General features: G+C 68.5%; 111 protein-coding genes (1 of these 111 only partly in view). 48 read left to right on the top strand and 63 right to left on the bottom strand.

Features of this window, described 5'->3' with window-relative positions; translation table 11 throughout:
• Positions 1-1,411 carry the 3' portion of an FAD-dependent oxidoreductase gene (locus ASD13_RS12140; protein WP_055869461.1) on the top strand. 116 nt of this gene lie to the left of the window's left edge, so only the last 1,411 of its 1,527 coding nucleotides appear in the window; its start codon lies off the left edge, out of view; the stop codon is at positions 1,409-1,411.
• Here ASD13_RS12140 and ASD13_RS12135 read toward each other — a convergent pair.
• The 3 genes from ASD13_RS12135 to ASD13_RS12125 form a co-directional block, all read right to left on the bottom strand.
• On the bottom strand, positions 1,380-2,219 hold the full coding sequence (locus ASD13_RS12135) for a nitroreductase family protein (RefSeq protein ID WP_055869458.1): 840 nt from the start codon (positions 2,217-2,219) through the stop codon (positions 1,380-1,382). The two genes, ASD13_RS12140 and ASD13_RS12135, sit on opposite strands and share 32 nt — an antisense overlap.
• Before the next feature lie 5 nt (positions 2,220-2,224).
• Entirely contained in the window at positions 2,225-2,596 is a 372-nt protein-coding gene (locus ASD13_RS12130; RefSeq protein WP_055869455.1) for a hypothetical protein, read from the bottom strand.
• A 142-nt stretch (positions 2,597-2,738) separates the two neighbouring features.
• Positions 2,739-3,536: a MerR family transcriptional regulator gene (locus ASD13_RS12125; protein ID WP_055869453.1), complete on the bottom strand. Its 798-nt coding sequence runs from the start codon at positions 3,534-3,536 to the stop codon at positions 2,739-2,741.
• A gap of 170 nt (positions 3,537-3,706) precedes the next feature.
• Here ASD13_RS12125 and ASD13_RS12120 point away from each other — a divergent pair, with 170 nt between their 5' ends.
• From ASD13_RS12120 to ASD13_RS12100, 5 genes are all read left to right on the top strand, one after another.
• The gene (locus ASD13_RS12120) at positions 3,707-4,180 is read left to right on the top strand and encodes a hypothetical protein (protein ID WP_055869451.1); all 474 of its coding nucleotides are present in this window, start codon (positions 3,707-3,709) and stop codon (positions 4,178-4,180) included.
• A 95-nt stretch (positions 4,181-4,275) separates the two neighbouring features.
• Entirely contained in the window at positions 4,276-5,796 is a 1,521-nt protein-coding gene (locus ASD13_RS12115; RefSeq protein ID WP_157535631.1) for a hypothetical protein, read from the top strand.
• A gap of 3 nt (positions 5,797-5,799) precedes the next feature.
• The gene (locus ASD13_RS12110; protein WP_055869444.1) at positions 5,800-6,414 is read left to right on the top strand and encodes an ABC transporter ATP-binding protein; all 615 of its coding nucleotides are present in this window, start codon (positions 5,800-5,802) and stop codon (positions 6,412-6,414) included.
• The gene (locus ASD13_RS17390) at positions 6,411-7,616 is read left to right on the top strand and encodes an FtsX-like permease family protein (protein ID WP_151486820.1); all 1,206 of its coding nucleotides are present in this window, start codon (positions 6,411-6,413) and stop codon (positions 7,614-7,616) included. The genes ASD13_RS12110 and ASD13_RS17390 overlap by 4 nt, the downstream gene beginning before the upstream one ends.
• On the top strand, positions 7,616-8,545 hold the full coding sequence (locus ASD13_RS12100; protein WP_055869437.1) for an AfsA-related hotdog domain-containing protein: 930 nt from the start codon (positions 7,616-7,618) through the stop codon (positions 8,543-8,545). The genes ASD13_RS17390 and ASD13_RS12100 overlap by 1 nt, the downstream gene beginning before the upstream one ends.
• Here the strand turns inward: ASD13_RS12100 and ASD13_RS12095 are convergent.
• A complete protein-coding gene (locus tag ASD13_RS12095; RefSeq protein ID WP_082531492.1) occupies positions 8,480-9,115 on the bottom strand; it encodes a ScbR family autoregulator-binding transcription factor in 636 nt (211 codons plus the stop codon). The genes ASD13_RS12100 and ASD13_RS12095 overlap by 66 nt on opposite strands.
• Positions 9,116-9,180: 65 nt before the next feature.
• Here ASD13_RS12095 and ASD13_RS12090 point away from each other — a divergent pair, with 65 nt between their 5' ends.
• From ASD13_RS12090 to ASD13_RS12080, 3 genes are all read left to right on the top strand, one after another.
• Positions 9,181-10,077: an NAD-dependent epimerase/dehydratase family protein gene (locus ASD13_RS12090; protein WP_082531491.1), complete on the top strand. Its 897-nt coding sequence runs from the start codon at positions 9,181-9,183 to the stop codon at positions 10,075-10,077.
• 125 nt (positions 10,078-10,202) lie between these two features.
• Positions 10,203-11,042, top strand: coding sequence for a DUF4097 family beta strand repeat-containing protein (locus ASD13_RS12085; RefSeq protein ID WP_017831342.1), 840 nt, complete (start codon positions 10,203-10,205; stop codon positions 11,040-11,042).
• A complete protein-coding gene (locus tag ASD13_RS12080) occupies positions 11,039-11,665 on the top strand; it encodes a PadR family transcriptional regulator (protein ID WP_055869430.1) in 627 nt (208 codons plus the stop codon). Before ASD13_RS12085 ends, ASD13_RS12080 begins: the two co-directional genes overlap by 4 nt.
• A gap of 223 nt (positions 11,666-11,888) precedes the next feature.
• Here ASD13_RS12080 and ASD13_RS12075 read toward each other — a convergent pair whose 3' ends face one another.
• On the bottom strand, positions 11,889-12,434 hold the full coding sequence (locus ASD13_RS12075; RefSeq protein WP_055869427.1) for a universal stress protein: 546 nt from the start codon (positions 12,432-12,434) through the stop codon (positions 11,889-11,891).
• Between the two features lie 150 nt (positions 12,435-12,584).
• Here ASD13_RS12075 and ASD13_RS12070 point away from each other — a divergent pair, with 150 nt between their 5' ends.
• The 5 genes from ASD13_RS12070 (at position 12,585) to ASD13_RS12050 (ending at position 17,214) form a co-directional block, all read left to right on the top strand.
• Positions 12,585-12,770, top strand: coding sequence for a DUF3073 domain-containing protein (locus tag ASD13_RS12070; protein ID WP_017204296.1), 186 nt, complete (start codon positions 12,585-12,587; stop codon positions 12,768-12,770).
• A gap of 128 nt (positions 12,771-12,898) precedes the next feature.
• Positions 12,899-13,726: an MOSC domain-containing protein gene (locus ASD13_RS12065; RefSeq protein WP_055869424.1), complete on the top strand. Its 828-nt coding sequence runs from the start codon at positions 12,899-12,901 to the stop codon at positions 13,724-13,726.
• 189 nt (positions 13,727-13,915) lie between these two features.
• Positions 13,916-15,229: an ABC transporter substrate-binding protein gene (locus ASD13_RS12060; RefSeq protein WP_055869421.1), complete on the top strand. Its 1,314-nt coding sequence runs from the start codon at positions 13,916-13,918 to the stop codon at positions 15,227-15,229.
• A gap of 90 nt (positions 15,230-15,319) precedes the next feature.
• Positions 15,320-16,297, top strand: coding sequence for a carbohydrate ABC transporter permease (locus ASD13_RS12055; RefSeq protein WP_127481699.1), 978 nt, complete (start codon positions 15,320-15,322; stop codon positions 16,295-16,297).
• Entirely contained in the window at positions 16,294-17,214 is a 921-nt protein-coding gene (locus tag ASD13_RS12050) for a carbohydrate ABC transporter permease (RefSeq protein ID WP_055869419.1), read from the top strand. Before ASD13_RS12055 ends, ASD13_RS12050 begins: the two co-directional genes overlap by 4 nt.
• A 4-nt stretch (positions 17,215-17,218) precedes the next feature.
• Here ASD13_RS12050 and ASD13_RS12045 read toward each other — a convergent pair whose 3' ends face one another.
• From ASD13_RS12045 to ASD13_RS12030, 4 genes are all read right to left on the bottom strand, one after another.
• Positions 17,219-17,617, bottom strand: a complete 399-nt coding sequence (locus ASD13_RS12045; protein WP_055869415.1) for a type II toxin-antitoxin system VapC family toxin — start codon at positions 17,615-17,617, stop codon at positions 17,219-17,221.
• On the bottom strand, positions 17,614-17,847 hold the full coding sequence (locus tag ASD13_RS12040) for a FitA-like ribbon-helix-helix domain-containing protein (protein ID WP_055869413.1): 234 nt from the start codon (positions 17,845-17,847) through the stop codon (positions 17,614-17,616). The genes ASD13_RS12045 and ASD13_RS12040 overlap by 4 nt, the downstream gene beginning before the upstream one ends.
• 201 nt (positions 17,848-18,048) lie before the next feature.
• A complete protein-coding gene (locus ASD13_RS12035) occupies positions 18,049-23,232 on the bottom strand; it encodes an endo-alpha-N-acetylgalactosaminidase family protein (RefSeq protein WP_055869410.1) in 5,184 nt (1,727 codons plus the stop codon).
• Between the two features lie 264 nt (positions 23,233-23,496).
• Positions 23,497-25,323, bottom strand: a complete 1,827-nt coding sequence (locus ASD13_RS12030) for a glycoside hydrolase family 35 protein (protein WP_082531490.1) — start codon at positions 25,321-25,323, stop codon at positions 23,497-23,499.
• Positions 25,324-25,417: 94 nt separating this feature from the next.
• Here ASD13_RS12030 and ASD13_RS12025 point away from each other — a divergent pair, with 94 nt between their 5' ends.
• Positions 25,418-26,452, top strand: a complete 1,035-nt coding sequence (locus ASD13_RS12025; RefSeq protein WP_017831332.1) for a LacI family DNA-binding transcriptional regulator — start codon at positions 25,418-25,420, stop codon at positions 26,450-26,452.
• Positions 26,453-26,501: 49 nt separating this feature from the next.
• Here ASD13_RS12025 and ASD13_RS12020 read toward each other — a convergent pair whose 3' ends face one another.
• The 3 genes from ASD13_RS12020 to purM are packed head-to-tail and all read right to left on the bottom strand — an operon-like array spanning position 26,502 to position 30,418.
• Complete coding sequence (locus tag ASD13_RS12020) at positions 26,502-27,815, bottom strand: MFS transporter (RefSeq protein ID WP_055869408.1); 1,314 nt, start codon at positions 27,813-27,815, stop codon at positions 26,502-26,504.
• Complete coding sequence (purF, locus tag ASD13_RS12015; protein ID WP_055869405.1) at positions 27,812-29,284, bottom strand: amidophosphoribosyltransferase; 1,473 nt, start codon at positions 29,282-29,284, stop codon at positions 27,812-27,814. Before purF ends, ASD13_RS12020 begins: the two co-directional genes overlap by 4 nt.
• Before the next feature lie 24 nt (positions 29,285-29,308).
• A complete protein-coding gene (gene purM / locus ASD13_RS12010) occupies positions 29,309-30,418 on the bottom strand; it encodes a phosphoribosylformylglycinamidine cyclo-ligase (protein WP_055869402.1) in 1,110 nt (369 codons plus the stop codon).
• 86 nt (positions 30,419-30,504) lie between these two features.
• Between purM and ASD13_RS12005 the strand changes: the two genes are divergently transcribed.
• Positions 30,505-31,110 (top strand): hypothetical protein, encoded by a 606-nt coding sequence (locus ASD13_RS12005; RefSeq protein WP_055869399.1) that lies wholly within the window; start codon positions 30,505-30,507, stop codon positions 31,108-31,110.
• Positions 31,111-31,113: 3 nt separating this feature from the next.
• Here the strand turns inward: ASD13_RS12005 and ASD13_RS12000 are convergent, their stop codons facing one another.
• Together ASD13_RS12000 and ASD13_RS11995 are read right to left on the bottom strand one after the other, a co-directional pair.
• Positions 31,114-31,428: a hypothetical protein gene (locus ASD13_RS12000; protein WP_017831327.1), complete on the bottom strand. Its 315-nt coding sequence runs from the start codon at positions 31,426-31,428 to the stop codon at positions 31,114-31,116.
• Positions 31,429-31,535: 107 nt separating this feature from the next.
• Positions 31,536-35,720: an HtaA domain-containing protein gene (locus tag ASD13_RS11995; protein WP_157535629.1), complete on the bottom strand. Its 4,185-nt coding sequence runs from the start codon at positions 35,718-35,720 to the stop codon at positions 31,536-31,538.
• A 163-nt stretch (positions 35,721-35,883) separates the two neighbouring features.
• Between ASD13_RS11995 and ASD13_RS11990 the strand changes: the two genes are divergently transcribed.
• The 4 genes from ASD13_RS11990 (at position 35,884) to ASD13_RS11975 (ending at position 39,479) form a co-directional block, all read left to right on the top strand.
• Complete coding sequence (locus tag ASD13_RS11990; RefSeq protein ID WP_055869395.1) at positions 35,884-36,990, top strand: heme/hemin ABC transporter substrate-binding protein; 1,107 nt, start codon at positions 35,884-35,886, stop codon at positions 36,988-36,990.
• Entirely contained in the window at positions 36,987-38,060 is a 1,074-nt protein-coding gene (locus ASD13_RS11985) for a FecCD family ABC transporter permease (protein WP_055869388.1), read from the top strand. Before ASD13_RS11990 ends, ASD13_RS11985 begins: the two co-directional genes overlap by 4 nt.
• Positions 38,051-38,830 (top strand): heme ABC transporter ATP-binding protein, encoded by a 780-nt coding sequence (locus ASD13_RS11980; RefSeq protein WP_442922328.1) that lies wholly within the window; start codon positions 38,051-38,053, stop codon positions 38,828-38,830. The genes ASD13_RS11985 and ASD13_RS11980 overlap by 10 nt, the downstream gene beginning before the upstream one ends.
• A 196-nt stretch (positions 38,831-39,026) precedes the next feature.
• Entirely contained in the window at positions 39,027-39,479 is a 453-nt protein-coding gene (locus tag ASD13_RS11975) for a hypothetical protein (RefSeq protein WP_055869382.1), read from the top strand.
• A gap of 78 nt (positions 39,480-39,557) precedes the next feature.
• Here ASD13_RS11975 and ASD13_RS11970 read toward each other — a convergent pair whose 3' ends face one another.
• Entirely contained in the window at positions 39,558-39,926 is a 369-nt protein-coding gene (locus tag ASD13_RS11970; RefSeq protein ID WP_055869379.1) for a sterol carrier family protein, read from the bottom strand.
• Between the two features lie 49 nt (positions 39,927-39,975).
• On the opposite strand from ASD13_RS11970, the gene ASD13_RS11965 reads away from it, so the two are divergent.
• Together ASD13_RS11965 and purD are read left to right on the top strand one after the other, a co-directional pair.
• A complete protein-coding gene (locus ASD13_RS11965; protein WP_055869376.1) occupies positions 39,976-40,650 on the top strand; it encodes an NUDIX hydrolase in 675 nt (224 codons plus the stop codon).
• A 43-nt stretch (positions 40,651-40,693) separates the two neighbouring features.
• Positions 40,694-41,971, top strand: coding sequence for a phosphoribosylamine--glycine ligase (purD, locus tag ASD13_RS11960; protein ID WP_055869373.1), 1,278 nt, complete (start codon positions 40,694-40,696; stop codon positions 41,969-41,971).
• Positions 41,972-42,069: 98 nt separating this feature from the next.
• On the opposite strand, the gene ASD13_RS11955 is transcribed toward purD, so the two are convergent.
• The 8 genes from ASD13_RS11955 to ASD13_RS11920 form a co-directional block, all read right to left on the bottom strand.
• Positions 42,070-42,798: an amino acid ABC transporter ATP-binding protein gene (locus tag ASD13_RS11955; RefSeq protein WP_017831317.1), complete on the bottom strand. Its 729-nt coding sequence runs from the start codon at positions 42,796-42,798 to the stop codon at positions 42,070-42,072.
• The gene (locus tag ASD13_RS11950) at positions 42,795-44,273 is read right to left on the bottom strand and encodes an amino acid ABC transporter substrate-binding protein/permease (protein ID WP_055869370.1); all 1,479 of its coding nucleotides are present in this window, start codon (positions 44,271-44,273) and stop codon (positions 42,795-42,797) included. The genes ASD13_RS11955 and ASD13_RS11950 overlap by 4 nt, the downstream gene beginning before the upstream one ends.
• 54 nt (positions 44,274-44,327) lie before the next feature.
• On the bottom strand, positions 44,328-44,882 hold the full coding sequence (locus ASD13_RS11945) for a GNAT family N-acetyltransferase (RefSeq protein WP_055869368.1): 555 nt from the start codon (positions 44,880-44,882) through the stop codon (positions 44,328-44,330).
• Between the two features lie 41 nt (positions 44,883-44,923).
• A complete protein-coding gene (locus tag ASD13_RS11940) occupies positions 44,924-45,160 on the bottom strand; it encodes a DUF2442 domain-containing protein (protein ID WP_036323853.1) in 237 nt (78 codons plus the stop codon).
• Positions 45,141-45,299, bottom strand: a complete 159-nt coding sequence (locus tag ASD13_RS11935) for a DUF4160 domain-containing protein (protein ID WP_235562620.1) — start codon at positions 45,297-45,299, stop codon at positions 45,141-45,143. Before ASD13_RS11935 ends, ASD13_RS11940 begins: the two co-directional genes overlap by 20 nt.
• A 149-nt stretch (positions 45,300-45,448) precedes the next feature.
• Entirely contained in the window at positions 45,449-47,020 is a 1,572-nt protein-coding gene (locus tag ASD13_RS11930; RefSeq protein ID WP_055869363.1) for an MFS transporter, read from the bottom strand.
• Positions 47,017-47,643: a PadR family transcriptional regulator gene (locus ASD13_RS11925; protein ID WP_055869360.1), complete on the bottom strand. Its 627-nt coding sequence runs from the start codon at positions 47,641-47,643 to the stop codon at positions 47,017-47,019. The genes ASD13_RS11930 and ASD13_RS11925 overlap by 4 nt, the downstream gene beginning before the upstream one ends.
• A gap of 73 nt (positions 47,644-47,716) precedes the next feature.
• Positions 47,717-48,265, bottom strand: a complete 549-nt coding sequence (locus ASD13_RS11920) for a GNAT family N-acetyltransferase (protein WP_055869356.1) — start codon at positions 48,263-48,265, stop codon at positions 47,717-47,719.
• A gap of 75 nt (positions 48,266-48,340) precedes the next feature.
• On the opposite strand from ASD13_RS11920, the gene ASD13_RS11915 reads away from it, so the two are divergent.
• Both ASD13_RS11915 and ASD13_RS11910 read left to right on the top strand, forming a co-directional pair.
• Positions 48,341-49,219, top strand: coding sequence for a phosphoribosylaminoimidazolesuccinocarboxamide synthase (locus ASD13_RS11915; protein WP_055869353.1), 879 nt, complete (start codon positions 48,341-48,343; stop codon positions 49,217-49,219).
• 239 nt (positions 49,220-49,458) lie between these two features.
• Positions 49,459-50,787 (top strand): uracil-xanthine permease family protein, encoded by a 1,329-nt coding sequence (locus tag ASD13_RS11910; RefSeq protein ID WP_055869350.1) that lies wholly within the window; start codon positions 49,459-49,461, stop codon positions 50,785-50,787.
• A gap of 98 nt (positions 50,788-50,885) precedes the next feature.
• On the opposite strand, the gene ASD13_RS11905 is transcribed toward ASD13_RS11910, so the two are convergent.
• From ASD13_RS11905 to ASD13_RS11890, 4 genes are read right to left on the bottom strand one after another with little or no spacing between them, the layout of a single operon-like run.
• Positions 50,886-52,625 (bottom strand): acetyl/propionyl/methylcrotonyl-CoA carboxylase subunit alpha, encoded by a 1,740-nt coding sequence (locus ASD13_RS11905; protein WP_055869348.1) that lies wholly within the window; start codon positions 52,623-52,625, stop codon positions 50,886-50,888.
• Positions 52,622-54,256, bottom strand: a complete 1,635-nt coding sequence (locus ASD13_RS11900) for an urea amidolyase family protein (protein WP_055869345.1) — start codon at positions 54,254-54,256, stop codon at positions 52,622-52,624. Before ASD13_RS11900 ends, ASD13_RS11905 begins: the two co-directional genes overlap by 4 nt.
• A 19-nt stretch (positions 54,257-54,275) precedes the next feature.
• A complete protein-coding gene (locus ASD13_RS11895; protein WP_055869342.1) occupies positions 54,276-55,043 on the bottom strand; it encodes a LamB/YcsF family protein in 768 nt (255 codons plus the stop codon).
• 4 nt (positions 55,044-55,047) lie between these two features.
• Complete coding sequence (locus ASD13_RS11890) at positions 55,048-56,325, bottom strand: NRAMP family divalent metal transporter (protein WP_055869339.1); 1,278 nt, start codon at positions 56,323-56,325, stop codon at positions 55,048-55,050.
• Positions 56,326-56,498: 173 nt separating this feature from the next.
• Between ASD13_RS11890 and ASD13_RS11885 the strand changes: the two genes are divergently transcribed.
• On the top strand, positions 56,499-57,137 hold the full coding sequence (locus ASD13_RS11885) for a GntR family transcriptional regulator (protein WP_017831303.1): 639 nt from the start codon (positions 56,499-56,501) through the stop codon (positions 57,135-57,137).
• A 236-nt stretch (positions 57,138-57,373) separates the two neighbouring features.
• A complete protein-coding gene (locus tag ASD13_RS11880) occupies positions 57,374-58,192 on the top strand; it encodes a matrixin family metalloprotease (protein ID WP_055869336.1) in 819 nt (272 codons plus the stop codon).
• A gap of 75 nt (positions 58,193-58,267) precedes the next feature.
• On the opposite strand, the gene ASD13_RS11875 is transcribed toward ASD13_RS11880, so the two are convergent.
• Positions 58,268-58,954 (bottom strand): TetR/AcrR family transcriptional regulator, encoded by a 687-nt coding sequence (locus tag ASD13_RS11875; RefSeq protein ID WP_082531486.1) that lies wholly within the window; start codon positions 58,952-58,954, stop codon positions 58,268-58,270.
• 126 nt (positions 58,955-59,080) lie between these two features.
• On the opposite strand from ASD13_RS11875, the gene ASD13_RS11870 reads away from it, so the two are divergent.
• Both ASD13_RS11870 and ASD13_RS11865 read left to right on the top strand, forming a co-directional pair.
• Positions 59,081-59,953 carry a DUF1266 domain-containing protein gene (locus ASD13_RS11870; RefSeq protein WP_055869334.1) on the top strand — a complete coding sequence of 291 codons (873 nt, stop codon included), beginning with the start codon at positions 59,081-59,083 and terminating at the stop codon, positions 59,951-59,953.
• Positions 59,926-60,987: a hypothetical protein gene (locus tag ASD13_RS11865; RefSeq protein ID WP_055869333.1), complete on the top strand. Its 1,062-nt coding sequence runs from the start codon at positions 59,926-59,928 to the stop codon at positions 60,985-60,987. The genes ASD13_RS11870 and ASD13_RS11865 overlap by 28 nt, the downstream gene beginning before the upstream one ends.
• Before the next feature lie 111 nt (positions 60,988-61,098).
• On the opposite strand, the gene ASD13_RS11860 is transcribed toward ASD13_RS11865, so the two are convergent.
• The 5 genes from ASD13_RS11860 to ASD13_RS11840 all read right to left on the bottom strand — a co-directional run bounded on the left by ASD13_RS11860 (position 61,099) and on the right by ASD13_RS11840 (position 67,056).
• Complete coding sequence (locus ASD13_RS11860; RefSeq protein WP_017831301.1) at positions 61,099-62,094, bottom strand: LacI family DNA-binding transcriptional regulator; 996 nt, start codon at positions 62,092-62,094, stop codon at positions 61,099-61,101.
• 142 nt (positions 62,095-62,236) lie between these two features.
• Complete coding sequence (locus tag ASD13_RS11855) at positions 62,237-63,667, bottom strand: GH1 family beta-glucosidase (RefSeq protein WP_200942483.1); 1,431 nt, start codon at positions 63,665-63,667, stop codon at positions 62,237-62,239.
• A 5-nt stretch (positions 63,668-63,672) separates the two neighbouring features.
• Complete coding sequence (locus tag ASD13_RS11850) at positions 63,673-64,563, bottom strand: carbohydrate ABC transporter permease (RefSeq protein ID WP_055869331.1); 891 nt, start codon at positions 64,561-64,563, stop codon at positions 63,673-63,675.
• The gene (locus ASD13_RS11845; protein WP_055869330.1) at positions 64,560-65,648 is read right to left on the bottom strand and encodes a carbohydrate ABC transporter permease; all 1,089 of its coding nucleotides are present in this window, start codon (positions 65,646-65,648) and stop codon (positions 64,560-64,562) included. Before ASD13_RS11845 ends, ASD13_RS11850 begins: the two co-directional genes overlap by 4 nt.
• Before the next feature lie 97 nt (positions 65,649-65,745).
• A complete protein-coding gene (locus ASD13_RS11840) occupies positions 65,746-67,056 on the bottom strand; it encodes an ABC transporter substrate-binding protein (RefSeq protein ID WP_055869329.1) in 1,311 nt (436 codons plus the stop codon).
• 135 nt (positions 67,057-67,191) lie between these two features.
• On the opposite strand from ASD13_RS11840, the gene ASD13_RS11835 reads away from it, so the two are divergent.
• The 3 genes from ASD13_RS11835 (at position 67,192) to purQ (ending at position 68,782) form a co-directional block, all read left to right on the top strand.
• Complete coding sequence (locus tag ASD13_RS11835; RefSeq protein ID WP_017831296.1) at positions 67,192-67,725, top strand: adenine phosphoribosyltransferase; 534 nt, start codon at positions 67,192-67,194, stop codon at positions 67,723-67,725.
• A gap of 104 nt (positions 67,726-67,829) precedes the next feature.
• Positions 67,830-68,078: a phosphoribosylformylglycinamidine synthase subunit PurS gene (gene purS, locus ASD13_RS11830; protein ID WP_017831295.1), complete on the top strand. Its 249-nt coding sequence runs from the start codon at positions 67,830-67,832 to the stop codon at positions 68,076-68,078.
• The gene (gene purQ / locus ASD13_RS11825; RefSeq protein ID WP_055869328.1) at positions 68,075-68,782 is read left to right on the top strand and encodes a phosphoribosylformylglycinamidine synthase subunit PurQ; all 708 of its coding nucleotides are present in this window, start codon (positions 68,075-68,077) and stop codon (positions 68,780-68,782) included. Before purS ends, purQ begins: the two co-directional genes overlap by 4 nt.
• A gap of 7 nt (positions 68,783-68,789) precedes the next feature.
• On the opposite strand, the gene ASD13_RS11820 is transcribed toward purQ, so the two are convergent.
• Positions 68,790-70,055 (bottom strand): hypothetical protein, encoded by a 1,266-nt coding sequence (locus tag ASD13_RS11820; protein WP_055869327.1) that lies wholly within the window; start codon positions 70,053-70,055, stop codon positions 68,790-68,792.
• A 187-nt stretch (positions 70,056-70,242) separates the two neighbouring features.
• Positions 70,243-70,671, bottom strand: a complete 429-nt coding sequence (locus tag ASD13_RS11815) for a DUF1761 domain-containing protein (RefSeq protein WP_055869326.1) — start codon at positions 70,669-70,671, stop codon at positions 70,243-70,245.
• 226 nt (positions 70,672-70,897) lie between these two features.
• Between ASD13_RS11815 and ASD13_RS11810 the strand changes: the two genes are divergently transcribed.
• Positions 70,898-72,568, top strand: a complete 1,671-nt coding sequence (locus tag ASD13_RS11810) for a glycoside hydrolase family 13 protein (protein WP_055869325.1) — start codon at positions 70,898-70,900, stop codon at positions 72,566-72,568.
• A gap of 86 nt (positions 72,569-72,654) precedes the next feature.
• Entirely contained in the window at positions 72,655-73,662 is a 1,008-nt protein-coding gene (locus ASD13_RS11805) for a LacI family DNA-binding transcriptional regulator (protein ID WP_017831290.1), read from the top strand.
• Here the strand turns inward: ASD13_RS11805 and ASD13_RS11800 are convergent.
• Complete coding sequence (locus tag ASD13_RS11800) at positions 73,659-75,305, bottom strand: FAD-dependent oxidoreductase (RefSeq protein ID WP_055869324.1); 1,647 nt, start codon at positions 75,303-75,305, stop codon at positions 73,659-73,661. The two genes, ASD13_RS11805 and ASD13_RS11800, sit on opposite strands and share 4 nt — an antisense overlap.
• Before the next feature lie 258 nt (positions 75,306-75,563).
• On the opposite strand from ASD13_RS11800, the gene ASD13_RS11795 reads away from it, so the two are divergent.
• Complete coding sequence (locus ASD13_RS11795) at positions 75,564-75,857, top strand: metal-sensitive transcriptional regulator (RefSeq protein WP_055869323.1); 294 nt, start codon at positions 75,564-75,566, stop codon at positions 75,855-75,857.
• A 51-nt stretch (positions 75,858-75,908) separates the two neighbouring features.
• Here the strand turns inward: ASD13_RS11795 and ASD13_RS11790 are convergent, their stop codons facing one another.
• From ASD13_RS11790 to fdxA, 4 genes are read right to left on the bottom strand one after another with little or no spacing between them, the layout of a single operon-like run.
• On the bottom strand, positions 75,909-76,538 hold the full coding sequence (locus tag ASD13_RS11790; protein ID WP_055869322.1) for a superoxide dismutase: 630 nt from the start codon (positions 76,536-76,538) through the stop codon (positions 75,909-75,911).
• A gap of 12 nt (positions 76,539-76,550) precedes the next feature.
• Complete coding sequence (locus ASD13_RS11785; protein WP_055869321.1) at positions 76,551-77,060, bottom strand: flavin reductase family protein; 510 nt, start codon at positions 77,058-77,060, stop codon at positions 76,551-76,553.
• Entirely contained in the window at positions 77,057-78,415 is a 1,359-nt protein-coding gene (locus ASD13_RS11780) for an FAD-dependent oxidoreductase (protein ID WP_055869320.1), read from the bottom strand. The genes ASD13_RS11785 and ASD13_RS11780 overlap by 4 nt, the downstream gene beginning before the upstream one ends.
• Entirely contained in the window at positions 78,412-78,738 is a 327-nt protein-coding gene (gene fdxA / locus ASD13_RS11775) for a ferredoxin (RefSeq protein WP_055869319.1), read from the bottom strand. Before fdxA ends, ASD13_RS11780 begins: the two co-directional genes overlap by 4 nt.
• A gap of 117 nt (positions 78,739-78,855) precedes the next feature.
• Here fdxA and soxR point away from each other — a divergent pair, with 117 nt between their 5' ends.
• The gene (gene soxR, locus ASD13_RS11770) at positions 78,856-79,305 is read left to right on the top strand and encodes a redox-sensitive transcriptional activator SoxR (RefSeq protein WP_055869318.1); all 450 of its coding nucleotides are present in this window, start codon (positions 78,856-78,858) and stop codon (positions 79,303-79,305) included.
• Between the two features lie 126 nt (positions 79,306-79,431).
• On the opposite strand, the gene ASD13_RS11765 is transcribed toward soxR, so the two are convergent.
• From ASD13_RS11765 to ASD13_RS11740, 6 genes are all read right to left on the bottom strand, one after another.
• Positions 79,432-81,678 carry a glycoside hydrolase family 3 N-terminal domain-containing protein gene (locus tag ASD13_RS11765; RefSeq protein ID WP_055869317.1) on the bottom strand — a complete coding sequence of 749 codons (2,247 nt, stop codon included), beginning with the start codon at positions 81,676-81,678 and terminating at the stop codon, positions 79,432-79,434.
• Positions 81,678-82,796, bottom strand: a complete 1,119-nt coding sequence (locus tag ASD13_RS11760) for an ABC transporter permease (protein ID WP_055869316.1) — start codon at positions 82,794-82,796, stop codon at positions 81,678-81,680. Before ASD13_RS11760 ends, ASD13_RS11765 begins: the two co-directional genes overlap by 1 nt.
• A gap of 1 nt (position 82,797) precedes the next feature.
• The gene (locus ASD13_RS11755) at positions 82,798-83,886 is read right to left on the bottom strand and encodes an ABC transporter permease (RefSeq protein ID WP_055869315.1); all 1,089 of its coding nucleotides are present in this window, start codon (positions 83,884-83,886) and stop codon (positions 82,798-82,800) included.
• The gene (locus ASD13_RS11750; protein WP_055869314.1) at positions 83,883-84,689 is read right to left on the bottom strand and encodes an ABC transporter ATP-binding protein; all 807 of its coding nucleotides are present in this window, start codon (positions 84,687-84,689) and stop codon (positions 83,883-83,885) included. The genes ASD13_RS11755 and ASD13_RS11750 overlap by 4 nt, the downstream gene beginning before the upstream one ends.
• Positions 84,686-85,510, bottom strand: a complete 825-nt coding sequence (locus tag ASD13_RS11745) for an ABC transporter ATP-binding protein (RefSeq protein WP_055869313.1) — start codon at positions 85,508-85,510, stop codon at positions 84,686-84,688. Before ASD13_RS11745 ends, ASD13_RS11750 begins: the two co-directional genes overlap by 4 nt.
• Positions 85,511-85,581: 71 nt before the next feature.
• Positions 85,582-87,243 carry an ABC transporter substrate-binding protein gene (locus ASD13_RS11740; RefSeq protein ID WP_055869312.1) on the bottom strand — a complete coding sequence of 554 codons (1,662 nt, stop codon included), beginning with the start codon at positions 87,241-87,243 and terminating at the stop codon, positions 85,582-85,584.
• 160 nt (positions 87,244-87,403) lie between these two features.
• Here ASD13_RS11740 and ASD13_RS11735 point away from each other — a divergent pair, with 160 nt between their 5' ends.
• The gene (locus ASD13_RS11735) at positions 87,404-88,051 is read left to right on the top strand and encodes a TetR/AcrR family transcriptional regulator (RefSeq protein ID WP_055869311.1); all 648 of its coding nucleotides are present in this window, start codon (positions 87,404-87,406) and stop codon (positions 88,049-88,051) included.
• Between the two features lie 53 nt (positions 88,052-88,104).
• Positions 88,105-89,280: an amidohydrolase gene (locus tag ASD13_RS11730; protein ID WP_055869310.1), complete on the top strand. Its 1,176-nt coding sequence runs from the start codon at positions 88,105-88,107 to the stop codon at positions 89,278-89,280.
• A gap of 18 nt (positions 89,281-89,298) precedes the next feature.
• Here ASD13_RS11730 and ASD13_RS11725 read toward each other — a convergent pair whose 3' ends face one another.
• From ASD13_RS11725 to ASD13_RS11685, 8 genes are all read right to left on the bottom strand, one after another.
• The gene (locus tag ASD13_RS11725) at positions 89,299-89,490 is read right to left on the bottom strand and encodes a toxin (protein WP_235562572.1); all 192 of its coding nucleotides are present in this window, start codon (positions 89,488-89,490) and stop codon (positions 89,299-89,301) included.
• Positions 89,491-89,545: 55 nt separating this feature from the next.
• The gene (locus tag ASD13_RS11720) at positions 89,546-89,815 is read right to left on the bottom strand and encodes a ribbon-helix-helix domain-containing protein (RefSeq protein WP_055869308.1); all 270 of its coding nucleotides are present in this window, start codon (positions 89,813-89,815) and stop codon (positions 89,546-89,548) included.
• 71 nt (positions 89,816-89,886) lie between these two features.
• The gene (locus ASD13_RS11715; RefSeq protein ID WP_157535628.1) at positions 89,887-90,171 is read right to left on the bottom strand and encodes a hypothetical protein; all 285 of its coding nucleotides are present in this window, start codon (positions 90,169-90,171) and stop codon (positions 89,887-89,889) included.
• Positions 90,172-90,558: 387 nt separating this feature from the next.
• Positions 90,559-91,650: a GTP 3',8-cyclase MoaA gene (moaA, locus tag ASD13_RS11705; protein WP_055869305.1), complete on the bottom strand. Its 1,092-nt coding sequence runs from the start codon at positions 91,648-91,650 to the stop codon at positions 90,559-90,561.
• 116 nt (positions 91,651-91,766) lie between these two features.
• Complete coding sequence (locus ASD13_RS11700; protein WP_055869304.1) at positions 91,767-92,846, bottom strand: sulfate/molybdate ABC transporter ATP-binding protein; 1,080 nt, start codon at positions 92,844-92,846, stop codon at positions 91,767-91,769.
• Entirely contained in the window at positions 92,843-93,631 is a 789-nt protein-coding gene (modB, locus tag ASD13_RS11695; RefSeq protein ID WP_055869303.1) for a molybdate ABC transporter permease subunit, read from the bottom strand. The genes ASD13_RS11700 and modB overlap by 4 nt, the downstream gene beginning before the upstream one ends.
• A complete protein-coding gene (gene modA, locus ASD13_RS11690) occupies positions 93,628-94,404 on the bottom strand; it encodes a molybdate ABC transporter substrate-binding protein (protein ID WP_055869302.1) in 777 nt (258 codons plus the stop codon). Before modA ends, modB begins: the two co-directional genes overlap by 4 nt.
• Before the next feature lies 1 nt (position 94,405).
• A complete protein-coding gene (locus ASD13_RS11685; RefSeq protein WP_017831266.1) occupies positions 94,406-94,798 on the bottom strand; it encodes a TOBE domain-containing protein in 393 nt (130 codons plus the stop codon).
• A 142-nt stretch (positions 94,799-94,940) separates the two neighbouring features.
• On the opposite strand from ASD13_RS11685, the gene ASD13_RS11680 reads away from it, so the two are divergent.
• The 6 genes from ASD13_RS11680 (at position 94,941) to ASD13_RS11655 (ending at position 100,072) form a co-directional block, all read left to right on the top strand.
• On the top strand, positions 94,941-96,329 hold the full coding sequence (locus tag ASD13_RS11680; protein ID WP_235562571.1) for a D-alanyl-D-alanine carboxypeptidase family protein: 1,389 nt from the start codon (positions 94,941-94,943) through the stop codon (positions 96,327-96,329).
• A gap of 85 nt (positions 96,330-96,414) precedes the next feature.
• Positions 96,415-97,329, top strand: a complete 915-nt coding sequence (locus ASD13_RS11675) for an esterase/lipase family protein (protein ID WP_055869300.1) — start codon at positions 96,415-96,417, stop codon at positions 97,327-97,329.
• A gap of 4 nt (positions 97,330-97,333) precedes the next feature.
• Positions 97,334-98,119 (top strand): HesA/MoeB/ThiF family protein, encoded by a 786-nt coding sequence (locus ASD13_RS11670; RefSeq protein ID WP_055869299.1) that lies wholly within the window; start codon positions 97,334-97,336, stop codon positions 98,117-98,119.
• Complete coding sequence (locus ASD13_RS11665) at positions 98,116-99,351, top strand: molybdopterin molybdotransferase MoeA (protein ID WP_055869298.1); 1,236 nt, start codon at positions 98,116-98,118, stop codon at positions 99,349-99,351. The genes ASD13_RS11670 and ASD13_RS11665 overlap by 4 nt, the downstream gene beginning before the upstream one ends.
• Entirely contained in the window at positions 99,348-99,842 is a 495-nt protein-coding gene (gene moaC / locus ASD13_RS11660; protein ID WP_055869297.1) for a cyclic pyranopterin monophosphate synthase MoaC, read from the top strand. Before ASD13_RS11665 ends, moaC begins: the two co-directional genes overlap by 4 nt.
• Positions 99,839-100,072, top strand: coding sequence for a MoaD/ThiS family protein (locus tag ASD13_RS11655; protein WP_055869296.1), 234 nt, complete (start codon positions 99,839-99,841; stop codon positions 100,070-100,072). Before moaC ends, ASD13_RS11655 begins: the two co-directional genes overlap by 4 nt.
• 117 nt (positions 100,073-100,189) lie before the next feature.
• Here ASD13_RS11655 and ASD13_RS11650 read toward each other — a convergent pair whose 3' ends face one another.
• The 6 genes from ASD13_RS11650 to ASD13_RS11625 all read right to left on the bottom strand — a co-directional run bounded on the left by ASD13_RS11650 (position 100,190) and on the right by ASD13_RS11625 (position 105,056).
• The gene (locus ASD13_RS11650) at positions 100,190-100,624 is read right to left on the bottom strand and encodes a molybdenum cofactor biosynthesis protein MoaE (RefSeq protein WP_017831259.1); all 435 of its coding nucleotides are present in this window, start codon (positions 100,622-100,624) and stop codon (positions 100,190-100,192) included.
• Entirely contained in the window at positions 100,621-101,109 is a 489-nt protein-coding gene (locus ASD13_RS11645) for a MogA/MoaB family molybdenum cofactor biosynthesis protein (protein ID WP_055869295.1), read from the bottom strand. Before ASD13_RS11645 ends, ASD13_RS11650 begins: the two co-directional genes overlap by 4 nt.
• A 41-nt stretch (positions 101,110-101,150) precedes the next feature.
• Positions 101,151-102,776 carry a molybdopterin-dependent oxidoreductase gene (locus ASD13_RS11640; RefSeq protein ID WP_055871103.1) on the bottom strand — a complete coding sequence of 542 codons (1,626 nt, stop codon included), beginning with the start codon at positions 102,774-102,776 and terminating at the stop codon, positions 101,151-101,153.
• Between the two features lie 96 nt (positions 102,777-102,872).
• Positions 102,873-103,160, bottom strand: a complete 288-nt coding sequence (locus ASD13_RS11635) for a hypothetical protein (protein WP_055869294.1) — start codon at positions 103,158-103,160, stop codon at positions 102,873-102,875.
• Positions 103,161-103,222: 62 nt separating this feature from the next.
• The gene (locus ASD13_RS11630) at positions 103,223-103,957 is read right to left on the bottom strand and encodes a GTP pyrophosphokinase (protein WP_055869293.1); all 735 of its coding nucleotides are present in this window, start codon (positions 103,955-103,957) and stop codon (positions 103,223-103,225) included.
• A 10-nt stretch (positions 103,958-103,967) separates the two neighbouring features.
• On the bottom strand, positions 103,968-105,056 hold the full coding sequence (locus ASD13_RS11625; RefSeq protein WP_055869292.1) for a VanZ family protein: 1,089 nt from the start codon (positions 105,054-105,056) through the stop codon (positions 103,968-103,970).
• 83 nt (positions 105,057-105,139) lie between these two features.
• Here ASD13_RS11625 and ASD13_RS11620 point away from each other — a divergent pair, with 83 nt between their 5' ends.
• Both ASD13_RS11620 and ASD13_RS17750 read left to right on the top strand, forming a co-directional pair.
• On the top strand, positions 105,140-107,260 hold the full coding sequence (locus tag ASD13_RS11620; protein WP_235562570.1) for an APC family permease: 2,121 nt from the start codon (positions 105,140-105,142) through the stop codon (positions 107,258-107,260).
• Between the two features lie 80 nt (positions 107,261-107,340).
• Positions 107,341-107,469 carry a hypothetical protein gene (locus tag ASD13_RS17750; RefSeq protein WP_017831252.1) on the top strand — a complete coding sequence of 43 codons (129 nt, stop codon included), beginning with the start codon at positions 107,341-107,343 and terminating at the stop codon, positions 107,467-107,469.
• Positions 107,470-107,478: 9 nt separating this feature from the next.
• On the opposite strand, the gene ASD13_RS11615 is transcribed toward ASD13_RS17750, so the two are convergent.
• A complete protein-coding gene (locus ASD13_RS11615; RefSeq protein ID WP_055869290.1) occupies positions 107,479-108,183 on the bottom strand; it encodes a DUF1361 domain-containing protein in 705 nt (234 codons plus the stop codon).
• Between the two features lie 88 nt (positions 108,184-108,271).
• Here ASD13_RS11615 and ASD13_RS11610 point away from each other — a divergent pair, with 88 nt between their 5' ends.
• Positions 108,272-108,919 carry a DsbA family oxidoreductase gene (locus ASD13_RS11610; protein ID WP_055869289.1) on the top strand — a complete coding sequence of 216 codons (648 nt, stop codon included), beginning with the start codon at positions 108,272-108,274 and terminating at the stop codon, positions 108,917-108,919.
• Positions 108,920-109,080: 161 nt separating this feature from the next.
• Entirely contained in the window at positions 109,081-109,956 is an 876-nt protein-coding gene (locus tag ASD13_RS11605; protein WP_055869288.1) for an NmrA family NAD(P)-binding protein, read from the top strand.
• A 78-nt stretch (positions 109,957-110,034) separates the two neighbouring features.
• On the opposite strand, the gene ASD13_RS11600 is transcribed toward ASD13_RS11605, so the two are convergent.
• Positions 110,035-111,060, bottom strand: coding sequence for an NADP-dependent oxidoreductase (locus ASD13_RS11600; RefSeq protein WP_055869287.1), 1,026 nt, complete (start codon positions 111,058-111,060; stop codon positions 110,035-110,037).
• 74 nt (positions 111,061-111,134) lie between these two features.
• Positions 111,135-111,536 (bottom strand): nuclear transport factor 2 family protein, encoded by a 402-nt coding sequence (locus ASD13_RS11595; RefSeq protein WP_055869286.1) that lies wholly within the window; start codon positions 111,534-111,536, stop codon positions 111,135-111,137.
• Between the two features lie 380 nt (positions 111,537-111,916).
• Here ASD13_RS11595 and ASD13_RS17505 point away from each other — a divergent pair, with 380 nt between their 5' ends.
• Complete coding sequence (locus tag ASD13_RS17505; protein WP_055869285.1) at positions 111,917-112,420, top strand: MarR family winged helix-turn-helix transcriptional regulator; 504 nt, start codon at positions 111,917-111,919, stop codon at positions 112,418-112,420.
• The last annotated feature ends 255 nt before the right edge of the window (positions 112,421-112,675 follow it).

Here is a 112,675-nt window from a genome sequence, read left to right as displayed (position 1 = left end):
GATGCTCACCAGGGCCGGCCTCGATGTCGCGGTGATCGACGCGGGCGGCATCGCCCAGCTCGCGACGGGCGCGAACACGGGAAAGCTCTCCCTCTTGCAGGGCGCACAGCTCGCGACCATCCGACGGCACCACCCGGCAGCGCTCGTCCGCGCGTACGTCGACGCCAACCGCTCGGGGATGGAGTGGCTGCTCGCGTTCGCGGAACTCGCGGGAGTCCCCTTCACGCGCCACACCGATCACTCGTACGCCCAGGGGCCCGCCGGGATCGACACCGTCGACGAGCAGCATTCCGCCGCACGCGAGGCGGGCGTGCCGGCGAGGCTGCTGCCGTCCACCGCGCTCCCCGCGACGCCGTTCCCCGTGGCCGCCGCCGTGGCGCTCGACGATCAGGTCGCGATCGACCCCGTGGCCGTGTCGGTGGCCCTCGCCCAGGAGCTGCTCACCGCGGGCGGCACGCTCCACACCGGAGTCAGAGCGACGAGGACCAGGGCGCTGACCGGACGTGTCGACACCACGCAGGGCCCGCTCTTCGCCGACCACATCGTGCTCGCGACGGGCACCCCGATCACCGATCGCGGGCTGTACTTCGCCAAGACGCGAGGGCTCCGGTCCTATTGCGTGTCCTTCCGGGTGCCGGACGACCTCCCCGAGGGGATGTTCCTCTCCGTCGACGGACCGACGCGCTCCATCCGCCCGGTCACCGCAGCGGACGGCCCCGGCGGCGACGCGCGGCTCGTCGTGGGCGGCAACGGCCACCCGGTCGGTCGCTCGGACGGCGAGGCGGCAGCGGTGGAGGATCTCATCGCCTGGACGCAGCTGCACTTCCCCGGCGCCGAGGAGACCCATCGCTGGTCGGCGCAGGACTACGAGTCGCACGACCTCATCCCGTTCGTGGGGGCGATGCCCCGCGGCCTCGGTCGCATCCGCTTCGCGACGGGCTACGCCAAGTGGGGGCTCTCGAACGCTCCCGCCGCCGCGCAACGACTGACCTCCGAGATCCTCGGCACGCCCCGACGCGACCGCCCGAGCTGGATCACGACGATCGGCACGCGCCTGACGGTCCCCGCCGACATCCGTCGTGGGGCCGTGGAGGGCGGCAAGGTCGCCACGGCACTCGTCTCCGGTTGGGCGGATGCCGAAAGTCGCCGCACCCCCGTCCCCCAGCCCGCCGAGGGCGAGGGTGTGGTGGCGAATCGGGCCGGGCGCCCGGTCGCGGTCTCCACCGTGGACGGTGTGACCCGCGCCGTCAGCGGCGTGTGCCCGCACCTGGGCGGGGTGCTCGCCTGGAACGATGCGGAGTGCTCCTGGGACTGCCCGCTGCATGCCTCCCGCTTCGCTCCGGACGGCACGCGTCTGGAGGGTCCGGCGCTGCGGGACCTCACCCCGCTGTCGCCGACGGACCCGGAGTGATGTCGCCGGAGGGAGGGGCACCGTCCCACCCCTGCTGCGGCGTGTCGCCGTTCTCTCGGAACACGTACTGCGACACGAGCTTGCGCTGACTGCTCGACCAGTCGATGGCGGGTCGACGCTGCTCCGGCGGCAGGTAGCCCAGCCGATAGACGGCCATGAGCTCGAGGTCGTCCGGCACCCGCAGCAGCTGGACGATCTCCTCCCAGCGCCCCGGAACCTCCATCGGGAACGAGATGAACTGGATGCCCATGCCGAGCTCGACCGTGGTGAGCCAGACGTTCTCCATCGCCGCGCCCATGCTGAACACCGAGTAGAACGAGGAGAGCTGTCCCGGCCGGTACTCGCTGCGGTCGAGCATCACGCCCAGCAGCAGCGGTGATCCCTCGACGAGCTTCCGGTTCTCGGCGCCGAGGGTCTTCGGCACCCCGAAGGTGTTCATCAGCGTCTGCCCGCGCTTGGTGAACACCTGACTCGTGAACGGCCGAAGAGCGGCGGGCAGCTTGTCGAACAGCATGCCGCTGCGCTTCTCCTCCATCTCGGCCTGGCTGAAGCGGAAGTAGGGCTTGTAGCGCTCGAAGAACGTACCGTTCGACATCGCCTCGGTCATGCTCTCCCCCGAGATGCGGGCGATCTGCTCGATCGTGTCGCGACTCTCGATCACGACGAACCGCCAGGGCTGACTGTTCAGCTGCGAGGGGGCACGCCCTGCGGCCTCCAGGAGGATGCGCTGGTGATCCTCGGAGACGGGGTCGGGCAGGAAAGCGCCGTTCGTGGTCTTGCGGCGTCGGATGGCATCGAGCAGTTCCATGCGTTTCACTTCCGGTCGGCGGCGGATCGCGAGAGCACCAGCCCCGCGACGATGAAGGGAGCAGCGGCGAGCGCGACCAGCGGGTGCCGTCGGGTGTGAGTGCCGAGGTAGGGGATCGCCGCGAGGGGCACGGCCGCGGGCAGCAACGCGAGAGCGGCACGGCGCCCGGCGGTGCGGGGACCCCGCGACCAGCCCGCCACGAGGGCGGACACAGAGGTCGCGCACGTCGCGATGTACAGCGCGTGGTGCAGCCAGCGGAAGCGACGGGTGTCGATCAAGCGCAGGGCGACGGATGCTCCGAGCGCGACGTTCACGGCGTAGGCCGTGGCCGCAGCGATGAACAGTCCCGTCGATCCTGGGTCGTCGCGCCGTCTCATGGCATGACCCTACGCCCGGACCCGGGCCACGACCTCCCCCTTGCACCCGGGTGAGGCGGTCCGGTACGCGCTGTGCCCGGACGGAGAAGCCCCCTCGTGCGCGAGATCGCGCACGAGGGGGCCGCTGCCGTCGAGGCCGGAGCTACAGGTTGCCGTCCGCGTAGACCCGAAGCGCGTCGCGGACGAACTCGGCGCCGTGCGTGCCTCCGGATGATGTCGCGTAGTTCGCACCGAAGCGCGGGTCCGCGACGTACATCTCGCCGAGCCCGATCACGTACGCCTTGACGTCACCGCCGGGGGCGGCGGCGGGCGTGCCCGGGATACCCGTGAGCCACTCGACGTGACGCCGAGCGACCTCCTGGGCCGCGGGGGACGCCGGATCGATGCCGCTCTCCGCCGCGGCGATCCAGTCGCGCCCGAGGTCGGACACGCGCTGCTGCCAGTCGGTGCGCTCGGCGTCGGTCATCCCCCGCCACCAGCTGTCGCCGTCGGCGTACGCCTTCTCGCCCCAGCGCTCCTCGACCTCCTGCTTGTAGTGGGTGTGATCGAAGCCGTCGAACATGTTCTCTGCCATGAGGTTCTCACCTCCTCTCAATGCCGTGATGGTGGATTCGACCGACGCGATCTGCCGCGCCAGCCGGGTCTGCTCTTCGCGCAACAGCGCGAGATGGGTCTCGAGTGCCGTCGCCTCGCTGCCGGCGCCCTCGCCGACCGATGCCGCGCCGAGCACCTCCGCGATCTGCGGCAGTCCGAGTCCGAGCTCGCGCAGCAGCAGGATGCGCTGCAGACGCACGAGCGCCTGCCCGTCGTAGTGCCGGTAGCCGTTGTGGGCGATGCGCGACGGCGGCAGCAGACCGATGTCGTCGTAGTGCCGCAGCGTGCGGCTGGTGGTGCCGGCGAGGCGGGCGATCTCCTGGATCGACCAGTCCTCCTTCTCCATCGCTCCTCCTTCCTTCGTGCTCTGCGTGGTGTTGTCTTGAACTCTAGAAGTTGACGTTGCGTCAAGGTCAAGACGATCGCCGGATTCATGTCAAATTGATTGAAAATAAACAGGTCATTCTGTATGTTTCTGATCAGGCGTCACACGACGCCTCGACCGGAAGGAATTCAATGAAGAATCGATCCAAGGCCCTCACGGGGGCCGTACTGGCAGTGGGGCTCATCGTGGCCGGCGCCACCAGTGCACAGGCTTTCAGCGGCAGCCGCAGCGTCACCCTGCCGGGTACGAACATCAATCTTCAGGCGAACGCCTGGAGCCAGAGCGTGTTGAGCGGGGGTCGAGCCGACTTCGCCACGTCATCGAAGGCGACCGTCAACGGAAGCGCCAAGTCGGTTGCCACCATCAAGAACACCGCGACGATCGAGGCGCGAGGCGTCAATGCATCGATCTCGGTGCCGGGGGGAGTGAGCGTCGGGGGGTCGGCGTCCGCGAAGTCTCTGAGCTGGACGAACAACAACGCCTGGATCTCCGACCTCGGCGGCACGGCTTCGTACTCCGGGCTGACAGTCTCGGTGCACGCGAACAGCGCAGCTTTCGCGGTCCATCAGGGCGTGAAGAACTACGTCGACGTTTGGTCGTGGTAGACCTCACGCGTACGGTGGCCTCGGGTCAAGACCCGAGGCCACGACGCGCGGGGGCTGTCCCCGCGATCGTTGCTCTCACGGCGACACTGATCGGCTTGACCGGCTGCACATCTGCGGAGGACGAGCGGAGTGCCACGCAGGCCGATACATATGAGTACGTCGACCGCTTGAGAGGCGTCAATGACCTGGCGCACGCTTCGCTCGAGCTACCTGCAACTGCGACGCTCGCCGGGGTCGCAGCCATCTCCATGAGCCAACGGTACGTTGGGGCTGAGCCCGAGCCGATGGATGACGTCGAACTGAGGCGGCTCGCCGACCGCTCGCCAGAGGATGCTCCGGCGATCTTCTCCCAACTGTGCGAGATCTCATCCGGAGATTCCCGGAAGGCCCGCAGCGCTCTCTCGCCTGACGCCGCCGCCGCCCTCGACGCGCTCTCTGCGAAGGACCTACCGTCTATCGATGACGAGGACGCGGCCGTGTTGGCAGCCGACGTGTTGAGCGCAATGGCCTGTCGCGACGGAGTGGCCGCGGCCGCTGTGCCACACGACATCCGTGACAGACTGCAGCAATCCGTCGAGAGCTTTCCGTTGCCGTTCGTTTCATTGCAGCATCAGGGGCTCCTCGCGGAGTCCTCCTCGCCGACGGTGGCCCCCGAGGACATAGAGCAGCTTCAGTCAGAAATCGCGTCGGAAGGATGCACGCAGTGGCGACAGGCGTGGGCCACCGCCGCGTCACGAGCAGCGACGCTTCCCGACACGATCATGCAATGCGCGGAGAGCACGACGACGGAGTTGAACGACCCGACGGTGCTGTACTACTTCGTTTCCGCTCATATGCCGCGCGCCGTGCTGTCCGGCATTCTCGAGCACAACGCCGCTGCCGTGTCCGACTGGAGCCGCGTCGACGCGGTGTTCAGCACGGCGGCCGACGAGCCGACAGGACTGGGGACCGTCGCGGCGACTCGCGACGCGGTTACCCTCCTGAAGACGCGGGGGATCGATACGCCTCCGGATTGGATCGCGGAGGGTCTCGCAACGGCCTTGGAGGGCGACCCCCTGGCATGGTCCGACGCGGGCTCGGCCAGCGACATCCTGTATCTGTGCGAGTCCCTGGCCAGTGCATGCCCCGCGAGCGTGATCGAAGAGGTCCGCAGCACCGTGATGGCAAGCATCGAAGATCTGGGCATTCCGACACCCGGCGATGACCTGTCGACGGCGCGGATCCTCGAAGCGGCTGCCGTTGCCGAACTCGAACTTCCGGGCTGCACGCCCGAGACGGTGGACCAATGGGCCCAGGACGCTCCGTTGTCGCTCGCGATGCTCGCCATGTCTCAGAAGGAGTGCTGGGAGACTTTGTCCTTCTCCAAGCAGGACTATATCGACGACGCGTCCGCTGCCATGCAGACGACGGATTTCCAGTCGGCGGCCGGCTACGTGATCCTCCACGCGCTAGGCACCGATGGCAGCGGCGACAGCGAGATGCGCGACGCTGTGTCGGCGAGCCTCGACGGCCTTATCGCGTTGATCGATGAGTCAGAGGGGACCGGGTATGTCACCAAGGCGCGCCCACTGCCACTGGAGTTGCTCCGTGCACGAATTGAGAATTGGACCGAGTGATCGATGCTTCAAGCTGAAGATGTGAGCTACCGATACCCCGGGAGTGCGCGCGGCATCTCCCATGTCAATCTGCAAGCGCACGCCGGCAGAGTCACAGCGCTGGTCGGACCATCCGGCTCCGGGAAGTCCACGATCCTCGCCTGCCTGGCCTCCGTGCTTCGGCCTGATTCGGGCCGCGTCACGTGGAACGGAACCGACACCTCCGCCGCCGGATCGCGTGCGTTGATCACGCAGAACAGCTCACTCTTCGAAGACCTGTCTCTGTGGGAGAACGTGGCTCTGGCGTTCGGCCCACCTCGACGCGCCTCGAAACGGCGCGCCGTCGCGGTTCTCGAAGGTCTCGGAATGCACGAGCTGGCGGACTCAGCTCCCTCCGCGCTGTCTCTCGGCCAGCGCCAACGAGCGGCCATCGCCGCGGCCATTGCCCAGGACGCGGACGTGATCCTCGCAGATGAGCCCACCGGAAGCCTGGATGAGGCGAACGGTCGGCGGGTGATGGCTGCGCTGAGAACCATCGCCGACCGAGGAAGCGCGGTTCTGATCGCCACCCACGACCCTCAGGTGATGAAGCTCGTCGACGCCGTCGTGACGCTCGAATCCGAGGGTGGAGAGCTGTGAGTTTTCCCCGCCCCAGCCAGTGGTTCGCCCTCTCCGTGCGCCGGCGATTCTCGACCGCCCGAGACTTGGTTCTCCCCGTCGCTTTCGCGACGCTCGTCCTGAGCGCCATCTTGACCCCAGTGGCCGTGCTCTCGGGATTCGTGAGGGCGCAGGAGGTCTCGAGCACAGCACTGACACAAGTTGACGTGACGCCGGCCGCAGGCGCGGAGGACCAGATCGGCGGCATCACATCGAAAGACATAGAGCGGATGGCGGCGATCTCTGGAGTCGTGGACGTTCTTCCGAATGCGTCAGTGGGGATCTACGCCGCCGACGGCAGCACGTGGGCCCTCACCCTTCATGTGCTGAACCCGGCCAATCTCCCACCGGACCTGCCTGAAGCTGCAGCAGGCGAGGTCGTCGGCGACGGGATCGTGGTTCCGGACAAAGCCGACGGATCGGACCTGTCTGCTCTCGTCGGCGAAGCGGTTCCCGTCGCGTACACGCGGATGACGGGCGACAGCACCGGCGAGTTGAGCGAACGCGAGGTGCATTTCGTCGCGTCCTATGAATCGACCTGGCAGGGCTATGGTCCCGGAGTCGCCCTCGCATCCGAAGATCTGGTGCTCGAGCTCCTGGCGGCGCGGGGAGGCTTGCCTGCCGACGATTATCTTGCGACTGTCGGATTGACGGCGGTCACCGTGACCTCCGCATCGTCCGACGAGGTACCGCAGGTCACTGCCGAGCTCCGGGATCTGGGATTCACCGCCGTGCCGGTGGGCGACCGACTCGGAACTCTGCCGGGGATCTTTGCGATCTTCCCGCAGATCCTCCTGGTCGCCGCATGCGGGAGCGCCGTCCTCCTTCTGCTCCAGCTCTCTCGTGCTGTGCGCGGTTCCCTGGAACGCAGAGCCCCGGAGTTCGCACTCCTCCGGATCCACGGGTGGACATCCCGCGACGTCAAGCACCTCATCGCTCTCGACGTCGCGGCCGGCAGCCTCGCCGGTGCGTTCGGCGGTGCGCTGGCGGGCGTGTCGATCGGCGCGTTGCTCGTCGTCGCGCTCGTGCCCGGTGTCGCTCCGCCATTGGTTCTCACCGGCGCGCTCGCGGTGCCTGTCCTGGCACTGGTCGTGGCCCTCTTCTGCCTCGTCGTCTCCGTCGTCGCCTCACGGCGGGCATTGAAGACCGATCCGTTCATCACCGTCATGTCGAGGAGCAGATAGTGGCACCGACGATCACGACCGAGGATGGCGCCATCGACAGGTCGACGGTGCACCGATCGTCATCTGACTCCGTGCTGCCCACGGGGTTCATCGACAACGGTGCGGACTTCGCGATCACGTTGAGAAGACCCCCCGATCAAGTCTTCGCGGGCGACCGCTTCGATTCACTGTTTCTCGCTGAGATGATCCGACAGTCGACTATCATGATCTGTCACCTCGGGTATGGCGTTGCGCCTACCCAGCAGTTCATCATGCTGGGGCTCGGCTTCGAGATGACGAGCCCGCAGCGGCTGAGCACCCGACTGAAGGCGCGAGCATGGGCGGAGTCGCCGAGGTTCGCCGCGGATGGGCAGCTCCGGTCCACGCGGATCCGCTTCGAGTTCAACGATGAACAGGGAAGCCTCGCGTCAGGGTACGGCGATGCGCGCATCGTCGACAGCTCCACCTATCGACGCTTCCGGGGTGCGCACGCAGATGCGCAGCCGTCGTCCGGACGTCCGGCGAGCAACATCCGTGCGAGCCAGATAGGAAGACACTCCGAGATCGACGTGGTCATCCGGCAAGTAGACGACGAGACCACACTCGATGTCGACGGGCACCACCCGTTCTACTTCGATCATCCACTCGACCACGTCCCGGGGGTTGCCGTGATAGAGGCATTCCGACAGTCGGTCGCTGCGCTCACACGCTGCCCCACCGCCGAATTCGAGACGTTCGACGCCGTCTACTCAAGCACCGTCGAGTTCGGCACGGAAGCCCTCCTCGACGTTCGCCCTCGTCCCGGCACACGGGATGTCGAGTTCATCATCGTCCAGGACGGAAGGCATGCTGTCTGCGCCTCCGCGAAGCTGCAGGCGAGTCCCTCAACCAGTATCTCCGAAGATCCGGTCCGCCTCATCGATGAACTCGACTCTGCGGTCGGTGTGTGACACGGCCTTCACCAGGACATGCCACATCTCGCCGACGCGTCCCCTGAGATCAGCCCGCCCCGTGAGCGTCTCGGACACCAGCTGAATCCCGGTGAAACTGGGAATGATGAAACGGGAAAGGACCTCTGGGGGAATCTCGCCGTTCGTCTCCTTGTTCGCATCGGCTGCACGCGCGAGCTCAGTGAAGAGCTCGAGCCAGTCGAGGTAGGGATCCGTGACGGGTCGGCTGAAGATGGAAGAGTCCGTGGTGAGCCGAACCCCGGCACGCACAATCTCTTCGTCCGTCAATCGTCGCGCGAGGTCCTCGCAGAGCAGCATCATCTGCGTGATGGCCGGGCGCTCCACCGAGAGGATCTCGGCGGCGGCCTCACGCACGATACGGTGCTGTTCGTCGACCAGAGCTCGAGCGACATCTTCCTTGGAGCGAAAATGAAAATAGAGCGCGCCCGCAGTCACTCCGGCGGCGTCCGTGATTTCCCCGAGCGTAGCGTTGGCGTATCCCGACCGACGGATCGCCACCGCGGCGCCTTCGAGTATTCTCCGTCGAGTCGTGCGCGCCCGTTCCTGCATCAGGTCTCCAGGTGTTCAGGGGTCGTCAGTACTCTACCGTCCGCCGGTGCCGCCCGTGCCCGCCGATGAGCGGCACCGGTTCGCTTCCGTCGACGGCAGAAGTGGCACTGATCGGGAGCAGCGGATTCATCGGCAGTCACACCAAGGCCGCCCTGGCCGAACAGGGCGTCACCGTCCGGACGCTCTCGCGGCGTGAGATCGGACCGGCGGGCCGCCCCGTCGACATTCGAGACGCTCGCGAACTCCGGCTGGCTTTGACGGGCGCCACGGCAGTCGTGCACTCAGCCTCCTATATCGGGAGCGACTCGAGCCTGTGCAGATCGATCAACATCGACGGCACGCGCAACGTCGTTCGAGAATGGCAGGAGAACGCCCACGGGCCACTGGTCTACGTCAGCACCGCTGCGGTATACGGCGATCACCGATTTCACGATCTGGTCGAAGGCGCTCGAGAGCCCGCGCCGCGAACGGTCCGCAGTCAATCACGTCGCGAAGCAGAACTCATCGTTCTCGACGCAGGCGGAACGGTCGTACGACCGCATCTGGTGCTCGGCCACGGAGACCGTTGGGTTGCTGACGGAATCCGCGATCTCCTGACCAGATTCGGCTCGCTGGGAGACGCGGGTTCGGCGCGCCACACCGCGATCGAGGTCACGCTTCTGGGACGCGTACTCGCCGAGCTCGCTGTCAGCCCGCGGCGGTGGCCAGCGGAGGTCTTTCACGCCGGGAACGCCGAACCCATCACGGTGTCCGCGTTGATCGATCTGCTCGGCGTCCCGGCGCCAGGGCCACGGAGTGACGCTGCAATCATGACGGATATCGCGACGCATCCCGCCTATCGCTTCCTTGCCGCCGATCGACACTTGAATGTCGACAAGCTCGCCCAGGTGTACACGGGGAGCCTCACCTCGCCGTTCTCACTCGCGCCCTCGTCTGCCGCGTGGTACCTCTCCCGCTCGTGACGTCGGGCACCAGGGTTCGTCGCCGCGGAGCACTATCTCCCAGACACCCTTGACAGGATCGAGATATATCGTGTTATTGTGGCAACACACGATATATCGTGACCCTCAACCCAGGAGAAGCAGACATGACCGAGAAGTGGCTCATCGCCCCCGGCGAGGAACGCGTCATCGACATCGAATCCGTCACCCGCCTCAAGGTGGGCCTCGTCGGCGGACAGGTCGACATCATCGCCCACGACGAACCGGGCATCCGCATCGAGGTGCACGGCGTCACCACCAAAGACCTGCGCGTCGAGGCGCACGACGGCGAGGTCGAGATCGACCACCCGCAGCTGGGTTGGGACAACTTCCTCGAGGTGTTCCGCAACTTCGGCTCCGGCGGCCCCCGCGCCGAGGTGAGCGTGGCGGTCCCCCGCGCGATCGCCCTGAACCTCGGCGTCGTCAGCGCCGGCGCGCTGGTCTCCGGACTCCGCAACGACGCCAGGCTCAACACCGTGTCCGGCGACATCATCGTCGACACCCTCATCGGCGACCTCACGGTCAACTCTGTCTCCGGCGACGTGCAGGTGCGCGGCCTCACCGGCTCGATCACCGCGAACAGCGTCTCAGGCGACGTGGCCGTCACAGGCACCGTGCGCCGTGCGACCGTCGACATCGTGTCCGGCTCCACGCTGGTCGATGCCGCGGGCGACGTGAACACCATCAACGTCAACTCGGTCTCCGGCGGCACCACCGTGCGCCTCGACGAGTCACTGGCCGCGAACTACGTCATCCGTTCCCTGAGCGGACGCCTGCTGATCGACGGCGTCGAGCGCAGCACCTCGGGCCCCAGCAACTACACCGGCACGACCGGAGAGCTCGCCGGACGCTTCGTCGACCTGCGCGCCAACTCCGTCTCGGGCGGGGTCACCGTGCTCCGTCGCACCCCGGCATCGATCACGGAAGACGAGGAGTGGGAAGCATGAGCCCCGCCGTCTTCTCCCACGGCGACCTGCGCCTGTACCTGCTCTCGCTCCTCGCCGAGGCGCCGCAGCACGGGTACGGCATCATCCAGTCGCTCACCGATCGCACCGGCGGCACCTACACGCCCAGCGCCGGCACCATCTACCCGCGACTCGCGAAGCTCGAGGAGGAGGGCCTGGTCACCAAGACCGTCGACGGTCGCACCACGATCTACTCCATCACCGATGCCGGCAGGGCAGAGCTCGCCTCTCGCGAGGGCGACCTCGCCGGCATCGAGGCCGGGCTCACCGACTCGGTGCGCCTGATCGCGAGCGAGGTGCGACAGAGCGTGCAAGACGCGATGAAGAGTCTGCGCGCCGACCTGGCGGCGGCAGAGAAGGGCGAGCGCGCGGCGGCGAAGAACCGGCCTCGTACGGCGACCGACGATTCCCGTCTCGTCAGCCGCGAGGAGATGCACCGTGCCGACGCCGTGATCAACGCCTTCCGAGCCAGGGTGCGCACCGACCTGCGCACCCATATCGCCAAGGGCGGCACGCTGTCGCCGTCGGTCGTGACCGAGCTCGAGACGGCACTGGACACTGCGGCACGCGGCGTGACGGTCGCCCTGAGCGCTTCCCGGTCGTGAGCGGGTCGACCCGCGCCGCAGCATCTTCGCGGCCGGAAGAGACCCCACCCCGGACAGAGCCTTCCTCTCCGATGACGCAGCCGTCGCTCGGCGCCGCGCCAGTCTTGCACCCCGCACCGTCGGCACGACGTCACGGCATCGTCATCCACAGGGGGTGACATACACAGAAGAGGCCCCGCAGGCGATACGCCTGCGGGGCCTCTTCTGTGTTCGGAACCGCCCGCTACTGCTCGGGCCAGATCTCCTTCTGCTCGTCCGGCACCGACTCGCCGAGCGGCACGACCAGGATCGAACGATGCTGTCGGTGCGCAAGACGTGCGGCGACCGATCCGGTGAAGAACTCCCTGATCGACTCGCCGATGCCGCGTTTGCGCGTGCCGACGACGATCAGTTGGGCGTCGAGCTTGTTGGCGAGCTGCTTGATGGCCAGGGCCGGGTCACCGACCAGCTGCCGAGCCGTCCAGGTGATGTCCGTCCCCGCCAGAAGCCGGGCGGCCGTGGCCTCGACCGCCTCGAACTCCGCGGCACCGGCGTCGAAGTTGATGTCGATCGGAGCCGAATGGACGTAGCCGTCCGGGTCCTCGTACGTCACGAAGCGCGTGACGTCGACGTGCGCGACGACCAGCGGCGCGCTCAGCAATCGCGCGTAGCGGACAGCCTCGTCGATCACGTGCCGATCCTGGTCGACCTGCATGCCGACGATGACGGCTTTCTGCAGCGCCGCGTTCTGTGCGGCCTCGTCGGAGGGAGTAGAGGTGTTGTCGGTCATGGAGATCGTTCCCTTCACCTGCCTGGCGTCGGCCAGAGGGTCTTACCCGCGTGCTATTCTGAATGCTACTCTTACCGGCTTTAGACCGGTGTCGTGAAAAATGCCGCGGGCCTTCAAACCCGCCGCTTAACTCGTGAGGGGGTCTCGCGCATGGGCCGTGGCCGTCAGAAGGCGAAACACACCAAGATCGCCCGCGAACTCAAGGCGTACAGTCCGTCGGTGAACTACTCCGCTCTCGAGCGCGAGTTGGCTCACCCGACCGACGAAGACGCATATGTCGACAAGTGGGCCGATGACTATGCCGACGAAGACGAGGACGAACTAGAGAAGGCCTGACCGCCCCTCTGTTCGTCACACCCGCACGTGGTGCGGGTGTTTCGTCGTGGCCTGGTGCCGAGGAGACAATCTCGGCACCAGTGCTTCATTCGTCGTGCGCGGGGTTCGGCAGCTGAGAGGATCTCCTCATGGCACGCGTCGTCTCCCTCTATCGCCACCCGATCAAGGGGCTCACTCCCGAGCACCGCGACTCCCTGACCGTGCACCCCGACGGCAGAGTCGCCGGCGACCGCGTGCTGGCGTTCCGATTCGCGGATGCCGCTGAGCCGGAGCACCGCGACGGCGTCGATCACTGGCCCAAGGCCAAGGGACTCGCCCTGCAGGACTTCCCCGGTCTCGCCGCGCTGCACACCCGCTATGACGACGAGACGCGGCGCATCCGCATCGAGCACGCCGGCGCGACTCTCGTGGAGGCCGACCTCGACGCACAGGGACGGCGCGATCTCGCGGATGCTCTCTCCGAGTTCGTCCTCGCGACCCCGGAGGGGCGCCGCCTTCGTCGGCCAGGCCGGCTCCCGCTCGTGCTCGTCGGCGACGGGCAGACGCCTCGCTTCCACGACCGCGCGCGCGGCTACGTCTCGGTGCATGGCCGAGGCAGCGTCCGCGCACTGGGAGAAGCACTCGGGATGGGCATCGACGACCGGCGCTTCCGCTCGAACATCGTGATCGACGACGCCGCTGCGTGGCAGGAGCTCGAGTGGACCGGCGAGGTGCGCATCGGCGATCTCAGCTTCCAGACCGCCGGCCCCATCGTGCGCTGCCTCGCGACCCATGCGAATCCCGACACCGGCGTGCGCGACGCGAAGGTGCTCACCACTCTCACGGGAGCGCTCGCGCAGCAGGAGCCGACCCTCGGACGCCTGCTGCTGCCCGGCTGGACGCCGTCGGATGACGGCTCGACCCCCGGCGGCGGAGTGATCCACGTCGGTGACGAGGTCCGCGCGCACCTGGCGTGATCCTCGAGTGCCTCGACGAGGTATGTCAGCGCTCCCTTTCAGCGGCACGAGTGCGGCTGTGTTGTGATCATCCCGGGGTTGTGAGCGCAAACATTTTCTGATTTGATGTGCATGTGATCGACGGCGCCTCGGCGTCACTCCCCCGCCCAGGGCGATCCGCAGGAACATGACCTCAAAGAGGAGAACAGCATGGCAATCACCCCTCGCTTCACCCGCACTGCCGCGATCGTCGCGGTCGGCGCGGTGTCGGCCTTCGGCCTCGCCGCCTGCTCATCCGGCGATTCCGGTGACAGCGGCGCCAGCGGCGAACCCATCACGATCGAGTACCTGCACCGTCTCCCCGACGGCGAGGGCATGACGCCGGCGTCCGAGATCGTCGACCGCTGGAACGCCGAGCACCCCGACATCCAGGTGAAGGCGACGAAGTTCGACGGCAAGTCGAGCGACATGATCCTCAAGCTCGAGACCGACGTGAAGGCCGGCAACGGGCCCTGCCTCGCACAGACCGGCTACTCGGAGGTGCCGCAGCTGTTCGTGAAGGGACTGCTGCAGGACGTCGCCGATGAGGCCAAGAAGTACGAGGACAACTACTCCGCCGGAGCCTTCAGCGGCATGAAGGTCGGCGACGCCATCGTGGGCCTCCCGCAGGACACCGGCCCCCTCGTCTACTTCTACAACGAAGCCGAGTTCCAGGCGCTGGGCCTCGACGCACCGAAGACGCTCGACGACCTGACGGCTGACTCCGCCACGGCCGCAGCCGCCGGCAAGTACGTCACGGCCTTCACGCCCGACGAGGCGCAGAACTGGCTCTCCGCCCAGTCGGCCGCGGCGGGCGACACCTGGTTCACCACCGCCGGCGACGAGTGGAAGGTCGACGCCGAGGGAGCAGGCTCCGAGCGCGTCGCCGCCTTCTGGCAAGGCGTCCTCGACGGCAAGCAGACCCTCGCGACCGAGCGGTGGGGCGAGGGCTTCACCGCCGCGCTCAACGACGGCAGCCTCATCGGCCACGTCGGAGCCGCGTGGGAAGCCGGGTTCCTCCTCGACTCGCTCGACGGCACGCCGGCCGAGGGGCAGTGGCGCGTCGCCCAGCTCCCCGACTTCGGCGCAGGCGCCATGAGCGGCCCCGACGGGGGCTCCGGCGTCTCGGTGATGAAGGGGTGCGAGCACCCCGCCGAGGCCATGGAGTTCAACGACTGGTTCAACACGCAGGTCGACGACCTCGCGTCGCAGGGCCTCGTCGTCGCCGCCAAGGGTGAGGTGGAGACCCCCGAGAAGATGCTGCGTCAGTTCGGCGGCCAGGATGTGCTCGCCGAGCTCGCCACCGCGACCGGAGATCTGAACCCCGACTTCCCGTATGCACCGGGCTTCTCGACGCTGTCGAAGATGAACGAGACCGCCGCGGCAGCCGTCGCCGGCACCGCATCGGTCGCCGACATCTTCACCACGGCTCAGGACACCGCGGTGTCCTCGCTGAAGGACCTCGGCCTCCCGGTCGCGGAGTGAGTCGACGAGAAGGCATCATCGGATGATCGACGGCGGAGTGCACGCGCAATCGTGCACTCCGCCGTCGTCTTGACATCGAGAGGCGACACCATGGTCACAGTGACCGAAACGCGAGGTGCGGCACCGGCGCCGACAGCGCGCATACCCGCGGGCCCCACCCGCCGGCGCCGGTTCGGGACCCGACGCGAAGGCCTCACGGGATGGCTGTTCATGACGCCGTTCGCCGTGCTGTTCGTGCTGGTCTTCCTGGTGCCGATCATCGTCTCGATCCGCTCGTCGTTCTTCGCGCAGGTGCCGGCAGGGGATGGACTCTACGGCGGCGGCGAGCTCGTCGACACGTTCGTCGGGCTCGAGAACTTCGTCACCGCCGCGACCAACGGAGCCTTCTGGACCGGCATGGGGCGCGTGGTCCTCTACGCCGCCCTGCAGATCCCCGTGATGATCCTCGTCGCCCTCGGACTCGCGCTGCTGCTGGACTCGTTCATCGTGCGTCGCCCGACGCTGTTCCGCCTCTCCTTCTTCCTCCCGTACGCGGTTCCCGGCATCATCGCGGCGATGATGTGGCTCTATCTGTACACACCGGAGGTGTCGCCCTTCCTGCCGTTCCTCCCCGAAGGCACCGACTTCATGGCCCCGGGCACGATCCTGTTCTCGATGGCGAATATGACGACCTGGACGTACACGGGCTACAACATGCTCATCTTCCTGTCGGCGCTGCAGGCCGTTCCGCGCGATCTGTATGAAGCAGCCCGCCTCGACGGAGCCTCCGGCTTCCAGATCTCGATGCGCATCAAGGTGCCGCTGGTGCGGGGAGCCGCACTCCTGGCGGTGCTGCTGTCGATCATCGGCACCATCCAGCTGTTCAACGAGCCGGTGGTGCTGCAAGCCGCGAACTCGTGGATGGGCAAGGACTTCACCCCCATGATGCTCACCTACAACACGATGATGGGCGAGATCTCACCGTCCGGCAGCGGTCCGGCATCGGCCTACTCGCTGCTCATGGCTCTGATCGCGGGTGTGCTCGCGATCGTGTACGCGCTGCTGCAGCGCCGGAAGGGCGACGCATGACCACCACGCGCCTCATCACCACCGAAGCATCCACACGTCGACGCCCTCGCCGTCCGCGCGATGTGGATGCTCCGCCGCCCTCGATCGCGCCCACCCCGCTCGCGCGCGCGTTCGGCATCATCGCGCTCGTCATCGCCACGCTGTACTTCCTGGTGCCGGTGTACTGGCTCATCGTCGCCTCGACGAAGAACAACACCGACCTCACCTCGACCTTCGGCTTCTGGTTCGCCGGCTGGAACCTCGACACGAACTACGACAGCCTGATGAGCTGGACGCAGGGACTGTTCTGGCGCTGGGTGGGCAACTCGATGCTGTACTCCGTGAGCGCAGGCGTCATCGGCACCCTGTTCGCCGTGATGGCCGGCTACGCGATCGCGAAGTTCGCGTTCCCCGGCAAGCGCATCGCCGTGGGCGTGATCATGGCGGGGCTGCTGCTCCCCGTGGCGCTGCTAACCGTCCCGCTGTACATCGAGTTCCAGGCCCTCGGACTGACCAACACCGTCTGGGCGATCATCATCCCGTCGGCGGTATCGCCGTTCGGCGTCTTCCTCGGCATGGTCTACGCGCAATCATCGGTGCCGACCGAACTGCTCGAGGCCGCCCGCATCGACGGCGCTGGCGAGGCGCGCATCTTCTTCACGATCGTGATGCGCCTGCTGGGTCCGGCGATGGTGACGATCTTCCTGTTCATCTTCGTGGCCACGTGGAACAACTTCCTGCTGCCGCTCATGATGATCTCGAGTCAGGATCTGAAGCCCGTGACCCTCGGCCTCTACGGCATGGTGAGCTACTTCGCCCCCGACAAGGGCGCGGTCATGCTGGGCGCGCTGCTCGGAGTGATCCCGCTCGTGCTGCTGTTCTTCGCCCTGCAGAAGTACTGGCGCTCCGGCCTCGCCGCCGGCGCCGTGAAGGGCTGACCCTTCAACCGGAGTCCCCTGGCACCTCGACAACGCAATGACCGGAGGCCGCGCGCGCGAGCCTTCGGTCATGCGTGATCAACGGGCAACCGAACACGCTCGCGAGCGCGACATAGGCCGCGTCGTAGGCCGTCACGTTCTGGCGGAGCGCCAGAATGCGCGGGATGAGGGGCAGCGTGGGGTACAGCTCGACCTGCAGCCGCGAGAGGTCGACGGCGGCGGCCTCGAGCGCGTCATCGGTCAGCTCTCCTCCACGGTTCAAGCCGCGCAACGCGGATGCCACCTCGACGGGAAGCAGATCGGGAGCGAGCAGCACTTCATCGGCCAGTCGTCGGTGAAGTGAAGAGCTCGAACCGACGTTGCAGAGCGCGTCGACCACGACGGAGGCGTCGACGACGATCATCGGTCGTCTCGCCCCTCTCTGATCGCCGCGACGATCGCCTCCGGCGAGATGGCCGGTGCAGCAGGTCTCTCCCCGAGAGCGGCCAAGAGTTCAGGAACGGTGGGGCGGGACGCGATGAGCGCCAGCTCAGATGTCAGGTACTGCTGCAGCGACTGCCCCCGTGCTTCCGCGCGTGCCGCGAGGACCGAGTGGATCGTCGGATCGAGGTCACGGATCAGCACGTTGGGCATGCTTTCAGTATGCATGCGTTCCTCTCGTTCGGCTATGGGGACCATCTTGATTCCTCGCGTGTTCTCGCCGCACGGCACGGGGGTGGCGCACCGGAGAATCGGGAGAACCCGATACCGGGCCCTGTCGTGCAGGAAGCCGCGTCCGCGCGTGCAGCAGAACGGCCCGGAGGATTCCCCTCCGGGCCGTTCTGCATCAGCGGATCAGCTGTGGCGGCGCCTCCGCAGCCAGAGCCCCAGACCGAGACCCATCGCGAGCAGGGCCGCGAGAGCCGCACCAGCCCAGATCGCCCCCTCCGCGCCGGTGGTCGCCAGGTTGCCGCTTCCCGCCGCCGCAGTGACCGCGAGGTCGCCGCGCGCGAGCTCGACGCCCTGGGCGTCGGTCGCGACGAGCGCGTGTGCACCGGCGGGTGTCGCCGCGGGGATCGTGACGGTCGCCACGGCCTCACCGTCGGCAGACATGGTCAGCTCCCCGATGCGCACCGGCTCGGAGTGCAGCCAGAGCTGCACCAGAGCGTCGGGCTCGAAGCCGCTCAGCTGCACGGTCAGGGTCGCCCCGGCCGCCACAGATCCGATGGAGGGGGTGACGGTCGCCTTCTTCCCCGGCTTCGACTTCTCGACCTTCACCGAAGCGCTGGCCAGCTCCGCACCCGCCGCATCCTGCACGATCACTCGGTGCTTTCCGAGCTGCGTGTTCGCCGGGATCAGCAGACGCGTCGTCAACGCGCCCTTGGCGTCGACCGCGGCATCCGTCAGCTTCACATCGTCGAGCCAGACCGACACCGTCGTTCCCGGGCCGAAGCCCGTGAGCGCCATGCCCACCGTCTCCCCGGCACGCACCGCGTCGGCGTCGAGTCCGAGCTTCGGATCGATCACCGGGTTGCAGTCGCTCAGGTCGTCCTCGGGACGCGTCTCGGGTGCGTGACCGTCCTGAGGGGCAGACGAACCGTACACGGCCATCTCCGCGACGGCCGCGAACTGCGTCCCCGAGATCGACGAGGTGGCGGTCACCCGGATGTAGCGGGCCGTGGTCTCCACGAAGTCCACGTCCTGCCACTCGGCGGCGTTCTTCCACTCTCCCGAGGCGACGGGGGTGTACGTCTGTCCGTCGGTCGACACCGCGACCTCGTAGCCCTTGATCGGACCGTTCTGGTTGGCACCGCGGCGCAGGTACGAGATGCCGTCGACCTGCTCGGCGGCGCCGAGGTCGAACGTCACCACGTGCGGGTACGACGTCGCCGCCGAACTCCACCGACTGTGCCAGAACGTGCCGGCGTTGCCGTCGAGCATGTTCGCGGCCGCACCGTCTTCACCCGACGTCTCCTCGGAGCTCGCCGTCACGGAGATCTGCGAGTTGGGGATGCGGGCTCGCGAGGACACCGACACCTCCTGGGTGGTGGTGACCGAGCGCACATCGCAGTCTGCGAGGTACGTCGCGGCGATCCGGATGCCGACGGTCGTTCCCGCGGCCGCGGCCGGTGCGGTGACCAGCCAGGTGGTCTCCACACTGTCGCCGGCCGCGACCTCGCCGAACACGTTCGACGAGCCGTCGGCGACCTCGACCGCGTAGCCCTCCGGCACCTCGAGCTGCACGCCGATGTTCTCGACGGCGATGGACTCGCTGTTGGTGAAGGTGGTCGTGAACGCGGTCTGCGCACCGGGGCTCAGCACACCCGCTTCGCCGGACACCGTCGCGCAGGGAGTGCCGCCGGTCGTGGGGCCGAGGTCGGTGACCGTGAAGTCGTCCAGCACGAAGTCCACGTCCGGTCCCCCGACGCGCTCGAGTCCCACCCAGGTGTAGTCGCCGCATCCGACGATCACGTCCTGCGTGAACTCCGTCGTCTCCAGCGCCTGCGTGATCCCGGTGCGGCTGAGCGTGGTCGAGGTGACCGTGCCGCCAGACACCGCGTCGGTTCCGGTCAGCCAGCGGTACGCGCCGCTCGCTCCGACCTGGTAGTCGAAACCGATGCGGTACGAGTGTCCCTCCTGCAGCGGAACGAGCGTCGGGTCGGTGCGGTAGACGACTCCGTTGTTCTCGGAGTGCGACATGAGCGAGTGATCGCCGTTGAGCGTTGTGTCCACCGCGAGCCCCGCGAGGGGGCCGGCATCGAACGGCTTGGCGGTGTTGCGCCAGTCGCTGCTCGCATACGGGTCGTGCCGGCGCGAGATGCTCGTGCGCGGGTCGTCGATGCCGTTGGCGTCGCCCTTCACGAACGGCCCCCAGCCGGCCTCGTTGCCCTCGAAGTCGTTCGAGTACACCGTGCCGGCCGCGAACGGCGCCGTGGTGTCGGCCGAGACGCGGGCATTGTCGATGCGGACCTTCGCGTCACCCGCGACGGCACCGACGGAGACGGTGACCTCACCGGATGCCGGAGCCAGGAACGACGTCGAGCCGCGCTGGTAGTACTGGCCCGCCTTGGAGTCGGCGCGCATGTAGTTGTACGTCGGCGAGAGGTTCCAGGTGCGCGTCACCGCACCGGAGCCGGTGTCGACCGAGACGCTCACGTCACGGGTGGCGGTGGGGTCGATCTGCACCTGCGCGGAGAACGCGTACCGCTGCCCGGGAGTGAGTCCGGTCACCGTCTGCGAGATCGACGACGCGGATGCACCGAGAACGGCGATGTTGTCGCCCCTGGAGTCGTTCTTCGCGCTGCCCAGGTCGGTGCGCTCGATCGTCACATCCCCCTGCGGGTTCCAGACATCGAGCGAGCCGGAGTTGAACCCGGGGTCGTCGAGGCCGGCGTCGCGGTACTCGACGGCCGCACGCTGCGCGCCGCCCTGGGGCACCACCACGTAGGCCGTTCCCTTCTCTGCACTGAGCGTCAGCTCACCGCCTGCCGCGTTGACCGCGCCGATCTTGACGCGCCCCTGGTCGCCGAGCTCGAACACGTCGAAGGCGGTGTTGCCGCGGAAGGCCTCGGTGAGGCCGAACGTCTTGTCTCCCCCGGAGGCCGAGTAGAAGTACATCTTGTCGGCGTCGACGGGTGAGCCGGAGTCCTCGTTGGACTCCAGCGACTGCCACGGCAGCAGGTACGAGTCGCCGCGCAGCACCGTGGCACCGTCCATCGTGATGACCCTGGTGCTGCCGTCCATGCGCACGGCCACGTCGTCCGTCAGGGTCGCCTCGGCGCCCGCCTCGTAGGTGAGCAGGTCGAAGTGCTGCAGGAACTTGGTCGGCAGGCTCTGCTTCCAGATGTTGTCGACGAAGCCGTCCCAGTTGCGGTTTCCGACCCAGCCCTCGGCGTCGATCAGTCGCTGCTGGCCGAGCAGGGCGTCGTCGTTCCAGACGTCGGTCTGCCCGTTCTGGATGAAGCGCACCATGGTGGAGTTGATGCCCTTGTTGTCCTTGCCTCCGTAGGCCAGGTCGTTCGGCCAGTGCGACCAGACCGTGCTGTCGACGAACTTGTCGCCCCACTCGGTCGCGACCTCGAGGTCCATGCCGTTCAGCTCGTCCGCGAGCTCTTCGGCGACCCACCCGTTGGAGTAGTACACGTCGATGTAGACGCCGCTGAGGCCGGGGACCTCGTCGCGCAGCTGCTGGAAGCGGTCGAGCACCCGGCCGGTTCCGAGGTCGGTCTGCTGGTTGATGTAGTACGACTGGTCGAGCCAGTTCCAGCCCGGCTTGTACGGGGGCGTGCCGTCGAGGATCGCGGAGTCGAAGGCGTTCGCCTGCGGATAGATCTCGGTGGCGTTGACGTGCACGCTCATGTCGGCGTTGAGCTTCGCGCCCTCGTCGACGAGGTTGTTCAGGTCGGAGAGGCCGCCCGCGCGCTCATTGTAGTTCCCGCCGTAGTCGGTGTTCGCCGAGTCGTGGCCTTCACTGCCGTAGCCCTTGTTGAGCACCCACTGGCCGAGACCGTCCGTCTGGTTCGCGATGCGCTTGGTGTTGTCGAGCACCAGGTCGAAGTAGTTCGTCGCGCTGGAGGCGAAGTTGAAGGGGATGCGGCTGACCACGCGCTCGGCGACCCGGTCGGCTCCGAGACGCGGGGTGTCGACCTCGCGGTAGCGGATCGCGGCATCCTGCCAGTCGACCCTCGCGTCGGCGTTGCGGTCGGCGGTGAGGAGGACGGTCACCTTGGGCAGGGCGTACGTCGTCACCCGGCTGTCGACGGCGGTGGTCGGATGGATCAGCCAGGCGCTGGAGCCGATCTCGGCGGTGCGTCCTGCGGCCTCGGTCACACGGGTGGTCAGGCGGGTGTTCCACGATGCGGTGCCGCCGGAGGCCTGGGTGGTCGCGTTGCTGATCACGCTGCCCACGAGAGCCCCGTTGCCGAGGAATGCGAAGGCCGCACCCTTCTGCCCGGTCGCCGTCGATGCGTTCACCGCGATGTGCTCATCGGCGTTCTTCGTGCTGTCGGGGCTGATCACCGTGCGATCGAGCACCGACCCGGCATCCGCGGCACTCGCGGAGAGGAAGGCGTTGTCGGGGAGACCGAGCGTGGTCACGGTCGCCGTGCCCTCGACCGCGGTGACCTCGAACCCGACGGTGCCGTCCTTCGCGACGCGGATGCTGCTGCGCACGGTGACGTCGATGCCCGTCAGCGTCGACACGTAGTCGATTCCGGTGGCCGACGGCGTCGAGGTGGTCTGCGACGCGTAGGCGGTGCCGTTGACCGACCAGGTCTTCGCCGAGGAGCGCTGTCCGGCGATGCTCTCGCTGCCCACTCGGTACCCGGTGATGCGGGGGAACTCCGTCGAGACGACAGCGGTCGTGCCGCCGTCGGCGATCTCGACCGTCTCATCGGTGTCGGGGATCTCGGGCTCGGTGACGATCGGCGGCAGCTGCTCGTCGGAGAGGACCTCGATCTCGCCGGCCCCACCGCCGTTGCCCGCCATGTCCTGCGCATCGATGATCAGCAGGGCGACATATCGACCGTCAACGGCGGTGTCCAGCGAGATGCGCTGCTTCTCGCTGTTCGCGGTCGGCGCGTGCAGAGTCGCCGTCGCGACCGAAGCTCCCCAACTGCCCTCCGCTGGGGACAGGGCTGCGGCCTGGGCGTCGTCGGTCACATAGACCTCGACGCTCTTCGCGTCGATGCGCTGGCCGACCTTGCCCGAGTAGTCGAGGGCCTTCACCGAAAGCGACCGTTGCAGATCGACGACGATCCAGTGCGGGAACGGGGCGTTGGCGGAGTACCGCGATGTCCACTGCGTCGCGAAATCTCCGTCGAACGCACCCAGGGCCGTGCCGTCGAGGGACGGCGGAGCCGGATAGGGGTCCGACTCGCTCGACACCGCGTGCAGGCGGTAGTCGGCCTTGGGGACCGGGATCAGGTCGGCAGCCTGCGCGGCTGGCGCCTGAGTGAGCACGCCACCGAATGCGAGCGCCGTCGCCAGCAGGGAGCTGAGGGCGACGGCGGTGCGGGGCGGTCGGGAAGGTTTCGACACGTCTTGCCTCTCGGTCGGGGTGACGCCGGGAGCACAGACGCTCCGGTGCGTCGCAGATGATCATCGACAACCCTCATCGATGTTTGCGCTATCACAATATGCGCACGATCACCTTAAGATCAAGGCTTTTCACCGAGCGAGCGCAAACATCTTCGAACCGTTACGGCGGCGAAACCCACACTCAGCGCCGAGACCCACCCTCACAGCCGCCGGTGACGATGGGTCTCGGCGCGGAGGATGGGCCTCGGAATGCGACAGGGCGGATCAGGAGCCGATGAACTCCTCGGTCTCCCCGAACGACGGTTCGTCGCGGATCTCGACCGTCGCGCCGAGGCCGTCGGTGTCGAGCACCACGAGCTCGTTGCGTCCGACCTTCCAGAGCGGCGCCGGCGCATAGAGCGTCTCCTGCGGACCGACCTTCCAATAGCGCCCCAGCAGGAAGCCGTTCAACCAGACCATCCCCTTCGACCCCCCGGGGAAGGCGAGCCAGGCGTCCAGCGGCTCGGCGATGTCGAAGAACGCGACGGCGACACCGTCTGACGCCTCCGCGGATCGGTCGAGGCCCGGCGCCGCGGTCGGAGCCTCCTGGGGAACCAGGCGATGCGTCCAGCCGTTGACCAGCCGACGACCGATCATCACGCCGCGCATGATGCCCTTGCCCTCCCCGGTGTAGGGGCCGTAGTTGATGCGTCCGAGACTCTCGACGACGAGCGTGAGCCGTCCCGCTCCGCCATCGACGGGCAGAGCGAGGGAGGTCTCGCCATCACGCTCGAGCACCCCGAGCGCCTGGGCGTCGAGAAACACCACGGCACGATCGTGCAGTCCGTCGATCGTGAGCGTCGCATCGGCGGGGAAGGAGACATCCGCCTCGTAGACGACCAGGCCGTCTTCGGCACCGAGCTCCTCGAACGTGCACGGGCGCGGCGAGACCTCTCCGGTCACGGGAAGAGTGGCGACGAGCTGCAGCAAGGAGCTTCGCTGCTCGAGCGGTGCGGACGCTGCGGCCTGTCGCCGCGGGTCTGCCGGAACCGGAGGGAGCTCGGATGCGTGGAACGGCGCGAACATCGCCCGCAGCGCGTGGAACTTCTCGTTGAGCGTTCCGTCTTCGCCGATGGGGGCATCCGAGTCGTAGCTGGTGACGGTGGGCTGCAGCACCCGGTCGTGATTCGCCCCGTTCCAGAGGCCGAAGTTCGTTCCACCGTGCGCCATGTACAGGCTCACGGATCCGCCTGCGGCGAGCAGTTCCTCGATCGTCCCTCCGGTGCTCGCGGCGGAGCGCACATGGTGCCGCTCACCCCAGTGGTCGAACCAGCCGCCCCACAGCTCGCTGCACATGAGCGCATCCCCCTCACGACGCAGCTCCACGGCCCGGGCCACGCCGGTGCCGAACGTGAACGTCGCCATGGCTCCGGGAACGCTGCCGTGCTCGATCATGTCGCCCGTGATGCCGTCGGCGGTCGTGAGCATCTCGACCATCCCGCGACAGCGGAGCCCCTCGCGCAGGTGCGCCAGGTAGGCGGCATCGCTGCCGAACGAACCGTACTCGTTCTCGATCTGGATCGCGACGATCGGACCGCCGTGCGAGGCCTGGAGCGGGACGAGCCGGGGGATCAGCTCGTCGTACCAGGCGTCGACCGCGGCGAGGAAGCCGGCATCGCTGGTGCGCAGCGCCGCGACGCGCCCCGAGAGCCAGGACGGGATGCCGCCGTTGGACCACTCGGCGCAGATGTAGGGACTGGGCCGGAGGAACACGTCCAGGCCGATGTCCCCGGCGAGGCGGATGAAGCGCTCGATGTCGCGCCACCCGTCGAAGCGCACGTCGCCCTCGACGCGCTCGTGGAAGTTCCAGGCGACATACGTGTCGACAGTGTTCGCGCCCATCGCGGCGAGTCGGCGCAGTCGGTCCTCCCACTGGTCGGGATGCACCCGGAAGTAGTGGATCGAGCCCGCGAGGATGCGGTGGGCGACGCCGTCGCGAAGGATCTCCCCGTCGCGCCAGGTCAGGGTGGGCGCGCCGATCGGCGACGCGGCGGCCGGGGCATCGACGGCAACGGAAGAGCCGTCGAAAGCCGAGGCGAGAAGGTCAGGCATAGCGCTCCAAGCACGAGTGTTTGCGTTCACATTATCGCATCACACGACTCGCCGCCTCCTGGATTTACGCCGATTGATCGCTACCATTGAGCACATGTCACCTCGTCGCCCGAGAGACGACCGCGCCCCCAGCCAGGTCGATGTCGCCCAGCTTGCCGGTGTCTCCACGCAGACCGTCTCCCGCGTCATGTCGGGGCAGGACAACGTGCGCCCCGACACCGCCAGGCGTGTGATGGCGGCGGTCGAGGAGCTCGGCTACCGCGTGCACGCCGCCGCCGCCTCCCTCGCCTCCGGTCGCACCCGCGTGCTGGGAGTGATCGTCGTCTCGACCGACCGGTACTCGTCGGCGGCGCTCGGCGTCGGCATCCAGCAGGCCGCTGCAGCGAACGGGTACACCGTGTCGACGGCCGCTGTCGCCGACCATGCGTCGGCCGAGGCGTTCCTGGAGGCCTTCGACCGATTGGAGCGGCAAGGAGCCGAGGGCATCATCCTCGGCGTGCCGGTCGAGCTCGAGAGCCCGGCGATGCGGGCGCGGACCGAGCGCACACCCGCGACCCGGAGCGAGCGCACCTCTCTCGATGAGGACGCCCCGCTCGCCGTCGACCAGAGGGCGATCGCCCGCCTCGCCGTCGAGCATCTGCTCGACCTCGGGCACAAGACCGTCTGGCACGTCTCGGGCGACGACTACTGGACCGAGACGCAGCAGCGCAGCGAAGCCTGGGAGCAGACGCTCCGCGATCGCGGAATCGTGCCGCCGCCGCTGATCCCCGCCGACTGGACGCCCGAATCCGGCTACCGCGCGGGTCGCACGATCGCGGCGATCCCCGAGGCCACGGCCGTGTTCGTCAGCAGCGACGAGATGGCCTTCGGTCTGATCCGCGCCCTGCACGAGGCCGGCCGCAGCGTGCCCGATGATGTGTCCGTGGTCAGCGTCGACGACATCGCCCTCGCCGCGTACGCCTCCCCCGCCCTGACGACCGTCCGTCAGCCCTTCGAGGCGATGGGCCGTGCCGCAGCTCTCCGGGTCATCGCCCAGATCGAGGGGCACGATGCGGTCGGCGACATGCCCTCCACCGATCCTCAGCTCATCGTGCGCTCGTCGACCGCACCGCCGAGATCCGCCCGATAGCCCTCAGCCGCGCCACGCGGCTCGGTCTGCGGGTCGGATTCTTCGGGGTTCACCAGCGACCGTGCCGGCGCTCCCACTCGTCCTCGACCGTGCGACGACGACCCGCAACGATGCCGGCGGGGATCGCGACGATGAGCACGCCCGCGATCACGAGCAGCGGGATCTGCCAGCCCGCGGTCGTCTCGTGCAGCAGCCCGACCAGCAGCGGGAAGGTCGCCGCGATCGCGTAGCCGATGCTCTGCACGAAACCGCTCAGCGCGACGGCGCTCTCCGGTGTGCGGGCGCGGATGCTGAGCAGCACGAGGCTGAGCGGGAACATGATGGCGGTGAGGCCGAAGATGCTCACCCACAGCGGCAGCGCGACGGTCGGGACGAACAGGAGACCGGCGAGCCCGACCAGCCCGCCGCCGACGGCCACGAAGAAGAGCGGACGCGTCGCCTGGAACCGGACGACGAGGATCGGCACCAGCAGCGAGCACGGCAGACCGATCAGCGCGAACAGTGAGAGCAGGAACCCTGCGGTCGCCGGAGTCACACCGCCGATATCGACGAGCATGGTCGGCATCCAGGCGAACGAGACGTAGGCCATGGTGGATGATGCCCCGAAGACGATCGCCAGCGCCCAGGCGAGCGGCAGCCTCCACAGGCGGGCGAAGTGCCGACGGTTCGCCGGAGCGGTCGAGATCGGACCGGTCGCGACGGCCACCGCATCCTGCACGTCGTCGACACCGTCGGTGGGATCGGGGACGAGCAGTTCCGTCTTCACCGGCTCACCCGATCGCGGGCCGTTCTTCAGCAGAAGCGCCGCCCAGGGCACCAGCGCGATGCCCGCGACGAGGCCCCACATGCCCAGAGACACCCGCCAGCCCAGCGAGTCGGCCACCGGCACCGCGACGAGCGGAGGTAGGAAGGTCGACACCGCCATGGTGGTCGAGTAGATGGTCATCATGACCCCGAGTCGATCGGGGAAGTACTTCTTGACCAGTGGCGGCAGCAGCACGTTGCCCGAGCCGACCCCCGCGAACACCACGGCCGTCGCCGCGAGCAGGGTCGTCGAATCCACGGCGAAGCCGCGCAGGAGCAACCCCAGAGCCATCAGCGTGATCGCGGCGACGGCCATCCGCTCCAGACCGAATCGGCGCTCGAACAGCGGCGTGAGCAGACCGAAGATCGCGAAGCACACCGGCGGCGCGGCGCCGATCAGGCCGATGACGACCGGCGAGACCGGGAAGTCCGCGGCGACATGATCGATCACCGGGGATAGCGAGGCGACCGCCGAGCGCAGCGAGAACGCCACCAGGACGATCCCCACGAGTGCGAGTGCCCGACCCTGCCACAGCGGTCGTGCGCTCGGCATCGTCATGAGGTCTGCGACCCCTCCACCCAGGCCAGATACTCATCCGAGACGGTGCCGGTCACATAGCGGCCGTCGAAGCAGCTCATGTCGAGGTCGGTGAGCACCGATCCCTCGATGATCGCCGCCTTGAGGTCTTCGACCTCCTGATAGACGAGGTGGTCGCAGCCGAGCTCCTCGGCGATCTCGGGAATCGTCCGCCCGTGAGCGATGAGCTCGTGCCGCGAGGGCATGTTGATGCCGTACACGTGCGGGTGCCGCACGGGAGGAGCTGCAGAGGCGAAGGTCACCGAGGCGGCCCCGGCATCCCGCGCCATCTGGATGATCTCCTTCGAAGTGGTCCCGCGCACGATCGAGTCGTCGATGAGGAGCACGTTCTTGCCCTGGAACTCGGTCGACATCGCGTTCAGCTTCTGACGGACGCTCTTCTTGCGCACCGCCTGCCCCGGCATGATGAAGGTGCGGCCGACATAACGGTTCTTGTAGAAGCCCTCGCGGTACTCGATGCCGAGCTTGCGGGCGACCTCCATCGCGGCGGGGCGCGAGGAGTCGGGGATGGGCATGACCACGTCGATCTTGTCCATCGGCACGTGCTTGGCGATCGTGTCGGCGAGACGATCGCCCATACGCAGCCGCGACTCGTACACCGAGATGCCGTTCATGACGGAGTCGGGGCGGGCGAGGTAGACGTACTCGAAGGCGCACGGCGCGAGAGTCGCGGCCGTCGCGCACTGCTTGGAGAACAGCTCGCCGTCGTTGGTGATGAAGACGGCTTCGCCGGGCTCGACCTCGCGCACGACGTCGTAGTCGCCGTTCTCGAGCACGAGCGATTCGCTGGCGACGACCCACTCGTCCTTGCCGTGCGCACCGTCGACCGTCGAGGGACGACGACCCAGGATCAGCGGGCGGATGCCGAAGGGATCGCGGAATGCGAGCAGGCCGTAGCCGGCGATCACGGCGATCACCGCATAGGCGCCCTCGATGCGCTCGTGCGTGCGGGCGACGGCCTCGAACACACGCTCGGGGTCGAGGTCGACGGTCGAGGTCGTGTTCTGCAGCTCGCCGGCGAGCACGTTGAGCAGCAGCTCGGTGTCGCTCGAGGAGTTGAGGTGACGGCGGTCGCGCTGGGCCATGTCGGCCGTGAGCTCACGCGTGTTGGTGAGGTTGCCGTTGTGGATGAGGATGATGCCGTACGGCGCGTTCACGTAGAACGGCTGCATCTCCTCTTCGTTCGAGGCCGTGCCCTTGGTGGCGTAGCGCACGTGACCGAGCCCGACGTTGCCGAGCAGCGCGCGCATGTCGCGGGTGCGGAACGCTTCGCGGACCATGCCCTGCGCCTTGGCGTTGTGCATCACGCCGTTCGCCTCGGCGGTGGCGATGCCCGTCGCATCCTGGCCGCGGTGCTGCAGCAGCAGGAGTGCGTCGTAGATGTCCTGATTGACCGGGGCAGAGCCCACCATTCCGACGATGCCGCACATGGGGTGGTTACTTCATCCGTTTCTTCAGTGGGAGGAGTAGGCGCCCACGAGGCGCACCGCTCCGCCGTCGACGCCCTTGGCGCCCTGTTCGAACTCGCCGGCCGGACGCGCGCCGAAGCCCACGGTCGCGACCTGCCAGGCGGGCATGCCCTCTGCGGCGAGCGCAGCGATGGCGGCATCTTTCTTGTCCTGCGCGATCACCGCGAGGAAGCCGATGCCGAGGTTCCAGGTGCCCTCCGCCGACTCGAGCGAGGAACCTGCGATGTCGCTGAGCACGCGGAAGACCGGGCTGGGCGACCACGTGCCGCGATCGACCTCCGCCCAGGTCCCCTGCGGGAGCACACGGGCGAGGTTCGCCGCGATGCCGCCGCCGGTGACGTGGCTGAGCGCGTGAACGCCGCCGCCGAGCGCATCGATGAGGCGCAGCAGCGGGAGCGTGTAGAGGCGGGTCGGCTCGAGGAGGGCCTCACCCCAGGTGGTACCGAAGTCGGCCGCGGTGTCTGCGTAGCTGATGCCCGCGCCGGTGACGATATGGCGAACGAGGGAGTAGCCGTTGGAATGCAGACCGCTGGACTGCACGGCGAGCACGACGTCGCCGTCCTGCACGCGCTCGGCGCCGAGGATGGCGTCAGCCTCGACCACGCCGGTGGCGGCACCCGCGACATCGTAGTCGCGCGGCCCGAGGAGACCAGGGTGCTCTGCCGTCTCGCCGCCGACAAGTGCGGTACCCGTGGCGGAGCAGGCCTCGGCGATGCCGCGCACGATGTCGGCGATGCGCTGAGGCACGACCTTGCCGCACGCGATGTAGTCGGTCATGAAGAGCGGCCTGGCACCCACCACGACGATGTCGTCGACGACCATCCCGACCAGGTCCTGCCCGATCGTGTCGTGCTTGTCGATCGCCTGGGCGATCGCGACCTTGGTGCCGACGCCGTCTGTGCTGCTGGCCAGCAGCGGCCGACGATAGCCGAGCAGCGCGCTGGCGTCGAACAGGCCGGCGAATCCGCCGACACCGCCGAGCACTTCGGGTCCGTGCGTCGCGCGCACGGAGGACTTCATCAGCTCGACGGCGAGATCGCCTGCAGCGGTATCGACGCCGGCTTCGGAATAGGGATTGGTGGGGGAGGCAGCCACACCTCGATCCTACCGTCAGCAGCCGGTCCGACTCTCCGCGAAGTCGGACCTCGGATCCGGACGCCCTCCCCGCCTACGATGGGGCCATGGCCGACAAGCCGCAGTGGCTCATCCGCGAAGACGCGAGCGTTCCGGTGCTCGTCGCGCTCGCGCTGCGGCAGCACCTCGGGATCAGGGTTCCGGAAGACCTCCCGAGTCTGCGCGAGCTCGCCGTGCGCGCACCGGACGCCGCCGACGCCTCGCCCGCGATCGAGGCGCAGTGGCGCGACTACTGGGACATGACGGTCGAGCCTCGCGCGCATCCCTCCGACGTGCCCCTCGAGCTCATCGACGGATTCGACACCCTCGTCGCGCTGCCTGCCCGCGGCGCGGAGGAACTCGCCGACGCTATCGCCCCGCAGGCCACGTCCGCCCTCCTCTACGCGCGGGCCGCACACGACCGGTATGTGAGCTCGATGAAGAGTCACACCGGCGGCGACGCCTACCGCGCCTATGCGAGCGCGATCGCGGAGTTCGAGCGGGAGGTCGGTCGCCGCGCGCATTCGTTCGAGTTGAACGTGCAGGTACTGCCGTTCTCGCAGCGGGGGATCTGGTGGATCGGAGCACTCACGGTGGCGGTGACCGATGGCCTGCGTCGGGACGTCGTGGCGTTCGACGCCGCGATCCGCCCGGTGATCGCCGAACTCGCGTAGAGGTCAGTCGTCTTCGACGACGGTCTCGCGGTCGACTCGCACGACCCGGTCGTGACGACGGGCGAGGCGCTCCATGATCAGGCCGGCGATGCCGCCGAGCGCGATGCCGATCGGAACCGTCCACAGCAGCAGGAAGCCGAACACCTGACCGGGCGGGTAGACGACGTCGAGGGCCTGCGACTCGTCGAAGCTGCCGGTCCAGGTGAGGATGCCGGCCGCGATCACGCCGACCACGACGCCGATGCCCATGAGCACGCCGTACCGCGGCACGCGGCGCACGGTCGCTTCGACGGTCTGGTGGGAGTCGGTGGGGGCCATGCATCCATTGTCCCACCACCGACGGATGCCGCGTACCCGAGATCGGGACGGAAGAACGGCCCTCCCCGTGTCCGCCGCGGGGAGGGCCGTTCCGTCGTGCGCGTCGACTAGAGCTCGGTCGCCGTGTCGGCGGTCTCGGCCTCGCGGTTGCGGCGGACGATGAGCACACCGCCAGTCGCCGCGAGCAGGATGACGACCAGGCCGCCGACGATCCACGGCCACACCGGGGCGCCTTCGGCGTCAGCAGGCTCGTTCGCGGTGGTCACCACTGCGGTCGCCGCGGAGTCGGAGTCGGGCCTCTCCTCGGCGACGCCGCAGTCGGCGCCGACCGGGATCACGGCGGTGACCGGGTCGAGCTCCTCACCCGCGGCGTAGGTGCCGAACGCGGATGCGCCGGCCTCTGTCAGCGTGGTCGGGATCGCGTCGAGCGTCAACACACCGTCGACCACGGCCGCATCGCCGAGGGGGAACTCTGCAAGACGCACGCCCTTCTGGTCGATGCTCTCTCCGCCCTGCGTGGTGCCGGTCACGTCGAAGACGAGATAGCCCTTCTCTCCGGCGAGCTCGACACCGGCGTTCGCGAGCGTCGTGTTCAGTGCGCCGTCGTGACCGGTGAACGTGATGCTGCCGCCGTACGAGACCAGGCCGGCGAGGGTCTTGTCGTCGAACGAACCGGCGCCGTTCTCCCACACGTAGTCGGGGTACCGGTAGGCGACGTCGGTCAGCGTCCAGCCGCCCTTCGCGATGCCCTCGATGTAGGTGCGGAACGACTCCTTGTAGCCCCACTCGAGCGTGGCGCCCTCGACCGTGCAGACACCGATCGCGGTGGTGGCCCTGTTCAGCGTGAAGGCGAGACCGCGGTTCACCGAGCCCTGGAACGTGAGCGTGTGCGCGCCGTCCTCGAGACTTGCCGGGAGTGCACCCGACCAGGTGGCGACGCCGTTCGCGTCGGCCGTCACGGTGTCGAGCAGAACCGGGGTGGAGTAGACGACGACCTTGATTCCCTGCTCGTTCGCGCGGAATCCGGATGCCGACACCGTCGCCGGCCGCCCGGAGGCGAGGGCCGACAGGTTGGCCTCATCGGCGTCGATGCCCTCGGTCGCCGGCGGGGTCGCCGGGAGCGTGGTCTTCGGCTTCACGACCGCCGCAGCCACTGTGCCGCTCGAGCCGGCCGGCGCCGCCGCGACGGAGCCGATCGTGAACGTCACGGGGTTCAGCGTGGTGCCGTAGCCCGACAGCACGCGGTCGCGTCCCTCGGCAGTCTGCGCCGCGGGGGCTGCCGTGTACGTCACCGCGCCGTTGGCCGCGATGCGCGCCGCATTCGAGAGGTCGAGGGTCGCGAACGGCACCTGCGCACCGCCGCTCGTGACGTACAGCGTCGCAAGGTTCGCGGACGTGATGCGGATCTGCGGGTTCGACACGGTCACATCGAGCACGCCCTGGTGTCCGGTGAAACGCACCGAACCGCGGTACACGACGCTGCCGAGACCGGTGGCGATGTCGAAGTCGCCGCCGACCGTCTGGCCGAACTGGAACTGACCGCCCGAGCGGGTCGCGCCGTCGGAGACCGCGATCGAGCCCTTGGCGATATCGCTCGTGATGTAGTTCGTGAACGTCGAGGAGATCGCCCAGCGGAGGGAGCCGCCGGGAACGTTCGCCGCCGGGGTCGTCGGCGTGACCGGTGTCTCGGGCACCTCCGGCACCTCCACGTCGAACAGTGCGTCCCACTGCGCGGACGTGATGGTCACGCCCGATCGGGCGTAGATCGTGCTCGCATCGGGATTCGAGTGCTGCTTCCACACGATGACCTCATACGACTTCGTGCGGTCGAGGTTCTTCGCCGCCGTCGCGAGATCGACGGAGAAGGCGCCGAACGTGACCTTCTGCGTCCACTGCATCGCGAGGAACCCGCCATCGGCGCTCACGTCTGCCTCGGTTCCTGCTTCGATCAGTGCGACGTATGCGCCGGCGATCTCGCCCAGATTCGTGGCTGCGGCCGCGACGGTCAGACCGTCCTTCGCCGTCGCCGTCTTCACAGTCGTGACGACGGTCGGCCCTGCCGGGAAGAGGGTGTCCCACTGCGCGTCGGTCACCGTGACGGCGCCCCGCGCGTAGATCGTGCTCGCATCGGGCATCGAGTGCTGCTTCCAGACGATGACCTCGTACGACTTCGTGCGGTCGAGCGTGTCGGCGGCCGCGGTCAGGTCGACGCTGAACGCGCCTCCGGTGATGTTGCGCACGTACTGCATCGCCAGGAATCCGCTGCTGCTGGTGACGTTCGCCTCGGTGCCCTTCTCGATGACGGCGACGTACGCGCCGGTGACCGCACCGAGCTTCGACGCGGACGCCGTGACGGTCAGACCGTCCTTCGCGGTCACAGACTTCACCGTGGGCGTCATGGCCGGGGTGACGCCGTAGTCCAGGGCGACGCTGCGCTCCTGGTCGGCATTGATCACTCCACCGGCCGCGTAGGTGTAGACGCCGTAAGAACCGGGCGTCGTGGCCGCGTCCTTCAGCGTCAAGGTCGCCTGGAACGTTCCGTCGGCCGCGATGTCGACCCACTGGGCACGGATCGCGCCCTGATACTGCGCAGGGACCTCGTTCAGCACGCCCTCGGCCAGAGCCCACGCCTGCGAGCCGACCGAACGTGTCGACGATGCGGCACCCGTCGACGGCTGCCATGTCGAGGAGAAGTTGCCGAAGACGACGTAGGTGCCCTGCGGAAGGTGCTTAGGGATCGGCATCCCGCGTCCGCCGATGTTCGCGGCCGGGTCGTAGCCCACGCCCTTCACCACGACCTCGTCACCGGCCTTGAGCGGCACTCCGGCCGCCGGGGTGGTGCCGTCGGCGAGGAACACCTCGATCGCTGCGGAGACCGGGGCGGGCTGCAGGCTCTCCCACTGCGCGTCGGTGATCGTGAGGGTCGAGCGTGCGAAGATCGTGCTCGCATCGGGGTTGGAATGCTGCTTCCAGACGATGACCTCGTAGGACTTCGTGCGGTCGAGCGTGTCGGCGGCGGCGGTCAGGTCCGCCGTGAAGACGCCGCCCGAGATCGGACGCACGTACTGCATCGCGAGGAACCCGCTGCTGCCCGTGACGTTCGCCTCGGTGCCCTTCTCGATCAGTGCGACGTACGCGCCGGTGATCGCACCGAGCTTCGACGCGGATGCCGTGACGGTCAGGCCGTCCTTCGCGGTGGCCGTCTTCACGACCGCGGAGACCGTGGGGTTCTCGCTGTAGTTCAGGGCGACGCTGCGCTCCTGGTCGGCATTGATCACGCCACCGGCCGCGTAGGTGTAGACACCGTACGAGCCGGGGGACGCCGCGGCGTCCTTCAACGTCAGGGTGGTCTGGAACGTGCCGTCGGCCGCGATGTCGACCCACTGCGCGCGGATCGCACCCTGGTACTGCGCAGGGACCTGGTTCAGCACGCCCTCGGCCAGAGCCCAGACCTGCGTACCCACCGAGCGGGCCGATGACGCGGCCCCGGCGGAGGGCTGCCATGCCGAGGCGAAGTTGCCGAACACGACGTAGGTCCCCTGCGGGAGGTGCTTCGGGATCGGCACACCACGGCCCTCGGTCCCGAGGTTCGCGGCCGGGTCGTAGCCGGAACCCTTCACGACCACCTTGTCGCCCGCCTTGAGCGCCACGCCTGCGGCCGGAGTCGTGCCGTCGGCGAGGAAAACCTCGATCGCCGCCGACTTCGGGGTCTCACCCGGATCCGTACCGGGGTCGGTACCCGGATCCGTACCGGGGTCAGTTCCGGGGTCGGTACCCGGATCCGTACCGGGGTCAGTTCCGGGATCGGTGCCCGGGTCGGTGGGAACGGTGCCGAACACCGCATCCCACTGCCCGGCCGAGACGGAAACGTCGCCGCGGCCGTAGATCGTGGTCTCGTTCGGATTCGAGTGCTTCTGCCAGACGAGCACTTCGTACGCCTTCGTGCGGTCCAGCGAGCCGGCCGGCGCGTCGAGCGTGAACGTGCTCTCCCCTCCCGCGACCGTCGGCATGACGAACGCGGCGTACCCGCCCCCGCCGCTGAGCCCGGACTCCGTGCCCTTCACGATGAGGGCCGCGTAGGCGCCTTCGACCTCGGGCAGACCGCTTACCTGCACCTGCACGCTCACCCCCGAGGTTCCCGCGGAGGCGACCGCGGCCGTGACCGCCGCGCCGGCGGCGTGCGCGGGCGGGACGATCACCGCACCGGCGGCGACGAGGAGGAAGGAGACGAAAGCGGCGAGCAGCACGCGTATGCGGGCGCTCCCTGAGGATGCTGTGGCTGAGGCGTTCACGGTTCTCCACGGCTCCGGGCGCGCAGAAGAACACGCACGCCGGCGGTGCCGCAATGCAGTCGGGCGAAGGTTGGATTTTGGTTAGGCTTAGCTAAGTAGGCCGTCGACCTCGAGCGTAGAGGTGCGCATCATCGCGCGTCAAGTTTTAGGATAGCCTTGCCTAATGCGTCGCGTCTCCGCCCTTATCCTCGTCGCCGCTCTCGCCGTCGGGCTCACGGCGTGCGCAGAGCCGGGGGCCACGGCCGCACCGGCTACCGCCGCGGATGACGACTGCCCGCAGGCATCCGTCCCGCTCGATGCGCTCGACCTGATCGACGACGTGCGCGGCCACACCGGCCCCTCCACCGCCTGCCTCTCGACCCATGCGATCGAGCCCGTCGACGACGACAGCGCTCCGAAGCTGCCTGTGACGGTGACCGACAGCGAAGGCCACGAGGTCGAGATCGCCGACATCGACCGCATCCTCCCGATCGACATCTCGGGCACGATCGCGTCGACCGTGTTCGCGCTCGGACTCGGCGACCAGGTTGTCGGCCGCGACGCCTCCACCGTCTTCGCCGGCACCGAAGAGCTCCCGGTCGTGACCAAGACCGGCCACACGCTCAACGCCGAGGCGATTCTCGAGCTGGCGCCGACCGTGGTCCTCACCGACACCACGATCGGTCCGAAGGAGGTCCGTCAGCAGCTGCGCGACGCGGGCATCGCCGTCGTCGTGATCTCCAGCGATCGCCGTCTCGACACCACCGACGAGCTGGTGACCGAGATCGCCACTGCGCTCGGGGTGCCGCGCCGGGGTGAGACCCTCATCGCACGGCTCGACACCTCCGTCGACGAGACGCTCGCAGAGATCGCCGCCGTCGTGCCCACCGACGAGGCCGACCGCGCCCGGATGCTCTTCCTCTACGTGCGCGGCAGCGCCAACGTGTACTACATCTTCGGCGAGGACTCCGGAGCCGACTCCCTGATCGACGCGGTCGGCGGCGTCGATGTGGCGGCCGAGATCGGCTGGGAGGGCATGAAGCCGATGACCGCCGAAGCCCTTGTCGCCGCACAGCCGGACGTGCTGGTGATGATGACGGACGGCCTCGAATCGGTGGGAGGCATCGACGGACTCATCGAGCGGATCCCCGCCGTGGCTCAGACCCCTGCCGGCGCGAACCGTCGCGTGATCGACATGGCCGACAGCGAGATCCTCAGCTTCGGCCCGCGCACCGCCGACGTGATCGGCGCCCTGGCCCGCGCCCTGTACGCCCCCGAGCCCGCGACGTGACCGGGGAGGTCGCCACCCCGACTCCGACGAGGTACCGGGGCCTGCGCTTCGCCCTCGTGACGGTCGGCCTGATGGTCGCTCTCGCGATCACCGGGATCGTGTCGATCACGAGCGGGCAGTACGACCTCTCCCCCACCTCCCTGATCGGCGTACTGCTGCGCGGGGTCGGGATCGACACCGCGTGGGCGCCGACAGCGTCCACCGACTACGGCGTGATCTTCAACCTGCGGATGCCGCGCATCGTGCTCGGCCTCCTCGTCGGCGCCGCCCTCGCCGTCTCGGGCGTTCTCATGCAGGCGATCTTCGGCAACCCGCTCGCGGATGCGGGGGTCGTCGGCGTCTCCTCGGGTGCCGCGCTGGGCGCTGCGGCGAGCATCACGTTCGGGCTGGCGACCTTCGGGATGTGGACCACACCCGCCTTCGCGTTCCTCGGCGGCCTGATCGCGGTGTTCTCGGTGTACTTCATCAGTCGCTCCGGCGGCCGCACCGAGGTCGTGACCCTCCTGCTCACGGGCATCGCGATCAATGCGATCGCGGGCGCCGGGATGGCCTTCCTCACCTTTCTCGGCACCACATCCACTCGCGAGCAGATCGTGTTCTGGCAGCTCGGCTCACTCAACGGGGCCCTGTGGTCGAACATCCAGCTGGTGGCTCCGCTCGTGCTGATCGGCGTGGTGGTAGCGCTGATCGTCGCCCCGAGTCTCGACCTCTTCGCCCTCGGCGAGCGCACCGCCCGGCACCTCGGCGTCAACGTCGAGCTGTTGCGGATCGTGGTCATCGTCACCGTGGCCCTCCTGGTGTGCGCGGCGGTGGCCTTCGCCGGCATCATCGGCTTCGCCGGGCTCGTCGTGCCGCATCTCATGCGCATGCTGATCGGCCCCGCCCACCTGCCGCTCGTGATCGCCTCGGCGCTCGGCGGCGCACTGCTCATCGCGGTCGCCGACCTGGTCGCGCGCACCGCCGTACCGCTCGCCGACCTGCCGATCGGCATGATCACCTCGCTCGTGGGCGGCCCCTTCTTCCTGTGGCTCCTCGTGCGCACGCGGCGTCGCTCGGGAGGATGGGCATGACCGTGCGGCTGCGCGGAGCGGGACTCACGGTCCGCGTCGGCGAGGGGCGGACGATCCTCGACGACGCGTCCATCGAGATTCACTCCGGAGAGATCCACGCCCTCGTCGGGCCGAACGGGGCGGGCAAGTCCACTCTGTTCGGGGTGCTCGCGGGAGATGTCATGGCACAGGCCGGTTCGGTCGAGCTCGACGGCCAGCCGATCGACCGCGTCAAGCCGCGCACGCTCGCCCAACAGCGTGCTGTGCTTCTGCAGGAGAACACCGTCACGTTCCCCTTCAGCGCAGAGCAGGTCGTGCGCATGGGGCGGACGCCCTGGGCGCGCACGCCCGCGGCTGACGATGACGACGAGCGGGTGTCCACGGCGATGGCGCAGACCGAGGTGACGGCGCTCAGTGCCCGTGCGGTGCCCTCCCTCTCCGGCGGCGAGCGCGCCAGGGTCGCCCTCGCCCGCGTGATCGCCCAGAGCACCGGCATCCTGCTGCTCGACGAGCCGACCGCCGCCCTCGACCTGAAGCACCACGAAGACGTCATGCGGCTGATCCGTGGGCGTGCGGATGCCGGGATCGCGGTGGCCATCGTGCTGCACGACCTCAATGCCGCGCTCGCGCACGCCGACCGCGTCACGCTCCTCGCCGACGGCCGGGTGGCAGCGACGGGCGCCGCCGCGGAAGTGCTGACGGCGGGCCGGATCGAGCAGGTCTACGGCCAAGCGGTCGACGTGTTCCCGCACCCCGTGACGGGGGTCCCCCTGGTGGTCGCGCGGCGCTGATCCGAGCCGGGCTAGGACTCCTCGCGCAGCGAACGGATCATGCTCCGGAGGATCTTCAGCGCTCCGGCCTGCTCGTCCTCGCTCATGCCGGACAGCATCCGGACCTCGACCGAGGCGTGTCGGTCGGCGACATACAATCACGATGGCGGCGACGCGCCAGGCCGAGAATCCGGCGCCGACGCGAGGGAGGGCGAGGATGTTCGGTTCGAAGAAGAAGAGGCAGAGCCTCAGCGATCTGATGGACCAGCTCAGGCCCGATCTGAGTCGGGAATCGCTCGGCGTCGGGCCCGCCTTCCCCGGGGTCACGCCGAACCCGCTGCTGAGCGCGAAGGCACGCAGGCGCAAGGCGGAACTGCGCGACGGGGTGCTCGCGCTCGGTGTTCTCGTCGATTGGCGCGAGGTCAGCAGCGACGGCAACCCGCGCGTCGTGCTGATGCTCGATGTGGAGACGGTCGAGGGCACGTCGTTCCGCGGTATCGCCGACGAGGATCTCACGATCACCGCGCTCACCCGGCTCGCACCGGGGCAGACCATGCCCGTGCGATACCGACCGGCCGTCATGGACCACTACGTCGCCCTCGCGCGGGATGCCGACCCCGCCGACGTGCAGCAGGTCACCGACGAGATCGCGCGCGCCAAGCGGGCCTGACCCGCACCGTCGATCGACCGCGCCCGAGTCCGTCAGAAGGCCGACGCCCTCTCCGCGGACCCTGTCCGCACGGTCGCGCTACGGACGCACGGGAAGGACGTCGCTCAGGTCGGCACGCGTGCCGGACGCGTGGATGCGTCCGCCGGACGCGGCATCCGCCCATCGCTCCGCGCCGGTGGAGACGGCGATCCAGGTCGCGGCATCCATCTCGACGACGTTGGGCGGTGTACCACGGGTGTGTCGAGGACCCTGGATGACCTGCACCGCACCGAACGGCGGCACCCGCACCTCGACGCTGTTGCCCGGTGCCTTCTCGTCGAGCAGCTGCAGCAGGTAGCGCACGGCGGTGGCGAGGTCGGTGCGCTGCGGCTTCGCACCCGCGGCCTCCGCGGCGCGGACGGCATCGAGAGCCGTGCGCCCGTCCGCGATGTCGATCTTCCTGGCCATCAGTCCAGACTACGACCGACCGTGCGAGACGAGTTCTAAGCTCGGACGCATGAGCATGCATCCCCAGGGCGCCCGCGCCGAGCTGCTCACGGCCGTCGCCGACCACTCGTGGGGAGTGCGCATCCCCCCACTCGCCGACCCGCAGAGTGCCCACGATGCGGCCGTGCTCATCTTGTTCGGCGTGCTCGATCGCATCCCCGCGTCCACCACCGGCCCCGCCGTCGCGCGTGACCTCGACGTGCTGCTGCAGCGGCGCGCGCCCACGCTCTCCTCACATCCCGGACAGGTCTCCTTCCCCGGCGGCCGCGTGGACCCGGGCGATGCCGATGTCGTCGCGACGGCCCTGCGCGAGGCCGAGGAGGAGACCGGGCTCGATCCGACCGGCGTCGAGATCCTGGCCACGCTGCCCGTGATCCCGCTCGCCGCGAGCAACCATCTCGTCACGCCGGTGCTGGCGTGGTGGAGGTCGCCCTCGCGGGTCGTGGCGGTCGACCATGCCGAGACGGTCGAGGTGTTCCGCGTGCCCGTCGCGCAGCTGCTCGACCCGGAGACCCGGTTCACATCGACCATCACACGGATGGGGCACACGTTCCGCGGCCCGGCGTTCGACGTCGACGGCACGATCGTCTGGGGCTTCACCGCGATGGTGCTCGACGCGCTCTTCGACGCGGCCGGTTGGACCGTGCCGTGGGACGCCACCGTGGAGCGGACCGTCGACCTCTGAGCCGGACCGAAATCCGGAGCTCCACCCTCGGTAGTCTGGACGGGTGAAGATTCTCGTCCTCGGTTCCGGTGCCCGTGAGCACGCGATCATCCTCGCCCTGCGGGCCGAGCAGACGGAGCACGAGATCTTCGTCGCTCCCGGCAACGCCGGCATTGCCCAGGATGCGACCCCTGTCTCGGTCGATCCCCTCGACGGCGGGGCGGTCACCGCATTCGCGCACGAGCACGCGATCGACCTGGTCGTGGTGGGCCCGGAGGCTCCCCTCGTCGCCGGCGTCGCCGATGCCCTGCGGGTGCGGGGCATCCCCGTGTTCGGACCGGGCAAGGCGGCCGCACAGCTGGAGGGCTCGAAGTCGTTCGCGAAGCGGGTCATGGACGCCGCCGGTGTGCCCACCGGTCGCGCCGTCCGCGCCGCCACCACCGCCGAGGTCGAGAGCGCATTCGACGAACTCGGTGCCCCGTACGTGGTCAAGGCCGACGGTCTGGCTGCGGGCAAGGGCGTCATCGTCACGTCCGACCGCGCCGAGGCCCTCGCGCACGCCGAACAGTATCTTCCCGCCGGCCCGGTGCTGATCGAGGAGTTCCTCTCCGGCCCCGAGGTCTCCCTCTTCTTCCTGAGCGATGGCGACACCGTGCGTGCGCTCAGCCCCGCGCAGGACTTCAAGCGTGCGCTCGACGGCGACGCCGGACCCAACACGGGTGGCATGGGCGCCTATTCGCCGCTGCCCTGGCTCGCCGAACAGTTCGGCAGCGAGCAGGCCTTCGTCGAGGAGGTCACGCGCGACGTGGCGCTCCCCGTGGTCCGGCAGCTCGACGCCGAGGGCACGCCGTTCATCGGTCTGCTCTACGCGGGGCTGATCCTGACCCCGGCAGGTGTGCGCGTCATCGAGTTCAACGCGCGTTTCGGCGACCCCGAGACGCAGATCGTGCTGCCGCGGCTGGTCACCCCGCTGTCGGAGCTGCTGTTCGCCGCGGCATCCGGAACCCTCGAGGACCAGCCCGAGCCCGTGTTCAGCGACGAGGTGGCGATCACGGTCGTGCTGGCCAGCGAGGGCTACCCCGAGGCGCCGCAGACCGGGCGGCCGATCGAGGGCCTCGCAGACGCCGCCGCCGTCGAAGGCGTCCGCCTCGTGCACGCCGCGACCGCGAGCCCGGATGCGCCCGGTGGATCGCTCATCGCCACGGGCGGCCGTGTGCTGAACGTGGTGGCCGTCGCCTCCGACTTCCGCACTGCGCGCGACCGGGCCTACGAAGCGATCGCCCACATCCGCCTCGACGGATCGCACTACCGCACCGACATCGCCGCCCGCGTCGCCGAGTAGCCTCCGCGAGCGCACGACCTCCCTACGCAGACTTCCCGTGCACTCGGCGAGTGCACGGGAAGTCGATGCGAATGCGTGGAGCGCGGAGCGGACGCCCCTCAGAGGACCTTCGAGAGGAAGTCCTTCAGGCGCTCGTTCTTGGGCGAGCCGAAGAGCTCTGCGGGCGGGGCCTCCTCGACGACGACGCCGCCGTCCATGAAGACCGTGCGGCCGGAGACCTCGCGGGCGAAGCCCATCTCGTGCGTCACCAGCACCATGGTCATGCCGCCGGAGGCCAGGTCGCGGATGACCTGCAGCACCTCGCCGACCATCTCCGGGTCGAGCGCGCTCGTGGCCTCGTCGAACAGCATGATCTCGGGGTCCATCGCAAGTGCACGGGCGATAGCCACGCGCTGCTTCTGCCCGCCGGAAAGGGACGCCGGCTTCGCATCTGCCTTCTCCGAGAGACCGACCCGCTCCAGGAGCGACAGCGCCCGCTCACGCGCCTCGGCCTTCGTCATCTTCCCGCACTCGACCGGTGCGAGCGTGATGTTCTCGAGCACGGTCATGTGCGGGAACAGGTTGAAGTGCTGGAACACCATGCCGATGCGCTGACGCACCTCGTCGAGCTTCACGCTCTTGTCGGTCAGGTCGACGCCGTCGATGACGACGTGCCCCGACGTGGGCTCTTCGAGCTTGTTGAGGCAACGCAGCAGGGTGGACTTGCCCGAGCCCGAAGGCCCGATGACCGCCACGACCTCGCCGTCCTCCACAGCCAGGTTGATGCCCTTGAGCACCTCGTTGTCACCGAACGACTTGTGCAGGTCCTGCACCAGGATCTTGCTCATGCGTTGAACGTCCTCTCCAGGCGGTTCGCGAGCAGCGTCAGCAGCGTGATCACGACGAAGTAGATGATGGCGACGATCGTCAGCACCTGGGCCGACAGGTACGTCGAGGCGATGATCTGACGGGAGACGAACGTCAGCTCCGCGAGGCCGATCACGCTGATCAGCGACGTGTCCTTGAGGGTGATGATGCCCTGGTTGACGAACGAGGGGATCATGATGCGGAACGCCTGCGGGAGCACGACCTTCTGCATCGTCTTCCAGTGCCCGAGACCCAGCGAGCGCGAGGCCTCGTTCTGTCCGGGATCGACGGCCTGGATGCCACCGCGGATGATCTCCGTCATGTACGCACCCGTGTTGAGCGAGAGCGTGATGGCACCGGCGACGAACGGGTTGAACGTGAGACCGGGGAACAGCTGCGGGATCGCGAAGAACACGAAGAACGCCTGGATGAGGATCGGGGTGCCGCGGAAGACGTAGACGTAGGCGGTGGCGATCCACCGGAACGGAGCGAACTTCGAGACTCGACCGAAGCCGAAGACGAGCCCCAGGATGAACGCGGCCACGATGGCGACGATCGTCGCGAGGATCGTGAGCCAGAGGCCCTCCATGAGTGCGGGCCAGTACTGCACCGCGACCGAGATGATGTCGGTGGGCTGCGTGGACTTCTCGCCGCCGGAGAGATACGTGTCGACGATCTTGTCGTACTCGCCGGATGCCTTCAGGTTCGAGAGTCCCGCGTTGAACTTCTCGATCAGCTCGGGGTGCTGGCCCTTGTTGACCGCGAAGCCGTACTCGCCGCCCAGTTCCGGCTGACCGATGAGGCGGAAGCCGGACCCTTGCTGGATGCCGTAGGCCAGCACGGGGAAGTCTTCGAAATAGCCGACGGCCTGACCGGCCTTGACCGCATCGACCATGTCGGTCGTGTCCTGGTACGGAGTGACCCGGAAGCCGTACTCGTCCTTGTTCTCGTCGGCGAAGGTCTGCCCCTGCGTACCGGTCTTGACGGCGACGGTCTTGCCGTCCAGGTCGTCGAGCGACTGGATGTCGCTGGCTTCGAGCACGCCGAGCTGGACACCACTGGTGAAGTACGGCTCGCTGAAGTCGAAGGCCTTCTGCCGCTCCTCGGTGATCGACATACCGGCCATGACCGCGTCGACCTGGTTCGACTGCAGCGCCTGCACGGCGGCGTCGAAGCCGAGCTGGCGGATCTCGACCTCGAACCCCTGGTCCTTCGCGATCGCACGGAGCAGGTCCATGTCGATGCCGACGAGGTCGCCGTCCTGATCGGTGAACTCGAACGGCGCGAACGTCGTGTCCGTACCGATGACGTACTTGTCGCCGTCGCTCGCGGCGGTGGCGGGTGCGGCTCCGGCCAGGAGCGCTCCGACGGCGACGAAGGCGACGAGCGCGGCAGCACCTGCGGTGCGCACCGAGCGGCGCAGACGGCTCACCGCGGCGGATGGGTTTCGGATCACGACGTGTGCTCCCCGGGTCGACAGCAGCGACCGGACGACCGCCGAGGATCTACCCTAGCTCGCGGCGAGTCGTGTGCCCGAAACGTCGATCCAGTAGCGCCGCACCAGGGGCTGCCCGGCTTCCGGCGCATCGATCACGTCTTCGAGCTCGCCACCGGCCCCCTCGATGGTGCGGATGGAGCCGATGTTGTCGTCGTCGCAGGTGAGCATCACGCGGTCGTAGCCGTCGGCCTTCGCGGCGCGCAGCATGAGGCGCAGAGCCTCTCGTACGATCCCCTCGCGACGCCTCGTCGGGATCACGGAGTAGCCGATGTGGCCGCCGAAGCGGCGGAGGTGGTCGTTGAGTTCGCGGCGGAAGGAGAGGAAGCCGACGACGTGGTCGCCCTCGGTGATCCAGTAGTAGTCGCACGGCACGTGGCCCTCCGGGAGCACCGCGCCAGGCGTGGCGTACAGCTCTGCGCGCTCGACGAACTCCTCGAAAGCGGCCCGGTCGGGGACGAAACCCTTCTCGATACCGCCGCCGTCGATGTGTCCGCCCTCGAACTCGGCCACCGCGGCGGCCCAGGAGTCGAAGAGGTCGATGCTCGGTCGTGAGAGTGCGATCGTCATCGCCCGATGACACCACATTCGCCGGACCACCGCAAAACCCGTCAGCGACCTCGGAGGAGATCGGCGATGGAGACATCTTCATCGAGCTGCGGCCAGTGGATGCCCTCCCCGACGCCGATCAAGCGCCAGACCGCACGTTCCGCGACGCTCGCAGCGGCTAGCCGCGGGAACCAGTCGAGAGGAACGCTGATCGTGCGTCCGTCCTTCATCCGCACGTGCAGTTCGCGCTCATCGATCACGACGCCGACCGCGACAGCGTCATCCACCGAAGTGCTCATGCCACGCCTCCTCGATCAGATCGCGTCGGTGTTCGATCAACCGACGAAGCAGTCGCAGCTCTCGGTCGTCGAATCTCGTCTTCGCGGCCGATTCTACTGGCCGCAGCCAGAACTTCGCGGTGAATTCCGCCCGCTCCACGTGCACATGCGGGGGCTCCGATCCCTCGTTGCTGTAGAAGAAGAATCGGTACCCGCGCACTCCTCCCTCTCCAGGGCGCGAACGAAGACGATCCCGAGAGGTGCGGGATACACACCTCTCGGGATCAATCGTGGAGGGAGGGTCGTCGACTACTCGGCGCGTGCAGCCACGGGCGCCGCAGCCTCCGTCTTGTCATAGCGGCCGAGGAACAGCGAGGCGATGAGGGCGACCACCATCACGCACGCCGGCAGCAGGATCGCCTGCGACATTCCTGCGGCGAAGCCTTCGGCCACCTGGGGCGGCAGCGTCCCTCCGGTGGAGCCACCCGCCGGCGAATCGGCGAGACCCGGAAGGTTCGCCTCGAGCCGGGACTGCATGAACGCGGCGATGGAGGCCGAGCCGATGACCGAACCGATGGTCCTGGTGGTGTTGTAGATGCCGGCACCTGCACCCGCCTGGCGCGGCGGGAGCTTGCGCGTCGCGGTCGTGGCGAGCGGACCCCACATTCCGGCGTTGCCGACGCCCATCAGCGCGGAGGGCAGCAGGAACATCCAGATCGCGGTGTCCATGTTGATCAGAGCCGAGTACCAGATGAGTGCCCCGGCGACGCAGAGTAGCCCCGGGATCAGGATGATGCGCGGATCCACGCGGTCGAGCAGCTTCCCCGCGACCGGAGCGAGAACGCCCGAGAGCACGGCCATCGGGATCAGCAGCAGCGCGGCCTCGGTGGGGGTGAGACCCCGCGCGGTCTGGAGGAAGAACATCATCGGCAGCGACATGCTTGTCACCGTGAAGCCGACCGCGGCGATCGCCACGTTCGCTCCCGAGAAGTTGCGGTCGCGGAACAGTTCGAGCGGAACCAGGGGCTCGCTGCGGGTCTTGGCCTGCTGCAGGATGAACAGTCCGAGCACCACGAGTCCCACGATGATCAGGCTCCACACGGAGATCGGACCCCAGATCACACCCCAGTCGTACTTCTCCCCCTCTTGGAGACCGAACACGATGAGGAAGAGGGCCACAGCGCTCAGCACCACGCCCACGACGTCGAAGCGGTGCGAGTGAGTCGCCAGCTTCGGGACCAGGCGCCAGGCGAGCACGAAGGCGACGATGCCGACCGGGATGTTCACGAAGAAGATCCACTCCCAGCCGAACCCGTCCACGAGCAGGCCGCCGACGAGCGGGCCGACGAGAGTGGCGACACCGGCAGTGGCGCCCCAGAGGCCCATCGCGGCGCCGCGGCGGTCCGGCGGGAACGTGCGGGTGATCACGGCCATGGTCTGCGGAGTCATGAACGCGGCACCGAGGCCCTGCACGGCGCGAGCGACGATCAGACCCTCGAGGGTCGTCGACAGTCCGCACCACAGCGAGGCGAGAGTGAAGACCGCGAGACCGATCAGGTAGATGTTCTTCGGGCCGAACCGGTCGCCCAGGCGTCCGGTGATCAGCAGCGGCACGGCGTAGGCGAGCAGGTAGGCGCTCGTGACCCACACGACGTTGTCCAGGTTGTTCGTGTTCGGGTCGAGCGCCGCCTTGATCGCCGGGTTCGCGACCGACACGATCGTGGTGTCGACGAGGATCATGAAGAAGCCGATGACCAGCGCCCAGAGGGCAGGCCACGGGCTCGTGGGCTTGTGCCCCGCGGAGTAGGTGCCGGTCGACGGACCGGAGGTCGAGGGCGCGGACGCCGGCGGGCGGTCTCCGCCGCGAGGGGTATCTGTCATTGCTGTGCTGCCTTTCGCTGAGCGCGGTAGCGGTCTGAGTTCTGGAATGCCGAGGGACCCCACGGCAGGACTCGGGTCTCGAGGCGGTCGAGGAGGGAGTCGAGCCAGCCGAGCTCGGCGGCCAGCAGAGCCTCCTGGCGTTCGATCTCGACGAGCACCTGCTCGGGAACGCTCTTCTCCCGGGCCGCGTGGAGACCGTCGCGGTGCCTCGCGTGATCCTCGACGAGGGCGAGGCGCCTCGCCCTCAGGAGGTCGATGACCTCCGGTCGCTCGAGGTTGTGCGCCTCGGCGAGCGCGATACGGAAGTCCGCAGGGCGATCGATGCGGGGCAGCTCGCGCTGCACCCATGTCATGACCGCTTCGCGTCCGGCACCCGTCAGGGCGTAGGTGGTGCGCTCCGGGCGGTTGCCCTCGCGGTCGATGCCCAGCTCGTCGATCAGACCCGCGCGGTGCAGTCGGGAGACCGTGTGGTACAGCGTCCCGTTGGTGATCGTGAGCAGGCGGTCGTCGTGACGGGCGCGCATGAGACGCACCATCTCATAGGGGTGCATGTCGCCCTCGCGCAGCAGCGCGAGCACCATCACCCCCATGGGGGTGAGCCGATCGACAGCGTCCTTCGCCATGCCCCTCACCTCAAATAGTCCATGTGGACTATACGCCTCTTTCGGCGGAGCGAACAGCTGCGATCCGCCTTCTCTACAGCGACACGGCTGTGAGTTGGGCCGGATCGAGCGGACGGTCTGCGTAGACGAGGCGCCAGACAGACGGATCGGGGTTGCCCGCATCCGGTGCCCTGTGGACGAGTTCGAGGCCGACCTTCTCGGCGACCTTCGCCGACGCATGGTTGTGCTCGACGAGATAGGCGATCACGGGGCGGTCGGGATCGACCGCGCGCGCCTGCTCGACAGCGGCGAACGCGAGTTCGGTGGCGTACCCGTTCCCGTGATGATCGGCCGACAGCCGGTACCCGAGGTTCCACACCGCGTCGCCGAGGAGCGTGCACCCGCCGTTGCCGATCACCTCACCCGTGGAACGCAACCGGACCACCCACGATCCCAACCCGGCGCGGGCCCAGCTCGCCTCCCAGCGCGCCATGCCCGCAAGAGTGTCTTCCGGTCGCTGGTGCCGAAGCGACGGATAGTGGGTCCACACCCGCGGATCGGCGGAGATCGCGAACAGCGCGTCGAGATCCCCCTCGACCGGACGCGAGAGTCGAAGACGCGGCGTGAGGATGTCGTCCGTCATGCCACCAGGCTAGATCGCCCCTCTGACACCGGGACCACGGCATTCGGTGACCGCGGGAACCGGGATAATGGGCGGGTGAGCACACCTTCAGAAGGCACGGCACAGAGCATTCCCGGCTGGCGGCACATCTACTCGGGCAAGGTCCGCGACCTGTACGCCTCGGAGGATCCGGCGGACACGCGCATCCTCGTCGTGGCCTCCGACCGCGTGAGCGCCTTCGACTTCGTGCTCTCCCCCGGCATCACCGAAAAGGGTGCCCTGCTGACGCGACTGAGCCGCTGGTGGTTCGCACAGCTCTCCGATTTCCCCAACCACATCGCCGAGGGCGAGCTCCCGGATGCGGTCGCCGATCGGGCGATGCTCGCGCAGTCGCTCGAGATGCTGCCGATCGAATGCGTCGTGCGCGGCTACATCACGGGGTCGGGCTGGGTCGAGTACCAGGAGAGCGGCACCGTCTGCGGCATTCCGCTGCCCGCCGGCCTGCAGAACGGCGACCGCCTGCCGGAGCCGCTGTTCACCCCTGCCTACAAGGCACCGATGGGCGAGCACGATGAGAACATCACGTTCGAGCGCGCCGTCGAGCTGGTCGGCGCCGAGCGCGCGGCCGAACTGCGCGACACCTCCCTCGCGATCTACGCCCGCGCGGCGGCGATCGCCGAGGAAAAGGGCCTGATCCTCGCCGACACCAAGTTCGAGTTCGGGACGGATGCCGACGGCACCCTGCGCCTGGCCGACGAGGTGCTCACGAGCGACTCCTCGCGATACTGGGATGCGGAGGCCTGGCGCACCGGCACGACGCCGAACGAGCGGATGGCGAGCTTCGACAAGCAGATCGTGCGCGACTGGATGGCCGCGAACTGGGACCAGCAGGGCGAGCCGCCTTTGCTTCCGGAAGATATCGTCGCACGCACCGCCGACCGTTACCGCGAGCTGATCGAGCGCCTCGGCGCCTGAGCGCTCCCGATCGCCGGGTCCCGATCTCCGGGTCCCGATCTCCGGGTCCCGATCTCCGGGTCCCGCTCTCCGCACGGATGCATGACGATCGGGCGGATGCATGACTCTCGGCCGCGGGACCCTCATGCATCCGTCGCTCACGCCTGCACATGCGAGAGGGTGGGCGCTCAGGGAAAACTCAGGAATCGGTAGTGTTGCTCCGGCACCCCCTGCCATCCCCCGAACCTTGAGGAGCCCGCATGGCCCTGTGGAAGCTGCACGGAAACGGCCGCACGGTCGAGCCCGGCGCCGTCGTCCGTCCCGATGAGCGTTTGAACTGGCCCGCCACGATCGCGATCGGGCTCCAGCATGTCGTGGCTATGTTCGGCGCCACGTTCCTGGTGCCGATCATCACCGGGTTCCCGGTCGCCACCACGCTGCTCTTCAGCGGCGTCGGCACGATCCTGTTCCTTCTTGTAACCCGCAACAAGCTGCCCAGCTACCTGGGCTCGTCGTTCGCCTTCATCGCACCGGTCACTGCCGCGACCGCCTCCGCGAACATGGGAACCGCCCTGGCCGGAATCGTCGCGGTCGGTGTGCTCCTGGCGATCATCGGCGTCGTGGTGCACACGGTCGGTGTGAAGTGGGTCGACCGCTTCCTCCCGCCGGTCTTGGCCGGAACCATCGTCGCGCTCATCGGTTTCAACCTCGCGGGCGCAGCGCACAACAACTACGCCGCCGCCCCTGTGACCGCGACGTTCACCCTCGCCATCACGATCCTCTTCGCCGTCGTCTTCCGCGGATTCCTCGGACGCATCTCGATCTTCCTCGGCGTCATCGCCGGGTACATCTTCGCGGCGTTCCGCGGTGAGCTCGACTTCTCGGCCGTGGAGAAGGCCGACTGGGTCGGTCTTCCCACCTTCACCTTCCCGAACTTCACCGAGCCCGGAACCCTTACGGCACTCGCGATGTTCCTCCCGGTCGTCCTCGTGCTGATCGCCGAGAACGTCGGACACGTACGCGGTGTCGCGACCATGACCGGTGACGCGACCGTGAACCAGCAGACCGGCAAGGCGCTGATCGCCGACGGCGTCTCGACGACCCTCGCCGGATTCTTCGGCGGATCGGGCACCACGACCTACGGCGAGAACATCGGCGTGATGGCGTCGACGCGCGTGTACTCCACCGCGGCATACTGGGTGGCCGGCGCAGCCGCGATCCTGCTCAGCCTCTCCCCCAAGTTCGGCGAGGTCATCAACTCGGTGCCCGCCGGTGTGCTCGGCGGCGTGACGACCGCACTGTACGGCCTGATCGGCGTCATCGGCATCAAGATCTGGGTCGACAACCGCGTCGACTTCTCGCGCCCGGTCAACCAGTACACGGCAGCCGTCGCGCTCATCATGGCCGTCGGCGGGTTCATGATCAAGGACGAGGCCTCCGGCTTCGAGCTCGGCGGCATCGTCATCGCCACGGTGGCGGCGATCGTGATCTACCACCTGGGCAACCTGATCGCTCGCCTGCGCAAGACGGGTGCCGACGACCCGAAGCCGCTCGAAGCCGTCGGCCCGCTCGGCGGAGACCCCGCCTGATCACTCCCGCGCATACTCCGGTCGCACTCCGGTCGCACTTTCTGCCGCTCTCGGGCCTCTAAGACGACAGAAAGTGCGACCGGAGCAGGACTGGCTGCTCAGGAGATGAGGGCGAGAACGGCGTCAGCGGGAACCATCGCTGCGAGCTCTGCACGCTGCGACAGGACCCCTGCCCGGTGGGCGGCGACCGTGGTCTCCATCTTCATGGCGTCGAGGAGCGCGACCGGGTCGCCCTCGCCCACATCGGCTCCGTCGTCGACGAGCCACCGCACGAGGGTGCCCGGAACCGGCGAGCGCAGTTCTGCCGGATCGGCCGTGGGCGTCTCCGCCGCAGGATCGGCCGGCCGACCGAATCCGGCCAGCAGCGCGGCGGGCAGTCCGAGCACGACCCGTCGCCCGTCGATCTCGACAGGGAAGCGCTGCAGAGCGGCATCCGGCACGACTGCAGGCCGCGCCTGCGTCTCCAGCTTCGGCAGCAGGGCGCTCTCGATCCACTGCGTGTGCACCGCGAAGCACTCCGTGGCGAACGCCTCGTCATCGAGCGCCATCACATCGAACGGGATGACCGTCGCCGGGCCTTCGACTGTGAGCTCGCGCAGAGCCCGTCGCGCGCGCACGATGGCCGCGTCGCGGGACTCGGCGTGCACGATAAGCTTGGCGATCATCGAGTCGAACGCCGGCTGCACGACATCCCCCTCTTCGATGCCGCTGTCCCAGCGCACACCAGGACCACCGGGGATCCGCAGCCGCTCGACGCGACCGGGGCTCGGCAGAAAACCGCGGCCGGGGTCTTCGGCGTTGATCCGGAACTCGAAGGCATGCCCGACCGGGTTCGGTGTCTCGACGATCGACGGGCCTTCCCCGAACGCGATGCGGAACTGCTCGCGCACGAGGTCGGTTCCGGTGACCTCCTCGGTGACCGGATGCTCCACCTGGAGCCGGGTGTTGACCTCGAGGAACGAGATGGTGCCGTCGGCCGCGAGCAGGAACTCCACCGTGCCCGCCCCGCGATACCTCACCTCACCGCAGATCGACCGCGCCGCATCGTGGAACCGTGTGCGCTGCTCGACGGAAAGGCCGGGAGCCGGCGCCTCCTCGATGAGCTTCTGATTTCGGCGCTGCATCGAGCAGTCGCGATCGCCGACGACCACGACGCCGCCGAGCCCGTCACCGAGCACCTGCACCTCGATGTGTCGCGGGCTCTCGAGGAAGCGCTCGACGAAGCACTCCCCCCGGCCGAACGCCGCGACCGCCTCACGGGTGGCCGCGTCGAAGGCCTCGGCGACCTCGGACAGCTCCCGCACGACCTTGAGCCCGCGACCGCCCCCGCCGAATGCCGCCTTGATCGCGATGGGGAGTCCGTGCTGCTCGGCGAACGCCACGGCCTCCTCGGGCCCGGCCAGCGGCTCATCGGTGCCGGCAGCCAGCGGCGCTCCGACCTGCTGAGCGATACGGCGGGCGGTCATCTTGTCGCCGAGCGCGTCGATGCTCGCCGGCGTCGGTCCGATCCAGACCAGCCCCGCCTCCTCCACGGCCCGCGCGAACGCAGCGCTCTCCGAGAGGAATCCGTATCCGGGGTGCACGGCGGTCGCCCCGGACTTCCGTGCGGCGGCGAGCAGCGCATCGATGGAGAGGTACGTGTCGGCGGCAGTGACACCACCCAGTCCCACGGCCTCGTCGGCCAGACGCACATGCAGGGCGTCGGCATCCTGATCCGCATAGACCGCGACGGATGCGTACCCGGCTTCGGCGCAGGCGCGGATGACGCGCACCGCGATCTCCCCGCGATTCGCGATCAGGACCCGCTGCGTGGTCGGCACGGTCGACACGGTGGTCATGAGGACTCCTTGACGGTGAAGCGGAGGCGCACTCCCGGAGCCAGCTGACCTGCGAGGTCGAGACTGCGATCCGTGAGCGCTCCGATGATGGGGTATCCGCCGGTGAGCGGATGGTCGGGCAGGAACAGGACCGGCTGTCCGTCGGGCGGCACCTGGATCGCGCCGGTGACGGCGCCCTCGCTCGGGAGCTCTCCTCCGAGGGCGCGCTCGAGCGGCACCTGGCCCTGCAGTCGGATGCCGACGCGGTCGGAACGCGGCGTGACGGTCCATTCCTGACCGGTGAGGGTCTCGACCGCTGCGGTCGTGAACCAGTCGTCGCGCGGGCCGAGGGTGATCTCCAGGTCGACGAGATCCCCAGGGGCGGGGAGCTCGCGCGCAACGACGGACGGGTCGACGGCGTGCCGGCCGGCGTCGCCGATGGGGAGCACCGTGCCCGCTGTCAGTGCGAGGGGCCCGAGTCCGGCGAGGGTGTCGGCGGCGCGACTGCCGAGGGCCGGGGCCGCATCCACTCCACCGCGGACCGCGATGACGTAGCGCAGCCCGTGCTCGGGGTGACCGAGCGTCAGTTCGTCGCCGTCGACGGTGGCGAAGGGCTCGCCGTGCGTGACAGGACGAACGCCTCCTCCGGCCTCTTCCAGCGTGAGCGCGCCGGAAGCCCCTGTGACGGCGGCGACACCGGCTCCGCGGAACCGCAGCACGACACCCCCGACGCTCTCGAGAACCGCAGCCCGGGCCGTGTTGCCCACTGCGCGGTTCGCGTCGCGCATCGCCCGGCGGTCCGCCACCCCGGATGCCGAGACCCCGAGCGCGGCATAGCCCGAGCGCCCGGCATCCTGCACCAGCAGCTGCAGCGACGCACGGACGACCTCGACGGCCGCCTCCGCGCCGCGACCCGCGCCCTCCGCATCGGCTGGAGTGGGTTGCGGCGCGGCTCGCCGGGCGGGCTCCGGAGAGCCTCCGGTTCGGTCCAGCCGAGCAGCGTCCAGCCCCACCACGTCCAGCCGAGCGGCGTCCAGCCGAGCCTCGTCCCGCACACGTTCGAACCGTACGGCGGTCCCCGGCGACAGCAGGGCGGGCGGGTCCCGGTCGATGTCCCACATCGCGGCATCCGTGTGTCCGATGAGCTGCCATCCGCCGGGGCTCTCGCGCGGGTACACCCCGGTGAACTCCCCCGCGAGCGCGACCGATCCGGCGGGCACGCGGGTGCGCGGAGACGCACGGCGGGGCACATCGAACAGGGGGTCGCTGCTCACGACGTATCCGAAGCCCGGGGCGAATCCGGAGAATGCGACCCGCCAGTGGGCAGCGAGGTGCCGGTTCACGAGTTCCTCCGCCGTCACGCCCAGCAGAGATGCCGCTTCCTCGAGGTCCTCGCCGTCGTACCGCACGGGCACCGTGACCTCTCCCGTGCCGGGCAGATGCGCGGTGTCGATCGGCGTCGCGGCGAGCGCGGCCGCAAGGTCGGATGCCGAGACGCGAAGCGGATCGAAGCGCACGAGCACGGTGCGGGCGCCGGGGATGCGCTCGACGATGCCGGGAATGCCCTCCCAGGCGAGGTTCAGACGCATCGCCTCGTCGAGGTCGTACGCCTCGACGAGAAGAGCATGATCGGATGCCGTGCGGATGCGCATCAGACGAGGTGCTCCGTGTTCATCGCGCGCCCGCGAACGGTGCGATCGTGATGCCTGCGTCCTGCAGCATCCGCTTGGTCGCAGCCGCCATCGCCACCGAACCAGGGCTGTCGCCGTGCACGCAGATCGACTGGGCGACCACGGGTACGTCGGTGCCGTCGATCGCACGGATCACGCCCTCCGAGGCGAGGCGCACCATGCGCTCCGCGACCGCATCCGGGTCGTGCAGCACGGCCCCTTCCTCGGTACGCGACACCAGCTGCCCGTCGGGCTGATAGGCGCGGTCGGCGAAGGCCTCAGCGGCGACCGCGAGTCCGGCGCGCGCGGCGACATCGAGCACGACGCCCCCGGAGAGCCCCAGCAGCACCAGGCTCGGATCGATCGCGCGGATCGCCGCCACGACGGCCTTCGACTGCCGTTCGTCGCGCGCGATCGTGTTGTAGAGCGCACCATGCGGCTTGACGTACGAGACCCTCCCCCCCACAGCGGCGGCGAGTCCCACGAGAGCACCGAGCTGGTACTCGACGTGCGCCTGCAGCGAGGCCGAGTCGATGTCGACCTTCGTTCGTCCGAAGTTCTCGTAGTCACGGTAGCCGGGATGCGCGCCGATCACGACGCCGCCCTGCACTGCTGCTGCGAGCGTCTCGCGGATGCCCTCAGGGCTCCCCGCATGGAACCCGCATGACACGTTGGCGCTCGTGACGAGGCGCAGCATGCTCGCATCGTCACTGACGATCCGGTCGGCGACGTTCTCGCCGAGGTCCGAGTTCAGGTCGATCGACGTCATGCGATCACGCTCCGATTCCGAGGAAGGCGAAGATGGGGCCGACCGAGACGATCCCCATGTACCAGGTGAGCAGCGTCACGAGCGTACCGGCGACGAGCAGCCACATCGGGTACTTCTTCGAGCCGAGCAGGTCCCGGCGGAACCAGCCGATGTACATGAACACCGTGAGTCCGATCGGCAGGATCAGGCCGTTGAATCCGCCGACGAAGACGAGGATCGCCGCGGGTGCCGTGCCGATCGACAGGTACACCGCCAGCGACACCACGATGAAGGCGACGGTCGCCAGCTGCAGGGGCCAGCCGCCCTTGAGCTTCTTGGTGAAGGTGGAGAGGAAGGTGGCGGAGGTGTACGCCGCCCCGATGACCGAGCTGATCGCTGCGGCCCAGAAGATCGCGCCGAAGATGCGGAGTCCGGCATCGCCGAGCACCGCGCCGAACGCCTGACCGGCGGGGTTCGCGCCCTGACCGGAGAGGTCGAGCGTGACGCCCGAGGCCACGACCCCGAGGATCGCGAGGAACAGCACGTAGCGCATGACGCCGGTGACGAGGATGCCGTTGGTCGCCGCGCGCATCACGGAGCGGGCGTGCTCCGGTCCGGTGTGGCCGGAGTCGAGGTAGCGGTGGGCGCCGGAGTAGGTGATGTACCCGCCGACGGTTCCGCCGACGATGGTCGTGATGGTGGCGAAGTTCAGTTCATCCGGCGCGAAGGTCTGGCGCAGGGCCTCGCCGATCGGCGGCTGCGCGATGACGGCCACGACCACGGTCATGACGATCATGCCGATGCCGAGCACGACCAGCACGACGTCCATCACCGGCCCCGCCTTCTTCACGAGGAAGATGATGATCGCGAGGGCCGCGGTGACGATGCCGCCGAGCTTGGTGTCGATTCCGAGCAGAGCGTTCAGTCCGAGCCCACCACCGGCGATGTTGCCGATGTTGAACGCCAGCCCGCCGATCACGACGAGCACGGCGATCAGGTGCCCCGAGAAGGGGATGGCGCTGTTGGCGAGTTCGCCGGCGCGCTTGCCCGAGGAGGTGATCATGCGCCAGACGTTCAGCTGCACCGCGATGTCGACGAGGATCGAGATGAGGATCGCGAACGCGAAGGCCGCCCCCATCGTCGCCGTGAACGTGGCGGTCTGCGTGATGAAGCCGGGGCCGATGGCGCTGGTGGCCATGAGGAAGATCGCGCCGATGACGGCACTGCGGCCCGCGCGCTTCTTGACGGACGAGAGGCGGGCCTCGTCCTCCGGGGAGAGGGAGGCGGTGGTCTGCTCAGACATGCGGGGGGATTCCCATCGTCGTTGGTGGGTGTCGGGTGACCCCCAGTGTAGAACGGATAGAACCCGATTGTTCAACAATCATGTTACGGCCGTGCTACAGAGCGGTTGCTTTCGTGTGATCCCTCACTGCCACCCGTAGACGATCCGACCACGGCGCCACCTACGATGAAGGCATGAACCAGCAGGGCGTGCTCGCCGACGTGCTCCGACAGCGCATCATCGACGGCGACTTCGCGCCGGGGTCGCGACTGTCGGAGTCCGCCCTCGCCGAGCAGTTCGACGTCTCGCGCAACACCCTCCGTGAAGCGTTCCGTGTGCTCGCCGAGCAGGGGCTCGTCGAACACATCCCGCATCGCGGCGTCTCGGTGGCATCCCCCACCATCGCCGACGTGATCGACATCTACCGCGCCCGCCGCGTGATCGAGTGCACGGCGCTGCGCCAGTCCGAGCCGGAGCACCCCGCCGTACAGCTCATGCGCGATGCCCTGGCCGAGGCAGAGGAGCAGCTGCCGCACGAGGACTGGCGGCGCATCGGCAGCGCCAACATGGCCTTCCACGACGCGATCGTCGCCCTCGCCGACAGCGCACGCCTCTCCCGCACCTACCGAGACGTCGCCGCCGAGCTGCGCCTCGTCTTCCTCGAGATCGACGAGCCGCGATCACTGCATGAGCCGTTCGTCCGGCGCAACCGCGCGGTGCTCACCGCGCTGCTGGAGCGCGGGCCCGAGGCGGCCACCGAAGAGCTCGAGCGCTACCTCACGGCATCCGAGCGCAGCGTGTTGGGGGCCTTCGCCCGCATGGGTCACCCCTGACCCCCGACCTCTCGCGACGTCGGGCAGCACGTTCGACCAGAACAGCATTCGGTATTTCTGACCTGAGTGCATAAATCTGTGAACGTGCCGGGAGATGCCTTGCGATCCCGTGAAAGGCATGGTTACCGTGAGCGGACTTCGGGGCGATCGACGACGCAGAGTTGCCCGCCTTTCTCCCCGGGGGCCGCGCACCGAGGGGGCGCGCGGAATCGTTCAGATCGAAAAGGACCAGTACTTTGCGACTCACGAGAAAACTGGCGTTCGCCGCTACCGCGGCTGCTGCGCTCTGCCTCGGCACGGTCATCCCCGCTGCCGCGAATTCCGCACCCGACGCCGACGACATCCCCACCTTCCAGGAGTTCGAGGCGTCGACCTACCGAGACATCGACGGAGCCTACGTCGTCAACGGGGACGAGGTGATCTCCAACCAGGGCGAACTGCGGTCGTTCTACGAACAGCTCCTCGGCGCCGATCCCGTGACCAACGGCCTCATCGTCAACACGGTCAACAGCATCGACGACAAGTGGTCCGACGCGCAGGCGAGCGCCCTCACCTACTGCGTCAGCACGGCATTCGGTGCACGTCACGCCGACGTCGTGAGCGCGATGGAAAGCGGCGCCGCGCTCTGGGAGGCCGCATCATCGAAGATCGACTTCATCTACGACAGCAGCGCCGATGCCAACTGCACGACGCGCAACAACGCCGTCCTCTTCTCCGTGGAGCCCGTGCAGACGACGCAGTACATCGCCCGGGCCTTCTTCCCGAGCACGGCGCCGCGCCTGCAGAACGTCCTCATCGACGACTCGATCTGGACCCCGGGCTCGTCCTGGACCCCGACGAATGTGCTGGGTCATGAGCTCGGTCACGTGCTCGGCTTCCGCCACGAGCACACCCGCCCCGAGGCCGGCACCTGCTTCGAGGACAACAACTGGCGTCCGCTGACGCCGTATGACTCGTCGTCGATCATGCACTACCCGCAGTGCAACGGATCGTCCGCCGACCTGTCGATGACGAGCGTCGACACCGACGGAGTCGTCGCACTCTACGGAAACTGACACCGTTCACTCGAACGCTGTCGGAATCAGCGGGGTCCGGTCGTTCACGACCGGACCCCGCGTCCGTGCCGTTCGTCACGCGGATGCGTCCGCACGCTCCTCGTCCGAGCGCAGCGCCGCTGTCGCCCGAGGCCGCGGTTCACCGTCGCGGAGGGGGACCGGCGGCGCGATGGGCGTCGTCGGCTCCGGCAGACCGTAGCGCCGGAACATCCAGCGTCGCGCCTCCTCGAGCGGGTAGGTGTCGCCGAAGACGGCGGACTTCACGAACACGCCCTCGATCGTGCTGCGCAGCATGACCTCCTCGAGAGCCGGATCCTCCGCCCCCCGCGCGCGGAACAGGTCGCGAACCGCGTCTTCCGCTGCGGTCGCTGCCGCTTCGTGCCGCGCCTCCGACACCGCGAACAGCCGGTGCGTCGAGGGCTGCTGCTGCATCGCCAGCACGGCCCGCTGCAACGGAATCGCGTAGGCGGTCGCTGTGAGAGCGCCGTCGATCACCGCCGCGAGCATCTCGTCGGGCGTCCCCTCCACTCGGGCGAAGCCGAGCACCGTCTCGAACCAGCGATCGATCACGGCGATGACGAGCTGCTCCTTGCCACCGAAGTGGTAGTTCACGAGCCCCTGCGCGACACCCGCGCGCTGGGTGATCTCCGCGATGCTCGCACCCGCGACGCCGCGCTCGCTGAAGGTCTCGATCGCCGCCTGCAGGATGTTCTCCCTGGCGCGCTCGCGGGCCAGCCGGTTCTGCTCGTCGGAGCGCGCCATGTGGCATCCACCTCCCGAGTCCTGCCGGCTTGTCTTTTTCGAATCGCCCCCTGCCGTATAGATTACTCACTGAATACGCGTTCAATCTATGAACCGACACGGACATCCCCCTGCCCAGGAGCATCAATGCACTCTCTCGCGAGCGTCGACTTCAACAGCGTCACCTCGATCTTCGAATGGCTCATCAGCCAGTGGTGGGCCTGGGCGATCGTCGGCGTCGTCGCGCTGTTCTTCCTCGTGAGCTGGATCCTCCCCGCGGCCAAGGTCAAGGCTTCGCCGGACTACTCGACCAGCGACACCGAGGCGAACGAGCTCGCGCTCGGCTTCCTGCAGATCGTGAACCTGCCCTCCGGATACTGGAACGATCCGACCGCCTCGCTCCTCGGCGACAGCGAGAAGAAGGTCCTGGTCGACCAATGGGGTGTGCACACACGTGACGACTGGCTCGCCAGCATCGAGCGCCTCAGCACCGTCCGTCGTCGTCGCGAGGTGTGGATGCTCTACCTCGCCGTCCGCGTCGAGCTCGCCCAGCGCCTCGGACGCACCCCGAAGGCGAAGGAGTGGCTTGCCGCGATCGTGCAGGAAGGCGGGGACAAGCGCGATGCGCGCACCTTCGTCACCTCGATCGAATACGCCGAGTCCGAGGTGCGCAAGCGCGTGGGCAAGGACATCGTGGCCCCCGGTCTCTTCGCGAAGACCCTCGACGGTTACGGGATCGGTCAGGCCGTCGCGATGACCACCTGGGGCGTCGCGCTCGGACACGGCGACGTCGCCGAAGCACGCGCGATCATCCACCGCATCAACATCGAGGCACGCCCGGCCTTCGAGTCGTGGGCAGACTTCGGTCTGAGCTACATCGTGGGCCGCGTGGTGCATTGGTCGGACGGCAGTGTCGACGAGAAGTCGTTCGAGAAGTTCGGAGACGGCTGGTCCGACTTCCAGGCCGCGGCGACCGAGAAGCGCAACGGTCCGTGGGCGTCGCTGTCGTGGAGCCTGTAGCCGTCGATCTGGAACCGCTGCGAAGAAGCGCGGGCCTCCGCGACATCCTCACCTACGAACGCATCTGCGGGATCCCGCCGCATCGCCGGTTCCTGGTGGTCCTGGTCGCCGTCCTGCTGTTCGCCGCCGCGATGCTGACGGGTCTGTGGTTCCTCGGGCGCGGCGACATCCTCACGGTCGCACCCATCCTCGGGGTGTTCGTGATCGGGTACACGGTGCTCGCCGCCGTCGGCTTCGTCTGGTGGGCTGTGGGTCTGAGCCGCCGGGTGAAGGTCGCAGCCTTCGCCTGGCAGAACGGCTGGGCCTACGCCGACGCACTCGAGCGAATCCGCCGCCCCGGCACCGCGTTCACGCGGGTCGTGCACGGGCGCGAACGTGCGGTGATCGCCTGCGATGACGAGCGGATGCCGTTCGAGATGGGCATGCACCATTCGGTCTCGCACGGCCAGGAGCGCGCGACGATCCAGCGCCCGTTCGCGTTCATCGAGCTGCCGCTGCCGGCACCCGTTCCGCACATCGTGCTCGCGAACCGGAAGCGCAGCATCATCCCCACGCTGGGTCTAGGGCGCGGGGCTGCGCGCCTGGATCTGGAAGGCGAGTTCGCGAAGACGTTCCGCCTTCTGGTGCCGAAGGGCTACCAGCAGGACGCGCTCTACATCTTCACACCCGACCTGATGGCCCGCGTGCTCGACCTCGGCTCTGGTGCCGAGATCGAACTCGTATCCGACCGGCTCTACGTCTACCTGCCTTCCGGCACGCGGTTCGACCGCGCCGAGACCATGGCGGCGGCGATCACCCTCGCCGAGGAGTTCCACCGCCGATTCGCGGCACGCACCGAGCTGTATCGCGACGATGACGCCGGAGACATCGCCGCCAGAGCGGGCGTGTCCATCGGCCTGCGTGGCCAACGGCTGGGCGGCCGCGGGATCTCCGTCTTCGCGCTCGCCGGCACAGCCGCGGTGCTGCTGCTGTCCGCAGGCATCACCGCGTTCTCCTTGTTCGGCGGTGATCTGCTGACGTCGATCTTCGGCTGACCTGCTCAGCCGACACCGACCCACGGCTGTGGGCCTGGCCCGGAGGGGGCGCCAGGGCCGCAGCCGTGTTCATCCCCTCCGCCGCAGGGCACGCCCCACCGGCGCGACCGCTCAGGCGGAGGCGCGGATCACCAGCTCGGTCGGCAGGATCGTCGTGGTCGGCGGCTCTTCGCCTGCCAGTCGCGACAGCAGGACCCGGGCCATCGCCTCACCCTGCGCGTACATCGGCTGACGCATCGTGGTCAGCTGCGGATCGGTGGTGATGGCGACCGAGGAGTCGTCGAAACCGACCAGGGCGATGTCCTCCGGCACGCGCACACCCGCCGAGCGCAGTGCCGTCAGTGCGCCACGGGCCATGAGGTCGCTCGCGACGAAGATCGCATCCGGTCGTCCGCCGTCGAGCAGCCGTCTGGCGGCTTCCGCTCCGCTCGACTCGCTGTAGTCGCCTTCCTCCTCCGCATACGGAGTGAGTCCGGCGTCCGCGAGAGCCGCGCGGAACCCCTGCACACGATCTTCCGAGGCGACCATCGTGAGCGGACCCGAGATCGTGGCGATGCGCGTGCGCCCGATGTCGATCAGGCGGCGGGTGGCGTTCTTCGCTCCGGCCACGTTGTCGACATCGACGACGTAGTCGCCGTCGCGCCGACGCACGGGGCGTCCACCGAAGACGACCGGCACGGCATCCGCGATCCGATCGACGAACGCGTCGCTCGTGTGATGCGACACGATCAACGCGCCGTCGACGCCGCCGTTGCGCACGAAGCTGGTCATCTTGTCGCCGGGGTCATCGCTCGCGATGAGCAGGTTGAGCAGGTAGTCCGAGCCGCCGAGTGCACCCGTGATCCCGGCGACGATGGCCGCGAAGAACGGGTCGCCGAAGAAGCGGGTGGTGTCCTCCGGCACGATCAGGGCGATCGCGTGCGTCTGCCGGGAGGCGAGGGAGCGTGCCGCGCGGTTGGGCACGTAGTTCAGCTCGTCGATCGCGGCGCGCACGGCGGCGAGGGCCTCCGGGCTCACGGCGGTCGACCCGTTCACGACGCGCGACACCGTCGATCGGGAGACACCGGCGGCGGATGCCACCTCTTCGATGGTCGCTCGGGGCGACATCAACGTACGCACTCTTCCATCGCCCTATTCTCACCGGTCGGCGCGGGCTGCGACGACACTCCCCCTCCGCGTCGCGCAAACTGCCGCCTCTCGACCCCGGACGGGACCACTTGGACGATTCGAATCGGGAGCGACGCGCTGATCAGAGCGCGCGGTTGCCGATGATGCGCGCGTACTCCCGCCCCGAGTCCTTGAGGGTGCGCTCCTGGGTGTCGTAGTCGACGCGGACGATGCCGAAGCGCTTGTCGTAGCCCCACGCCCACTCGAAGTTGTCGAACAGCGACCAGTAGAAGTAGCCGCGCACGTCCACACCCGCCTCCGCGGCGTCGAGCACCGCACCGAGGTGCAGTCGCAGGAACTCGGTGCGGTCGGCATCGTGCACGCGCGTCTCGCCGTCTTCGACCACCACGACGTCGTCGTAGGCCGCGCCGTTCTCGGTCATGTAGAGCACGGTGCCCGCGGGCTCGGCGTACTCGGTCCAGACGCGCTGCAGCACCCGGGTGAGGCCCTCGGGCTGCACCTCCCAGTTCTGCGCCGTGCGCGGCAGGCCCCGCTCGACCGCGTGGATGTCGTCGCTCGACGGATAGGGGCTGCGCCGTACTCGTTCGGTCTCTGGCTCCGCGGAGACGGGCCCTTCGACCGGCGCCGTGCCCGAGACGAGGTCGCCGTGGTAGTAGTTCACCCCTTGCGTGTCGATGTGCTGCGAGATCGTCTCGAGGTCGCCGTCATGGACCGCCGCCTCGAACCCTGCGACAGCCTCGGCGTCGACCGCCCGGATGTCGTCGACGATGTCGGCCGGGTAGCTGCCGCGGTAGATCGGGTCGAGGAACCAGCGGTTGAACTGTCCGTCCACGCGCCGGGCCGCGTCGATGTCGGCCGGGTTCTGCGGATCGGCGGGGTCGGCGACCGTGTGGTTCAGGGTGATGCCGAGGTTGAGCGAGGCATCACGTCCACGGAGCTCCTGCACCGTCCTGCCGTGCGCGAGCAGCAGGTGGTGCGAGGCGAGCAGACCTTCGGCGATGCTGGTGTGCCCCGGGGCGTGCTCGCCGGCGGTGTAGGAGAGGAACGATGAGCACCACGGCTCGTTCAGGGTGGTCCACACGTTCACGCGATCGCCGAGCGCATCGTGCATGGTGCCGGCGTACTCGAGGAAGCGATCGACCGTGTCACGGTTCGTCCAGCCGCCCGCCTCCTGCAGCGCCTGCGGCATGTCCCAGTGGTACAGCGTCAGCCAGGGCAGGATGTCGGCGCTGAGCAGTTCGTCGACCAGGCGCTCGTAGAAGTCGACACCGGCCGCGTTCACCGCTCCGCCGTCGGGGCGCACCCGCGACCACGACGTCGAGAAACGATACGTCTGCAGGCCGAGCTGCTTCATGAGCGCCACATCCTGCGGGTAGCGGTGATAGTGATCGCAGGCCACATCGCCGTTCTCCGCACCGATCACGGCACCCGGCTCGCGCGAGAAGGCATCCCAGATGGATGCGGTGCGCCCGTCCTCGAACGCCGCCCCCTCGATCTGGTAGGCGGCGGTGGCGGCGCCGAACAGGAAGTTCTCGGGGAAGGAGCGGGTCATAGGGGTCATCCTTTCACCGCGCCCGCCATGATGCCACTGACCAGCTGGCGCCCGGCGACCACGAAGAGCACGAGCAGCGGGAGGGTCGCAAGCACCGCGCCGGCGAGCACGATCGAGTAGTCGATGTAGTACCCGGACTGCAGCTGGCTGAGCGCCGTCTGCAGGGTCGGGTTCTGCGGGGAGAGCACGATGAGCGGCCACAGGTAGTCGGTCCACGCGGTCATGAACGTGAAGAGTCCGAGGATCGCCATGGCCGGCCGGGCGGCGGGGAGCCCGACGGTCAGGAAGGTGCGGAACTGGTTCGCCCCGTCCATCCTCGCGGCCTCGATCAGCTCGTCCGGGATGACGTCGACCAGATACTGCCGCATGAAGAACACGCCGAACGCGGTGACCAGCGTCGGAACGATGACCGCACCGATCGATCCGGTCCAGCCGAGCTCGCGCATCAGCATGAACAACGGGATGATGCCCAGCTGCGTCGGGATCGCCATGGTCGCGATCACGAAGATCATCAGTCCGTCGCGGCCCTTGAAGCGCAGCTTCGCGAAGGCGTAGCCCGCGAGCGTCGAGAACGTCACGACCGAGAGCGTGATGATGCCCGAGATGAGGAACGAGTTGCCGAGGGCGAGCCAGAACGGGATCGCGTCGAACACCCGAGCCGCATTGGCGAGGAAGTTGCCGCCGGGGATCAGCGGGAGCGTCTCACCTCGCGTCGCGTTCGTGCCGCTGGCGACCACGACCGACCACCACAGCGGGTAGACGCTGCCGATGATGAACGCGGCCAGGAGGCCGTAGGTGAGGAAGCCGGGGCGGCTGCCGATGCCGGCGGTACCGCCGGCGACGGCTCGGCGCCGGCGGATCTTCTCGGGGACGCTCAGCGCCTGGGTGGCGGTCATCGCGCGTTCTCCTCGGTCGTGGTGGCGATCGTCGATCCGGCGGCGGCCCTGCTCGCCGCCGATCCGGCGGTGCGCGCGCGGCGACGGGCCGCACGGCTCTTAGGGGCGTCTCCGGTGGAGATCCGCCGGGAGATGAGGAAGTTGATCACACCGATCCCGACGATCAGCAGGAACAGCAGGATCGCGACGGCGGACGCCTCTCCGAGGTTTCGTCGGAAGAACGCCAGCTCCCACAGGAACAGCACCGTCGTCTGGAACTGGCGGTCACTGCCGCCGATGCCGCCCGCGGTCGACACGTCGAACAGACGCGGCTCGGCGAAGATCTGCAGCCCGCCGATCGTCGCGGTGATGATGACGAAGATCAGGGTCGGACGGATCGTGGGGATCGTGATGGAGAAGAAGCGTCGCGCGGCTCCCGCCCCGTCGAGCGCCGCGGACTCGTACAGGTCGCGCGGCACGGCCTGCATCGCGGCCAGCAGGATCAGGGCGTTGTAGCCCGTCCAGCGGAAGTTCACCATGACCGCGATCGCGATGTGCGACAGCGCGGTGTTGTGCTTCCACTCCTGGTCGGCGATGCCGATGAGGTTGAGGAGGTTGTTGGCCAGGCCGTCGGCCTCGTTGAAGATGCTCGAGAAGATGATGGCGACGGCGACCGGGGTCACGACGAACGGGATCAGCACGCTCATCCGCCAGAAGGTCGGCGCCCGCAGGCCGCGGTCGAGCAGGTAGGCGATCACGAGGGCCACGGCCAGCTGCGGGATCGCGGAGAGCAGGAAGATGCTCAGGGTGTTGCCGATCGAGTTCCAGAACATCCCGTCGCCGAGGATCTCGACGAAGTTGCCGACACCGACGAACTCCCCCTCGCCCTTCAGCAGATCCCACTCGTGCACGGCGACCCAGACCGTGTAGAGCAGGGGGAACAGCCCCACCAGCCCGAACAACAGGAAGAACGGCGAGATGTAGAAGTACGGTGAGGCGTTCTGGTCGAACCGTGAGACGCGGTGGCGCCAGGAGGGCTTCGACGGCGCATCCTTCGCCGGGGATGCCTTCTCGCGGTTTTCCGCGGGCGGGGCGGTGAGAGTCATGGGGTGTCCTTGTCCCGGAGTTCCGAGGAGTCCCGGTCGCAGTTCCTGTCGCCGACCGTGGGGCGAGGCGACAGGAACTGCGACCGGAAGGGGGATGTCAGCCGACGAGGTCGTTCAGCAGACCGACGGCCTGATCCCAGGCGCCCTGGGTGTCGGTCTCGCGGCGATCGAGGCTGCTGAGCGCCGGGCCGAAGACGTTCTCCTGGATGACCGAGTCATCGGCACCCTTGAACTGGGCCACGACGCCCTTGGCGCGCTCGGCGAGGATCGCACCGGTCGGGGCGTCGTTGAAGAAGGCGTTCGGCGTCGCGTCGGCCGCGAGCGTCTCCTGCGCCTTGATCGTCGAGGGGAAGTTGCCGGCAGCAGCGGACTGCTTCACCTGCTGCTCGGGCTGCGTCAGCCAGTCGGCGAGTTCGGCGGCCGCCTTCTTGTGCTGCGACGACTCCGGGACCGACAGGAACGCACCGCCCCAGTTGGCTGCGCCTCCGGGGAACACGTCGGCGAAGTCCCATCCGGTCGACGCGTCACCGCCGCCGGCTTCGACCTGCCCCTGCACGACGCCGAGCATCCAGCCCGGGCACACGAACGTCGCGAAGGTGCCGTCGACGAACGACTTGCCGCCGTTCCAGTCCCACGCCGTCTGCGCGGCGGACTGCCCGCCCTCGGTCGCGGCGCCCAGGAGCTCGAAGCGCTCCTTGAGCTCGGCGTTGTCCTCGACGTTCAACGTGCCGTCGGCGGCGTAGTACCCCTCGTCCAGCTGGTTGACCATGGCGTTCCAGACGAAGCCGGAGTGGTCGTACCAGGCCTTGCCGGTCTTCGCGGTGTAGTCGGCGCCGACCGCGAAGTAGTTCTCCCAGTCGCCGTTCAGCAGCTCGGCCACCGACTCGCGGTCGCTCGGGAGCCCCGCCGCCTCGAAAGCAGCGCCGTTGTAGCAGATGCCGCTCGGGCCGATGTCGGTGCCGTATCCGATGACGCGACCCTCGGCGTCGGTCGCCTGACCGTACTTCCAGTCGACCCAGTCGTCCTTGCGGTCTTCGATGCCGTAGTCGCGCAGATCGACGAAGGTGTCAGAGACGTCCATGATGGCGCCGAGCCAGCCCTCCTCGATCGCGACCACGTCGCTGAGGCCGGAACCGGCGGCGATCTTGGTGAACGCATCGGTGCGGGCGTTGCCGCCGGTGTCGATGTTGGTCGCCTCGATCTTGACGTTCGGGTGCGCCTTCTCGTACTCCTTGTAGAGGTCTTCGTAGCCGAAGGTGCCGAACGTGGTGACGGTCAGTGTGACCTGTTCGTCGGCGCTTCCTTCCCCGGAATCTCCCGGGTTTCCGGAGCAGCCGGCGAGGGCGAGGGCGGAGACGGATGCCACGGCGGCAGTCACGAGGATCCGGTGGCGGGCACGTGTGTTCACAGTTCACTCCTTTGTGGTGGTCGTGCGGTGTGTGGTGCTTCGGGGTGCCGTGGGAGCGCTCCCACGAACTGAGGAGTCACTCTATGGGAGCGCTCCCACGGTGTCAACCCGACCGACGCGGGGTACCCTTGGGCAGTGCCCGAAGCCACCCTGTCCCCCGCCCTCGTCCGCGCCGAAGCCCTGATCCGCAATGTGCCGGACTACCCGCAGCCGGGCATCATCTTCCGCGACATCACGCCGCTCCTCGCCGACGCCGAGGCCCTCCGCGTGACGACCGAGGCGATCATCGAGCCCTTCGCCGGGCAGTTCGACGTGATCGCGGGCATCGAGGCGCGAGGGTTCATCCTCGCCAGCGCCGCCGCCATCGCCGCAGGCGTCGGACTCATCCCGATCCGCAAGGCCGGCAAGCTCCCCCGGCCCGCGGCATCCGTCGACTACGCCCTCGAATACGGCACCGCCACGATCGAGATGCACGACGATCTGCCGGCCGGATCCCGCGTGCTGCTCATCGACGACGTGCTCGCCACCGGAGGAACCCTCGCCGCGGGGCGCGAGCTCGTCGAGCGCCTCGGAAGCCACGTCGTCGGCATCTCGGTGCTCTTCGAGATCGACGGTCTCGGCGGCCGCGAGGCAGTCGGCGACCTGCACACCGTCTTCCACTCCGCGTAGTCGGTCGTCCGCTCCGCGCGATCGCGCACACGCGCCGGGAAAGAGCGCGGGCCCGGGGCAGTAGACTGGGTGCGCCCGTCCGCCCGCGACTCCCGGAGCCGTTCATGCCCACCATCGTCGTCGACGTCATGCCCAAGCCCGAACTGCTCGACCCGCAGGGGAAGGCCGTCTCCGGCGCCTTCGCCCGCCTCGGCGTCGAGGGCTTCACCGACGTGCGCATCGGCAAGCGCTTCGAGCTCACCGTCGAGGGCGAGGTCACCGACGAGGTTCTCGCCGAGGCCAAGCGCATCGCCGACGAGGTGCTCTCCAACTCCGTGATCGAGGATGTCGTCGGCATCGAGGTCGCCGAGTGACCGTCCGCATCGGCGTCATCACCTTCCCCGGCTCGCTCGACGACCGCGACGCGCAGCGCGCCGTGCGCATCGCCGGTGCCGAGCCCGTCGCGCTGTGGCACGGCTCGCATGACCTCGAGGGCGTCGACGCCCTCGTCCTCCCCGGCGGCTTCAGCTACGGCGACTACCTGCGCGCCGGTGCGATCGCCGCACTCTCGCCGATCATGAGCGAGGTCAAGGACGCCGCGGCGAAGGGCATGCCCGTGCTCGGCATCTGCAACGGGTTCCAGATGCTCGTCGAGGCGCATCTGCTCCCCGGCGGCCTGATCCGCAACAACCACCAGCACTTCGTGCGCCGCGACCAGCGGCTCACGGTGGAGAACTCCGACACCGCCTGGACCAATGCGTTCCGCAACGGCCAGGAGATCGTGATCCCCCTCAAGAACGCCGACGGCGGCTACATCGCCGACGAGCAGACGCTCGACCGCATCGAGGGCGAGGGGCTCGTGGCCTTCCGCTATGCCGGAGTCAACCCGAACGGGTCGCTGCGCGACATCGCCGGCCTCACCAACGAAGCCGGAAACGTGGTCGGCCTGATGCCGCACCCCGAGCACGCCACCGAGGCAGGATTCGGCCCCGACACCTCCGTCGCCATGCGCAGCGGTGTCGACGGACTCGACTTCTTCACCAGCGCCATCGCCGCGGTCGCCCGCGTCGCCGCGTAGCCCCGGGTCACTCGACCGGCAGAGCGAAGGGGTTGTCCCCGGCTGCCGCGAGCAGGTACCACGCGGTCGCACCGGTGTGCAGGCTGGCGTAGTAGAGGTCGCCGAATCCGGAGTCGAGGCCGTCGTTCGACGTCGCGACGATGCCCTTGCCGTCGCCGTTGGGCGCGTCGCGCTGCGCCAGACGGATGCTGCTCAGCAGCGTCTCGGCGCGATCGGCGTCGCCCGCTCCGTCGCGCAGCTTGAGGGCGAGAGCCAGGTGCCCGCCGCCCTCGAACCATGCCTTGGACACGTCGACCTCGCTGATCGACGGCCCCGTGTACGGGCCATCGGTCGCGATCAGGTTCGCGAGTGTCCAGTCCAGAGCGGCGCCGTAGCGCGGATCGCCGGTGGCGAGTGAGCTCCACGTCTGGGCATCCAGGGGGATCGGGCGGGTGTTGACGGTCGAGCCGTCGAGTCCCGTGCCGGTGTTCACGTGGCCGTCGGCGCTCTGCATCGCCGCGACGAAGTCGGCCGCCACGGCCGCCCTGTCCGACCACACCGGGTCCCCCGTGAGTTGTGCGAGCTGCGTGAAGAACCCCGACACATCGCTGTTGTGCTCGGTGGACTTCCAGCTCAGCGACGTGCCGTCCTCGAGCTGACCGCCGGTGTAGCCGTACGGGGCCCTGACCATGTCGGCCGTGTTGTCCTGGATCCACTGCCCCACACGCAGCGCTCCGTCGAGGTACCGCTGATCCCCGGTGGCGTGTGCGAGACGCGTGAGGGCCAGCCCGACCCATGCCTGATTCCCGGTGAACGAACCGGGACCGGTGATCTCCACTCGCCCCTGACGGATTCCGTGCGGCTCGTACGACGCCCGGGTGCGCCCGTCGCCGATCGGGTCGTTGTCCTGCACGAAGAGGAGCGTGTCGCCGATCGCCCGCGCGCGACGGAGATCATCCGGAAGACCGCGCGCGGTGTAGGCGATGATCACGAGCGCGTCGTCGTAGACGAACGATGGTGTGAAGTCCCAGCTCGGAGTGGTGAAGAACCCGCCCTCGTAGCTGCGCGGCAGACAGTGACCGGCCCCGTCGCAGAACTGATCGACACGCGCATCCAGGAACTCGTACGCCAGCGCGACGGACTGCGCGGCATCCGGAGCGCCCGCCCCGGAGCCCTGGTCGTCCGCCGGCCGGATGGCTCCCCAGGCGGCAGGAGCCGCTCCCACGAGCACGGCCGCGGCGACGAGCGCTGCGGCGATCGTCCACGGCGCCGATCGGCGCGAAGAACCGGACATCGGGACCCCTCGGTCAAAGCCGCGCGCCGTCAGGACCACGCGGGCGGCCCGGAGGCCACGAGACCCACACTGACAGCCCCGTCGAGACCGCAGAAGCGGCGAAAGTCTAGGGATGCCTCTCCCATCGGCGAATCCGATGCGCGCCGATCCGCTGACCGCCCCCGATCCCCGGAGTCCGGGCGGTTCGCTAGGCGATCGCCGGCGGCCAGACGCCGATGATGAGCGCCATGACGACGACGGTCACCAGCTCGTGAGCGATGTTCAGGGTGGTGAGCCTGGTCGAGCGCCCCTCGAACGCGTCATGCGTGATGAAACGGGCGGCCGTGAAGCCCGCCCACAGCGTCACCGCGGTGACGATGGCACCCCAGAAGTACGATCCGCCGTAGAAGTGCCAGGCGATCGAGGAGGCTCCGGCGAGCACCCATGCCGTGATGAAGCTCACGATCACGGTGGTGATGATGGGCCAGACCGCCGTCGCCGCCGGACGGTCCATGTCGACGTTCGCGAGCTTCGACCACCGCGTACCGAACACCTTCGGGGCGTACCAGATCGAGCCGACGATCATGCTCGACGCGGTGGCCAGCAGGACCGCCCAGTAGTTGATCTCGGGAACCATGACAGCCTCCACTCATCGGATGCCTCACCCTACTCCCCGGTTGCGATCGGGCCGTCGGCGACACCGGCATGAGACCGTGACGGATGCATGACCACCGCGGGCGAAGAGCTCATGCATCCGGCGAATCCTCCTGCAAACGCCCGCACGCCCGCGCGCGGCTCCCGTCACCGAACCGATTCGATCCCCGCTCTGGCATGAATGTAAGCGTTTGCACTAGCCTGTTCCCATGGCACAGCTTGAGCAGATCGCAGCCCCCGGTTCCGAGTGGTGGCGCAGCGCCGTCATCTACCAGATCTACCCCCGCTCCTTCGCGGATGCCTCGGGTGACGGCATCGGCGACCTGCCGGGCATCACCAGCCGGCTCGACGCCCTGCAGGAGCTCGGCGTCGACGCGATCTGGCTGAGCCCGTTCATGACCAGCCCGCAGCGTGACGCCGGCTACGACGTGGCCGACTACCGCGACGTCGACCCGCTGTTCGGCACGCTCGCCGACTTCGACGACATGCTCGAAGCGGCCCACGCGCGCAACATCCGCGTGGTGGTCGACCTGGTGCCGAACCACTCCTCCGACCAGCACGTCTGGTTCCAGCAGGCACTGAAGGCCGCGCCGGGAAGCCCCGAGCGCGCGCGCTACATCTTCCGCGACGGCAAGGGCGAGAACGGCGAGCTTCCGCCGAACAACTGGGAGTCGGTGTTCGGCGGCGGCATGTGGGAGCGCGTCGTCGAGGCCGACGGCACCCCCGGCCAGTGGTACCTGCACATCTTCGACGCCACCCAGCCCGACTTCGACTGGACCAATGAAGAGGTGCGCGAGGAGTTCCGCTCCATCCTGCGCTTCTGGCTCGACCGCGGTGTCGACGGCTTCCGCGTCGACGTGGCGCACGGCATGATCAAGGCCGACGGTCTGCCGGACTACACGCCCCCGAGCGATGCCGACTCCATGGGCGGCGGCGAGTCGAACGTGCCGTACTGGGGCCAGGACGGCGTGCACGACATCTACCGCGACTGGCACAAGGTGCTCGCCGAATACGACGGCGACCGCGCGCTGTGCGGCGAGGCCTGGATGCCGACGCTCAAGCAGACCGCTCTCTGGGTGCGTCCGGACGAGATGCACCAGACCTTCAACTTCCCGTATCTGATGACGCCGTGGGATGCGAAGGCGCTGGGCGATGTCATCCGCGAGTCCCTCGACGACTTCGGCGCGGTGGGCGCCCCCAGCACCTGGGTGCTGTCGAACCACGACGTCGTGCGCCACGCCTCGCGCCTCGCGCTGACCGCCGAGAACCCCCAGGGCGAGGGCATCGGCCCGAACACCCCGAGCAAGCCGGACACCGCGATCGGCCTGGCTCGCGCCCGCGCCGCGACGACGCTCATGCTGGCTCTGCCCGGTTCCTCGTACCTGTACCAGGGCGAGGAGCTCGGGCTGCCCGAAGCCATGGAGATCCCGGACGAGTACCGTCAGGACCCGACCTGGTTCCGCACGAACGGCGAGCGCTACGGACGCGACGGGTGCCGCGTGCCGCTGCCCTGGGAGGCGGAGGCTCCGGCGTTCGGCTTCAACGACACCGGTCTCTCGTGGCTCCCGCAGCCCGCCGACTGGTCGGCCTACGCCCGCGACGTCGAGGAGGTCGACCCCTCGTCGACGCTCGCGCTGTACAAGCGTCTGCTGGCCGCTCGTCGTGAGCACGGCTTCGGCAGCGGCTCGCTGGTGTGGGAGGACGCCGGTCCCGACGCGGTGGCCTTCCGCCGCGGTGACGTGCACGTGGTCGCGAACCTCGGCACCGCGCCGATCGACCTGCCGGCCGATGCCCTCGTGATCCTGCAGAGCCAGCCGTTCGAAGGCGCATCGATCCCGGTCGACACCGCCGTCTGGTACACCACCGCAATCCAGGCCTGACAGGCCCTTCCGGTCGCGATTCCTGCCGCTCACTCCCCCGTGAGACGACAGGAATCGCGACCGGAGCACTTTTCGAGAAGGAACACATGGCCAGCATCGATGAGGTCGCCCGGCTCGCCGGAGTCTCCACCGCGACCGTCTCGCGCGCACTGAGCGGACGCGGCCATGTGTCCGAGTCCGCGAAGGAGAGGGTGCAGGCCGCGGCGCAGTCGCTCGGCTACGTCGTCTCGTCGCGCGCGTCGAGCCTGGCCTCCGGTCGCACCCGCAACGTCGGCGTCATCGTCCCCTTCCTCGACCGGTGGTTCTTCAGCACGGTGCTCTCCGGCGTCTCCGCCGCTCTCATGCGCGCGGGCTACGACATCACGCTGTACAACATCACCGCCGACAAGGACGTGCGCCGCCACGTGTTCGACACGTTCCTGCGTCGGCAGCGCGTGGATGCCGTGATCGCGGTGTCGATCGAGCTCGACGAGGACGAGACGCAGTACCTGCTCGACCTCGGGCTTCCCGTGATCGCGATCGGCGGTCCGAACCCGAAGCTCGACACCCTCACGGTCGACGACGTCGCGGTCGCGCAGCTGGCGACCGAGCACCTGATCAGCCTCGGCCACACCGACATCGCGCACATCGGAGCGAACCCCGAGTTCGACATCGACTTCCACATCCCGACCAACCGCCGCCTGGGCTTCGAGAAGGCTCTGGCGAAGGCCGGCCTCCCCCTGAACCATGCCTTCCTCGAACCAGCCGACTTCACGGTCGAGGGCGGATACCGGGCGGCCAAGCAGCTGCTCGGACGCCCGGGACCCCGCCCGACCGCGGTGTTCGCGGCGTCGGATGAGATGGCCATCGGCGCCCTGCTCGCGGCTCGCGACCTCGGCTTCAGCGTGCCGGAGGAGCTGTCGATCGTCGGCATCGACGGGCACGAGCTCGGCGAGTTCTTCCGCCTGACCACGGTCGATCAGTTCCCGCTCGGACAGGGAGAGCGGGCAGCGGATGCGGTGCTTGCGAAGCTCGCCACCCCGGATGCCGTGCACATCCCCTCGGCGCTGCCCTACGAGCTGAACGTGCGTGGGACGACCGCGCGCCTGCTCTAGCCGCGAAGCAGGGTGGCGTCGCGCCAGGTGCGATAGCCGCCGTCGAGGTTGCGCGCGTCGACACCGTGCTGCCGGAGGATCCGGGTGGCGATGTGCCCGCGCAATCCGACCTGGCAGTGGACCACGACGGGCCCGTCCGGCAGTTCTTCCCGCCGATCCCTGAGCTCATCGACCGGCACGTTGAGGGCACCGGGAATCGCCCCGGCCGCGAACTCCGCGGGCGAGCGCACGTCGATCAAGGTGGCTCCCGCCGTCTGCGCGGCCTCGAGCTCATGCCACTGGATCGTCGGAGTGGTGCCGGTGCGGGTGTTCTCCGCGACGTAGCCGAGGATGTTCACCGCATCCTTCGCCGAGCCGAACTGCGGCGCGTAGGCGAGCTCGAGATGCGCGAGCTCGGCCGCGGGCATGCCGGCCTGCATGGCCGTCGCCACCACGTCGATCCGCTTGTCCACACCGTCCCGCCCGACGATCTGCACCCCGAGGATGGCGTCGGATCCAGGGTCGGCGAGCAGCTTCATCGACAGCGTCTCGGCACCGGGGTAGTACCCCGCATGGGATCCGGGGTGCACGTGCACGACGTAGAACTCGCGCCCCGCCGCCCGGAGCTGCCGTTCACTCCACCCCACCTTCGCCGCGGCGATCCCGAACACGCGGACGATCCCGGTGCCGAGTGCGGGTCGCACCGTCTCGGTCCGCCCCGCGATGAGATCGGCCACCATGCGGCCGTGCCGGTTCGCGAGGCCGGCCATGGTGATGAGAGCCGTGTCACCGCCCACGAGCTCGAGCTTCTCGACGCCGTCTCCCACAGCGAACACGTCGGGCGCGCTCGTGCGGCACATCGAATCGACCGCGATGCCGCCGGTCTCACCGAGGCGGATGCCGGCGCCCTCCGCCAGCGCCGTCTCCGGTACGACACCGGAGGCATCGATGACCAGTTCTGCGGCGACCGTCGACCCGTCGCTGAGCGTGACGGCGCCGCTCCCCGCCGTGGCGACCTCGACCCCGAGGCGCACGTCGACACCGCGCGCACGGATCTCGGCGGCTATCGGGGCGGCCATCTCCGCATCGAGAGGAGAGAGCAGGTGGGGCCCCCGCTGCACGAGGGTGACCGACGCTCCCCGTGCGACGAGGTTCTCGACCGCTTCCAGGCCCGTGTAGCCACCGCCGACGACCACCACCGGCACTCCGGGGCGTGAGAGCGACGCATCGATCACGTCCGCGTCTTCGACCGTCCGCAGACTGCGGACGGGGACGTCGGAGAGGGGCTCATCCCGCCGCGGGCGCGCACCGGTGGCGAGGATCAGCGTGTCGTAGCGCTGCGTGAAGCGGCGCCCGGTGTCGATGTCCATGACCTCGACCACCTTCTGGGCGGTGTCCACGCGCACGACATCATGACGCACGCGGACGTCGAGTCGGAAGCGGCTGCGCAGCGACGCGGGCGTCTGCAGGAGCAGCGACTCGCGTTCTGCGATCGCACCTCCCACGTAATAGGGCAGCCCGCAGTTCGCGTAGGAGACCTCGGGTCCGCGTTCGAAGACCACGATCTGCGCGTGCTCGTCGAGCCGGCGCAGGCGCGCAGCCGCGGACATCCCCCCGGCGACACCGCCGACGATGACGACCGTGAGCGGTTCGGAGGACGTCATCGCTGGAACATCCGCGAGAAGAAGCCGCGCTGCGTCTGCTCCTTCGGGTGCCCGGAACACCACTGCGATGCGGGAACCGTTCGCCGCACAGCGTCGACGTGCTCACCGCACCCCGCCCAGGTCGTCTTGCCACAGGTCTTGCAACGGACTGCTCGGCACATTGTTCTCGACTCCTCACCGATACCCCCACGGGTATCTGGGTCTCACTATACCCCAGGGGGTATAGTGAGAAGTCCAGCCGACACTCAGGGAGCGAACATGTCATCCGCAGACGCCGAGACTCAGCGCAAGATCGTCAATCGACTCAAGCGCGCGCAGGGACAGCTCGGGGCCGTGATCGCCGCCGTCGAAAGCGGAGGCGACTGCCGCGCGGTGGTCACACAGCTCGCCGCCGTCACCTCGGCGCTCGACAAGGCGGGCTTCCAGATCATCGCCTCCGCCATGAAGGAGTGCCTGACCGACCCGGAGGCGGAGACGGAGACGGAGACGGCCACCGACACCGGTGGGGTGTCGATGGCCGAACTGGAGAGGCTCTTCCTCTCCCTCGCGTGACCGCGAGCACGGCCGGTCGCGCAGATACTCACGGCCGGCCGCACATCACGGTCAGGTCACGACGATGAGACCCTTCGTCGCCGTGCGGGCTGCCTCGAAGCGACGCTGCACGTCGGGCCAGTTCACCAGCTCCCAGAACGCCTTGACGTAGTCGGCGCGCACGTTGAGGTAGTCGAGGTAGTACGCGTGCTCCCAGACGTCCAGCTGCAGCAGCGGGGTGACGCCGAGTGGGGCATTGCCCTGCTGGTCGAACAGCTGGAAGATCACGGGGCGCGCTCCGACGCTGTCCCACGCCAGCACGGCCCAGCCCGATCCCTGCACGCCGAGCGCGGTCGCGGTGAAGTGCGCGCGGAACGCCTCGATCGACCCGAACGCGTCGACCAGTGCGGCCTCCAGCTCGCCCTCGGGGGCGCCGCCGCCCTCGGGCGAGAGGTTCTCCCAGAACACCGAGTGGTTGATGTGGCCGCCGAGGTTGAACGCGAGGTCCTTCTCGAGCTTGTTGACGTTCGCGAGGTCGCCGGCGCTGCGAGCGGTCGCGAGCTGCTCGAGCGCGGTGTTCGCACCGGTCACGTAGGCCTGGTGGTGCTTGGAGTGGTGCAGCTCCATGATCTTGCCCGAGATGTGCGGCTCGAGGGCCGAGTAGTCGTAGGGCAGCTCAGGGAGCGTGTAGAGAGTGGACATGACGTCTTCCTTTCAGTGGTGGGTGTCGTTCGGAAGGGCGTGGAAGCGGCGGTCGAGGTAGACGAGCGGGCGGCCGGTCGGCCCTGCCAGCACGTCGATGACCTCGGCGATGACGACGGTCGACGAGCCGACCGCCACGGTCTGGATCGTCCGACAGCGCAGCGCCGCCCTGGCCTCGGGGAGATGAGGCTCTCCGGTCGGCAGTGCGGCCCACCCCTGCTCGGGCGTGAATCGCTCGGAGCCGCTCACGGCGAAGCTCTGCGCGAGGTCGGCATGCTCGTCGTCGATCAGGTGCACCACGAAGGTCGCAGCCCCCAGGATCGCCCCGGCGGAACCGGTGGCACGGGTCACGGAGAACACGATCGCGGCAGGGTCGACCGCCACAGAGGCGACACTCGACGCCGTGAGACCGACCGGGCCCTCGGGTGTGCTCGCGGTGATGATCGCGACGCCGGCGGGGTGCGTGCGGAACGCGGCCTTGAGCGCCTCGCCGATCGGGGTGGGTACGGGTGTCGCGGTCATCGGCCGGCCTCCATCATCTGTTCCTGCTTGGCATGCATCAGCATCTCCTCACGCTCGACGAGCTTGGTCCGCTCGCGACCGCGGTCCGCGCCGGCGCTGCGCTCGGCCGCATCGATGCGCAGCCACCCGTCGAAGTCGACGGCGTGGGTGAGATGCGCGATCGGGTCGTCGTCGCGGGCCTCGCGCTCCAGGGCGTCGAGGTCGTCCACGAGATGTCCGATGGTCTGTGCGGCGTCCGATTTGGTCGAGCCGATCAGCCCGACCGGGCCACGCTTGATCCAGCCGGTCGCGTACAGCCGCGGGATCGGTGCACCCTCCGCGTCCACGACGCGTCCCTCGACGTGCGGCACGACGCCGAGATCGGCGTCGAACGGCATCCCGGGAACAGGGGTCGAGCGATAGCCCACGGCACGATAGACCGCCCCGACCTCATAGCGCAGCAGGTGCCCGGTACCGACCATCCGGCCCAGCTCGTCGGAGGCGGTGCGCTCCATCTCGATGCCCGTCACGGCGTCGGAGCCGAGCAGTCGCACCGGGCGCTGCCGCAAGTGCAGGTGGATGCGGCGCGAGGCGGTGCGGCTCGCCGGATCGAGGGCCGCCCACTCGGTCATCGTGCGCACGATGATGCGGCGCTGCGAGAACTGGGCGACCATCCGCTCGGCGTGCTCGTCGAGAGCGAGCTCCTCCGGGTCGACGATCACGTCGACGTCGTCCTGCTCGGCGAGCTCTCGCAGCTCCATGGCCGAGAACCGCACGTCGGCGGGGCCCCGACGGGCGAACAGGTGCACGTCGCGCAGCGGGCTGGCCGCGAGCTGATCGAGCACGGCATCCGGAGTGTCGGTGTGGGTCAGCGCCGAGGCGTGCGTGGCGAGGATCCTCGTCACGTCGAGCGCCACGTTGCCCGCACCGAGCACGGCCACCGTCTCCGCCGTGAGAGGCCAGGTGCGCGGCGCATCAGGGTGCCCGTCGTACCAGGCGACGAAGTCTGCCGCGCCGAAGGATCCGGGCAGATCGATGCCGGGGATGTCGAGGGCGACGTCGAGGTCGGCCCCCGTCGCCACGATCACCCCGTCGTACGCCGCACGCAGCTCGTCGATCCCGACGTCGACGCCGATCTCGACGTTGCACCGCAGCCGGATGCGCGGGTTCAAGAGCACCTCGTGCAGCGCATCGGTGATCTTGCGGATGCGCGGATGGTCGGGGGCGACGCCGTAGCGGACCAGGCCGTAGGGCGCCGGCAGCTTCTCGAACAGGTCGATCGCCGCGTTCGGCACGCGGCCGAGCAGGATGTCGGCGGCGTAGATGCCCGCAGGGCCCGCCCCGACGATGGCGATGCGGGGTTCGGCGACGGTCATGCGTGTTCTCCCTGGGGCGCGAGTGCGGCGATGACCGGGTGGTCGAAGGCGAGCATCCCCGTCTTCGCGGCGCCTCCGGGAGATCCGATCTCGTCGAAGAACTCGACGTTGGCCTTGTAGTAGTCCTGCCACTCGTCGGGCAGATCGTCTTCGTAGTAGATGGCCTCGACGGGGCAGACCGGCTCGCAGGCACCGCAGTCCACGCACTCATCCGGGTGGATGTAGAGCGACCGCTCGCCCTCGTAGATGCAGTCGACGGGACACTCGTCGATGCAGGCCTTGTCCTTCACATCGACGCACGGCAGAGCGATCACATAGGTCATCGCGGGGTCTTCGTTCGGGTCACGCTGTCCTCGTTCGGTCGTTCGGCCCGTATCGGGGCCACCTGACAACCGTAAAACCTCAAGTATACTTGAGGTCAAATCGAGGAAGGCACCGGGATGAGTCCGCACGCACCCGACGAGCCGCTGACGATCGGCGAGATGACCAGGCGCACCGGAGTCGCCGCTTCCGCTCTGCACTTCTACGAGTCGCTCGGTCTCATCGCCTCGACCCGCACTCCCGGGAACCAGCGCCGCTACGCCCGGCACATGCTGCGCCGCGTCTCGCTCATCACGGTCGCCAAACGCCTCGGCATCCCGCTGTCCGACGTGCAGACGGCTTTCGCCGACGTGCCCCTGACCGAGACTCCGAGCCACGCCGACTGGCAGCGGGCCTCGAGGCGCTGGAAGCGCGAACTCGAGAAGCGCCGTGAGGGCATCGAACGACTCGAACGCGAACTCACCGGATGCATCGGCTGCGGCTGCCTGTCGATGAAGGCGTGCGGCCTGCTCAACCCCGACGACGCCCTGGGCACCCAGGGCGCCGGCCCCCAGCGCTTGCAGGACTGAACCCTCGCGTCGCCGCGTCACTATCGCCGAGACCCACGCTCGCCCGCCAGACCCATCGCCACAGACGTCGGCGGCAGTGGGTCTCGGCGAGGGGCGTGGGTCTCGGCGGGCCAGGGCTACGACAGGTCAGGCGACCTCGAAGTCCGCGGAGAGGAGAGCCTCGTCGCGGGAGCTGGGGCCGACGAGCAGCTCGAAGGCGCCGGCCTCGACGATGCGGTTGCCCGCGGCATCCACGATCGTGCAGTCGGCGACCGGCAGCTCCACCCGCACGCGCGCGGACTCGCCGGGGGCGAGGTCGACCTGACGGAAGGTCTTGAGCTCCTTGTCGGTCCAGCTCGCGCTCGTCACGGAGTCGCGCACGTACACCTGCACGGTCTCGCGCACGGACCGCTCCCCGGTGTTCGACACCGTGACATGACCGACGATGGTGTCGGACTCCCGCAGCGAAGTCGCGTCGAGCGTCAGGTCGGAGTACTCCACCGTCGTGTACGAGAGGCCCTCGCCGAATGCCCAGGCGGGCGACTGCGTGAGGTCGGCATAGCGATCGCCGTGCTGTCCGCGGATCTGGTTGTAATAGGTCGGCTGCTGGCCGACGTGGCGCGCGAACGAGATCGGCAGGTGCCCCGACGGTTCGGCCGCGCCGGAGATGATGTCGGCGAGTGCGCGCCCGCCCTGCATGCCGGGGTTCGCCGCCCAGATCACGGCGGCGGCCTTCGATGCCGATGCCGGGAGCACGAGCGGCTTCGAGGCGAGCAGCACGATCACGACGGGCGTGCCGGTCGCGATGAGCGCATCGATCAGGGCGTTCTGCCCGCCGATGAGCTCGAGCGTCGCAGTGGAGCGCCCTTCGCCGACCAGCTCGATCCGGTCGCCGACGACCGCCACGACGACGTCGGAGTCGGATGCCGCGGCGACGGCCTCCGCGATCAGCGCGGCATCCGGCTCGCAGGCCTTCACCACCGGCGGACGCGGCTGCTTGTCGGGGAAGAACGGCCCCTGCGGGTCTTCTTCGAGCGTGAGGATGTCGGCGCCGCGGGCGTGCGTGATGGTCCAGCCGTCGACCGACTGCAGACCGTCGAGCACGGTCGTGATCATCTCGCGGGGCTGGCCGTCGAGCCAGCCCGCCTGACCGGAGCCGCCTGCCCAGTCGCCGAGCTGTGTCTGGGCATCGTCGGCGAGAGGCCCGGTCACGGCGACCTTCAGCGCCGACGCGGGGTCGAGCGGCAGCACACCGTCGTTCTCGAGCAGCACCAGCGAGCGTCGGGCGACCTCGAGGTTCAGCTCGGCGTGCGCCGCACTGCCCACCACGGCGTCGAGCTCGGTTCCGGGAAGACGCGGGTTCTCGAACAACCCCAACTCGAACTTGAGCGTGAGGATGCGCGCGGCCGCCGCATCGAACGCGTCGTCGGCGAGCATGCCCTCGGCCACCGCGTCCAGCGCTCCTTCGAAGAACGACGGAGTGGTCATGATCATGTCGTTGCCCGCCCGCACGGCTGCCGCGGCCGCGTGCGTGATGTCGGGCTGGATCCGCTGCTCCCACACCATGCGACCGACGTTGTCCCAGTCGGTGATGAGCGTGCCGGTGTAGCCCCACTCACCGCGCAGCACGTCGCTGAGCAGCCAGTCGTTGGTCGTGATCGGCACGCCGTCGGTGGTCTGATAGCCGAGCATGAACGTGCGGCATCCTTCGCGGGCGACGCGCTCGAACGGCGGCAGGAACCACGAGCGCAGCTTGCGCCGTGAGATGTCGGCCTCGCTCGCATCACGCCCGCCCTGCGTCTCGGAATACCCGGCGAAGTGCTTGGCGGTCGCGAGGATCGCGGTCGGATCGTCGAGTCCGTCGCCCTGGTAGCCGCGCACCATCGCCGAGGCCAGCTCGCCGATCAGGAACGGGTCTTCGCCGAAGGTCTCGTCGATGCGACCCCAGCGCAGGTCGCGCGCGATGCACAGCACGGGAGAGAACGTCCAGTGGATGCCGGTCACCGCGACCTCTTCGGCGGTCGCGCGGGCGACGCGCTCGACGAGGTCGGAATCCCACGACGCGGCCATGCCGAGCTGCGTGGGGTAGATCGTCGCTCCCGGCCAGAACGAGTGCCCGTGGATGCAGTCCTCCGCCACCAGCAGCGGGATGCGGAGCCGGGTCTGCGCCGTGAGCTCGTTCGCCCGCAGGATGCGCTCCGGCGAGGTGTGCAGGATCGATCCGGCGTGACGGCGGGCGATGTGGTCGTCGATGTCGTCGCGGGCGTCGAGCTGGAGCATCTGCCCGACCTTCTCCTCCAGCGTCATGCGGCTGAGGAGGTCGGCCACGCGTTCGGGGATCGAGAGAGCGGGGTCCTGGTACGGGAGCTGCGTGGTCAGAGTCTGAGAGGTCATCACTTCGTGTTCTGGGTCGAGGTCTTCGAGGAGTCTGGGGAAGTCGTCGAGGTTACGGGATCGGGAGCCTTCTCGGGCAGGGGCACGCTGCGGACGGCCGTGACGGCGTCGTTCACGTTCAGCCCCTTCTTCTTCATCGCTCTGGCCCGCTCGCCCGCGGAGCGCAGGCGCGGGTTGACGTACTCGTCGATGCCGAAGTTGATGAGCGAGAGGGCGACGCCGATGATCGCGATGCAGAGGCCGGCGGGCACGTACCACCACCACAGACGCGGGAACGCGCCGTTCTGCTGGGCCCAGAACAGGATGGTGCCCCAGTTCAGGTTGCTCACCGGGATCACCCCGATGAACGCCAGCGTGGTGAGACCGAGGATGGCCGCCGTCACGGTCCCGACGAAGCTCGAGGCGATGAGCGCCATCAGGTTCGGCAGCATCTCGACCGTGATGATGCGGCGCAGCGGTTCACCGTTGGCGCGCGCGGCCTGGATGAAGTCGCGGTTGCGCAGCGACATCGTCTGGGCACGCAGCACTCGGGCGCCCCAGGCCCATCCCGTGATGCCGAGCACGGCGGCGATCACGATCAGGGGCGGGTTCTCGAACTGGGAGGCGATGATGATGATCAGCGGGATGCCGGGGATCACCAGGAACACGTTGGTCAGCGCCGACAGCGACTCGCTCTTCCAGCCGCGCACGTACCCGGCGATCACACCGATGGTGATCGCGATGATCGTGGCGATGAAGGCGGCGAGGAAGCCGACCACGATGACGCCACGGGTGCCGTAGATGATCTGGCTCAGCACGTCCTCCCCCATGTGCGTCGTGCCCAGCCAGTGCTCCCAGGAGGGGGGCTGGCGCAGGGCGGTGCGGTCCTTCTGCGTCGGACCGTACGGCGAGATCCACGGCGCGAGGATGGCGATGAGCACGAACACCCCGAGGATGATGAGCCCGGCGATCGACTTGGGGTTGCGGAACATCGCGAACGCCTGGGAGAGCTGCGACCAGAACGTCTTGCGCGGCGGGGCGGCGGCGGGCGGGGTGCGCAGCGTGGCGGTCTCCGGCATGCCGGAGACGACGGCCGATCCGTCGGGCGCCGTGCTGTGGGCGGTGGTGGGAACGGTCATGTCAGGACTCCATCTGGCGCGTGCGCGGGTCGAGGTAGGCGTAGACCACATCCGCGAGGATGTTGGCCACGAGCACCGACAGCGTGATCACGAGGAACACGCCCTGCATGAGGGCGAAGTCCTTGGCGTTGGTGGCATCGAGCAGGAGCTTGCCGACGCCCGGATAGCTGAACACCATCTCCATCACGATGGTGCCGCCGACGATGAACCCGATCGACAGCGCGAAGCTCTGCACCTGCGGCAGCACCGCGTTTCGGGCGGCGTAGCCCCAGAGCACCCGCTTGTTGGGCATGCCCTTGGCCTGAGCGACCGTGATGTAGTCGTCGTCGAGCACGGTCAGCATCATGTTGCGCATGCCGAGCACCCAGCCGCCGAGCGAGGCGACCACGATGGTCAGTGCCGGCAGCGTGCCGTGCATGATCACCTGCCCGATGAAGTCGAAGCTCCATTCCGGGGATTGCCCCTTGTCGTAGGCATGCGATGAGGGGAACCACTTCAGGGTGGAGGAGAAGATCGCGATCGCGATGAGGCCCAGCCAGAAGTACGGGATGGTGTTGAAGAACGTCGTCACCGGGATGATCGCGTCGAGCTTGCTGCCGCGCTTCCATCCGACGACCGCTCCGGCGACGGTGCCGATCGTGAACGAGATGATGGTCGCGATGCCGACCAGGCCGAGCGTCCACGGCAGGGCTGACGCGAGCACCTCCGCGACCGGGCGCAGACCGTGCAGCGTCGAGATGCCGAGATCGCCGCGCAGCAGCATCCCCCAGTACTCGATGTACTGCTGCCAGATCGACTTGTCCGTGTCGATGCCGAGCAGGATGCGCAGCGACGCCTCGGCCTCGGGGCTCACGCTGCGGTTGCGTGCGAGGTACGAGCTGACCGCATCGCCCTTCATGAAGCGCGGCAGGAAGAAGTTGATCGTGATGGCGGCCCAGAGCGTGAACAGGTAGAAGGCCGCGCGACCGGCGAAGAAGCGCCATGGCACGCGCCGTCGTCCGCGTTCTGCCGCGGTCGCGGTGGTGCCCACCTCGAGGGCGTCGCGGGCGACGAGGTCGTCGTCGTCGAGCTGGGGGAACGCGGTGCTCACAGTGCGCCTCCGGTCGATGTTGCCTGTGCGAAGAACTTGTCCGGGTCGGGGGAAGCAGATCGCAGTTCGCGCGTGTACGGGTCCTGCGGGTTGAGGATCACGTCGTCGGCGGCGCCGTACTCCACGACGCGGCCCTGGTTGAGCACCATGATCTCGTCGCTGAAGTGGCGGGCGGTGGCGAGGTCGTGGGTGATGTAGAGCACGCCGAGCCCCTCTTCGCGCTGCAGGTCGGCGAGCAGGTTCAGCACACCGAGGCGGATCGAGACATCGAGCATCGACACGGGCTCGTCGGCGACCAGGAGCGAGGGACGCGAGGCGAGGGCACGCGCGATGGCCACCCGCTGCCGCTGGCCGCCCGACAGCTCGTGCGGGCGGCGGTCGATCACGGCGTCCGCATCCAGGCGCACGCGGTCGAGGAGTCGGCGCACCTCGGCCTCCGTCTCCCGCTTCGGCACGACATCGTCGAGGCGGATCGGACGCTCCAGGTGGTAGCGGATCGAGTGGTACGGGTTGAGCGAGGCGAACGGGTCCTGGAACACCATGCGCAGCTGCTGCCGGTACTTCCGCAGACCCCTGCCTCGCCGAGGGATGGGTGCGCCGTCGAGCAGCACTTCTCCGCTGGTCGGGGTCTCGAGCTGGGTGAGGATCTTCGCGATCGTGGACTTGCCGCTTCCGGACTGGCCGACCAGCCCGATCGTCTGCCCGGAGGTCAGGGTGAAGCTCACATCGTCGAGGGCTTTGATCTGGCCGGCGCCGCGGACGTTGTAGGCCTTCGTGACGCTTCGGAATTCGAGGGTGGTCATCGCACCAGCACCCCTCTCTCCCCGGTGAGTCGGGGGAACGACGACAGCAGCGTCTTCGTGTATTCGTGCGCGGGCTGCGTCCAGATGCGCTCCGCGGTCGCGAGTTCGATGATCTCGCCCTCGCGCATGATCGCGATCCGGTCGCTGATCTCCAAGAGGAGAGGAAGGTCGTGGGTGATGAAGATCACCGAGAAGCCGAACTCGTGCCGCAGCTGCGAGATCTGCTTGAGGATCTCCCGCTGCACCAGCACGTCGAGGGCGGTCGTGGGCTCGTCCATGACCATCAGCTGCGGGCGCAGGGCGAGGGCCATCGCGATCATCACGCGCTGGCGCATGCCGCCGGAGAGCTCGTGCGGGAAGGAGCGCATGCGCTGGCGTCCGACCTTGACGATCTCCAGCAGCTCCTCGGACTCGGCACGCCGCTGCGCGCGATTCATGTCGGGACGGTGGACCTCGAAGACGTCCTCCAGCTGCGACCCGATCGTCGCCACCGGATTGAGGGCGTTCATCGCCCCCTGGAACACCATCGACACCTTGTCCCAGCGGAACCGCTGCATCGCGTCGACATCGAGAGCGTTGATGTCGATGTCGACGCCGGTGACGTCATGGAAGGTCACGCTGCCGCCGGTGATGACGGCCGGTGCGCGCAGCAGGCGCTGCACGCCGTAGGCGAGGGTGGTCTTTCCGCATCCGCTCTCCCCGGCGAGGCCGAGGATCTCGCCGCGCTGCAGTTCGAGGGTGACGTTCTTCACCGCCTCGACGGGGGGATCGACGTCGTACACGACCGAGAAGTCGCGCACGCTGAGCAGGGGTTCTGGCATGGGGTGTCCTTCGTCGATCTGATCGGGGAGCCCGCACCGCCCTCGGCGCGGGCTCCCCTGCAGGATGGTGCCTACTCGGCGGGCTTCAGCTTCGTGAGGATCTGCACGATGTTCTGCTGCGTCGGGTCGGCCGACGCGTACGGGTCCTCGTCCGAGGGCCACCCGACGTAGTTGCGGGTGTTGAACTCACCCAGCAGCGGGTGCGCGCCCAGCGGGATGGCCGGCACCTGCTCGGAGAAGATCGTCTGCAGCGTGTCGAGGGCCGTCGTGCGCTCTTCGTCCGACGAGGCGTTGGCGTAGGTGTTCAGCGCCGCCGTCGCCACCGGGTCGTCGAAGCGACCGAAGTTGAAGCCGGCCTTGCCCTCGGGCGAGATCCAGCGCGGATCCATGGTCGAGGTGTAGAGGCCGTACGCCGTGCCGCTGTCCTCGAGCCAGTGGATGATCGCCGAGAACGTGCCGTTGTCGCGGGGGTCGGCCCAGCCGCCCCAATCCGGCATGTCGATCTTGACCTCGGCGCCGATGGCCTCGGTGACGTCTTCGGCGATCAGCTCCTGCGCGGTGTTCCAGTCGCTCCATCCGGAGGGGACCGAGAGCGTGAACGACACAGGCTCGCCGTCGGGGTCGATCAGCGCGTCGTCCTTCCAGGTGTAGCCGGCGGTGGTGAGCAGATCGCGGGCCTTCTCGGCGTCGACCGCGTACTCCTTGTCCGTGAACTCGGGCTGGATCTCGTCGTCGAGGATCGAGGAGAGGCCTGTGACCGACCAGACGGGCTCGCTCGCGCCTTCACGCGCGATGTCGACGTAGGCGTCGCGGTCGATCACCCAGGCGAGAGCCTGACGGAATGCGGGGTCGTCGAACGGCTTCTGCTGGAGGTTCATGAACAGCGTCGCGGAACCGGTGGTGGGCGCCGCCCAGAACTTGTTGTGCTCGGGGTCGGCCGAGAGGAACTGCTCCTCGATCTGCGGGATGAACGCCTGAGCCCAGTCGGCGTCGCCGTTGGCGAGTGCCGTGGTGAGCGCGGTGTTGTCGCCGTAGGAGACGTAGTGCAGCTCGGGCACCGCGAGGTCACCGCCCCAGTAGTCGTCGCGGGCTTCGAGGGTGACCGACTCCGTCGACCAGTTCGAGAGCACGTAGGGGCCGGTGCCCACGAGGTCGTCGCCCTTGACGGGGTTCGTGGCCGGGTCGTCGAGGTTCTCCCAGATGTGCTTCGGGACGATCGGCACGTGCAGCACGCGGGCCTGGTTGACGTACTTCGACTCGGCGAAGGTCAGCACGACCGCGTCGCCCTCGACCACGGCCCCCTCGAACTGCAGGCCGGCCGTGTCCAGAGCCGGGGTGGAGACGAGCTCGTATGAGAAGACGATGTCGTCGGCGGTGAAGGGCGTGCCGTCACTCCAGGTGACGTCCTTGCGAGGGACGACCGTGAGAACGGTGTAGTCGTCGTTCCACTCGATGCTCTCGGCGAGCCACGGGGTCACGCCGCGGTCGCCGGTCTGGTTCACGAGGCCGAGGGTCTCGAAGATCACCTTGCCGTAGCCGTACTTCGACGCGGAGGAATCACCGACGAAGGGGTTGTTCGACTCGGTGGTGATCGCGCCGTCTGGCTTGGCGATGGTGAGGGATGCGGAGCCGGCACCCTCGTCGGATCCACCGCCTGTCGAGCAACCGGCGAGGGCCGATACGCCGAGGGCGGTGATCGCGGTCACGGCGATCAGAGACTTTCTGAGCTTCATTGCTTCTCCTAGGGGCACGGGTCTTTGTGCGGCGTCGCCGGAGGACGGGGAGTCCGCCGACTGTCGTGATTTGCTTACTGTCGAGAAAGTAAGCTTCCGTGAGGTTACCGAGTAGTAAGTTTGATCGCAAGCACAATCCGACGATGGAGAGGAGGCCGCGGTGTCAGACAGCGACCAGACCGTGCGCGTGCGCCCGGCGACCCTCGCGAAGCGCGAGCAGATCCTCAAGGCGGCCGTGGAGATCTTCGGCAACAAGGGGTCGACCAACGGCACCCTGGCCGATGTGGCTGAGCAGGTCGGCATCACGCATGCGGGCGTCCTCCACCACTTCGGCTCGAAGCAGAAGCTGTTGCTCGAGGTGCTCGCCTACCGCGATCAGGCCGACGTCGCGGAGCTCGCGGAGAAGCACATCCCCGGCGGACCCGAGCTGTTCCTGCACCTGGTGCGCACGGCATTCGCGAACGAGAAACGGCCCGGCATCGTGCAGGCGTACACGGTGCTCTCCGCCGAGTCCGTGACCGACGACCACCCCGCCAGGGACTACTTCGAGGAGCGGTACACGACCCTGCGTCGAGAAGTCACCGCCGCATTCCACGAGCTGTGCGCCCAGGAGGGCGTGCGCGATCCGGACACCATCGCCGCAGCCTCCGCCGCGATCCTCGCGGTGATGGACGGCCTGCAGCTGCAGTGGCTCCTGCACCCCGGGACCGTCGAGCTCGGGGAGACGAGCGAGTTCGCGATCCAGGCGATCGTGAACGCCGTGCTGCGCCCGGGGCCGCAACTGCCGACCTACGTGCACCCCGCCTGATCCGTCGATCGCGCACCCTCGGCACGAGCCGCTCGCAGGGCTAGGCTCGGGCCATGACGATCGATCTCGAAGCGCTCTACATCGACCTGCACCAGCACCCCGAGCTCTCGTTCCAGGAGACGCGCACCGCCGGCATCGCCGCCCAGCATCTGCGCGACCTGGGCCTCGAGGTCGAAGAGGGCGTCGGAGTCACCGGCGTCGTCGGCGTGCTGCGAAACGGCGAAGGTCCGGTCGTGTGGGTTCGGGCCGACATGGACGCGCTCCCGGTCGAGGAGCAGACCGGCCTGTCGTACGCGAGCACCGCCAAGGGCATCGACCCGGCGGGCACGACCGTTCCCGTCATGCACGCCTGCGGTCACGACATGCACGTCACCGCCATGATCGGCGCGGTCGAGAAGCTCGTCTCCGAGCGCTCCGGCTGGTCGGGAACCCTCGTCGTGCTGATCCAGCCCGCCGAGGAGTACGGCGCCGGGGCGCGCGCGATGCTGGACGACGGCATCCTCGACCGCTACCCGAAGCCCGACGTGGTGCTCGGCCAGCACGTCACGCCGCTTCCCGCCGGCGTGATCGGCGTGCGCAGCGGCACGCAGATGGCGGCCTCCGACGGGCTCACCGTCACCCTGCACGGGCGCGGCGGACACGGCTCCCCCCCCCCCCCCCCCCCCCAGACCATCGCCTCCCGCGAGATCGATCCGCAGGGCGTCGCGGTCGTGACGGTCGGCTCGATCCACGCCGGCCTCAAGAACAACATCATCCCCGCCGAGGCGAAGCTCGAACTGAGCCTGCGCTACCCGAACGAGGAGACGCGCGAGAAGGTGCTCGCGAGCGTGGAGCGCATCGTGCGGGCCGAGGCCACGGCCTCGGGCGCCGAGCGCGAGCCCGAGATCCGCACCGATCACACACTGCCGGCCACGATCAACGACGAGCACGCCACCGCACGCGTCACCGCAGCGCTGCAGCGCGCGCTGGGCGAGGCGGCCGTCATCGACCCCGGCATGTTCACCGGCAGCGAGGACGTCTCATGGTTCGCCCGCGACGCCGGAGTGCCTCTCGTGTTCTGGTTCTGGGGCGGCATCGACCCCACGCGGTTCGCCGAGGCGGTCGCCGCCGGTCGCCTCGGGGAGGACATCCCCACCAACCACTCGCCGTTCTTCGCGCCAGAGATCCACCCGACGATCGAGGTCGGCGTGACCGCCCTCTCGGCCGCGGCCCGGGAGTTCCTCGCCTAGAGGTGGAAGAGAATCGATCTACAGCTCGTCGAGGTACTGAGCTCGGGCCTTCATCGCGTGGATGATCAGCTCGTAACTGTCGTCGTAGATCAGCACGACGAGCTCGAGGAGGCGGCCTGAAGGGTCGGCGGCGATCATAAGCCAGCGGCGCGGGTCGTCTTCGTCGTCGAGCGGGCGCGAGTGCAGGACATGCTCGACGGCATAAAGCACGGAAGAGTCGTCGAGCTGGTCGCGCCGGTAGTGTTTGCGGGCTGATCGGTGCAGGTCAGGCAACGTGCGCCCACTCGCGCACTGCGGCGCGAATCGCCTCAGAACGCGTGGCGATACCCTCGGCATCAGCGCGCGCTGTCAGCGCTGCGATCGTGGTCGCATCGAGCCGCACAGGGATCACCGCGCCGGGGCCATCGCCCACCGTCGGTCGACCTCGACGCGGTTTCGGGAGTTTCGACAAGTCGTAGCCGGCCTCGGCCTCGTCCGCCCACGCCTGAATCTGCTCGTCAGTGACGGGCTTTCCGTTCACCAGGTGCTCACTCATGCACTTACTGTATACGAAAATCACGGAATTGTGTATACGAAAATAAAGCCCCTCGTTGCCGACTGCCGCGCTCACGCGGCGGCGTGCAGTTTCCGCAGGAAGACGTGCAGGCCGAGGGCGTCTCTCCTGCTCGGCTGTTCAACAGAAAGATGGCGGTGCAGCAGGTCGGCGACCTCTCCCGGAATCGGGTCGATCGCGTGGGCCTTCTTCACGTCTTGGGAGCCGAATCCGGCCAAAAGCGTCACGGACTCGCCGCCCGTGCCCCTCACCTCGACGCGGGCGTAGTCCGTGTCGAGGCGGATCAGCACACGAGCGATGGAGGCCCAGGGGAGCGCTCGCTCCACCCCGGCACCCATGATCCGGATCCCCCCCGTCATCCCACTCGATGACGTAGCGCTTCCTTCGCCAGGCGAAGATCCACAACAGGGCGAGCACGATGACGACAGCCACGCCACCGGCGACCGCGACGACACCGGACCTGCCGAGGATGGAATCGGTCTCGAGGGAGATCGCGATCAACGCCGCCGTGGCAGCGGACCCTCCCACAGCCACGCAGCCGACGATGATCGCCACGAGCTGGCGCATGGAGACTCGCGTCGCCCGGATCGTCAGGCGGTACCCGTCACGCCCCTGCCCGATCGGCTCCCACATCCGTGCACCCCCTGTGCCTTGAGTCGGTCCCGCGCGCCCCCTCGGCCCACACGCCGAGAACTCGGACCGGGAGGGTCATGTTCGACCCGCGCTCAGCCGCCGATCGCGTTCATGCCGCGCGCCGGCTGCAGGAACGAGGGGTCGTTGATCGCGTGTCCCGGGAGCTTGCCGTGCACGCAGGAACGCAGCATCGCGGCGATCCCCCCGGCACGCGCGCCCGGTACGGCGTCGGCGCCGCGAAGCACGTCGACCAGGTCGTACTCGACGTTCGAGAACAGACAGTTGCGCAGCTGACCGTCGGCGGTCAGGCGCAGACGGTCGCAGGCGCCGCAGAACGGGGCGGTGACCGAGGCGATCACACCCACCTCGTGCGGTCCGCCGTCGATGCGCCACTTCTCGGCCGGCGCTCCCCCACGACCCTCGACCGGGTCGAGACGCCAACGCTCGCCCAGGGATGCGAGGATCTCCTCGCGCGTGACCATCGAGGCTCGGTCCCAGGTGTGTCCGGCATCCAGCGGCATCTGCTCGATGAAGCGCAGCTGCGCGCCCATCCTCATCGCGAACTCCACGAGGTCGACCAGCTCGTCGTCGTTGATGCCGCGCATGGCGACCGCGTTCAGCTTGAGAGGGCGGAGGGACGAGGCCGCGGCCGCGGCGATGCCCTCGAACACGTCGTCTAGTCGGTCGCGCCGGGTGAGATCGGCGAAGCGCTGACGGTCGACCGTGTCGATGCTGATGTTGAGGCGCGTGAGTCCGGCATCGATCAGGTCGGGGAGCTTCGGGGCGAGGCTGATGCCGTTGGTGGTCATCGCGACCTCGACGGGGCCGTCCTCCCCCTCGATGCGGGCGATGCGCCGCACGACCTCGACGATGTCGCTCCGCAGCAGCGGCTCGCCGCCGGTGAGGCGGAACGTGCGGATGCCGAGAGCGGCGGCGACCTCGGCGACCTCGACGATCTCGTCGGTGGAGAGGATGCTCGTGCGGGCGAGCCATTCGTTGCCCTGCTCGGGCATGCAATAGGTGCAGCGCAGCGAGCAGCGGTCGGTGAGCGAGATGCGCAGATCACGATGCACACGGCCATGCGTGTCGACGAGACCGCCACTGAGGGCCTCCTGGCCGGCCGCCTGCGGCGCCGATGCGGCGTGCGGCGGGCGCACACCGATCACGACCGGTACGGCCGTCATGGCGCTCCCCCGCTCCCCGTCATCGTTCGAGACTAACCCGCCGAGACTCGGTCGGGGCCGCCTCGGCGACGGCGAGCGGGAGATTGTCAGCGTTGCGACGGCCTCCCCGGGGCTGCTCAGACCACGGATACGAAGCGCACGCGCTCGGGGTCTATCCGCAGGCGGACCTGATCCCCCGGCGCGAGCCCGTCCGCTTCGGCGAGCGAGACATCGACCGCGCACGACTCGGTCTGCACCCGCACCCCGGCGAGCGTGGATTCGAGTCGTGTGACCTCGGTCTCCCAGGCATCCGATTCCGCATCACCGACGACCTGCACATGCTCGGGACGGAACACGGCGGCGAGCGGCGAGCCCACGACCGCGGCGAGCGCGAGCGAGGCGGCATCCGTGCTCGCGAGACGCCGGTGACCGCTGCGCCACCCGCCGTCCGCCGCGACGCCCACCAGCCGATTGACGCCCGCGATCGAGGCGACGAAGTCCGAGGCGGGCGCAGACAGCACGTCGCGCACGGGTCCGGTCTGCGTGACACGCCCCGACTCGATGACCACGAGACGGTCAGCCAGCGCGACGGCGTCCGCGGCGTCGTGCGTGACCGCGAGCGTGGTGATCCCGGTGAGCTGATCGCGCAGCATCTGTCGGATGTCGCCCGCCGTCGCCGGATCGAGCGCCACCAGCGGTTCGTCGAGCAGCACCGCGCGCGGAGATGCGGCGAGCGCTCTGGCGACCGCGACGCGCTGCCCTTCGCCGCCGGAGAGCTCGCGCGGCATGCGATCCCCCGCTCCGGGGAGTCCGACGCGTGCAAGCCACTCATCGGCCGAGTCGCGCGCGGTGCGGGCGTCCTCTCCTGCCGCGCGAGGGCCGAAGGCGACGTTCTCGCGCACCGACAGGTGGGGGAACAGCCGCGCATCCTGGCCGAGCAGCACGATGCCCCGGTTCATGGGTGCGGTCCGCACGCGCGGAGCGGCGACGCGGTCGACCACGCGTCCGTCGACCTCGATCTCCCCTGCAGTCAGCGGCTCGAGCCCTGCGAGCGCCTGCAGCAGGGTCGATTTGCCCGCACCACTGGGCCCCATGATGGCGACGGTCTCACCGACCGCGACCTGCACCGCGACCTCGACGGCGAAGTGCTCGCGTTCGACGACCACCTGCGCCCGCAGCCCCGGCGCTGCGGCGGCGTGGTGCTCCGACGGAGTCATCGTGTCACCCCCGGCCGCCAGCCGCGCACCAGCAGCAGTACGACGATCGCGGTGGCGAGCAGCAGCAGCGCGAGGGCGACCGCCGTGCCCTGCGACACTCCCGCTCCGTTGAACGCCGTGTAGATCGCCAGCGGCATTGTCTGCGTGACCCCAGGCCGATTTCCGGCGAACAGCGCCGTCGCGCCGAACTCGCCGATGGCCCGCGCGAAGCACAGCACGACGCCGGCGACGATGCCCGGAGCCGCGAGCGGCAGGGTGATGCGGCGCAGGATCGTCCATCGGCCGGCTCCGAGCGCCGCCGCCGTGCGTTCGTAGTCCACACCCGAGGTGCGCACCACACCCTCCACGGCCAGCACCAGGAACGGCAGCGCGACGAACGTCTGCGCCAGCACCACCGCCGGGGTGCTGAAGGACAGACCGAGTCCGCCGAGCCACCCTGCACGCCCGAACAGGTACAGCAGCGCGACACCGCCCACCATCGGCGGCAGCACCAGTGGCACCGTGACGACGGCGCGCAGCACCGCTGCCAGTCGAGGGCCGGAGCGGGCGATGTACAGCGCGAGTGGCACGCCCACGATGATGCACACGACGGTGGCCACGAGGCCGGTGCCGAGCGAGAGCAGGAGTGCCGAGAGCGCAGCCTGCGACGTCACATCCGCGAGGAAGGTCGACCACTGCACCCGCGCGACGAGAGCGGTGAGCGGCAGGACCAGGAAGACCAGTCCGACGAGGGCGGGAACTGCGAGAGCGCGCGGAGCGTATCCGTGCGCAGGTGCCGCGCTCACGGGGCTCCGAAGCCGAAGTCCGCCAGGATCCTCTGACCCTCCGCCGACAGCACGAAGGCCACGAACGCCTCGGCCGCCTCGACGTTCGGCGCGTCGGAGAGCGCGGTGATCGGGTAGTGGTTGACGACCTCGTCGGCGCCGTCGGGCACGATCACCTCGACATCGTCACGACCGATCACGTCGGTGGCGTACACGAGTCCGGCGTCGGCTTCGGAGGCGGCGACCTTCGTGAGCACGGCCGTCACGTTCTGCTCGAGACTCGCGGCGTCGACCGTCACGCCCGCCGTGGAGAGCAGCTTCGCGGAGGCCGCACCGCAGGGCACCTCCGGCGCGCACAGCACCGTGGTCACGTCGGCCAGATCGGCCAGTGCCCCGACCTCGCCCGGGTTGCCGGTCGGCACGGCGATCACGAGGGTGTTGGAGGCGAACAACGCAGGATCCACCGCGGCATCGGTCGCCTTGTCCATGTTGGCCTCGTCGGCGGATGCGAACACGTCGGCCGGCGCGCCTTCGAGGATCTGCGTGACCAGGGTCGACGAGCCGTCATACACGGGGCTGAACCTCACGCCCGGGTTCTCGGCGGTGAAGGCCTCCCCGATCGCGTCGAAGGCCCCGCTGAGGGAGGCGGCGGCGTAGACCGTGAGGTCTCCGCTCAGGCCGCCCTCCGCAATCGTCGGTGTCGCCGTGCTCCCGTCGGCGCTCGCACAGCCCGCGAGGGCGAGCGCGACGGCGGCGAGGACGGCGACCGCGGAACGGCGGAACGTGCGGTTCATGTCAGCCCTTCGGGACCTCGACGACGACCTGGGTCGCCTTGACGGATGCGGTGGCGAGCGAACCGACCTCGAGCCGGAGTTCGCGCACCGCTTCGGACGAGATCAGCGAGACGACCCGATGCGGTCCGGATTGGATGTCGATCTGTGCCATCAACCCGTCGACCTGCACCCGGGTGACGATGCCGACGAAGCGGTTGCGGGCGCTGGAGAGCACGTCTCCGGCCTTCTTCGCCTCCTCCGCGAGGGCGACGGCTCGCGCCGCGACGGCATCCCCGGGGATCTCTGCCGGAACCGCATCGGTGACCGGCAGCAGCCCCTGCTCGATCCATCGACGAACCGTGTCGTCGCTCACCCCGAGCAGCTGCGCGGCACGGGCGATCCGGTAGGTCTGCATGAAGTGAATCTACCGCAGATACGGAGATATTCATCGATAATCTCCGACTCTGCGACTCTGGGTGGCCGATCACTCCCCTCCCACACGCCGCGGTCCCTGTGTCCCCCCGAATGGCCGATACCGCGTGCGTCGGATGTCCGACATGATGACTATCACCATGACGGCACCGAATCCACCGGCGGACGACCTGTCCGACTTCGCCGAGCTGATGACGCACGAGCAGGAGTTCCTCTCCCCTCGTGATCTCGTCGATCCGGTAGTCCGCCGAAGGCGCAGGCGCCGCGGTCTCCTCATCACGGCGGTCTGCGTCGTCCTGTTGCTGGCCGCGACCGGCGGTTACGTCGGGTGGGCTCTCACCGCTCCCGTCGGTGCGCCCACTATGACCACACAGACACCGCAGGCCCCGACCGTCGATGCGGCGGCGGTCGCCACGCCCCCGGTCGGCGCCTCGGCGATCAGCGTCTCCGGCGCGGACGCCTACCTGGGCGAGTCGGCGAGTGGAATCTGGACGTCGAGCGGCACCGGCGAGCCGCTCCCCATCGCGAGCATCACGAAGCTCATCACCGCGTTGGTCATCCTCGAGGCCTCCCCGCTCGCCTCCGCAGAAGACCCCGGACCGACGATCACGTTCGACAAATCCGATCACGACCTCTACGACAGGTACTACGTGATGGGGGCGACCATCGCCCCCATGCCCACCGGCACCTCGATGTCGCTGCGCGATGCCCTGGCCGCCATGCTGATCCCCTCGGCGAGCAACTACGCCGAGGCGCTGTCATCCCGGATCTTCGGATCGCAGAGCGCGTTCCTCGGCGCGACGCGCGACTGGCTCGCCGCCCATGGGCTGACGGGCACGACGATCACCGAGCCCACGGGGATCAGCCCCCGCAACACGAGCACGCCCGCCGACCTCCTGGCGATCGGGAAGCTCGCCGCCGCGAATCCGGTGATCGCTCAGATCGTCGCGACCCCATCGATCTCACTCCCCGGCGCCGGCCCGCTCTACAACACCAACGGACTTCTCGGAACCAGCGGCATCACGGGGTTGAAGACCGGCAGCCTCGGCGAGGGCACCTACAGCCTGCTGTACACCGCGACCCTCGTCGTGGGCACCACCGACCCTCTCGCGGTGACCGGTGTCGTGCTCGGAGGACCCTCGCGCGAGTCGGTGAACGCCAGCGTGATCGCCACTCTGGACAGCGTCCGCGCCGGTTTCCACCAGGTGCCGGTCGCGACCTCAGGACAGGAGATCGGCACGATCTCGACGCCGTGGGGCGACACCGCGCGACTGGTCATCGGAGAGGCGGCATCGATCTTCACCTGGTCGGACACGCCGATCACCGTGACGATGGACATCGAGACTCCGCCGACCTATCGGGACGGCTCGGTCGTGGGGAGCGTCACCTGGACCGCGGGCCCGAACACCGTCACCGCCCGGGTCCAGATCAAAGGCAGCATCGACTCGCCGTCCGAGTGGTGGCGACTCACCCACCCGTCCGAGCTCGGCTCGATGACGGATGCCGCGCGCTGAGGCGACACGGGCGATCCGATCGACCGTCGTCAGAGCACCCGCGTTCTGCCCTATCCTGACCGCGTAGGTCTTCGGAAGGAACACCATGGCGGATGCTGTCGTTCTCGTATCGGGCGGTGCTGCAGTGACACCGTTCACGGATCCCGACCGCGCCAGCGGGTCGGGCCTCGCCGCCGGCAACACGCTCACCGCCCTTCGCGCTCATCTTCTCGAGCGTGGCGCTGCGGTCTTCACCGCACCCGCCCGCATCGGAGACGGCGAGGTCAGGGAAGACGCCGGGTGGCAGGGTTTCGCTGATGCGCCCGTCGTGCTGCCCGCAGAGATGACCGTCAACGCGGTCGGCGGGATCGACGAGGGCGGTGCCCGCTTGGCCGCATTCCTGCGGTGGCTCGGCGAGGAACACGGCTTCACCGACGTCGACCTCGTCGCGCACTCGATGGGCGGGCTGTTCTCCCGCGCGGCGATCCGCCATCTGCAGGGGGCCGGACCGTCGGTGCATCGACTCCTCACCCTCGGGACCCCGTGGGAGGGTTCGCTGCTCGGCGATGTGCTCACCGGCGAGATCTCCGCGAACGACGCCGCCGGCGACGAGGGGACCGCCCAGATCCTGGAGAGATCGCGCAGCTACGCCGCCGAGAACTCGCAGGGCGCTGCCGACCAGGTCTCGCGCCGGTTCCTGCGCGAGTGGAATGCGACCCAGGTCGGAGTGCTCGACACGATCGCCGTCACCGCGATCGGCGCCGGCCACTTCCACACGGCGTCCGAACCGCTCCAGCTGTGGCCGCACGACGGGCTCGTGTCGCAGCGGAGCGCTCGGGCGGACGACGTGCCGAGCGAGGTCCTCCCCCGCGCTGTCCGTCACAGCTTCGACGACGACGTGCACAGCATCTTCTTCGCCGACGCCTTCGGCCTGCCGTGGGAGCGGGCGCTCACCTGGGATCCCGAGGTGTTCGCGGTCGTCGACGATGCGCTCGAGGCCAGAACCGGGGGCATACGCTGAACCCATGCAGCCCCTCGTCGCCCCCGTCGCCGCGCTGGACCCCGAAGAACTCGTCCGCACGGCCCGGCACGCGGTGCTCTCCGGCATCGGCGAAGAAGGCCAGCGCCGCCTCAACGCCGCGCATGTCACGATCATCGGCGCGGGAGGGCTCGGCTCCCCCGTGCTGCTCGCCCTGGCCGCCGCGGGAATCGGCACCATCACGGTGATCGACGATGACATAGTGGAGCTCACCAACCTGCAGCGCCAGCTGGCGCACCGGGTGGAGGACATCGGAGCGTTGAAGACCGCATCCGCCGCGCGCGCCATCACCGCCCTCGCTCCGCAGACCGTGGTGACCCAGGTGCCCGAACGCCTCGACGCCGTCAACGCCGAACGCCTGCTCGCCGGCGCCGATGTGGTGGTCGACACGAGCGATTCGTTCGCGACCCGCCGCGATGTGGCCGCGGCGGCCGAAGCGCTCGGACTCCCCCTCGTGTGGGGTGCCGTGCAGGAGTGGCATGCGCAGGCCACGGTGTTCTGGTCGGACCCGCCGGAGGGGGAGCCGGTGGTGCTCGCCGACCTCTTCCCGCTGGGCACCGAGGGCGAGCCGCCCAGCTGCGCTCAGGTCGGTGTTCTCGGAGCCCTGTGTGTGCAGGTCGGCGGGCTGCTGGCGGGCGAGGTGATCAAGCTCCTGAGCGGTGCCGGCGAACCGCTGCTCGGTCGGCTCGCGATGATCGATGCGCTCACCTCCCGCCAGCACGAGATACCGATCCGTCCGGCATCCGCGGCGACGAGGGCGGTGCGCGCATGACCGGCCGCCGCACGGTCGAGGAGCAGCTCGCCCGTGTGCTCGATGCCGTCCGCCTGATCGAGAGCGAGGCGCGTCCGGTGGCTGATGCCGCAGGACGCACCCTCGCCGCTCCCGCAGCCGCCGCCCACGACATCCCCCTGTTCGACAACTCCGCGATGGACGGCTTCGCCGTGCGCGGCGCCGATGTCTCTGAGGCCTCCGAGGAGAACCCGGTCACTCTGCGCGTGGTCGCCGACCTCCCCGCGGGCGTCGACCTCGACCCCCCGCTCGGCGTGGGCGAAGCCGCCCGCATCATGACCGGATCCCCCACCCCCACCGACGCCGACGTGATCGTGCCGTTCGAGGACACGGCCGGTGGCCTCGCCGACTCGCTCGACGAGGTGAGGGTGTTGCGCGCTCCGGCGAAGCCCGGGGTGTTCGTGCGCCGACGCGGGGCCGACCTGCACGCAGGCGACGAGGTCGTGCACGCCGGCGAGCGCCTGGGTCCTTTCCAGCTGGCCGCCGCGGTCGCCGCCGGGGTCGCCGAGGTCTCGGTGACGCGAGCTCCGCGCGTGGCGGTGGTGTCGACCGGGAGCGAACTGCTCGCACCGGGGGAATCCCCCACCCGCGGGCGCATCCCCGACTCCAACGGACCGCTGCTCGAACAACTGGTCTCCGAGGCCGATGCCGAGGTGGTGCTGGTCGCGCGCGTTCCGGACGAGGCGGGCGCCGTCAGGGCGGTGACCGCCGAAGCCCTCGCCCTCGGCGCCGATGTGATCGTGTTCACCGGCGGGGTGAGCGCGGGGGCCTACGAGCCCGTGCGCGGGGCCTTCGACGGCGGCGGACAGGTCGAGTTCAGCGCGGTCGCCATGCAGCCCGGCAAGCCGCAGGCCTTCGGAGTGCTCGATGACGGGTGCCTGGTGTTCGGCCTGCCGGGGAACCCCGTGAGCGTGGCGGTGTCGTTCGAGGTGTTCGTGCGCCCCGCCCTGCTCGCGATGCAGGGGCGTGCCCTGATCCACCGCCCTCGTGCGCCGTTCACCGCCGACGCATCGTGGACGCCGCCCCCGGGACGTCGCCAGTACCTGCCGGCCGTGGTCGACCTCGCCGCGCGCACGGTGCGTCCTGCGACCGCCGGCGGATCGGGATCCCATCTCGCCGGCGGACTCGCTCGTGCGCACGCGTTCGCGATCGTGCCGGCCGAGGTTGAGACCGTCGCCGTGGGCGATGTGATCGATGTCATGCTGGTCGGATGAGCTTTCCCCACCTTGACGCCGGCGGCCGCGCGCACATGGTCGATGTGACCGCGAAGCAGCCGACTGTCCGCACCGCGACCGCCCGTGGTTTCGTGCGCTGCAGCACCGACGTGATCGCCGCCCTCCGCGACGGCACCGTACCGAAGGGCGACGTGCTCGCCGTGGCGCGCATCGCCGGTATCCAGGCGGCCAAGTCCACGCCTTCGCTGCTGCCGCTCGCGCACGTGATCGGGGTGCACCGCGCGAGCGTCGAGCTCGACATCGTCGACGACGGCGTTCGCATCGAGGCGACCGTGGGCACCGCAGATCGCACCGGGGTGGAGATGGAGGCTCTCACCGCCGTCTCGGTCACCGCTCTGGCGGTCGTCGACATGATCAAGGGCGTCGACCGCGCGGTCGTGATCGAAGACGTGCGCATCGTGGCGAAGTCGGGTGGGCGCTCGGGCGACTGGGTGCGCCCCGGAGAAGCCGCCCTCGGAGATGCCCGATGACGCGGGTGCGCTACTTCGCCGCCGCCGCAGAGGCCGCGGGGACGGGCGAGGAGGAGCGCGGCGAACGTTCCCTCCTGGCTCTGCGGACCGCCGTCGTGGCTGAGCATCCGGCTCTCGCCGACATCCTGCCGCGCTGCGCGGTGCTCGTCGACGGGGTGCGCACCGACGGCGACATCGCCCTCGACGACGCGGAGCTCATCGACGTGCTCCCGCCCTTCGCGGGCGGCTGACCGCGCACCACGTGCATGACCGCCGGCCACCTGCATGATCGCCGGCCGGCGTTTCCTCCTGCATACGGCAAGACCTCATGCAGGTGACGCGCCGAGAACGGCGATGGTGCGAGGGGCTCAGCCGCCGATGCCCTTCCACGACGACGTCCCGTCGACCTCGAGCTGACGCTTCCACACCGGCAGGTCTGCCTTGATCGCCTCGATGACGGCCCGGCACACCTCGAACGCCTCGGCGCGGTGCTCGGAGGCGACCGCGATCACGACGGCCGCATCGCCGACGTCGAGGCGTCCGATGCGATGGCTCACCGCCACCACGGCGGGGGCCTCCGCTCCGGCACCGGCCTCCTGGGCGATCCTTCGCAGTGCCGCCTCCGCATCGGGGTGCGCGCTGTACTCCAGTCCGACCACGGGCGTCTCGGCGTCCGGGTCGTTGTCGCGCACGCGACCGACGAAGGTCGTCACCGCTCCCAGCCGGGGATCTTCGACCGCCGCCAGGTGCGCATCCAGATCGAGTCGCGCTTCCGATACCGCTGCGATTCGCACGTCGTTCATGAGTGGTCTCCGCCCTCCACTTGATCCAGGATGTGCGCGGCGACGCCGAGCACCACGGGTACACCGGAGGCGACAGCGCGGGTCGAGCCGGGCAGGTTCACCACGAGCATGCCCGCCGGGTCGACGATGCCGGCGAGCCCGCGCGACAGCACGGACAGCGGGGTGTCGGCGAGGCCGCGACGACGCAGCTCCTCGGCGATGCCGGGAAGCTCGCGGGTGATCACACGCCGCGTCCCCTCGGGTGTCAGATCACGTGGGCCGACGCCCGTCCCACCGGTGGTCACGACCAGGCGGATGCCACGTGCGGCGGCTCGGCGCAGGGCATCCGCCACCGACCCCGCACCGTCGGCGATGACCTCCGCGTCGGGGCAGTGCCACCCTGCCTCACGCAGCAGCCCCACGGCGATCGGGCCTCCCCGATCCTCGCGTTCTCCGGAGAACGAGCGGTCCGAGACGGTGATCACGAGTGCGGGGAACGGGCCCATGGCTCCCACCATAGGCCCGAGCGGGTGACCGCGCACGGGTCTCAGTTGACCCGGATGAGCGAACGCTGCCAGCCCGACGATCCGTTCGGCGCGATGGGTGCCCGCTCCTGGATCTGCAGGTCGCCGTTCTTGTTCACCGCGCGCACCGCGACATAGTGCGTGCCCGGTGTGGCATCCCACTCCATGAACCACTGCACCCAGGTGTCGTCGTTGATCGGCGCCGACAGGGTGGCCTGAACCCAGTCGCCGTCGTCGATGCTCACCTCCACACGCTCGATGCCGACCGACTGCGCCCAGGCGACTCCGGCGATCGGGATCTTCCCGGCCGCGACCGCCTCGCCGATCTTGGGGGTGTCGACGCGAGAGGCGAACTTGATCGGCGCCTCGGCGCTGTAGCCACGCGGCGTCCAGTACGCCTCGTCCTGGGCGAACGTCGTCACCTTGAGCTCCGTGAGCCACTTGGTCGCCGACACGTACCCGTAGAGTCCCGGAACCACCATCCGCACAGGGAAACCGTGCTCGAGCGGGAGCGGTTCACCGTTCATCCCGACAGCGAGGATCGCATCGAGGTCGTCATCGGTGAGTGCCGACAGCGGCGTGCTCGCGGTGTAGCCGTCGACGCTGCGCGAGAGCACCATGTCGGCGCCGGACTTCACACCCGCCTTCTTGAGCACGTCGCGCAACGGCACCCCGAGCCACTTCGCGTTCCCGACGAGCTCGCCGCCGACCTCGTTCGACACGCACGTGAGCGTGATGGCGTACTCGTCGAGGCCCATGTCGAGGAGGTCCTGGAAGCTCATCTCCACACGCTGGTCGACCATGCCGTCGATCACCAGACGCCAGGTGTCCGGATCGATCGAGGGAACCGTGAGGGCCGTGTCGACGCGGTAGAAGTCCTTGTTCGGGGTGAACAGCTTGCTGAGCCCGGGGATGTCGAGCTCGGCACCGTCCGGCACCGCGACCGTCGTGCGGGGGGAGGGCAGCTTGAGCGCGCTCCTGATCGCCTCCACCGATGACACGGCCATGCTCACCGTGCGAGCCGTGATACCCACCACCAGCGCGGATGCTCCGGCGAGAGCGGCGAGGACGAAGAAGCGGCGCCTGTCGATCCCCGGCCGCGCAGGTTCCGCAGCGTCGAGGTCGGCACCGGTCTCAGCGGCGTCCGCGGAGACCGTGTCGTCGTTCTCTTCCCCCGGCGTTGCGACCACGGATGCCCTCCACCCGCGCAGGCGCCGGCACAGGAGAACGAGGACGAACGACCCCACGACGGTTCCCAGCACCGGCGGAAGGAAGGCGAGCGGGGTCACCGCGGCGCGGGTCACGATCGCCGCGGTCGAGAGCACGCCCGCGATCACCAGAGCGATCACGCCGAGCGGCGGACGCACCAGCTGCAGGATGCCGGCGATCGCCGAGGCGATGAACACCGCGAGACCGAGGCCGGCCAGCAGCGCGATCTTGTCGTATTCGCCGAAGGTGGCGATCGCGAACTCCTTGAAGGGCTGCGGCACGATGTCGATCACGAACCCGCCGACCGCGAGGATCGGACTGGCCGCGCGCGCGAAGAGCAGCGCGAACAGCTCGGCCGTCGCGAGGAAGACGCCACCGCCGATCACGCCCGCGAGGGCGGCCCAGACGAGGAATCTCTTGCCACTGCGGCGCTGCACCATGATCGTCTCCTGTTCCACCGGGTCCGGTGTGATCCCCCGTTGTTCGGAGCCGAGGCGCGATCGGATGTGAGGATCGACGGAAGACGCTCCCGCAGGTCAGAGACGCCGCACGGTGATGGCCTCGCGTCCCTGGAACTGCCGCAGCGTGCGCATGCAACGGGAGCACAGGATCTCGACCCGACGCGGGTGGCCCTCGCCGCACACGCAGTCGACCGTGACGCGCCACTTCGCCTTGCGCCCGCACGGCTGGTAGCCGTCGTCGTCGCCGTGGTCGCACTCGCACCGCTGCCGTTCGCGGTCGACTCCCGCGAGTTCGTCGATCTTCGCGACTTCGTCGACGTCGGTGTCGGCCTCGACGGCCTCGGCTTCCTGCGTTCTCCCCACCAGCCGATGCTCCCAGGACCGCGGCTGCGCGCGCAACACGCTCTCGCGCGGGCGCGCCCCGGTCAGACCCCGACCACCCGTGGATCGGTGGGAGCGTCCGGGATCGCCGGCGGTGCGGGAGGGGGAGCCGGGGCGAGCTGGCGCTGCGGCACCCCGTGCGCCTCGCGGTGCAGTCGCTCCATGCGGCTGTCGAGTTCGGCGGCGGCATCCGCGGCATCCGAGAGGCTGTCGACGAGGTGCGAGGGCACCTGGTTCGAGAACTTGTAGTAGATCTTGTGCTCGAGGCTCGCCCAGAAGTCCATCGCTATCGTGCGGAACTGCACTTCCACCGGCACCGAGAGCGCACCGGTCGACAGGAACACGGGCACCTCGATGATCGCGTGCAGGCTCTTGTAACCGTTGGCCTTGGGGTGGGCGATGTAGTCCTTGACCGTGCGCACGGTGACGTCGTCCTGCGCGGTGAGCAGGTCGAACAGTCGGTAGACGTCGGCGACGAAGCTGCAGGTCACGCGCACACCGGCGATGTCGGTGATCTCTGCGCGGATGCGGTCGAAGTCGGGCTCGTCGATGCCCTTGCGGGCGATCTTCTCGACGATGCTGTCGGGCGACTTCAGCCGACTCTTCACGTGCTCGATGGGGTTGTACGCGTGGTCGTGCGTGAACTCGTCGCGCAGGATCGAGATCTTCGTCTCGACCTCGCGCATCCCGAACTCGTACTCGCGCAGGAACCGCTGCAGCTCGTCTCGCAGCACGCGGGCCTGGTTGATCGTGTCCTCGGTGACGTGAACAGTCGTCATGCCCTCGACGTTACGGCGTCGTGATCGGAAACCGCTGTGGATCCCTGATGTCCGCGCGGGCGTCGACGAGATGCTGACCGGAGAGGACGCCGGGAAGCCCGCGCCCGAAGCGGGTGGTGAACAGCATCACGATCGCGACGAGGATCAGGAGCGACGAGGCGAGATCGAAGAGTCCCCCCAGCAGTGCGAGCGCGCTGAGCCCGCCGATGCCGCCCGTCCACCGCAGGAGCCGGGCGAACGGTGCCGGCAGGGGTGAGCCCGTGTACCGCAGCTGCACGGCGATGTCACCGATCGAGCGCCCACTGATCAGGATCAGCACCAGGAAGAGGGCCGAAGGGACGATGGTTCCCGCGGCGGACGCGAGGCCGCCGTCGAGCACCGCTGCGCGATCGTCGGCCACGAACTGCAGCCACAACTGCACGGACACACTGACGCCCACGCTCAGGAACCCGAAGGCGAGGCCATCGCACAGCATCGCGAGGGCCCGGCGACCGCGGGTGACGGGACGCGGGAGGTCAGCGTCGGGGCTCGCCTTCGCGCCGCGCAGCGCCCTCGGGACGAGGAGGGCCACTGCGCACCCGACGACGGCGCCCAGCGTGTTCGTCATGAGGTCGCCCACGTCGAAGAAGCGGTACGCGCACGGGTAGACGCCCCACACACCGGTCAGCTGCGTGGTCTCGACCAGCAACGACAGACCGAAGCCTGCGGCCAGCGCGGTCAGGATGCCGCGGCCGGCGAGCACGCGGACGAAGAAGCCGAGCGGCACGAACAGCACCACGTTGAACACCAGCTGTAGCAGGGCCGGGTGCCGCAGCGGGTTCCCCGGCGCCGCGAGGGCCTTCTGCACGTCGCGCACGACCGACATCGGATCGGTGATCGCCCCCACGCAGCGGATCGTGTCGGGGTCGGGCAGCGGAAGCAGGGTGTAGGTCCAGATGGCCCAGAAGTAGATGAGAGCCGCGAGCCAGAGCAGCGTGCGCCCGAAGCCGAGTCGCCCGCGCCGCCGGTAGCTGACCGCCACAAACGGCACGAACAGAAGGATGCCGAAAGCCACCCCCACCGCGATCGCGATGAATCCGAGCAACACTTGATCTTCCACCGCGTGCCAGTGTAGCCGCGCCCGTAAGGATTGCGTGAGGACCGCACATCCCACCGTAGGGATTCCGTGAGGATCGCGTGAGGATGCCATCAGGAGGCGTAGTGTCGCCCGACGTGCCAGACGAAATCAGGGAGGCCGCGGACGCACCGCCGCGCGCCAAGCGCATCCTCATCGGAGAACCGCTGACGAGTCAGCAGGTCGACGACCAGCTGCTCCCGAAGCGCATGGCTCTGCCGATCTTCGCATCCGATGCCCTCAGCTCGGTGGCCTACGCCCCGCAGGAGCTGGTGATGATCCTGCTGATCGGCGGGCTCACCTTCCTGTCGTTCACGCCACTCGTCGCGATCGCCGTCGTCGTGCTGCTTGTCGTGGTCGTGCTCAGCTACCGCCAGCTCATCAAGGCCTATCCGTCGGGCGGTGGCGACTACGAGGTCGCGTCGAAGAACCTCGGCGAGATCCCCGGCGTGATCGTGGCCGCGGCACTCCTGGTCGACTACGTGCTGACCGTGGCCGTGTCGGTCGCCTCCGGTGTCGACAACATCATCTCGGCCGTGCCGGGGCTCGACCCCTTCCGCATCGAGCTCGCCGTCGGCTTCGTGGTGCTCATCATCGTCGTGAACCTGCGCGGGGTGCGGGAGGCCTCCTTGGTCTTCGCGATCCCGACGTACGTGTTCATCGGCTCGGTCGGCGTCATGATCGTGACCGGCCTGATCCGCACCTTCCTGGGCGACGCCCCCGTGGCCTCGAGCGCCGAGTTCTCGGTGCAGGCCGAGAGCCTCGGGCAGGCGGCCGTGATCCTGCTGATCCTGCGCGCGTTCTCGAGCGGATGCTCCGCCCTCACCGGCGTCGAGGCCGTGTCGAACGGGGTCCCCGCGTTCCGCGCTCCGAAGGTGCGCAACGCCCAGTCGACCCTCGTGCTGATGGGCTCGATCGCCATCTGCCTCTTCGCCGGGCTCACCGCCCTCGCCCTCATCACCGGCGTGCACTACGCCGAGAACCCCTGCGACCTCGTCGGGTTCGACTGCACGAATCCGCAGCCCTCCCTGATGGCGCAGATCGCCGCAGCGACCTTCGGCGGCGGCAGCATCGCGTTCTTCATCGTGCAGGCGGCGACCGCGTGCGTGCTCCTGCTCGCCGCGAACACCGCGTTCAACGGCTTCCCGCTGCTGGGCGCCGTGCTCGCCCGCGACGGCTACGCTCCGAAGTCGCTCAACACCCGCGGCGATCGCCTGGTGTTCTCGAACGGCATGATCCTGCTGGGCATCGCGGCGATCGCGGTGCTCGTGATCTTCCAGGCGAAGCTGACCACGCTGATCCAGCTGTACATCATCGGTGTGTTCGTCTCGTTCTCGCTCGGACAGATCGGCATGGTGCGGCACTGGCGACGTGTGCTTCGCGGACCGGTCGAGGACACGAAGGACTCGGGGGTCGACGACGCCTCAGCATCGGATCGCCGCTCGGCGAAGGTCGGCCTGATCATCAACTCGGCCGGCGCTGTGATGACCGTGCTCGTGCTGGTCATCGTGACGATCACCAAGTTCACGCACGGCGCGTATCTGGTGTTCTTCGCGATCCCGATCCTCGCCTTCCTGATGTTGGGCGTGAAGCGGTACTACCGCGACGTCGAGCACGAGATCGCGATCGACGACAGCACCCGGTTCGGTGCGACGGGCGACCTCGCCATCGTTCTCGTCAATCGACTGCAGAAGCCGGTCGTGAAGGCCATCGACTACGCGATCGCGGCCAAGCACGGCAAGACCCTGGCGGTGCACGTGGCCGTGGCCTCCGACGATGCGGCGCAACTGCAGAAGGACTGGGCCGACCACCTCGTGCCGATCCCGCTCGTGATCGTCGAATCCCCGTACCGCTCGTTCGCGCAACCGGTCACGCAGTTCATCAAGCAGTACCGCGAGAAGCACGGCTCGTCCGTCGTCACCGTGTACCTGCCGCAGTACATCGTGGGCCACTGGTGGGAGTCGTTCCTGCACAACCGTCGCGCCCGGCGTCTCGCCAACCAGCTGATGCTCGTCCATGGGGTGTCGATCACCCTCGTGCCGTGGCTGCTCGACTCTTCGGAGCTCATCTACGGCCGCCGCTCACGCCCGTTGCCCGGTCAGGAGCGCGCCGGTCGTCCTGTGGTCGTGAACGGTCGACGCGCGCATCGTCCTGCCGGTCCGCCGCAGGACGGCGCCCCCGAGGCCTGAGTCCGCGTCGTCCCCGCCCCTTCCGGATCTCGCGTTCGAATCTCCGTGAACCCGATGGTCGTTATCGCGCAATACAGAGTGTGAGCATCCACGACGAATCGATCTTCCGCCCCGCCCTCGACCCGGCGTCCGTCTCGCTGCCGCCGACCGTCCAGGTCGATCTCACCTGGCTGTGGACCGACCTCGGAGCGAAGCCCGACCGGCATTGAGCGAGGCGGTCAGCGCTGAGCCTCGACGTTGAGGAGGTTCTCGACGATGGGCCCCGCGACCACGGTGTAGATCAACGCGAGGAAGATCGCGTATGTCGCGGTGAAACCGATCGCTGCGCCTCGCGTCGTGCGGGTGAGGAAGTGCTCACCGACGCGTCTCAGCAGTGCGCCCGGGTGCCGGATGTCCCAACTGTTCACGCGGATGTAGCGCCCCAGGTACATGCCGAACGCGATCGCCACCAGGACGCCCCCGACGGCGACGAGCGATGGCCATCTCGTGAAGGCACCGGCCTGATCTCCGAAGAACTGCAGGGCGAAGATCGTGTGCGCGAGGAACACGTTGACCACGGTGTTGATGACCCCCGACATCGCGAGCGAGATGACGAGAATGATGTCGTACCACAGCGGCACGGGGTCGTCGGCCTTGCGATGAGACTGGTTGAGCTCTGTGATCAGGTAGCTGGCGTTGGGCAGCATGAGCAGCCAGGCCACACCTCCCACGACCAGCGCTGCCACGCTGAGCGGCGGAGCCACCACGACAAGTGCGACAGAGACCGCCATCACCACCGCGAGGATCAGCACGGGGACGATCGACAAGAAGATGTTCCAGAGCATCGGCCGGTACAGCCGGGTGCCGTAGACCCGAGCCCTGAGCAGCACGAGCACCGTCGCGTAGATGTTCAACCCCAGAGAACCCACGAAGAGAATGACCATTCGACGGAGCGTACCCGAAAAGCCCTTATCGTCCGAGTTCGGATAGTATGAATCCATACAATCCGCGGATGAAGAGAGCGATGGTGTGATGAAGGTCGAGATGTGGGCAGATGTCGTCTGCTCGTGGTGCGGTATCGCCAACGAGCGGATCAACGCGGCGATCGAGCAGTTCGAGCACGGTCGCGATACCGAGCTCCAGCACCGGTCGTTCCGGCTTCTCCCCGAGCTGCCTGAGGGCACCGGGTGGGAGTTCACCGAGTACATGTCGACGCAACGAGGTGCGACGGAACAAGAGGCGACGGAGATGGCCCGCCGCATCGAGGACATCGCCCACGCCGACGGCATCGAGGCCTACCACGTGGCCGGCAACACCATCGGCAACACGACGCTCGCGCATGAGTTCCTGGCATGGGCGACGTCGAAGGGAAAGCACCGAGAGGCATGGGACCTCGTCTTCCGCGAGAAGTTCGGCAACAGGGTGGAGATCTGGACGAGCGAGGAGCTCTCGGCGTTCGCTGAACCCCTGGGTCTCGATGCGCAGGAAGCCCGGGCGGCGCTGGATGAGCGTCGGTTCCGCAGCAGCGTCGAAGCCGATCACGCCGAACTGACCGCACTCGGCTCCGGGGGCGTTCCGTTCGTGGTGATCGACCGCACCTACGCCCTCTCCGGCGCGAAACCCGTGAGCACGATCGTCGCGGCCCTCGAACAGGCATGGAACGAAAGGGCATCCGCATGAGCGCATCGCAGAGACCACTCCTGCGGCCTTTCGACGGTGAAGATGAAGCCGGCGGCGAGGAGATGTGCACCCCGCAGGGTTGTGCGCTTCCCGTGGTCGGAACCGGGTCGCACCCCTCAGAGCCGCACCTCACCGAGTCCGCCACCCGAGAGGAGGCCTAGATGCTGATGGTCACGGGTGCCACCGGGCAGCTCGGGCGAGGCGTCGTCTCACACCTGCGCCGATCGAACCTCGAGGGGAACTTCACGATCCTGGCGCGCGATGCCGCGAAGGCTGCACGGTTCGTCGACGTGCCCGTTCGGCTGGCCGACTTCGACGACCCCGCCTCGCTCCCTCCCGCCTTCGCTGGCGTCAGCACTCTCCTGCTCATCTCGACGATGTCGATGAATCGAGCACACCAGCAACGCCAGGTGGTCGATGCGGCCGTCGCGGCAGGCGTCGAGCACATCGTCTACACCGGCCTCGCCATCCGCGACATCGCGTCTTCCGGAGTGCGGGACATCATGAGCAGTCACTTCGAGACCGAAGATCACATCACGGCGAGCGGGGTGGGGTACACCTTCCTGCGCAACACCATGTATGCCGAGGCGATCCGGGATATCGTCAGCCCGGCTCTGCGAGACGGTTCGTTCTCGTTGCCCGGCGGGGCGGGACGCGTGCCGTACGTACTGCGTGCCGAGCTGGCTGAGGCGGCCGCGAACGTCCTCATCGACGGCGGCCACGAGAACAGGACCTACACTCTCACCGCCGACCGCTCCTGGTCGTACGCCGAGGTGGCATCGGCCCTCTCAGAACTCGTGAGCAGCCCTGTCGAGTATCGCGACGTCTCCGCGGACGAGTTCACCTCGATGCTCGCGGGAACCGGCATGCCCGAGTTCGCTAAGCACCTCACGGCGGGGACGGTGGCCGATATCAAGGACGGCCAGTACGAGGTCGTGTCATCGGACCTGACCGCACTGCTCGGGCGCCGCCCTCGCGGGCTCCCGGCGATGCTGTCCGAGTTGTACCAGGGTGCTCTCGCCGAGAGCGGCGTCTGAGAAGCGCGGGAGAAGCACACCAGAAGGGCCGAGCCTCTGACGTGGTCAGCAGCTCGGCCCTTCTCCTGTGAGCAGGTGTCACACCCGAACGACCATCTTCCCGGTGTTCTCTCCGCGCATCATCGCCAGGAATGCATCGAACATCCCGTCGAAGCCCTCTCGAATCGTCTCGCGGTGCCGAAGCGTGCCCTCGGCGATCCAGCCTGAGGCCTCCCTCAGGAAGCGGTCCCGCAGATCCATCTCCTCCGACACCATGAACGCGAGAATCCGCGAACGCGTGATGGAGAGGTGCCAGAGGTTTCGAGGTCCGACCACGGCTTCGTCGTTGTACTGCGAGAGCATGCCGGCGAGCACGAAACGCGCATGCACGCGCAACGCCCCGATCCCGGCTTCCATCGCCTCGCCTCCGACGTTGTCGAACACGACATCCACCCCGTCGGGCGCCAGCTCGGCGAGCTGATCCGCGATCGGCGCAGTCTTGTAGTTGAAGGCGGCGTCGAAACCGAAGACCGCGACGAGCTCTCGCACCTTCTCATCGCTGCCGGCGCTTCCGATCACGCGCTCTGCACCGCGAATCTTCGCGATCTGGCCTGCGACGCTGCCCACCGCGCCGGCTGCTCCCGACACGTAGACGGTCTCGCCGCCCGAGATCTCGGCGAACCGTTCGATCCCCACGTAGGCGGTCAGCCCCGGAATTCCGAGAACCCCCAGGTATGCGGGCAGAGGCGCTGCGTCCGGGTTCACGGGAAATGCCGTGTCGGCATCGAGCACGGCATGCTCGCGCCATCCGAGAACATGGAAGACGTGGTCTCCCACGGCGAAGTCGTCCGATCGCGATGCGAGCACTCTGCCGATGGCAGGTCCGTCCATCGGCGCGCCCACGTCGAACGGAGGCATGTACGACTTCTTGTCGCTCATGCGTCCGCGCATGTAAGGGTCCACCGACAGGTATTCGTTCTCTACGAGGATCTGCCCGTCCTGGAGGTCGGGGAGCGCGAGGACCTGAAGGGCGACGTCGTCCGTCGTGGGTCGCCCCTCCGGGCGACTCACCAGGGACCACGCCCTGGTCGAGGTGGGCAGGGGTTCGGCAGCGTTGTTACTCATGGCTTCTTCCGTCACGGATGTCTGGATCATCATCAGAGGAGAGGTGGTGGACCGAAGCCCACCACCGAGATCATCTATTCCGTGATGACGTTGTAGTCGCTCTCCGGAGCGGAGGTCGCGTACTCCTCCATGCGGGCGATCAGACCGTCGCGGAAGGTGTAGACCTGCACCCACTTCTGGGTGAAGTCGCCCTCGGCGTTGCTCATCGTGAACTTCTCGCGGCCGAACACGGCGATGACATCGCCCTCCTGCACCATGCTGAGCACTTCGAACTGCTCGACAGACATGGTCGTGAAGTTGATCTCGAAGAACTTGGTGACCGCGGCCTTGCCCTCGAAACGCATCGACGGCAGCTTCTGGGTGCCGTGGTGGATCCAGACCGAGTCATCGGTGACGGTCGCTGCCGCGGCGTGCGCGTCCTGCGCACCGAAGGCTGCGAACATGCGATCCAGTACGGACTTCTCTGGGGTGCTCATGATGAATTCCTTCCTGGACGACGACTGTCGGATCCCGACCGCCGCCCATTTATTGAACGATGCGAGATGATCTTATCTCGGATAATCTGCAGGGGCTCGGCCCGGGAAGGACGGGAAGTGGGCCTGGATTCAGGCGATGCCTCTCTCCCGCACGCGCAACGGAGCGCGGAAGGGTCAGCGGAATGCGCTCACCGTCACGGCGCCCGAAGGGATCCGTGGTCACGTCGGCAGAACCCCTCCGGTCCCCACATCGGAGGAGCCCTGCCACGTCGGCAGGATTTCTCCGGCCCCCACGCGGGAGGAACCCTGCGGCCCGACGCAGGATGACACTTTGCACGGACCAAGATCATCTTACAACAGATAATCCTGGGAGGTCTGATATGCCTGAGTACAATGAGGACGTGCTCCCCGACATCGATCTCTCCACACCCTCGATCGCGCCGTGCGCGACCATCGAGGGTCCGGAGGGCGCGGCGCTCGTCTGGATGTTGCGTCAGTCCGAACGCGCCCTGACGGCGACGTTCGATGAAGCCTGTCGCTCGGTCGGGCTTCGAGATGTGCGCGACACCCTCGTCCTCTCCGTCGCAGGAGACGGAGCAGGACACACCCAGACGGAGATCGCTCAGATCGTCGGTCTGGACAAGACCACCCTCGGCGGCATCATCGATCGCCTCGAGAACGACGGCCTCCTCGTGCGCACCGCGCACCCTTCGAACCGCAAGGTGCGCATCCCCACCACCACGCCGGCCGGAGCCGAGGTCCTGGCCGAGGCGAGTCAGCTCGGACAGGAAGCGGTGGAGACTCTCATGTCGAGCTTCAGCGCCCCGGAGATCGCGGACCTCCGCTCCTTCCTCTGGCGCATCTCGTCCTCGCCGACCCCGTAGCCGACCGATCAGCCGCGTGCGAGATCTCAGCACAGGCTGACACATCAGACCAGACAAGATCATCCGCAGTAAGATGATCCTCACCGCTGCACACGCTTCATCGCGCAGTCGGCACTCCTGCGTGGAGACAGGGATCCCCGTTGACCGTCCCGCTCAGACCCGACAGGCCATCGGGAGAATGGGCGAACTCACCGAAACCGAACGGCAGGTAGTTGTGGTGCTCGATCTCGCAAGACCGGTGGTGCTGTGTCGATG

Origin of the sequence: Microbacterium sp. Root1433D1 (assembly GCF_001426835.1) — a bacterium.
In the GTDB taxonomy this organism is placed as follows: Bacteria; Actinomycetota; Actinomycetes; order Actinomycetales; family Microbacteriaceae; genus Microbacterium; species Microbacterium maritypicum.
Note: the sequence above shows the minus strand (reverse complement) of the source record. Positions and strands in the feature narration are given on the sequence as shown.

Coding starts and splice junctions, on each gene's coding strand:
- ASD13_RS11885 (WP_017831303.1), top strand. CDS start 56,499: ATGAACCAGCAGGGCGTGCTCGCCGACGTGCTCCGACAGCGCATCATC.
- ASD13_RS11610 (WP_055869289.1), top strand. CDS start 108,272: ATGAAGGTCGAGATGTGGGCAGATGTCGTCTGCTCGTGGTGCGGTATC.
- ASD13_RS12070 (WP_017204296.1), top strand. CDS start 12,585: ATGGGCCGTGGCCGTCAGAAGGCGAAACACACCAAGATCGCCCGCGAA.
- ASD13_RS11680 (WP_235562571.1), top strand. CDS start 94,941: ATGATGACTATCACCATGACGGCACCGAATCCACCGGCGGACGACCTG.
- ASD13_RS11810 (WP_055869325.1), top strand. CDS start 70,898: ATGGCACAGCTTGAGCAGATCGCAGCCCCCGGTTCCGAGTGGTGGCGC.
- ASD13_RS11715 (WP_157535628.1), bottom strand. CDS start 90,171: ATGGGTGCCGGGGTGGAGCGAGCGCTCCCCTGGGCCTCCATCGCTCGT.
- ASD13_RS11900 (WP_055869345.1), bottom strand. CDS start 54,256: ATGCGCATCCGCACGGCATCCGATCATGCTCTTCTCGTCGAGGCGTAC.
- purF (WP_055869405.1), bottom strand. CDS start 29,284: ATGTGCGGCATCGTCGGAATGGTGGGCTCTGCCCCGGTCAATCAGGAC.
- ASD13_RS12080 (WP_055869430.1), top strand. CDS start 11,039: ATGAGCCCCGCCGTCTTCTCCCACGGCGACCTGCGCCTGTACCTGCTC.
- ASD13_RS11780 (WP_055869320.1), bottom strand. CDS start 78,415: ATGACCGTCGCCGAACCCCGCATCGCCATCGTCGGGGCGGGCCCTGCG.
- ASD13_RS11795 (WP_055869323.1), top strand. CDS start 75,564: ATGTCATCCGCAGACGCCGAGACTCAGCGCAAGATCGTCAATCGACTC.
- ASD13_RS12075 (WP_055869427.1), bottom strand. CDS start 12,434: ATGACCGACAACACCTCTACTCCCTCCGACGAGGCCGCACAGAACGCG.
- ASD13_RS11645 (WP_055869295.1), bottom strand. CDS start 101,109: ATGGGCCCGTTCCCCGCACTCGTGATCACCGTCTCGGACCGCTCGTTC.
- ASD13_RS11805 (WP_017831290.1), top strand. CDS start 72,655: ATGGCCAGCATCGATGAGGTCGCCCGGCTCGCCGGAGTCTCCACCGCG.
- ASD13_RS11955 (WP_017831317.1), bottom strand. CDS start 42,798: ATGAGCAAGATCCTGGTGCAGGACCTGCACAAGTCGTTCGGTGACAAC.
- ASD13_RS11815 (WP_055869326.1), bottom strand. CDS start 70,671: ATGGTTCCCGAGATCAACTACTGGGCGGTCCTGCTGGCCACCGCGTCG.
- ASD13_RS12050 (WP_055869419.1), top strand. CDS start 16,294: ATGACCACCACGCGCCTCATCACCACCGAAGCATCCACACGTCGACGC.
- ASD13_RS11925 (WP_055869360.1), bottom strand. CDS start 47,643: ATGGCGAAGGACGCTGTCGATCGGCTCACCCCCATGGGGGTGATGGTG.
- ASD13_RS12085 (WP_017831342.1), top strand. CDS start 10,203: ATGACCGAGAAGTGGCTCATCGCCCCCGGCGAGGAACGCGTCATCGAC.
- ASD13_RS17505 (WP_055869285.1), top strand. CDS start 111,917: ATGCCTGAGTACAATGAGGACGTGCTCCCCGACATCGATCTCTCCACA.
- ASD13_RS11855 (WP_200942483.1), bottom strand. CDS start 63,667: ATGACCCGCTCCTTCCCCGAGAACTTCCTGTTCGGCGCCGCCACCGCC.
- ASD13_RS11600 (WP_055869287.1), bottom strand. CDS start 111,060: ATGAGTAACAACGCTGCCGAACCCCTGCCCACCTCGACCAGGGCGTGG.
- ASD13_RS11820 (WP_055869327.1), bottom strand. CDS start 70,055: ATGTCCGGTTCTTCGCGCCGATCGGCGCCGTGGACGATCGCCGCAGCG.
- ASD13_RS12055 (WP_127481699.1), top strand. CDS start 15,320: ATGGTCACAGTGACCGAAACGCGAGGTGCGGCACCGGCGCCGACAGCG.
- ASD13_RS12000 (WP_017831327.1), bottom strand. CDS start 31,428: ATGGCCCCCACCGACTCCCACCAGACCGTCGAAGCGACCGTGCGCCGC.
- ASD13_RS12135 (WP_055869458.1), bottom strand. CDS start 2,219: ATGGAACTGCTCGATGCCATCCGACGCCGCAAGACCACGAACGGCGCT.
- ASD13_RS11760 (WP_055869316.1), bottom strand. CDS start 82,796: ATGACCGTTCCCACCACCGCCCACAGCACGGCGCCCGACGGATCGGCC.
- ASD13_RS11850 (WP_055869331.1), bottom strand. CDS start 64,563: ATGACCGCCACCCAGGCGCTGAGCGTCCCCGAGAAGATCCGCCGGCGC.
- ASD13_RS11790 (WP_055869322.1), bottom strand. CDS start 76,538: ATGTCCACTCTCTACACGCTCCCTGAGCTGCCCTACGACTACTCGGCC.
- ASD13_RS11740 (WP_055869312.1), bottom strand. CDS start 87,243: ATGAAGCTCAGAAAGTCTCTGATCGCCGTGACCGCGATCACCGCCCTC.
- moaA (WP_055869305.1), bottom strand. CDS start 91,650: ATGACGGCCGTACCGGTCGTGATCGGTGTGCGCCCGCCGCACGCCGCA.
- ASD13_RS11630 (WP_055869293.1), bottom strand. CDS start 103,957: ATGACGACTGTTCACGTCACCGAGGACACGATCAACCAGGCCCGCGTG.
- moaC (WP_055869297.1), top strand. CDS start 99,348: ATGAGCTTTCCCCACCTTGACGCCGGCGGCCGCGCGCACATGGTCGAT.
- ASD13_RS11845 (WP_055869330.1), bottom strand. CDS start 65,648: ATGACTCTCACCGCCCCGCCCGCGGAAAACCGCGAGAAGGCATCCCCG.
- ASD13_RS11665 (WP_055869298.1), top strand. CDS start 98,116: ATGACCGGCCGCCGCACGGTCGAGGAGCAGCTCGCCCGTGTGCTCGAT.
- modA (WP_055869302.1), bottom strand. CDS start 94,404: ATGAACCGCACGTTCCGCCGTTCCGCGGTCGCCGTCCTCGCCGCCGTC.
- ASD13_RS11745 (WP_055869313.1), bottom strand. CDS start 85,510: ATGCCAGAACCCCTGCTCAGCGTGCGCGACTTCTCGGTCGTGTACGAC.
- ASD13_RS11980 (WP_442922328.1), top strand. CDS start 38,051: ATGGGCATGACCGTGCGGCTGCGCGGAGCGGGACTCACGGTCCGCGTC.
- ASD13_RS11615 (WP_055869290.1), bottom strand. CDS start 108,183: ATGGTCATTCTCTTCGTGGGTTCTCTGGGGTTGAACATCTACGCGACG.
- ASD13_RS11655 (WP_055869296.1), top strand. CDS start 99,839: ATGACGCGGGTGCGCTACTTCGCCGCCGCCGCAGAGGCCGCGGGGACG.
- ASD13_RS12005 (WP_055869399.1), top strand. CDS start 30,505: ATGGCCGACAAGCCGCAGTGGCTCATCCGCGAAGACGCGAGCGTTCCG.
- ASD13_RS11750 (WP_055869314.1), bottom strand. CDS start 84,689: ATGACCACCCTCGAATTCCGAAGCGTCACGAAGGCCTACAACGTCCGC.
- ASD13_RS12110 (WP_055869444.1), top strand. CDS start 5,800: ATGCTTCAAGCTGAAGATGTGAGCTACCGATACCCCGGGAGTGCGCGC.
- ASD13_RS12130 (WP_055869455.1), bottom strand. CDS start 2,596: ATGAGACGGCGCGACGACCCAGGATCGACGGGACTGTTCATCGCTGCG.
- ASD13_RS11940 (WP_036323853.1), bottom strand. CDS start 45,160: ATGAGCACTTCGGTGGATGACGCTGTCGCGGTCGGCGTCGTGATCGAT.
- ASD13_RS11860 (WP_017831301.1), bottom strand. CDS start 62,094: ATGTCGCCCCGAGCGACCATCGAAGAGGTGGCATCCGCCGCCGGTGTC.
- ASD13_RS11905 (WP_055869348.1), bottom strand. CDS start 52,625: ATGACCACCGTGTCGACCGTGCCGACCACGCAGCGGGTCCTGATCGCG.
- soxR (WP_055869318.1), top strand. CDS start 78,856: ATGAGTCCGCACGCACCCGACGAGCCGCTGACGATCGGCGAGATGACC.
- ASD13_RS11595 (WP_055869286.1), bottom strand. CDS start 111,536: ATGAGCACCCCAGAGAAGTCCGTACTGGATCGCATGTTCGCAGCCTTC.
- ASD13_RS11970 (WP_055869379.1), bottom strand. CDS start 39,926: ATGGCCAGGAAGATCGACATCGCGGACGGGCGCACGGCTCTCGATGCC.
- ASD13_RS12120 (WP_055869451.1), top strand. CDS start 3,707: ATGAAGAATCGATCCAAGGCCCTCACGGGGGCCGTACTGGCAGTGGGG.
- ASD13_RS12090 (WP_082531491.1), top strand. CDS start 9,181: ATGAGCGGCACCGGTTCGCTTCCGTCGACGGCAGAAGTGGCACTGATC.
- ASD13_RS11670 (WP_055869299.1), top strand. CDS start 97,334: ATGCAGCCCCTCGTCGCCCCCGTCGCCGCGCTGGACCCCGAAGAACTC.
- ASD13_RS11650 (WP_017831259.1), bottom strand. CDS start 100,624: ATGAACGACGTGCGAATCGCAGCGGTATCGGAAGCGCGACTCGATCTG.
- ASD13_RS12030 (WP_082531490.1), bottom strand. CDS start 25,323: ATGCCTGACCTTCTCGCCTCGGCTTTCGACGGCTCTTCCGTTGCCGTC.
- ASD13_RS11945 (WP_055869368.1), bottom strand. CDS start 44,882: ATGACGATCGCACTCTCACGACCGAGCATCGACCTCTTCGACTCCTGG.
- ASD13_RS11620 (WP_235562570.1), top strand. CDS start 105,140: ATGCCATCAGGAGGCGTAGTGTCGCCCGACGTGCCAGACGAAATCAGG.
- ASD13_RS11965 (WP_055869376.1), top strand. CDS start 39,976: ATGAGCATGCATCCCCAGGGCGCCCGCGCCGAGCTGCTCACGGCCGTC.
- ASD13_RS11720 (WP_055869308.1), bottom strand. CDS start 89,815: ATGAGTGAGCACCTGGTGAACGGAAAGCCCGTCACTGACGAGCAGATT.
- ASD13_RS11675 (WP_055869300.1), top strand. CDS start 96,415: ATGGCGGATGCTGTCGTTCTCGTATCGGGCGGTGCTGCAGTGACACCG.
- ASD13_RS11890 (WP_055869339.1), bottom strand. CDS start 56,325: ATGTCTGAGCAGACCACCGCCTCCCTCTCCCCGGAGGACGAGGCCCGC.
- ASD13_RS12025 (WP_017831332.1), top strand. CDS start 25,418: ATGTCACCTCGTCGCCCGAGAGACGACCGCGCCCCCAGCCAGGTCGAT.
- ASD13_RS11640 (WP_055871103.1), bottom strand. CDS start 102,776: ATGGTGCAGCGCCGCAGTGGCAAGAGATTCCTCGTCTGGGCCGCCCTC.
- ASD13_RS11920 (WP_055869356.1), bottom strand. CDS start 48,265: ATGACGGACGACATCCTCACGCCGCGTCTTCGACTCTCGCGTCCGGTC.
- purS (WP_017831295.1), top strand. CDS start 67,830: ATGCCCACCATCGTCGTCGACGTCATGCCCAAGCCCGAACTGCTCGAC.
- ASD13_RS11730 (WP_055869310.1), top strand. CDS start 88,105: ATGACGATCGATCTCGAAGCGCTCTACATCGACCTGCACCAGCACCCC.
- ASD13_RS11700 (WP_055869304.1), bottom strand. CDS start 92,846: ATGACTCCGTCGGAGCACCACGCCGCCGCAGCGCCGGGGCTGCGGGCG.
- ASD13_RS11870 (WP_055869334.1), top strand. CDS start 59,081: ATGCACTCTCTCGCGAGCGTCGACTTCAACAGCGTCACCTCGATCTTC.
- ASD13_RS11895 (WP_055869342.1), bottom strand. CDS start 55,043: ATGACGTCGATCGACCTGAACTCGGACCTCGGCGAGAACGTCGCCGAC.
- ASD13_RS11875 (WP_082531486.1), bottom strand. CDS start 58,954: ATGGCGCGCTCCGACGAGCAGAACCGGCTGGCCCGCGAGCGCGCCAGG.
- ASD13_RS11910 (WP_055869350.1), top strand. CDS start 49,459: ATGGCCCTGTGGAAGCTGCACGGAAACGGCCGCACGGTCGAGCCCGGC.
- ASD13_RS11785 (WP_055869321.1), bottom strand. CDS start 77,060: ATGACCGCGACACCCGTACCCACCCCGATCGGCGAGGCGCTCAAGGCC.
- ASD13_RS12020 (WP_055869408.1), bottom strand. CDS start 27,815: ATGACGATGCCGAGCGCACGACCGCTGTGGCAGGGTCGGGCACTCGCA.
- ASD13_RS12060 (WP_055869421.1), top strand. CDS start 13,916: ATGGCAATCACCCCTCGCTTCACCCGCACTGCCGCGATCGTCGCGGTC.
- ASD13_RS11930 (WP_055869363.1), bottom strand. CDS start 47,020: ATGACAGATACCCCTCGCGGCGGAGACCGCCCGCCGGCGTCCGCGCCC.
- ASD13_RS12045 (WP_055869415.1), bottom strand. CDS start 17,617: ATGATCGTCGTCGACGCCTCCGTCGTGGTCGACGCGCTCTGCAACGTC.
- ASD13_RS11605 (WP_055869288.1), top strand. CDS start 109,081: ATGCTGATGGTCACGGGTGCCACCGGGCAGCTCGGGCGAGGCGTCGTC.
- ASD13_RS12065 (WP_055869424.1), top strand. CDS start 12,899: ATGGCACGCGTCGTCTCCCTCTATCGCCACCCGATCAAGGGGCTCACT.
- ASD13_RS12125 (WP_055869453.1), bottom strand. CDS start 3,536: ATGGAGAAGGAGGACTGGTCGATCCAGGAGATCGCCCGCCTCGCCGGC.
- ASD13_RS11975 (WP_055869382.1), top strand. CDS start 39,027: ATGTTCGGTTCGAAGAAGAAGAGGCAGAGCCTCAGCGATCTGATGGAC.
- ASD13_RS11990 (WP_055869395.1), top strand. CDS start 35,884: ATGCGTCGCGTCTCCGCCCTTATCCTCGTCGCCGCTCTCGCCGTCGGG.
- ASD13_RS11765 (WP_055869317.1), bottom strand. CDS start 81,678: ATGACCTCTCAGACTCTGACCACGCAGCTCCCGTACCAGGACCCCGCT.
- fdxA (WP_055869319.1), bottom strand. CDS start 78,738: ATGACCTATGTGATCGCTCTGCCGTGCGTCGATGTGAAGGACAAGGCC.
- ASD13_RS12040 (WP_055869413.1), bottom strand. CDS start 17,847: ATGCCCAACGTGCTGATCCGTGACCTCGATCCGACGATCCACTCGGTC.
- ASD13_RS11685 (WP_017831266.1), bottom strand. CDS start 94,798: ATGCAGACCTACCGGATCGCCCGTGCCGCGCAGCTGCTCGGGGTGAGC.
- ASD13_RS11800 (WP_055869324.1), bottom strand. CDS start 75,305: ATGACGTCCTCCGAACCGCTCACGGTCGTCATCGTCGGCGGTGTCGCC.
- ASD13_RS12095 (WP_082531492.1), bottom strand. CDS start 9,115: ATGCAGGAACGGGCGCGCACGACTCGACGGAGAATACTCGAAGGCGCC.